This is a genomic window from Psychrobacter sp. 1Y11, from assembly GCF_052259045.1.
In the GTDB taxonomy this organism is placed as follows: domain Bacteria; phylum Pseudomonadota; class Gammaproteobacteria; order Pseudomonadales; family Moraxellaceae; genus Psychrobacter.
Window position 1 is genome coordinate 1 of sequence record NZ_JBQQER010000006.1, and the last position, 115,343, is coordinate 115,343.

The following is a 115,343-nucleotide window of genomic DNA, read 5'->3' on the forward strand; positions in this document are numbered from 1 at the left end:
CAGTTTAATCTTGCTTGAAGTCTTCACTATAAATAGTAAGACGACTTCTAATCTTGGCTCATCTAATCTGGCAAATCGCTAAAAATTATGTTCGTAATGAATTAACTTTGAGTTTTTCTGCTGATTAAATGATAATTTTTATAGTTAGGATAAACTCCGAAAAGAAGTTCAAACCAACTTTATTTTTAGCATTCTGTCTCAGCAAAAATCCACACAAGTTGTTCTTTAGTTTTGATTTTAAATAGTGGCTTACTTCTGTCGTCCAGTAAGTAAGTAATGCAATATTTGATTTGCTAAAATAGCGCTAAACCCTTATAGGTCGTTCTATCTAGCGAGCTGACTATCATATCATGTTAATGATGTTTGTCAAGCTTTTATTTTAAATCTTTATAATTTGTATCTTAAGCTAAGAACCTGATTTATCTACCTTATTTGGTAGTTTGTCTCGTTCTGTCCCTTAATGAGGTGCGTATTATAGAAGCTTTAAATAACTTGTCAAGAACTAAATTAGTTTATTTTAAAAATAATTTAGTGGGATGGTTTGGATCAAAGTAGTAAGCTACTTGTTTCATCCGCCTTCCCTCTCGACTGGGTGGCATTATACGCAGTTCTAAGTTTGCGTCAAGGGCTTATTTGGGTTTATTTTTATTTAATTCGCTGGTCATCTAATTGTGCCTATTTATCAAGGGTTTGGATTGGTGGGTTACGCTGCACTAACCGCATCCTATGCCACTATCTTACTTATAGTTTGCCCATCTTTTGAAAAAAGTCCTTATAAGCGGCGATCTTTTTATCTAGCGCTAAAGGATAAGCACGTGAGGTAGAAGGCAGTCTATATAGACTCAACTCATTTACTGGTTCATCTGTTAACTCTACCTTATCACTTTGCCACTGGTACGGATAGTCGATACTTTGATTGGTCTTAGGATACTTTGACTTGATAGGAGGCTCCTCCAATAAGTTAAGGAGCACCTCTGTGGCTTTGCCTCCTGTGGTAAATAGTGCTTCTAACTGAGGAACTTGCGGCAAGATGTTATCTAGATCAACTGGTGTCACGACGGTTAGGTTTTTGTCTGAGGCGTTGCCCGTCTCACGAATGGCCTGCCTGACCGTGGGACATAGGGCAATGCCACGCTCAAACAAAAAGTCGCGGATACGCTTGGGATCAAAACGCTTTTCGTCCCCTACTCTGAAGTAATTCACATCATCAAAGAAGGCGCCGCCATAGATGCGCCACATGTCATTATAAAAGTTAGGATAATGAAAGCGCATTGCCCATTTATCAGAAGTGGGCGGAAACGTGCCCATCATAATGACAGTCGCATTCGGTGGCAATACTGGCGCGAAAGGGTGAGTTTCTATTTCTGTAGTTGACTGTTTTGCATTATTTAGAGAATTATTGCTTTTAGCATCATCACTTGCAGTCGTATAAGTTTTATTAGTCATAACATTCTTCATTAGAAAAGCGGTTTTTTTGTTATCATAGCATACGATTAAAATTCGAAATCGAAACCTAAAAAATAGATATGAAGGCTAATAGCCAAACCTGATAGATAAGAGAGCACTTATGAGCGAGCTAAATAACGACTTAAGCATTACCGTCATCGATCATCCATTAATACGTCATAAGCTAAGCTTGATGCGTGAAAAAGACTGTAGTACCTATAAGTTTCGTACTTTGACTAAAGAGCTGTCGCGTCTTATGGCCTATGAGGCGAGCCATGATTTTGAGATCGAGACTTTTCCGATGGCAGGATGGTGTGGTGAGATAGAAGGCGAGCAAATTGTTGGTAAGACAGCCACAGTTGTGCCTATTTTACGTGCTGGTCTAGGAATGCTCGATGGCGTGCTCGATTTGATCCCAACAGCGAAAATCTCGGTAGTCGGTCTGCAACGTGACGAAGAGACCTTACAACCTGTACCTTTCTTTGAGAAGTTCGTCAGCCACATGGATAAACGCCCGGCCTTGATCGTCGATCCGATGCTCGCTACCGGCGGGTCGATGGTCGCGACGATCGATATGCTCAAGCGCCATGGTTGTAAGAATATCAAAGCTTTGGTATTAGTGGCCGCGCCTGAAGGCGTGCGCTTAGTCAATGAGGCACATCCCGATGTCACTATCTATACGGCAGCGCTAGATAGTCATTTGGATGAGCATGGCTATATTATTCCAGGTCTTGGGGATGCTGGTGACAAGATATTTGGGAAGCAATTGGGTCAATAAGTTTAGAGCCTAGCACAAAAAACCAAGGAACATAAAAATGAATGTATTAATCACGGGCGCTAGTGCTGGATTTGGTAAGGCATTGGCTGAAAAGCTAGTGGCAAAAGGTCACCGCGTTATTGGCTGTGCTAGAAGGGTAGAAAAACTTGAAGCTATGGCTGACAAGTTAGGTGAGCGGTTCTTACCTGTAGCAATGGATGTTAGCGATACTGATTCTATTCCTGACATCATTGCTAACTTGCCGTCTGACTTTAGCCAAATTGATGTCTTAGTCAATAATGCAGGGTTGGCATTGGGCACTGAGCCTGCGCAGAGTGCCAAACTCGATGATTGGATGCAAATGGTCGACACCAATGTCAAAGGTTTAATGGCGCTGACTCACGCGGTCTTACCTGCTATGGTTGCGCGTGACAGCGGATATATCATTAATGTCGGCTCTATTGCCGGCACTTGGCCTTATTATGGTGGCAACGTATACGGCGCGACCAAAGCTTTTGTGAAACAGTTTAGCCTCAATTTGCGCGCGGATCTGCTTGGTACACAAGTACGCGTGACTAATCTTGAGCCAGGTAACGTCGCGGGCACTGAGTTTTCAAACGTACGCTATCACGGTGACGATGAAAAAGCGGCGCAGGTCTATGACGGCTTCAAAACCATGACGGGTGAAGATATTGGCGATATATTATTATGGCTTATTGAGTCGCCAGCGCACATTAACGTCAATCGCTTAGAAGTCATGCCAGTGGCACAGACTTATAATGGTTTGACGATTGCTAAAGACTGACTAGAAAAAGTAAGCTAGCAAACTCAAGCTATGTCTAAGTAGCTATTATCAACGTAATTCATAATAACGAAGCAATATAGTCTCAGCTATATTGCTTTTTTTAATTTCGCTCGTCTCAATTAGCTCTTCATTCACCAAACGCAAATCATGAAAGTCTAGTATTAGCACTTCGTTGCGTGTGCGCTCGCTGGTACGCTTATTATGGCGTATCGGAAAGCCCATGACTTGCTTGCCTGCTATGGTTAGCTGATTGATAATAAGGGGCGGATGGCTTGCTCGCCCTGATTGTAGCGAGTGTTGATGGAGCTTTTGCGCGGCGACTACTGCAGTAGCAGGGTTAACTGTGGTGGTAAATAGCTTTTCTTGTCTTACGCTTTTGGGCATTTCACCTGCAAAAAACAAAGTCTGGTTAAGGGGTAGATATTGAGCATGGCGTGTCAGCTCAGTGCGAAATAGCGCGGGCATATCCATATTGAAGCTGTCCTCCGTCTGCTGGTAGAAGGCGGCAAAACTACGCTGAATATAGCGCCCAAAAACAGTCGCATTGATCCACTCTTGATAGGTATGATTTTTTAGTAGCTGCTTGGCGAAGGCTTCGGCAGTCAAATCGATACTAGCTGTCAATATTGCCAGCAATAGCTGATGCGAATCTATAAAAGTCTGCTGCTGCCAAACTAGCGGATAGAGGCTCATGTCTAACGAAGCCAAAGTCGCTCTACTCATACTTAAGCTTCCTTGTTCAGGGTCAAGTTGCTATTTTTATTTATTATTATTTTTAATAGTAGCATTGATGAATTAGCGCTGATGATTATTAGTTATTGCAAGCTCGTTTTTATGCTATGGTCAGTGAGCTGATTTTACTATAGCAGTCTTACTGCAAGTATATAGGGTCTGTTGAAGTCAGCAACCTCAATTATGGCTATTATGCGAGCGCAAAAAGTAGAAATCATGATAAAAAAATTACTCACACTGCCGATACCCGGCCAGTATCAAGTGCAGACTGCTCATATTACGACTACTGATGGCACGCTACTCCCTGTTTCTACCATTGGACAAGGTCCGCCTGTGCTAATGCTGCATGCTTATGGGATGGATGCGCGTGAATTTTTGCCCTTTATTATACCGCTTGCCAACAAACATACTTTTTATTTGCCACATTTGCGTGGCTTTGGGCTGGCACAGCCTATCGGTCTTACGCAGTTTGATTTTGTACGGCAATATGCAGAAGATGCCCATTCGATAATCGAGCAGATTTGTCAGTGGCACAAAATACAAGCCTTACCGGTCGCTGCTATTTCGATGGGCGCGCAAGTGATGTGGTCTTATTTTGAAAAATTTGGCATAGCAAGAGTCAGCCGCTATCTCAATATCGATCAAAATCCTGCTATTCATAATCAACACGACTGGCAAGGAGGGCTATTCGGTTCGCGGCAACAAGAAGTATTCGACATCTTTCGCGGTGTCATCGATAGGAGTCTGCCTTATGCGGATGCCGAAAGCTTTACTCATCTGCCTTTTGCACTGAAACGTCATGCTACTGATGTCGAGCGTTTATTCTCACTATTATCCGTCAATCGCACACGCTCCAAAGCGTTTATACAAGCGATGACTTATAAGAACGATCCTAAGCTTGCGCTATATGACCATAGTATTTGGAATCATAAAAGGCAATGCTTACAAGCCTATCTAACCTTACCTTATGACTTTCGCGGTGCGATAGATAAAGTGACTATTCCGGTAGTCAATCTGATTGGCGGGCGCTCCAAGCTCTATGCTCCAAAATGGCAGCAAAAGGTGACGCAGATGCTACCTAATGCGACCGAAATTGTGTTGCCCAAAGCCGGTCATGCGATACCGTTAGATGAGCCTATCGGTTTTTACAAGGTACTGAAGCGATTTTTTGAGGAGTAAAGATCAGTATCATTCCTCTATTTAGCTCTCCTTGCGCCATATAGTCGTCAATGGCTTAACCTCTTATGCATAAGATACCTTATTGGCACAATACCTTTACAACATTTAGTAGTATTCCGCTTATTTTGCTCTGTATACTAAAAAATGACGCTAACAGTTATAAGGTTCAACTTCAAAAAACTGCTAATTTGTACAATAAAAGATGCAGTCTTTGAAACGTCATTTTATAACTCGTTCGTTTATTCATAAAAATACAATAATGCCAATGATAAGCCCAAAAAAGGATAGGACTATGCCATATGTAAAAGTTGCAACGCAAAATGATCAGCCCGTTAATCTGTATTACGAAGTACAAGGCAACGGCAAACCTGTCGTACTCATTCATGGTTGGCCGCTGAGTGGTCGGGCTTGGGAGTCGCAGCTGTTTGCGCTCGTTGAAGCAGGTTATCAAGTTATTACTTATGATAGACGCGGTTTTGGTCAATCATCGAAACCTTGGGAAGGCTACGATTACGATACCTTAGCGCAAGATCTAAAAGCGCTTATGGATGAGCTTGATCTGCAGGATGCTACCATTGTGGGCTTCTCTATGGGCGGTGGAGAAGTCGCTCGTTATCTGGGTCAGTTTGGCTCAGAGCGGGTCAGTAAAACGGTGCTCGCTTCTGCTGTGCCCCCTTATCTGTATAAGGCAGATGACAATCCTGATGGCGGCTTAGAAGAGGCTGATGTGCAAGAGTTTTTGGACGGGGTCAGGGGCGACCGTATTGCCTTTTTAAACGACTTTACCAAAAACTTCTTTACGCCAAAAGACGGCAAGCTGTTGGTCAGTAAGCCTATGCGCTTATATAACCGTGATATCGCGTCATACGCTTCTGCTAAAGCCACTTATGATTGTGTGAAGGCTTTTGCTTACACCGATTTTCGTGACGACTTAAAAGCATTTGATGTGCCTACTCTGGTGATTCATGGCGATGCCGATCAAATCGTTCCGCTCGAAGTCAGTGGTCAACGCTCACACGAAATGATTGCCGATAGTCAATTGCATGTGGTCAAAGGCGGCCCACATGGCATTAATGTCACTCATGCTAAAGAGTTTAACGAAACACTTATTAAGTTTTTAGATAGCTAATTGGCTTTATACTTTCAGTCAAATAAGAAAAGCGACCTTTATAGGGTCGCTTTTTTAGATAGAATTAACTCCTTTTAATTTTAATCTACTAATTCTTTGACCAGCTCAAACCTTGGTATTTCTTTACCATCACGCGTTACGGTCTCAGCAAACATCGTCAAAGGCCTAACCCAAACACCATACTCACCATAAAGACAACGATAAACCACTAACGTCTCTTCGGTTTCTGAATGCTGTGCGGTGTGCAAAACCTGGTAAAGATTGCCTTTATAGTGGCGGTAGATGCCTTGGGGGATGGGTTGAAGTTTTTGCGTCATGACTTTCGCCTTTTTTTATATTAAAAAAACAAGGCTAACGACCGTCAACCTTGTTTTTATTTACCTTATTAATCTTATGCGCTTTATGCCACCGTTACTCTAGCATACGCCTTTTTACCTGCCTGAATAACGATGCTCTGCCCTGAGGTTAAGCTAAACCCAGCATCAACCACTTCGCCATCGACTTTTACCGCGCCGCGTTTGACCATATCTTTTGCCGCAGAGTTATTCTTAGCAAGCTCCGCTTGGTTGAGTATCTGGGTGATAAATAGCGCGTCTGCACCTTCTAAATCCAACATCACCTCCGGCAAATCGACTGGCAGCTCGCCATCCGCTAAGACGTTACCGGCTGACTTATGCGCATTAGCCGCCGCATCAGCGTCATGGAAACGCTCGATTAACTCTTCGGCTAGAATGCGTTTGATCTCTTGTGGATTGCGGCCGTTTTCCATCTCGTTCATTAAGCCTTCGACTTCATCCATCGGCTTAAAGCTTAAAAACTCAAAATAACGGCGAATTAAGGTATCCGGCATCGATAGTAGCTTTTGGTACATAGTACCCGGCGCATCATAAATACCAACATAGTTGCCGAGTGACTTCGACATTTTATTAACGCCGTCTAAGCCTTCTAAGATTGGTACGGTGATGCAGACTTGTGGCTCTTGCCCGTAACGACCTTGCAAGGTGCGACCCATCAAAATATTAAAGGTCTGATCGGTACCGCCAAGCTCGACATCGGCTTCAAGCGCGATAGAATCATAACCTTGCACCAACGGATATAAAAACTCATGAATCGCAATGGGCGTTTGTGCCGCGTAGCGCTTGGAGAAATCATCGCGCTCAAGCATCCGCGAGACAGTCAACTGACTAGAAAGCTGAATCATATCGCCCGCTGACATATCCTTGAACCATTCGGAGTTAAAGACAATCTTGGTTTTTTCTTTATCCAAAATTTTGAAAACTTGTTCAGCATAAGTCTGCGCATTGACTTTGATTTGCTCATCGGTCAAGGGCGGACGCGTGCTGTTTTTGCCAGAAGGGTCGCCAATCTTGGCAGTATAGTCACCGATTAAAAAGTAAATCTCATGACCCAAATCTTGAAAATGCTTGAGTTTATTAATCAGCACCGTATGACCTAAATGCAGATCAGGCGCAGTAGGATCAAAACCTGCTTTGATACGTAACGGACGATTCAGCTTCAACTTCTTAACCAAATCCTCTTCGGATAAAATCTCTTGGGTACCGCGCTGAATCAGGGCAAGTTGTTCTTCTAGGCTGTAGGACTGCTCTGTCATGTTGCTCTCTTGTTTATCTTTATTAATGGTGGATGCCTTGCAGGCTTTTAGAATCTTGAAGGGCTATAAAAAGTGTTAGAATTTGAGAGATATATTAGCTTTTTTTAAGGAAAATTGCCATGAGTAACACCGCACCTACTATAAATACAAATAATAATGACTCTGAGCTTACTACTAACGATTATGACGACCTCGACTACACCGCTCTCACTGATGTCCTTGAACAGACGGTGTTCGAGAACTTCGACGACGGTCTATATATCGGTATGATGTCAGGGACGAGCTTAGATGGCATGGATGCAGTGCTGTGCCAATTCTTGAGCGATAACGATAGCGAAAATACCCAACAACCTTTGCAGATAATCGCAAGCTATAGTCAAGACTTCCCAGAGCGTCTGCGTGAGGTGTTACTGGCTTTGTGCCAGCCAAACGGGACTGCTGCTCTGACTCCTAACTTCGATGAGCCCAATGATTTGACGAGCGAGCTGGATTGGTTTGGTTGGGCTAGCAAAAAATATTCTGAGTTTACCAGCGAAGTAGTCAATACCTTATTACAGCAAGCCAATACCGATGCCGAATCCATTCTAGCCATTGGCTGTCATGGGCAAACCGTGCGTCACCGTCCGAAATCAGGCTTTACTCTACAACTAGTTGATGCCAATATCATCGCTGAGCGCACTGCTATCAGTGTAGTCAGTGATTTTCGGCGCCGTGATATGGCAGTTGGCGGTCAAGGCGCGCCTTTGGTGCCTGCTTTTCATAAAGCTTTATTTTCTGAATCCGCTAGCACTCGTATCTTACTGAACTTAGGCGGCATTGCGAATATCACTGTGCTGCCAGCTAATGATGATCCGGTCATAGGCTATGACACTGGCCCTGCTAATCTGTTGTTAGATGCTTGGGCCAAACAGCATATCGATAAAGACTATGATCAAGATGGTGCATGGGCGCAGTCAGGACAAGTGATCGAGCCACTGCTTAATCAACTCTTAGAGCATCCATTCTTTGTCCAGCCTCACCCTAAAAGTACCGGGCGCGAGGACTTTAATTTATCTTGGTTACAAGCTGAACTACAGGCCTTTGATAAGACGGCAACCGATAAACGCTATTCAGCCGCTGACGTACAGGCGACACTGACCGAGCTGACCGCTATCAGTGTGTGCGATCAGATCAATCAGTTTATTAATAATCAAGAACAGAGCTGCGTTTATGTTTGTGGTGGCGGCGCGCTCAACCGCTATTTGATGACGCGTCTGCAAGCGCATCTTCCGCACTGGGCGGTGACTACTACCGCTGATTTGGGACTGCAGCCGACTTGGGTAGAATCAGTCGCTTTTGCTTGGCTGGCGCGGCAGACCTTGATGGGCGAGACCGGCAACTTACCGGCGGTCACAGGCGCGCGTAAAGGCGTGGTACTCGGTCAAGTTTGTTTTGCTTAAACTGTCATTAGCAGTCATTCTAAGTTTACAAACGTACACTAATGTATATTATAATGACTGCTAAAATAATATCATTTTTGTATAGTCAGGATAGGATATAGTTATGAGCAAGCAGCAGCAAAAGTCGCGTCAAAAGCAGCCGCACTATGAGCGTTCCGATGAGATGCGTGTGGTAGTCACTGGCCTGGGCGCTATTACCCCGCTAGGCTTGGACGTTGAGAGTACATGGACGCGCCTGCTGGCCGGCGAAAGCGGTATCACTCCTATTGAGCACTTCGATGCTAGCGACTATCGTACCCAAATCGCAGGTACAGTCAAAGACTTCGATGCCAAGCAATTCATGAATGCCAAAGACGCGCGGCGTTACGATGAGTTTATTCATTACGGTATAGCGGCCTCGAGTATGGCGCTAAAAGACGCAGGGTTTATAGATGAGGTCAATGCTGATGACAGCCCTGTAGCGCATGTCGATCCAGAGCGTTTTGGGATTATTCTAGGCTCAGGGATTGGCGGTATTCAAACCATTGAAAATAGCCGTGACACCCTGCGCGATAAAGGCGCTAAAAAAGTCTCGCCTTTTATTATTCCAGGTTCTATCGTCAATATGGCGGCAGGCTTAGTCGCTATTAAGCATAAATTACAAGGCCCCAATCTAGCAACTTCCACCGCTTGTACTACCGCGACGCACGCTATCGGCTTAGCGGCTCGTCTGATCGCTCATGGTGATGCCGATATCATGCTCGCAGGTGGTAGTGAAAAAGGCTCAAGCCCACTAGGCATCTCAGGATTTGGTGCTATGCATGCGCTCTCTACGCGTAATGAGGAGCCGACCCGTGCCTCACGTCCTTTCGATAAAGATCGCGATGGTTTTGTACTAGGCGATGGCTCAGGTGTCATAGTATTAGAGAGTCTAGCTCATGCTAAGGCGCGCGGCGCAACTATCCTTGCAGAGCTAGTCGGCTTTGGGATGAGCGACGACGCCAGTCATATTACCGCGCCACCAGAAGACGGTAGCGGCGCGGCGCGCGCGATGCAAAACGCGCTCAATGACGCGGGTATTGAGCCCTCAAAAGTCGGCTATGTCAACGCGCATGGCACTAGTACCCCAGCAGGTGATGTCGCTGAATCTTTAGCGATTGAGTCCGTATTTTCAGTGGTAAAAGACAGCATCCTTGTCAGCTCGACTAAATCTATGACCGGGCATCTACTAGGCGCGGCAGGCGGTATTGAAGCGATATTTACGGTACTTGCCTTGCAACATCAAGCAGTTCCGCCAACGATTAATCTAGATAATGTCGAAGACAACTGTAATCTAGACTATGTGGCTAATCAATCGCGTGCAGCGACTGACCTTAACTACGCGGTGTCCAATAGCTTCGGCTTTGGTGGTACTAATGGTTCGCTTATTTTTGCCCGTTGGTCTTAGCCTAAACGCTCCATTTTGATAAGCTCATTTTGTTAGCGTAAGATTTATAATCGTTTTGCTACGTTTGTCCTCTTGCGACCCCTTATCGTACTTGCGTATGATAAGGGGTAATTTTTAGCAGTTTATGGAAGCCATTATGTCGAGCTATTCTTTTTCTCATGAGTTCTATCAGCATTGGACAGGAGCTCCTCAGTCAGTACGCGCCGCTATCGTGCAAGAATTAAAAGACATCACTGCGTTATTGCAGTCAGATACCTCGTTCGAGCAGTTCGTCTTTAGTAATCATGATCTCGATGCTCATCTTGATGATTTGTACGGTGCCCACGAGAAGCAGCAAGCCGCGGCAAAAGCACTTGCCGACGAACAAGCGGCATTGCAAGCTGAGGCTGAACAGCAACGTTTAGAAGCAGAGCGCCTTGAAGCAGAACGTTTGGAAACAGAGCGTTTAGCTCAAGTCAAAGCGCAGGCTGAGAAGCAAGCGACAAAAGAAAAAGCGCGAGCTGAAGCAGAGAATGAACAGCGACAAAAAGAGCAAAACCATCAAGGGCCAAGCGCTAATGAAGAAGAGCAAAGCTCAGATGATACTCATAACAAAAAAGCCGACACTGAGCGAAATGCTGAACTTTGCACAGCTACTGATAAAAAAACGACTACTGCTTATGATGAGCATCTGATTAAAGCAATCGATGCTAAAGCTTCTTATGCAGCGTCTTCCATCGACCTATCGTTAAAGGACACGAAACTTAGTACAGCTGAGCAACAAATGATTCATGAGCTAGAAGTTCATATCGATGATTATGTAACCGAACAGATGATGCAACTGTCCGAAACGCTAAAGTCTTGGCTACGCGCGGAAGTCACACGTCAGTTAAGCGAAAAGCAATAAATCTTCAATGTGTAATAAAAAAGTCAAAAAATAAGCTCAAAGAAAGCGCCCAAGCCTTAAATGGCTGAGCGCTTTTTTATAGTTGATAGGTCAGAATAGCTTTTTTAAATAGCTTGCGTACGCTTTTTGAGCCACTCAAGCGCAGCTCCCTCGACGCGGCTATTTAGCTCAACATAGACTTGGCTGTGATAGTCATTTAACCAATCAACCTCTGTCTGATCTAGAAGCGACTTATCGATGAGACGGGTATCAATAGGACAATAAGTGACTGTTTCGAAGTTTAGAAAATCGCCAAACTCTGTCTCGTTAGGCTTAGCCACGGCTTGGTTGACGACTAAGTTTTCAATACGAATACCCCACTTACCTTCGCGGTAGAGTCCCGGCTCATTGCTTGAGATCATATTTACTTTCATCGCGCGCTCTTTTGGCGTGCTAGCACTATAAGCGATAACTTGTGGGCCTTCATGGACGTTCAAGAAGTAACCGACGCCGTGACCTGTACCATGACCATAGTCCATCTGCGCTTGCCACAGCGGCGCCCGGCAAATCGCATCAATAAGCGGCGAAGCGATACCGTCAGGGAAGTGCGCGCGCGCCAGTGCAATATGCGCTTTGAGTACCGTAGTAAAGTCGCGCTTATGCTCGTTCGTTACTTGCCCAATACCGACAACGCGAGTAATGTCGGTCGTACCGTTTTGATATTGGGCGCCCGAATCAATCAGCAATAAGCCGCCTTCGCCATCAGCGACATCTAGATAGCTGAACTTCTCTGGCGTCGCGCGATAATGCGGCAAAGCGCCGTTGTCATTAAAGCCTGCAATGGTTGGAAAGCTTGGCGAGATATAGTTAGGCTGCTGACTACGCTTATCGATCAACATACTATCGACATCAAGCTCGCTCAAACGCTCGCCAGCTGCTAGGCGCTCCTCGAACGCACTGAAAAACTCGCACAGTGCCGCGCCATCTTGACGCATCGCTTCACGAACATGATCCACATCAGCATCTGACTTGACGGATTTAAGTAAAGTGCTCGGCGCAATCTGCTCAATAAAACCAACACCATCGATCATCTGTGATAACGTCCCAACGGCGACTTTGCTAGGGTCTAATAATAGTAAATCATCGACTGTCAGCTCGCCAAGCGCTTGTTGTACCGCGTCATAATCAGCAAGCGTTATGCCGCTATCTTGCAGGCTTTGCTCGATATCGGTACTGACTTTATTATTATCAACAAATAGCGTTGCGGTCTCTGCATCGATCAGCATATGCGCCAAAAACACAGGATTATAATCGACATCAGAGCCGCGTAGGTTAGTCAGCCAAGCGATATCATCTAAGCTCGATAATAGATGATGCGTCGCACTGCTATCTGCCATACCGCGCCGAACCGCGCTGAGCTTATCGGTGGCAGACTGCGACACAAACTGCTCGTCATGCTGATATAACTTCGCAGTTGGCAATGCTGGACGCTCTGCCCAAATGTCAGTCAACACGTCACGATCCGTAATCAAAGTAATGTCGTGAGCTTCAAACGCCTCCAATAGACGGTCTTGCTCAGCGATGGAGAGCACATTGCCATCAATTGCTACGCTATCACCTTCGCTCAAATGCTCGCTCAACCAGTCGATGTGGTTGGGCTGCTTGGGCGCGAGCTTCTCTAGGGTAATACCAGTATCTGCTAACTGGTCAGCGGCGTGTACCCAATAGCGGCTATCGGTCCATAGTCCCGCAAAGTCAGCGGTGACCACCAGCGTACCAACAGAACCGGTAAACCCTGAGAGCCATTGACGGGCCTGCCAATACTCCGGCAGATACTCAGATAGATGCGGATCCGCAGAAGGGACGATAATAGCGCTAAGATCTTGTTTCGTGAGCACTTGGCGTAGGCTGTCGATACGGTCGTGAATAGTCTGTTTGTTCATTGGGTGTTCCTTATATTTTTGATTAGTCAGTTTTGACTGATTTATTCGTTTTTGAGCTAGCGATTATCATTAATCGTCTTATTTTGATAAAAAAATTATAAATAGTTATCGGTATCACTAGAGGTTTGGGCGTGTAGATGATTTTCAATAGCTAAGCTGAGCTATCTTTTTATAAAAAGAGAAAACGTGCCACCCAAGGTAACACGTTTTACTTTATTTTATTATGAGTAGCGGCTGACTCGTTATAAGCGCTACGCTTTACGATCATTACACTTTGCCATCCGCCTGCTCGCTCTTTTTGAGCATAGTATTGATCGGTTTGGCTAACAGTAACAAAATCACCGCTGTTACTACCAAAAAGATAGTCATAGTGGTAAATAGACCGGGTAATCCTTCAATCTTGTCTGCGGACACGTAACCACCAAAAAAAGCGGCAACCAAATTACCCATTGCTAAAGAGGCAAAGAACAGCCCCATCATCTGCCCTTGCATACCTTTTGGTGCCAGTTTAGTCATAGAGGATAAACCAACAGGACTAAGCGCCAATTCGCCAAGCGTCAATAATAAAAGGCTACCGACTAACCATAAAGGCGAAGCCAATCCGCCCTCATTAGTGAGAATGCTTTTAGACGCTAGAATCATCAGTCCAAAGCCAGCTGCTGCTAAGAGCATACCAAGAGCGAACTTAACCATACTGCTAGGCTCAACCCCTCTATTACCCAGCTTAACCCATATAATACTGACGATCGGCGCTAGCAATAAAATAAACAACGGGTTTAGCGATTGAAACCAAATGCTAGGAACTTGGAACCCTAAAACATCTAAATCGGTATAGTTATCAGCAAACAAGTTAAAAGAGGTCGGCTGCTGCTCAAAGCTTGACCAAAATAGCGTCGAGCCAATAATCAGAATAAAACAAATCAGCAGACGCAGCTTATCGGTTTTATCAAACCTCGGTAAGACGAACAAGATAGCAAAATACCCTATCACTACAGCCGCGATGATATAGGTCATATACGTCACCACTCCTTCAGGATTGAACGGCATAATCCCGGTAGCCACTAAGATAACCACAGCTGCGAGTAACGCCAAAAACCCAGTGACCCAGCGACCTATGTTTTTGTGATTATCATTAGCACGCTCCCACTCAGGAGTGATGTCTTTGGCTTGTGCATAGTGGGTTAGTGTTTTTCGTGCTGAAAAGCGATATATAAGTAGTGAGGCTAGCATACCAAGGCCACCAATCCCAAAGCCGACATGCCACATACCTTGCTCTTTAAACACACCCACAATAAGCGCTGCGAGTAACGCGCCGATATTAATACCCATATAAAATATGGTAAAGCCGCTATCACGGCGTACATCGCCTTCAGGATAGAGCGCGCCGACCATGACTGAGATACAAGTCTTGAATAGACCTGACCCTAAGACGATACAGATGAGGCCGACAAAAAACAGGGTCATGCCAAACATGGCGGACAAGGCAATGGACAAATGCCCTAGCGCAATAATGATACTACCCCACCATAATGCACGTTCTTGTCCTAACCAATTATCTGCCAACCAGCCGCCAGGAACGGCGGCTAAATACAATGACCCTGCAAAAATACCATAAATAGCAGAAGCGGTCGTTTCATCGAAACCAAATCCGCCGCTACCAACAGTGGCCACCATGAAGAGGACCAAAAGTGGCCGAATACTATAATAAGAAAACCGCTCCCACATTTCAGTAAAAAACAGCGGGCGTAAGGGTTTAGGATGTCCCATAAAGCCGTTTTCTAGCGCTTCTAGCTCAGCGTCACTTCCCTGAGTTTTTGATGTTTTGCTCATACTTTTAATTCCTTCAAAAAGCATTTATGTATGACGAAGTGATTAATAATGACGACTAATGGCCATATAAGCGCAACATTGTTTCATTTGTATAAATTCAAGTAAATAAGCAATTGCTCAATAATTACACAAATACCCACAAAAAAACCCTGCTCTCGTTAAAGAGCAGGGCGTTATGTAAGCTTGAATTTCAGTAGTAAGAGTAATGTTCTTGATACGTCTGATAATCAGTCGTACTAAAACGGGTCAACCTACCAGCTTCATCAGTATTGGCAGCGCTTGTTATAATCGTTATCACTCATTCATTATGAATAAGTCGTTAGAAATAAATAACGATAAATTGGCTTTACTGAGCAGCTGTGTCTTCAGCATCAGCAGTAGCATCGGCGTCACCATCGGCTTGTTCTGCTGTTAGATCAGCATCAGCCGCAGCCGCTTGGTCTACCGTACCGTCAGCCGTAGCAGCAGCTGAACCAGTCGCTACCACTGCATCACCACTACTCGGAGCCGGCGTAGTAGTAGCATCAGCAGGCGTATCTGCTACCGCTTCTCCTGCACCAATAGTATCTGCATCGGCAGTGGCAACCCCAGTAGTATCAACCACAGCTTCTTCTGCAGTGTCATCTTCTGCTTGTGCAGCTACTACTGTTTCCTCAGCAGGCTCAGCGGTAATATGCTCACCCGCTGGACGCAAAAATGCAGAAATGCCAATGAGTAACACGATGCCTAAAAATAAGCCAACGCCGCCTAAGGCAAATAGAAACTCTTTTTTTGGACTGTTATTGACAACATGCTCTGACATAGCTTATCTACCTTACAACAAAGAATATTTGAAATATTGAGCCATTATATCGCAATTTATAGCGATTTGTTAAATCCCTTAACCAATTAAAGGTATTATTATTAGTCAGGCCGTTCATTTTTCCTGACTTGGCTAATTACGCTTTGGTCGCGCTTGAGTCGTTGAGCGCTTACTGGCATAACTGAGTCCCAATAATAGCGCTATGATAAGCAAAATAGGATAATGGCCCACAACCATAAAAGGAGTGCTGCCTACACGCGCTTGAACATTGCCGCGTAGCACCGTGCGCTCAAACTGTGGCGCACGCTCAACGATTTGCCCTCTATGGTTGATGATAGCGGTCACGCCAGTATTGGTTGCACGCATGAACCAGCGACCATTTTCTAGCGAGCGCATTTGTACCATTTGTAGATGCTGTAGCGGGCCTGCTGAAGTACCAAACCAAGCGTCGTTGGAGATCGTCAATAAAAAGTCCGTACCGATAGCGTTGCGGCGCGTGGTATCCGGATAAGCAACCTCATAACAGACGGCGGCACCTAAGTTATGCCCGCGTACTTGCAGTGGCGATTGCTCAGCCCCGCCGCGACTATAGCTCAAAATCTCTTGACTACCGGCAAGACTGGGCAATATATCGAGCATCCCCTGAAAAGGAATATACTCACCGAACGGCACTAGCCGCTGCTTTTTATACATACCTTTAGCATCGCTGCCAAGTGCTATTACACTATTATAAAACGGTGGATAGCTCTGCGTCGTTGGATCAAAGGCGGCCTCATCTTTATAAGGAATGCCCGTCACCCAAGTGGTATCGGTGTCCTTAGCCATTTTTACCATTTCACTGATAAAGCCTACCGCTTCGGTCTGAAACATTGGGATAGAAGATTCCGGCCAAATTACAATATCGCGGCCCCATTCATCACGCGTCAATCCAGCATAAATCTTTAAGGTCTCGAACTGATACTCAGTCAGCCACTTCATATCTTGCGGGATGTTACCTTGAATCAAGGACACCGATAGATCTGGTGTACCTTTAGGTTTGGTCCATTGCGGATTAATCAGCCATAAGCTAATACTCAATAGCAATAGCACCGATGACACCACTATATAACCGGCGCGGCGGCGCAGCAGCTCGACAGCACTTGCCGCTAGCAATACTGCCACAAAAGAGATGGCAAAAACGCCCGCTACTGGAGCTAATGAGGATAACCAGTACTGCTCAGTAAAGGCGTAGCCTAAGAATAGCCAAGGAAAACCGGTAAATAACCAAGTCTTCATCCACTCTTGTAAGATCCATAAGGCTGCAAATGAGAAAGGCTGACGACCAACGAAACGATTGAATATCAGCGCTAAGAAGCCATGAAACAGCCCCATCCCTAACCCCATCAACGCAATCAGAATCAGCGCCAGCCATGTCGGCGTCTCACTATAATCATTGATGGAAGTAAAGAGCCAAAAGGCGCCAACGCACCACAGCCCAGTACCATAAGCTTCACCGATAATAAAGGCACGTTTGCCGCTCATCTCTGGCAGTAATAGCGCATACAAAATCGCTGGCGAAACAAAAGCAATTGGCCAAAAGCCATAAGGCGCGAGCGCAAATATAAATATCGCTCCTGCCAAAGCGGCAATGATAGCTGTGAGGCCAAGTGGCATCTGATAGACCTGTTTTGGCTTTAAACGCTTTTGTAAATCATCAGTAGACAGACGCATAGCAAATTATCCAAGTTCTAAATCTTTAAGCCTAAGATGAGAGGCTATTTACGATAGTTGCAAATTAAATTGGCTCATAATAACAGCCTGCCATCATAAAAGGGTAAAAAAGCAAAAAACACGACCGTAATCGTGTTTTTATACCGTAAAAAAGAATCGCTCAGCTCGCGCCTTTCATCGCTAATGGCTGCCTATGAGGATATGGGAGTCAGCGCTGGTTTTGGTCACCTCAAGATCATTAATAGAGCGGCCGTCGACATCGGTAATAGTAATCTGCCAATCATCAATAGTGACGCTCTCGCCTTCTAGATCACTGACGTAACCTAGCGCTTGCATCACAAGCCCGCCCATCGTATCGACGTCAGTGTCGTCAAAGTGACTACCCAGCTCGTCGTTACAGTCCTCAATCACTGTAGAGGCTTGCACTCGCCACGTATTTGGCTTCTCAGGATGTACGACAATGTTATTAATGTCGCTATCTTCATCGAAATCATCATGCTCATCGACGATATCACCAACGATCTCCTCCAGCAGATCTTCCATAGTCACGACGCCGGCGAAATTACCAAAATCATCAACAACGATTGCCATATGTACCTGCGTACGCTGCAAGGAGCGCAGTAAGGTATCAGAGCGCGAGGTCTCACTAATATATAAGGGTTGACGTACTAGATCTTTGAGGCGTTTGCTATCGATCTTCTCTTCTTGGTCACGCATCATGTGTACTAAAATAGGGATTAAGTCTTTGGCCAATAAAATACCAATGACCGCATCATCATCTTGACTGTCAAACACTGGATAACGAGAGTGAGTAGTCTCAAGGATAATATCCATGACCTCTTTGAGGCTCGTGCTTTCGTGCAGGCCTATCACTTGCGGGCGCGGGGTCATAATCTCGCGCACTTGCGTCGCTGGTAGATCTAATACGCCTTCTAACATATCAACCGTATCAGGCTCTAAAAACTGGCGCGACTGCTGCACCAAGCCAATTAATTCATCGCGGGTTTCAGGAGCGGTCGATAGCCAGCGTTTTAAGCCGCGCATCGACCAACTACTCGGACTGGGAGCATCATCAGACATAGTGATGTGAGTTAACCTCTTAAGTTTATGGACAGGGAAATAATTGCTATTCAAGTTGCTACTATCACAGTAACTACTAACAAAGTAGCGACTATAAAATTTTTACTAAACCGGGTATAGATGGGGATGAAATCGTAAATAAAAACAACTATCCGACAATAGCGCAAAACACTCACCTATTTAGCTTCACTTTATCCCAAGGCTTAGCGACATTCAACGACAAATTTATCCAAATTGTACTGTCAGTGTGTTATAAACTTTGCTATGGTCAAAACCTTCATTTACGTAGTTCATTCTTATGTCACGTCGTTCGTTTTTATCTCGGCTATTAGCGCCGCGTCGTCAAGCCAATAGCGCTACAAATACCAAAACCTTAGCTAATCGTCATAGTTGGCTATACCGTATCGTGCGCTTTTTTATCGTCGTTGCTTTAATACTATCGGCACTTTGGCTGTTATTAGCGCTTTGGTATCAGTTCGGTGCGCTCAGCCCTATCACTTGGCTAGCCAGCATCCTCATTGTTGGCTTTTTGGCCTCGTTAACGATATTGCTATACGCACCAACACTCGCGAATAAAATATCTAATAAGACGCTTAAAACCAAAAAACTAAGCAAATTCCTGACTGTTTTGTATAGTGGGCTCTGGCTAGTAGGCGTTGGCTGGTATTTTTCTATCGAAGCCAAAAGCGATCGCGACTGGCAGCCGGAAGTCAGCGAAGTGCTATCTTATACTCGCGATGCTAATAACCCTAATCTGATTACCTTTAACAATGTACGTAACTTTGATTGGTATCTTGCTGATGAGGATGCAAACGAGTCTAGTCAGGGTGAAGCGCTTGCGATTAACGCCACTGAGCGTTGGGAGACCCGCACCGTTGATATCTCAAAGCTATCAGGCGTTGATATCACCAACTCTTATTGGATGGGGCCGCTGATTGCGCATACTTTAGTGAGCTTTCGCTTTGAGGATGATAGGCCGCTCGCTTTTTCCTTTGAAATTCGTAAAGAGAATGATGAGTCCTTCTCCGCTTTTGCAGGGTTTTTTCGGCGCTTTGAGCTCAGCCTTATTGCCTCGGAGGAGCGTGACATTATCTACACTCGTAGTAATGCTCGCGGTGAGCAAGTTTACTTATTTCCTATTAGTCATTTGCAAAAGCATGAGGTTAAGGCGCTATTTGAATCTTATCTAGAGGCTGCTGATGAGCTAGTCGCCGAGCCGTCTTGGTACAATACTTTTACCACTAACTGTACCAATATCATTTTTTATATGGCGCGTATCGTCAGCGGCGAGCGACTACCGTGGGATTATCGCATTTGGGTCTCAGGTTGGCTGCCCAATTATCTTTTTGATATTGGTATGTTAGATGCCAATCCTACCAAGCAAGGACAACCTTGGTCGATGGATACTTGGTATGAGCGCACCCATATTAACCCTCAAGTGCAAGGATTCGATAATTATGCAGACGTAGAGCTTAATGATCAGCAGCTTATCGAGAATAGTCGCGCATTCTCTCAGCAAATTCGTCAAGGTCTACCTATTCCGCCGCTTGCTGACTCGCAGTTAGAGGCTGAGAGTCGCGCTAAATCGGCGGCTATTGTCTCCAAGGAGTGACTCTAAAAAAAGAGCTTTAAATAACCAATAATTTCACTCTCAGCTAAGTTTTAAAGTTGCCATTCATTATTAACTAGGATGACTTGGCACAATTGCTTAGCATCACTGCGTGCTGGGCTAAAGCACTCAACGTTGCGTAGGCTACGGCGTCACCCAATTAACTACCCGCTCCTCCATCTCTTCATCAGAGATGCCAACCTCGGAGATGCAGCGTCCCGCAACGCCAATGTTTGCTGCGCGCATTTGCTGCTGAGTCGCTACCGCATCTTTAGTCAATAATAGATGCCAATCTGGCAACGACTGCCCTTTATAAAGGCGTTTATAAGCACAGTGCGATGGTAGCCACATCATCTTTGGTAGCTTACCAATGGTCAATTGAATACAGTCCGGAACATACTCCTGACGCTTGTCATAATGCTGACAGTAGCCCGTTTCGCAGTTCATCAGTTGGCAGGCGACATCGGTATACTCAACCAATTCTTCGTCCACCTCGCCCTGCTCGTCTTCATCGATATATTTGATCAAGCAGCAACAGCCGCAGCCGTCACACAACGCTTCCCATTCGCTATGATTCAGCTCGTCAAGAGTATATTGGGTCCAAAACTGAGGACGCAAAGTTTCTTTGATTTTACCTTTAACATCAGCTGCTTTAACCTCAGCTTTTGAACCTAAAGCCAAATCTGTTTGATATTCTGCTTTTGTTTGAGACAACAAGTTTAACCTCATAGACTAGCCATAGTTCTAATATTCATTTTAATATAGTTTCGAATAACTAGTATTAGTTAGCATTTTGATAAATTGCGTTACAGTATTATAGCTGTTTTTGTCCGCTATGGGCGTTAAGGTGGTTGAGTAGTGAAAAGCAACCCTATAAATCACGCTATAAATACAATTAAAACTCATAACATAATAAGGAAAATAATATGTCAATTAAGACTTTGGAATTAGTAAGTACGACCGAGAACGGTGTTGAGCTCAATAGCTATGTCGCCCTCCCAGAGAAGGCAACAGACGATAGTCCCGTGCCCGGCATTTTAGTCGCTCCTGAATGGTGGGGCGTAGTCGATCATCCCAAATCAGTGGTTGAGCGTCTAGCCAAAGCCGGTTATGCCGCAGTCGCTATGGACGTCTATGGCGAAGGGAAACTGACCACAGATGCAGCTATGGCTAATATGTGGATGGAGCAAGTCCTCGCCGATCAAAACATGCTGATGGATCGTTGCCGTTTGATTTTAAATGACTTCGGCGATCAGCTGGGAGTCAATGGTGATAATCTAGGCGCCATTGGCTTTTGTTTCGGCGGTAAAGTTGTATTAGATATGGCGCGCGAAGGCATGCCGCTCAAAGCAGTTGCTACTTTCCATGGTAATCTAGCGCCCAAGCAAGTAGCCGATGATAAGTTCAAAGCCAAAGTACTTATTGCCCATGGCGGCGATGACAGTATGGTGTCTATGGACGCCGTCGAGGACTTCAAAAAAGAGATGGATAACGTCAGCGCTGACTATACGGTCGATGTCTATGAAGGCGCTAAGCATGGCTTTACTAACCCGCATGCTGACGAACGCGCTGCCAATAACGATGTGGACCTTGGCTACGACGAAAAAGCGGCAAAAGAAAGCTGGGATAAAATGATGGACTTTATGAAAGCGAACCTAGGGTCGTAAAGTGAATTGCTGCGCTAAGTAAAAATTGATTACAGTAAAGCAGAGTATGCACGTCATACTTTGTTTTTTTTATGCCCGAAATATAAACCGTTTGCTCTTTTATAAAGCGCTGCAAAGTTGTGTTTATTATAAAATAACGTCATTATCGTTTTATTATAAAATAAATTGAGTGACGACAATGTTAGGCTTAATCAGCTTTATTATTTTACTAATCATTATTATCGTGTTGCATAATAAGTTGAATAAACAGCTTATTGACTTGCGCGGTGAAGTTGCGCGTTTACAGGCTGAATTACAAAAACAGAATACTACTGTTAGTAATACTGATATTACAAATCCTGCCATTGCAAACTATGATATAGAAAATAAGCCAAAAACATCAGTACCGCCACCTCTACCGCCTTCCGCCTCATCGTCCGCCCTATCAATACCGTCACATGAAAATGGGGCTTCAAACCCTTTTTTAACGGATTATTCAACCCTAAACCCTGCCGCCCCTGCCGCAAAAGCATCATCATCTGTAGAGCCAGACGAGCAATCTCTGCCCATAGTCACCTCGCTTTTTAATTCGCTTAAAAATTGGTTTTTCGGTGGTAATTTAGTGGTGCGCGTTGGCGTTATCGTCTTACTCATCGGCGTAGTATTGTTGCTACGTTTGCTTAGCGACTATATCGAGATATCGATAGAATCTAAGCTTATAGCGATAGGTGTCATTGGTTTAGGCTTAGCGGCCTTAGGGCTTAAACTCGCCAAAAACCGTTTTGCTTACGGCATTACTTTACAAGGCGCGGGCCTCGCCATCGCTTATTTAACTACCTTTTTTGCCTATAGCGTTTATCAGGTTTTGCCTAGCCTGCCGAGTTTTATTGGTTTAGGAGTATTATCAGCGCTTACTATTGGTCTCGCTGTGCGGCAAAACGCTTTCCCGTTAGCGCTACTCGCCTTATCGGGAGGCTTTTTTGCGCCGATATTGACTGCTGATGATACCGGCAGCTTGACAGCGCTATTTAACTACTACTTACTGCTCAACGTCACCATTGCTATTATTGCCCATTATCGCACTTGGAAAGTTTTAAATTTATTTGGTGCGCTAGTGACTTTTGGACTGGCTTATTATTGGGGCATTAGCGAAGACTTAAGCTCAATTATTGAGTCTCAGCGTTGGACCTTAGTCGCCTTAGTGGCGCTACATTTAGCACTCTATCTATTCGTGGTCATTCGTTACGCCCAGCAAATCATTGCTTATAATCAGCTTCACAAAACGGATAGCGAAGCTACTACTCATTTAACTAATGCTCAGACGCTAAAGACTTCTAAATCGGTTAATAGCTTGTATTTATTCCCTATCGATACCGGCCTGCTGTTCTCCGTACCTTTGCTAGCTTTTGGTTTATTTTCAGCGCTGCTACAAGATATCCCTCACGCTTTAACGATGACTAGTGCGATTTTGGCAGCGGTTTATCTAAGCCTTGGCTTATTATTCGTCAACCGTAGCCAGTACTATGCGCTCATCACTGAAGGTATGTTGGCGTTAGGATTTGGCTTTCTAGCCTTAGTCATTCCATTAGCGTTAGATGCCGAATGGATCGCCTTTGGTTGGTCAGTGCAAGGATTAGCCTTAGTTTGGTTTGGTCGTCGCTCCCTACGTGCTTGGTCGGTATTATTTGGCTTATTATTGCAGCTAATCAGTATCGTTATGCTAATGGTAACGCTATTTTTCTCCTATAAAAATTATCCAACCTTAGCCTTAAGCGTTTCTGCACTGGCATTCTTGGCGTCAGTATTTATCTTGCGAGTCAATAACTCGCCTACTATTTATAATTCAGCGCAGTCTAAAAATAATGCGCAAGAAGCTGAGCAAAAAACCAATATAGAAACAAGCGACGCTATCACTACGTATGCCAAAGATTTAGGGATTAGCCAATCGGCGGCCTATCAGTGGTTCCATAGCATTAACGAAAAAAGTAGCGCTTTTAGTATAGTTTGGCGTAGCCCGATATTCATAAGCTTTTTGACCTTTACCGCGGTAGTTTGGGCGTTATATGTAGGGATTGCTGACTTCCAGCAGTGGTTGAGTCATAAGCAAGTAGCGACAACCACTTTGATAGCCTTATCTTCGCTCTTGAGTGTTAGTGTTTATTGGCTGATTAATCGCTACCGTCCATGGCAGGAAATTTGGCCACTAAGCCAAGGTTTATTGGTCATATTCTATACCGCGCTCATTTTGCAATTACCACAGAAGTTTGAGTTTAGTGATCAGTGGCATAGTATAAACTGGACGCTGTTCATTGTGCTCATCATAGGCTGGCTAATCGTTGCTCAGTTATGGCTAAAAACTTGGTATCAGCATCATCAGCTATCGCGTTTTGATAGCGCCAGTTGGCTCGCTACTAGCGTTTTCGTGCTAGCAGCGGCGGTGCATTACGGCTTACCGGCTTCGCAAGGAGTAATGGCTGTTTTGATACCAGTAGCCTTGATGCTAGCAGGATTATATTTCAGCTATCGTCATGATAAGTCTCCGACCACTAATCCTACAGACTCTCAAAAAAACCTAGGCTTAGCTCCTTGGTTTGATTGGCAACAAGCACTAATCGACTGCGCCAAAGTGTTCGTGCCTATTGCCTTACTTTGGGTCGTGATTACCAACTGGTCCTATGATGGCGTGATTTGGAATCTGCCCTATTTTCCATTGATTAATCTATACGATATAAGTTTATGGTTAGTGGTGATATATGGGCTAAGTACGGCTTACCTCAGTTATAAAGATCATCAAAAAACGTCTGCTCTACAAGGCAAGGATATCAATAAAAAAGCATTGAATCCTAAGCCTATGCTCATTATCTTAGGCTTAGTTAGCTTTTGGGTCATCTCTAGTATGCTCATTAGATCGCTGCATGCTTTTATCAGCACGCCGCTTTGGCACCACATGCCTTTAGGCGCTTGGGATAGCGAGCAAGTACAGACAGGCTTGACCATACTTTGGACACTGATTGCGCTCATCGCGACGATCGTTGCTAGCCGTCAATTAAAGCGTACGCCTTGGTTTATGGGTATCGGCCTGCTGGGCGTGGTGGTGCTGAAACTGGTGTTAGTCGATCTCTCGCAGACCGAAGCGATTTGGCGAGTGCTATCTTTCTTAGTGGCGGGTAGCTTGATACTGCTCATCGGTTATCTAGCGCCGCTGCCGCCTGAGAAAGATGCAGAGACTCAGTAGCTTCTGTAGTAAAATGCTGCTAATCCTTCTTACATATCAGCAGTACCCTTTATAAAATAAGGTAACTATAAAAAAGGCAGTAAAACAATGGTTAAAGAGACGATTCAGTGGTTCCCCGGGCACATGAATAAAGCCCGCAACGAAGTCAAAGAAATTATGCCAGAGATGGATATCGTCATCGAAGTCATTGATGCGCGTATTCCTTATAGCAGTGAAAACCCTATGGTTGCCGCTTTGCGTGGGCAAAAACCGGTCATTAAAATCCTCAATAAAGCCGATCTCGCTGATCCCGCGCGCACGCAAATATGGCTTGATCATTTAGAAGCGCAAAACGGCGTCAAAGCCATTGCCTTCGATGATAATAAAGCTGATGACGTGCATAGAATCGTTGAGCTGTGCAAAAGAATTATGCCCAATAAAGTAGAGTCAGGTCGCCAAATCAAAGCCATGATTATGGGTATTCCGAACGTCGGTAAATCCACCTTAATTAATACCTTAGCAGGTCGCTCAGTCGCTAAGACCGGAAACGAACCTGCCGTCACCAAATCGCAGCAGCTCATCAAACTCGATGGTGGCATCATGCTCTATGATACGCCAGGCATGCTGTGGCCAAAAGTCGAAAATGAGCATTCAGGCTATCGTTTGGCAGCGACTGGCGGTATTCGTGATACTGCTTTTGACTTCGCTGATGTCGCGGGCTACACCGCTGAGTACTTAATCAAAGATTATCCTGAACTACTCAAAGAGCGCTATAAAATCGAAGATCTACCACAAACCGATTGGGAGTTTTTTGAAGTTGCCGGACGCAATCGAGGATTACTGAAAAAAGGCGGTATCGTTGATACTTATCGCATGTCAGAGATTCTAATTAATGAGCTACGCAGCGGCACGCTCGGTCGCATTACTATGGAAACACCTGAGATGATGGCAGCGGAAGAGGAAGTCGTGGCGGAACAAAGAATAGCAGCTGAGGCTAAAAAAGAAGCGAAACTTGAAGAAAAAAGATTACGTAAAAAGCGGGCTCGGAAGAATCGGAAGTAGTATTTCGCTCTATACTTCTAAAATTTTTAAACCAATTAGGCGACTATGATTCCTTCTGCTAAAACCATCCAAATATATCTACCTAAAGGTAATCCGCGCGGACTACGTTTGGCCGAAATGACGACGCGTACGGTTCGTTTAATTGAGATCCCACGTATTCATATTGATGATTTTTTTGCGATGCCAGATGCCAATCAAGTGGGATTGTACTTTTTAATTGGTGAAACAGAAACTGCCGATAAGCCATTACTTTATATCGGGCAGACTGGTGACCTCAAAAGACGGTTAAACCAGCATGATGATAAAGATTTTTGGACGCGTGCCTTTGTGATGCTATCAACAAATAACTCAATGACGCAAACTCATGCGTTATATATGGAGCACAAAGCTATTGCGACCGCTACGCAAGTTGGTCGTTATGAGATAAAAAACGGCAATACTGGTAATAAACCACATACTCCTGACCCTTTAAAAGCAGATTGTGAAGAGCTTTTTTACACTCTCGATGTTTTATTATCGACTTTAGGGCAACCCGTTTTTGAGTCTTTAAGTATTAAAGAGAAGAACAACTTTAACAACCAATTTTCTACTGACCTTGATATTCCTTCAATTAACAACGTTGAAACATTACCTATTGATGACTTACAACCAATGCTATTTTATTATAAAGCGAAAAATGGTGATGCCAAAGGTTATTATGACGATGATGGTTTTGTCATATTAGCAGGATCGTTAGTACGACAAGCACAAGCTATGTCAGCTCCACCATTTATAGTTAAACTAAAAGAGAATTTATTAAATACTGGCAAGCTAATAGCAGTAGATAATAAGAGTTACAAGTTGACTGAAAATCAACTTTTCAAAACTCCCAGTGGAGCCAGTTCATTAGTCTCAGGACGTTCTACTAATGGTTGGATTGAATGGAAAAATGAAGCCGGTGAAACTCTAGACAACGTTTATCGTTAATTGGTTACCTTTACATTATGTCTATGAGCCTCATATAAGAATAGTTAAACACCCTCAAATATCAGCAAAATATTCTTATCGGTGCGCGAGGCGCACCCTACCTGCCAAGACTAGTTTACGACCTACAAGGAATACACTTGCCTACACCATTTTCCCAGCCTGAGAAACCCTTAAACTCCTTCGCCCCACGCCTCCTCGACTGGTTCGAAACGGATGGTCGCCATGATTTACCGTGGCAACAACACCAAACTGACAGGCCAAATCCTTATATTGTCTGGCTATCAGAGGTCATGCTACAACAAACGCAAGTCAAAACCGTACTGCCCTACTTTGCGCGTTTTATGGACTCTTTTCCAACGGTACAAGATTTAGCGGCGGCAGAATGGGATACCATCGCTGAGCACTGGGCAGGTATGGGCTACTATGCGCGTGCACGGAACTTGCATAAAGGCGCCAAGCAATTGGTCGATGTCATAAACGAGACGGGCGACTATCCGCAGACGTTAGCAGCTTGGGAAGCCATATCAGGCGTCGGGCCCTCGACCGCGGGCGCGATTATGGCAATGGGGCTACACAAATATGGTGTCATCTGTGATGGCAATGTTAAACGCGTATTGACGCGCTGGGCAGCCATTGATGGTGACATTACTAAGTCTGCAACAACCAAACAGCTATGGGTATTGGCAGAGCGCTTGACGCCAAAGGAAAACTCAGGGCTATTCGCACAAGCGATGATGGATATGGGTGCCACTTTATGCGTGCGCCGTAGTCCTAATTGTCAGTTATGTCCGCTACGAGAAGACTGTATCGCTCATGCTGAGGGGCGCGAAACCGACTATCCAGTCAAGGCTAAGAAAAAACCGAAACCCAGCAAGTTTAGCAATGCTTTAATAATAGAAAATAATGATGCCGAGGTATTATGGCTACAGCGCCCTGATAATGGTATTTGGGGCGGGCTATGGAGTTTACCCTTAGAGTTTGTAGAAAAGGTAACAGCTAATAAAGCAACTAAGCTAGCAGAAGCTCAACCAAAAAAACTGCAAGTGAGTAGCAATGAAAAAGTCTATGAGACCGAATTTACCACTGCTGAGCAAATCATTCATGAGTGGCTTGAAGAGAATAAGTTGGTAGCCGAATCTGTTAGTAATACCTTACTCGATGACGCGCCGATTAAGCATTCATTGACCCATTTTCATTGGTATTTACAGCCACAAAAATTGGTTATTAATGAGGCGAAAAGTACAGAGCTTAACGAAAAGTTATCGGCAGCACAAATTGCTTTTAAGTGGCTTGATAAGCAAAAAGCGCGCGATAGTTTAGGACTACCGCGCGCAATGATTAAGATTATCGAGGTTTAAAACTAAGCCAAACCGTAGGCGGCGCTTTAGCTCAGCATCTTAAACTTAGGACTGAAGCTAGCTGCTTTAAAAAACTTGTCTCTCATCAAGACTTCGGTACCCTAAGGCGCATGAGACCCTCTTGCTGTACGGTGGCGACTAGATTACCGTCTTGCCAAAATTGACCATGATTGAGACCCTTCGAGCTTGACGTGGTATCGCTCCACATATCATAAAGTAGCCAATCATTGAGATCGAACGGACGATGAAAATGCATCGAATGATCGATACTTGCCGCTTGCAAGCCACTGGTCATAAAGCTGACACCATGTGACATCAGCCCGGTACCTACTAAATAAAAGTCCGACGAAAACGCTAATAGCGCTTGCTGAATAGCCACAGGTTGATTGCCAAGCTCGCGAATACGTAGCCAGTTGGCTTGCTTAGGTTTCATCGGCGTTGGGTTGATCGGATCACGCGGTTTGACCGGCTTGATCTCGACATGGCGACGACGCATAAACCGTGCTTTGAGCGCGTCTGGCACTTTACCTACATGCTCATCTTTTAGCTCTTGCTCTGAGGGCAAATCCTCTGGCGGCGGATACACCGGCATACTCTCTTGATATTCAAGTCCTTCCTCAATCGGTGAGAAAGACGCTATCATCGAAAAGATCACTTGCTCGATGGGCTCTTTGCCACGCACTTGCTTATATTGAATAGCAGTAACCTCACGCGCTGACAGACTACGACCGTCTCGCAAGCGGCGCACTTGATAGATGACGGGCTGCTTGATATCGCCGCCACGTAAAAAATACCCGTGCAGGGAGTGACAAGGCTTATCCTCATTTAAGGTGTGAGACGCCGCCATAATCGCTTGCGCCAGCACTTGCCCACCAAAGATACGCGAACCGACATAGTCGTGGCTAGCCCCTTCAAAAACATCCGGGCTGAGCTCAGTCAGTGCGACTGTCGCTAACAGCTCATCGATAAGTTGCGAGTTATCAAACACATCAGACATGACGCTTATTTTCCTTATTCTAATATTTCTACTAACAAACATTTTCGCTTTATATGACAACACTTGTTAGTAAAAATAATTACTTTAGAAAGTTTATTAAAAGCTAAACATAGTAACCAATATCGACACTCTTGACCAGTAATGTCATACGATTCAGCGGCTATTATGATGACTATTCAGACTAAGGTTTATTCTATTTTAGGCTAAATCCTAACATAAAAAAGAGGCGCTAATGAGCACCTCTTTTTATACCAATGCCAACTTAAACTAGGGCTTTACCGCCACCAGAATCCGGATAGAATCTGGCACTAAGAGCAGGTTTGTCAGAGCTTGCTCGCCTTGTGCTTGCAATCGCTCTAAGCGCTCAATCTCGCTTGGACGCACATTCGGATTGATGGTTTGTAAGTGCTTGAGACGCTTAATCTCACGTGACCACTGCTGAGTAAAGCGAGCATTAGCCTGCGCTCCTACCTCAGACAACTGAGCACGGGCGATAGCTTCAGCTTCATGATAGCGCTGCTCGATGATATCACCGCGCGCCTTGATCACTTGCCGCGCCCGATTATTATCTAAGCGCTCGATATGCGGCATAATCATCTCCGAGCTAATACGGCTTGATAAATCGCTGCCCTGTTCACTCATAAACACGCGAATGCTTTGTGTTGGCAGGGTCGCAGGCAGGTTCAGCACTTTTGGCGCGATAGTTTCCACCCGAAAGTTAATCTCAAGTAGCACTGTGCCTTGCGGCATCGCGGCGCTCTTTAGCATACCGACAGTGGTGTTACCAAAGGTGCTGGTGCTGGCTAGCTCATAGATGGCGCGCATCAAAGGATGCTCATGAGTGATAAAATCAATCTCTTCGCGCTGCAAAGCCAGCTTACGCTCAAAGGTTAAGCTCATGCCGTCCTCACCAAGCGGCAAGCTCTCCATATACTCATTAATCTCTGTGCTATCAATCGGCGTAATCACCCAAGAGCCATCGCGCTGTACGCTATGATCGATATTAGCGGACGCTAAAAAGCGCTCGACAAACTGCGGTAGTAGATTATGACTATCAAAATCCACCATTGCGTCTTTGATACGTGAAGCCACACGCGGACGGCAAGAGTTATACTCAAGCAGACGGTCACGGCCCGCTTGCAGCTGGGCTTCTAAACCTAAACGTGTCTGCTTCGCCTCAGCGATAACCTCTTGTAGCGCTTGCTGATTATTTACGCTATCAGCGCCTTCTAGTCCCTCTAACAAGGGCTTTAAGGTCTGGATATATTCTTCTTGTACGCTTTGCGCGGTTGGCGATATCTGGTTAAACATATTGAGCGCACTGTTGTACCAATGATACAGACGCTCTTGCGCAGTGCTCTCAACATAAGGCACGTGTAAGGTGATTTGCTGCGTCTGGCCGATACGATCCAAACGGCCGATACGCTGCTCTAAAGTATCAGGGTTGGCGGGCAAGTCCCAAAGAATGAGCTGGCTTGCAAACTGGAAGTTACGGCCTTCTGAGCCAATCTCTGAGCACAGCAATATTTGCGCCCCTTCTCTATCGGCAAAAAAGGCAGCGGCTTGGTCACGCTCAAGCAGCGTCATCTGCTCAGTGAAGATAGCGGTCTTAATACCGGCATGTAGACGCAGTACCGCCTCTAAGCTTTCAACCGTCGCGCCACTACGGGCGATGAGTAATACTTTTTCTTGCTTAAGCTCGCCCTTGAGGATATCGATCAGCCAAGGTACGCGTGGGTCATCTTCTAGCCAGCCGCCATCAGGTTGATTTTCTTCACCCCACAGCTGCTCGCGTAGTTTGCCGTTAGTTTGATAGCTGTCTACCCAAGACTCTGGCAGCGGCAACGGATGCGGCTGACTGCTACGGCCGTAGAAGCCTTTGACACTTTCGCGAGTATTACGGAATAATACCCGCCCAGTACCATGACGATCTAACAGCTCATTGAGTGCATAATTACGCAGCTTCTCATCTTCATTGATATTTGCCAGCTCATCAGTGCTGATATCCAGCAAGCCGCTCAAAGCTGCAATTTGTGCCGTGCTCAGAGGCTTATCTTCCATTAAGATATTGGCGACCGCCGCCGTTTCGGCAAAGGCATCTTGACCTTCAATAAACGTATCTAAATCGTCGAAGCGATTGGGGTCAAGCAGACGCAGACGCGCAAAATGACTTTGAGCGCCCAATTGCTCAGGAGTCGCAGTCAGCAGCATCACCCCTGGGGTCTCATTCGCAAAATCAGCGACTAGCTCATATTTATCATTGCCGCCTTGCGACGCGTCCCAATGCAAGTGATGCGCTTCATCGACGACGAGTAAATCAAACCCTGCCTCTATTGCTTGCTCATAAAGGTCATCGTGATCAAGCAATAAGTCCATGCCTGCGATGATACATTGCTCAGTGGCAAAGACGTTTTGTTCAGGGTCATGCTCTTTTATGGCGGCAGTACGCACCAGATCAAATAGCGCAAAGTTTAGATTAAAGCGGCGACGCAGCTCAATCATCCACTGATACTGTAAGCTATCAGGCACGAGTATCAACACGCGCTCAGCCTTACCGGTAAGCAGCTGCTGATGAATAATAAGACCAGCTTCGATAGTTTTGCCCAAACCTACTTCATCGGCGAGTAAGACGCGTGGCGCGATACGCTTACCGACTTCATGCGCGATATAGAGCTGGTGCTCAATAATATCGACGCGCGCACCCATGAGACCTTTGAGCGGATGACCGGCTAACGCCGACTGCATACGCAAAATATCTTGACGCAAATCATACCAATCACTACGCTCAATACGGCCGGCTAGCAGGCGCTCAAGGGGCTTGGCTAGAGTAATATTCGCTGCCAAGCGCGTTTCCATAATGGGTTTAACCTCCACCCCTTTATCATCATCTTCGACGCTGTACTTAAGTACGCCCATGACCTCATCAACGCCGGTGACCGTATAGCTATGGCCTTGTTGATCAGCGATGCTATCGCCGACTTTGAATACCACGCGCGAGAGTGGCGCGGAGTTTTTGGCGTAGACGCGCGTCTCTTCGCTTTGTGGAAACAAGATGTGCACGCAGCGATCATCGACGTCGATCACCACACCTAAACCAAGCTCAGACTCGGTATCAGATAAATAACGTTGACCAACAGCGAATTCGCTACTGAGTAATGAGGCGGCAGAAATAGTCATAGGGCGGTATCTTTTTGTACTTAAATGATAAAAATAGAAGATGAAACTAGCAACAGCTATGGATAGTTGACAACAAGCAACGTCGCTGCAAAGTCGCACTATTATATAGCGTTAGCGGTTAGATGGTTGCGCTAATTGTGTTTTTCAAGAGCTTATCACTAAGCAGTTGCCTAAGGGTTTGCATTCATCTCGCTAAAGACTTAGCTTTAGTTGGTCAGTTTTGCTTTATGCTGCAGCATGCTACATTAGAGGCTTATAAAAATGACTAAAACTAAAAAAGGACTACCTATGAAAGCGGTATTACTCGATGAAGCCAGATTCCTAGAAGGGCTTGAACTACCAAAGCCTGCAAAGGTAGACGAATACGTAACCTTTGATAAAACCCCGCAAGACAATAAAGTAATCATTGAGCGCTGCCAAGATGCTGATATCATGATCTGCGGTACGCTGAGGATCGAACGTGAAGTCATTGAAGCCTTACCTAAGCTGAAACTCATACAGCTAAGCTCAAGTGGCATGAACACCATAGACCAAGAGGCCTGCAGGGAAAACAAAGTTGAGCTATACAATGCTTCAGCTTTTGCCGTTAAGAGCGTCCCTGAGCATACCTTCATGCTGATGCTAAATGCGCTACGTGCTGGCATTCATTACCATCAAAAAGTCGTCGATGGCAATTGGCGTAAAGATCGCAGCTCACAGATTAATCAAGCGCCGATGATCGATGTCGAGGGTCAAACCTTAGGTATCATTGGCGTAGGGACAATTGGCAAGCGAGTGAGCGAACTCGCGCGGGCCTTTGGCATGACCGTATTGTGGGCTGAGCACCAAGGCAAAGAGCCACGTAGCGACGATTATACTGATTTTGAGACCGTGCTTGCTGCTGCCGATGTTATCAGCTTACACTGCCCGCTCACTGACGAAACTAAGCATCTAATTAACGCCGATACCTTAGCCAAAATGAGCAAACAACCGCTAGTCGTCAACGTAGCACGCGGCGCGGTAGTCGACTCCAAGGCTATGGCAAAGGCGATAGAAGATCAGCAAGTACTCGGTTATGCCACCGATGTCTTTGAGAAAGAGCCAATTGCAAAGGATGATCCTTTACTTAAACTGGCAGAACAGCAACATCCACGGATTATTTTCAGCCCGCACGTGGCTTCAGGCAGTAAAAATGCTCATCATAAATTGTGGCAGATTGTCCAAGAGCAAATCAATACCTTTATTGATAACTACAATGAAATCTCAAGTAGTCATAAAAATAATGAATAAGGAGACAACATGAAAGCGGTATTTTTAGATAGAGGCACGTTTTCTCAGGATTTAGACTTGCCAGCGCCAGCAGGCGTGACGGATTATGTCGTCTACACAGATAGCCAAGAGGATACTCAAGCTATAGTCGAGCGCTGCCAAGATGCGGACATTATCTTTACCAATAAAATCAAGATTAGCGCTGAGATCATTAGCAGTTTACCCAAGCTAAAGTTGATTCAACTAACGGCTACTGGCATGAATAATGTCGATAAAGAAGCTTGCGATAAGCATGGAGTGACGCTATACAACGTTGCAGGCTACGCGGTCAAAAGCGTGCCCGAGCATACCTTTATGCTGATGACTATGGCGATGCGGGCCGCTATCCACTATCACCAAAAGGTCATTGATGGCTCTTGGCATGACGACGGTAGCTTTTGTCTATTAGATGTACCGTTAATAGATCTAGAAAACAAGACTCTTGGCATTATTGGTGTTGGCACTATCGGTAAACGAGTGACCGAGATTGCCCGTGCTTATGGCATGACCGTATTGTGGGCAGAGCATCAAGGCCAAGCGCCGCGCAATGACGACTACACCCCTTTCGATAAGGTGCTGGCTCGCTCTGATGTGATTAGCTTGCATTGCCCCCTAAACGAGAACACCAAACACTTAATTAATAAAGACACTTTAGCAAAAATGAAAAAGCAGCCCTTAATAGTCAACGTCGCTCGCGGCGGCATTGTTGACAGCCAAGCGCTGACCGCCGCTGTGAATGAGGAGCAGATATTGGGCTATGCCAGCGACGTCTTTGAAGCGGAGCCTATCACTGAGGACGACCCGCTACTTAGCTTGAAAGATCATCCGCGCGTTATCTTTAGTCCGCATAATGCGTGGGGTAGCGAAAGTGCGCAGCTCACGCTATGGCAGATACTTAGCAAGCAAGTCAGCGAGTTTATTGATAAAAAAGGATAAGGTTTAAAAAACTTAGCGCGTAAAGTGTAGCCACTTATCATTGATTTTGCGATATTTGAGCATAATGCGGTCGAGAAGATAGTTATTTATCACCCGCCATGGATAGCGATCGCCTTGCTTTGGCAGTACCTTACTTGCGCGCGCGACATACCCTGCGGACAATGAGCCTAACACCGTATCCTCTTGCATTTGTACATTTTCGCCATCAGCTTGCGCTTTTGCCATAGCGACACGATAGTGATGCTGATTCATGTAGCTAATCAGGCGTAGGACATACTGACAGGCGATATCTATCTTTAGCGTCCATGAAGCATTGGTATAGCCAAATAGCACCGCCATATTAGGCACTTCTTCTAGCATCACCGCTTTATAGGTCATACGCTGGCCGATATTTACCTCTTCTCCATTGATAACCACCTTAGCGCCGCCAAGCACCTGTAAGTTAAGTCCAGTCGCTGAGATGATAATATCAGCATCAAGATGCTCTCCTGACTTTAGAAGAATACCAGTTTCGGTAAATCTATCTATCTCGTCAGTAACGATTGCTGCGCTTCCGCTTTGTAGCGCTGTAAAAAAATCACTATCAGGTACCGCGCACACCCGCTGATCCCAAGGATTATAATCAGGAGAAAAATGTTTTAGATCTATCTCACTACTCTTTAGCTCTTTTTTGACGCCATAGCTCATTAAGGCTTTCATAAGCTTTGGCGCATAAACAGAGGCACGATAAGTCGCTTGTTGCACTAATACATTGCGAGCGCGCACTAGCTTATAGGCTTGCTGTTTGGATAAAGGCGAGAGTTTACCAGATAACGTCTCCATCGCGTAGTCATCTGCCGGCACGCTAGCAATATATGAAGGCGAGCGCTGTAGCATAGTGACATGACTTGCCGTCTGCTCGCCGCTCGCGTCCACAAGAGCGGGTAGTAAAGTTACCGCCGTTGCCCCGCTACCGATAAGGACGATCTTTTTATTATGATAATCCACGTCTTGCCACTTTTGCGGATGCACGATAAGCCCCGCAAAATCCGCTTCACCTACGTAATCAGGCTTATACCCTTGTTCAAAGTTATAATAGCCTGTGGCGCCTACCACGAAATGAGCCGTTAAGCTTAGGCGCTCCCCATTGGCGTGATTGATAACAGTAGCAGTCCACTGTTTTGTCTCGCTTGACCAAGCCAGCTGCTCTACTTCATGACGGTAGCGAATATGCGATACGATCTTAAACTCACGAGCCGTCTTACTGATGTAGTCCTTGATATCAGAGCCACTTGCGAGCATACGACTGTCAAGCCAAGGCCGAAAACTATAGCCAAAGGTCAACGCATCAGAGTCTGAGCGGATCCCAGGGTAGTTAAATAAGTCCCAAGTCCCGCCTAGATCTGCTCTTTTTTCTAAAAGAATAAAGCGCTCCGTAACATTAGGGTTAATATTATTAGTATTATTAGTATTATTAGTATTCGAACCAGTATTTTTGCTGATATCTTGGCCAAATATCTTTTTATTATCGAATTGCTGCAAACGACTCGCCATGCCGATACCCGCGATACCCGCTCCGATGATCAGCATCTCGCAGTCTACCGGCTGAGCACCATTAGCTTGATAAGTTGGAGATGGGGCTAATGAAGCTTCATGGCCGGCTAAGCGATTTTTAATAGTATTATTTATCGCTTTTTTAGTCTTCGTTACATCAATCATAAACACTTTCCTTATGTATACTAATCCTTATTAAAAAGGTGTCGGACTCTCCCAGTCCATCCAAGCTTCTAGCACCGGATGTTTCAAGCGCAATTGCTGAGCGTGTAAGTTAAGCCGCGGCGCGATCGTTAGCGCTGATCCTTCAGCATAAATCGGATCGCCGATGATCACATGACCCATGTGCACCATATGTACTCGTAACTGATGGCTACGGCCTGTAATAGGCTTTAATGCAACGCGGGTCACCATTTGCGGCGGCTGATCTGCTCGTGTACTGCCGCTGTGCGCATCGATGGATTGAGTATTAAGGTATTCGTGCGCGAGCACTTCGTAATGAGTCAAAGCCTGCTTTGGCCAGTCCGGATCGATGATATGCCGCGGTTTTAGCGTCGGCTCGTAACGCACTGGCGCAGATATCTTGCCTGTCGCTCCTGCCTGTTGCCACTGCCCAAACACACGAGCTTGGTACAACTTTTGTGGCAGACGTTCGATAAATTGCTTACTGATATGCGTTTGCGCCGCAGCATTTTTGGCAAATATTAGTAGCCCCGAGGTATCCATATCGAGGCGATGAATGAGCTTAACGCTTGGATTGACCTTTTCAAGCCGAGCCAGTAAGCTCACCTTTAATGTCTTACCATTGACACTCAACAGCCCTGCAGGCTTATCGACCACCCAGATATCGTCATCCTCGTAAACGGTTATCGTTTTAGCAAAATCTTGAAAAAACGCTAATGGATAAGTTTGTTCTTGCTCGTTAAGAGCGGCAGTTTCTTCTTCAGTAAAGAGCATAAAGGAGCTTATTTATAAAGTAGTGGTAGAAATCATTATTATAAAAACAGCAGCTAATAGTATTGGTTATATATAAATTTCATAGTAAATTCTATGCTGTGGTTTTATGTTGCGATTGATTGTACTAATATTAATTGTTAAGCATTTTAACGAGCCGAGCGCTATTAAGATTTAGCAGATATGTTACTATAGCGGTATTCATTCATTGGTATTAGCGTTAGCAATAACCTTTATATAGCGTTTATTAGTGCCATTATAAGGCTACATTTTACCTAAGAATAAAAGTCTAAACTTAATAAAAAGAGAGACATATTATGTCAGATTTAATCGTCAACACTACCGATACCGACTTTGATCAAGATGTGCTACAAGCTGACACATTAGTGTTGGTAGACTTCTGGGCAACTTGGTGTGGTCCATGTAAATCTATCGCGCCTATTTTAGAAGATTTGGCAACCGATTATGAAGGCAAAGTCAAAATCGTCAAAGTCGATGTCGATAATAACCCACAAGCCGCTAGCCGTTTCGGTATTCGCAACATTCCAACGCTATTTGTCTTCAAAGACGGCGAAAAAGTAGACTCAGTCATGGGTCTACAGCCAAAAGCGGAATTGGCTAAAGTGCTAGATAAGCATCTATAGTTTAATCAAAAATACCACTAAGATAATTAGTTGATAACCGGTTATCTGTTGCGTAAAAAGCCATTATCTACTCAAGATAATGGCTTTTTGCTGACTTTTTGCACAAATAAATCAATTAGCAACTTTTTTTAGCAAAAATAATTGACAACGCCCTATCTATAACCGTATAGTCTGCTGACAAGAGTAATACAACCGTTTTTCATAAGCGTCTTGTCGCAAGTCTCCATGTGTTTGTACTGCAAAACACAACTATCATTATTAAGCACCATTACCAAATACAATTACTGATATTGAGCTCTTATCGAAGACTCTTATGTCACCTTCTTTATATCCATTCTGAGCGATCCTGTTGTAACATCCTACAATTGGCGCTGAACTGATATAAAAACTCAAGGCAACATAAACCCAACGTTTTGCACACCCATACCTAATATTGTTTGAACCAATGTCGTGGGTTGTGCTGCTTATGACCTCTCTCGCCTGATAACCTGCTAATGACTTTCCTATGAATTTAACTGAATTAAAGAAAAAATCAATCTCTGAACTCTTGGCTATCGCCAAAGAAATGGGACTTGATAATATGGCGCGTAGCCGTAAGCAAGACATTATTTTTGCTATCTTAAAAACTCATGCTCGTAATGGTGAAGCCATCTATGGCGACGGAGTGTTAGAAGTCCTCCCGGATGGTTTCGGTTTTTTGCGCTCCTCCGAAGGCTCTTATTTGGCCGGTCCTGACGATATTTATGTCAGTCCTAGCCAAATCCGCCGCTTTAGTCTCAAGACGGGCGATAGCATAGCGGGTACTATTCGCCCACCAAAAGACTCAGAGCGCTATTTTGCCCTGCTAAAAGTGGGAGAGATTAACTTTGATACCCCAGATCGCTCGCGTCATAAGCTTATCTTTGAGAATTTAACGCCGCTCTTCCCTACCGAACAGTTAAAATTAGAATTAGGTAACGGTACTACTGAAGACTTGACCGGTCGTATTATCGATCTGATCGCTCCAATTGGTAAAGGTCAGCGCTCCATTATCGTTGCCCCGCCAAAAGCCGGTAAAACGATGCTACTGCAGACTATTGCTCAGTCTATCACGCGTAATAACCCTGAATGCTATTTGATTGTGTTATTGATCGATGAGCGCCCAGAGGAAGTGACTGAAATGGAGCGTACGGTACGCGGTGAAGTGGTCGCCTCTACCTTTGATGAGCCGCCGCAGCGTCATGTGCAAGTGGCGGACATGGTCATCGAAAAAGCCAAACGTCTAGTCGAGCACAAGCAAGATGTGGTTATTTTGCTAGATTCTATCACTCGCCTTGCCCGCGCTTATAACACTGTGATGCCGTCATCTGGTAAAGTCTTGACCGGTGGTCTCGATGCCAATGCGCTTGAGCGTCCAAAACGCTTCTTTGGCGCGGCACGTAATGTAGAAGAAGGGGGCAGCTTAACCATTATCGCCAGTGCCCTTATAGATACAGGTAGTAAAATGGACAGCGTTATCTTTGAAGAATTCAAAGGTACCGGTAACCAAGAGATCACCCTTGAGCGTGATTTGGCCGAAAAACGCGTCTTCCCAGCCATCAATATCAAAAAATCTGGCACGCGCCGCGAAGAGCGTTTGCTCAATGAAGATAAATTACGCAAAGTTTGGATACTGCGTAAATTACTGCAGCCGATGGATGGCGTACAAGCGACTGAGTTCTTACTTGAGCGCCTAAAAGAGGCGAAAACCAACGATGAGTTTTTTGAACAGATGAATCGTAAATCTAAGGTTAATTAGAACTTATTTCTTATTTTGAAAAGACCGCTTTATAGTGGTCTTTTTTTGTTTTGAGGCGATATCTTTACTCAGGTTCAAGAGTAATGACTGTTAATAAACGCAAGCATCTTAAATCAAATCCTTAGCTTACTCTAGCGTATCTGACAAGTAGCTTTAGTCAAACTCCTACTAAGGAAACAGTATAGACACATCGCTTACAGCTCAGCTGTAAAGAATAGCGTATTCAATACGACTAAACGCTATAATCCAGGTACTATGAGCAGTAGTACAAGTGTATTTCCTCTGTATTGATCTTTATTAATAATTGCTATATTAATAGTTTTCTACTCTATCATTCGTATATGATAACAATGATAAGTAGTGACAGTACGAATAAGCGTTTTCTTCGATAATAATTTGCTACTAATGATTAGTTATCGATGACAAAAAATAGTGATCAATTTTACAATTTAATAGGTGATGATATGAAATTTGCTAAAACTTTTGCCATGACTGCGATTACAAGTTCAGCATTAATTATGACAGGTTGTAACTCTACTGGTTATAACAGTGGCCTGAGCAATACTGCTAAAGGTACAGCTGCTGGCGCAGCGGCTGGTGCACTTATTAGAAGTGGCGGCGATAGTAAAGACATTGCTCGTGGCGCACTTGGCGGTGCTGCGATTGGTGGCGCAGGTGCTTATATTCTTGATAACAGCAGAAAGTAACTCAGTTTCTGTCATTGTTTAATAACAATTAAGCTTAAATGAAAAAGCCTACCTTATAGTAAAAGGTAGGCTTTTTTAGTGCCCGTTACTGATCGTACTGATGCTTAATAATTGAGGATAGTGCTTTTCATTATAAATCACTGCTAATCGCTATCTGTTATAAAGCACCGCTAAAAGTATCGCAAGATTGCACGTTACCGCTCTCAAGGCCACGAGTGAACCAATCCACGCGCTGTTGACTCGTACCATGGGTAAAGCTATCTGGCGTTGCAGCGCGGCCACTGGCTTGTGCTAGACGATCATCGCCTATTTGTCCGGCAGCATTAATCGCCTCATTGATATCCCCTGGCTCTAGGAACTGTACTCGTTGTTGATTACGATTGGCCCATACCCCCGCAAAACAATCGGCTTGTAGCTCTTGCAATACAGACAAATGATTCCCTTGGGCTTGTGTCACTTGTTGTCGAGCTTGATTGACCTGCTGACTGATGCCCAACAACGTCTGCACATGATGACCTACTTCGTGCGAAATAACATAAGCTTGGGCAAAGTCACCCGCCTTACCTTGGTTTTCTTGCTCACCAGAGCCTTGCTGATCGCCACTGATGCCTAGATTTTGACGCATCTCTTGAAAAAAAGTAGTATCAAGATAAATTGTCTGATCTCCTGGACAATAAAAAGGCCCTGTCGCTGCAGTTGCGCTTCCACAAGCTGAGCTAACTTGACCATTAAATAGCACCAACGAAGGCTCTTGATAGGTTTTTCCGCCTTCATTAAAAATCTGTCCCCAAACCTCTTCAGTATCTGCTAATACCACTTGCACGAACTGGGTATCACGGTCATCACTAGTCGCTACTTCAGTTGTAGAACTGCCTCCGCCGCCGGTTACAACTTGTCCCGTTTGTAGCGCGGTCATGGGATTGACTCCAAATACTAGCCATAAAATACCGGCGATAATAATACCGCCTATACCACCCCCTATCATTTTACCGCCGCCGCTGCTAGTACGTACGTTCGTACTACCTCTTCTGCCTCTCCACTTCATAACTGCTATCCTCTATAAAATAATCATTTATTCTGAATCTAATCCATAATCCCAAAGTTAAACCTATTTTTTCAACTACAAAATCTCAACAAAACATCAAATCTTTAAACGACAACCATTTTCCTTCAATAGTACAATCTTTATTGGTACAGACAATACAAAGTTAGACTGAATTTGCGTTATTTATTGTATTTTGTATTAGTAGCTATATCTATTTATGAGCACAATACCAAAGCCTATTTAAGCTTGAAAAGCTTAGCTCAAACTCATTAAAAAATGAGCTTTAGTACGGTCTTACCCTTAATTGAAAGGATTAAAGTAATCATTTCAATTACTTTATACGAAAAATGGTATCAGACTAGGGTTTGTAAATATTGTTTACATTTTTATTGCTCATTAATCACATAAAGTCTTTTCATTCTCAAAAAAAGAGTATAGAATGCGGGGAAGCTGAGTAGCTGTAACCATTGATGGTTGAATATAAAGATACTTAAATATAAAGATACCTATAAGTATCTAGCGTTAAGTGTCCCTTGTATTCAACCTTTTATTATAGCTATCATACTATTTCATTTTCTGGAGAAAACCTTATGAACGTTAAACTACTTGCATTAGCCGGTATCATGACTGCAACTTTTGGCTTGACTGCTTGCGATAGCAGCACTGAGAACGCTGCTGAAGATTTATCTGACGCACAAGAAGAAGTGCAAGACGCTCAAGAAGAGCTAAACGAAGCTGCTGCTGAAGGCGAAGTTGTTTCTGCTGACGCTGAAGCTGCTGTAACTGATGCTGAAGCTGACATCGCTGAAGCACAAGCTGCTACTGCTACTGACGAGATGGACGCTGAAGTTCCTGTCGACGGTACAACTACTAGCATGGATGTTGCTAGCGAAACTGATCCAGCTGCTGTAGACGCTGCTGACGACGTTGTTGTTGTAGAAGAATAAGCTTAGTCATCTATTACTCTGGTAATAAATACTGACTAATAAAAAAGAGAGCCTAGGCTCTCTTTTTTTGTGGTTACTATTTCGTATTCTATCGAACCACTCTTTTAGTTAGGGGCTCTTTATTTAGGAGTTATCATCACTTAGGCGCTTTTTGGTTTATAAAATACCCAAGCTCCTTTTGAGAATAGTGAAGCTACCGTACACGCTGACCAAAACTCGCTCTAGTAACATAATGATAATTGTAGATTGAATCGAATATTTTTTAAACTAAAACAATACTCGCACTTCAAAGCAAAAACTAAGCTTCAAACAAATGCTCATCGACTTTTTGGCGAAATTTTTGGCCCGTCTTAAAAGTGACCACACGACGCGCAGATACCGCTACGGGCTCACCCGTTTTAGGGTTGCGACCTGGACGACTGCTCTTGTCTTTGAGCTCGAAGTTGCCAAACCCTGAAAGCTTAACTTCCTTACCTTCAATCAAACTCTCAGACAACTCATCGAAAAAATTCTCGACCAGACAGCGCCCTTCTTGACGGCTTAGGTTGAGGTGATCCATTAAATGTTCAATCATATCCGATTTTGTTAGGGTACTCACAGTGCGACTCCTGATTGGTGCAGTTTGATTTATAACCCCTATCATTATAAAGGATTTTTTTATAGATTGACGACTAGTTATCATAAAATTCTTTAAAAATAACCAGTTAGCATCAGTTAGCATCAGTTAGTACCGCTTAGCTATCGCGCAACTGAGCTCCATGCTGCTCGCTCAAAGCAGCAACTACTTTATCGGTGGTTGTTTTCACCGTGTCATCGGACAAGGTTTGGCTATGATCTTGCCATACCAATGCAAACGCTAATGAATGCTGACCTGCAGGCACGTTATCGCCTTGATAAACATCGAATAACCATAAATCAGTTAACAACGTTCCTGCCGCGCTACGTATCGTGGTTTGTAGGGTCTGCAAGCTAATTTTATCATCGACTAAAATAGCGATATCACGGCGTATCTGTGGAAACTTGCTTGGGGTGGTGATCGTCTGCTGTTCACGAGCTAATTCTAATAAGGGCACTAATGAGAGCTGAGCGACCCAAGTCGCTGGCAGATCAAGCTGCTTGGCGGTATTAGGATGCAGTTGACCGAGCCACCCTACGTAGCGATCATCGATATAGAGCTTAGCGCTTTGACCTGGGTGTAAAAAGTCCAATTCACTACGTTCATAACGTACACGCGTGCCGTCGATTAAGGCAGGTAGCAAGTGCTCTACATCATGCTTAAGATCATAAAAATCCACTGCACGGTTTTGGTAGGCTTGCTCATCCCAAACATTCCCTACAGCAACGAGAGCTATGCTAGGCGTCTGTACTAATTCACTGATGCTATGACCAACAAAGCTTAGGCCAGTCTCAAAAAAGCGTACACGCGACTGTTGTCGGTTGAGGTTATACTGAACACAAGGCAGCAAACTAGATAATAGCGTACGGCGCATCACGGCTAAATCACTCGATATCGGATTGGCCAGCGCTAGTACTTCCCCTAGCGCTTCATCTTCGATCAGCGCTTCTATTTTTGCATCACTAAAGCTAAAGCTAATCGCTTCCATATAGCCGATATCGACTAAGGCCAGCTTCATCTCATGGGTCAAATCTGCAGTATCGTCATAGTCCATGCTGACTTGTAGATGAGGCAAGGTACTTGGGATATTGTCGTAACCGTATATTCGCGCAATCTCTTCTATCAAATCCTCTGCAATACTCATATCGAAGCGATGCGATGGCGGCGTAGCTTTTAAAACCTCACCTTGCTGCTCCATTTCAAAGCCAAGCTGAGTCAAAATGCGTATCATCGTCTCAGGTTCGATATCGACGCCTATCACCTCGCCTACCTTGGCAATCGGTAAAGATATCGGCGCGCGCAGTGGCAGCTCTGTAGGACTTTCAGCGCTCACTATAGATCCAGCTATGCCGCCTGTGACTGCGGTGATTAATTCGCGAGCACGCGCCAAAGCGAGTTGTGGCAACTCAAAATCAACGCCACGCTCAAAGCGCTGGGAAGCGTCGGTATGCAGACCAAAACGGCGAGCACGACCGGCGATAGCCAGCGGACTGAAAAATGCACTCTCTAGCAAAATATTGGTCGTGGTCTCAGTGACGCTACTACGTTTGCCGCCCATAATACCAGCAAGAGCTAAGATACCTGCATCATCAACGATGACCAGCTCATCACCGACTAAAGTTAGCGTCTGATCATTGAGTAAAGTAAGGCTTTCTTGCGGCTGCGCCAAACGCACTTGGATATCGCCTTTGATAGTATCGGCATCAAAAGCGTGCAAAGGCTGTCCCAGCTCCATCAATACATAGTTGGTCACATCGACCAAGAAGTTATGGGTACGTAGACCTGATTGAATGAGCGCGTCACTCATCCATTTTGGCGTATCAATACTACGATCGATAGTGCTAATCGCTTGCAGCAAATAACGCGGGCACTGCTCGGTGGCAGCGACCTTCACATTAGGGGTTTTTGCCTCTTCATTAGCAGCAAAAGCTAAACTTATCTCTGGCGTTTGTACTGCTAGCTCATTAATAACGGCTATTTCACGAGCGATACCGCGTACGCTGAAGCAGTCGCCACGGTTCGGAGTGATAGAAATATCTAATATTTGATTATCTAAGCCTAAATACTCACGGATATCAGTGCCAATCGGGGCATCGTCAGGTAGCTCAAGTAGACCATCGATATCATCAACTAAATCAATCTCAGAGGCCCCGCAAAGCATACCGTTTGAGGCTACGCCGCGCAGTTTGCTTTTTTTAATTTTGAAACCTGTCTTATCATCACTTGGCAACACAGCACCAACGGTAGCAACAGGCGCTTTCATCCCGGCGTAAACATTGGGTGCGCCGCAGACGATCTGTAATGGTTCAGCGGCACCGATATTTACCTGAGTGACGCGCAGCTTATCGGCATCTGGATGTTGTTCCACGCTGATAACTTCGCCGACGAGCACACCATTAAAAGGGCGGGCAACTGCAAAACGATCATCAATCTCAAGCCCTGCCATCGTTAGCTGCTCAGCTAACTGCTCGCTAGTATTGGCGGGGTTCACCCATTGACGTAGCCATTGTTCGCTAATTTTCATAAATATCTCGGATCTGAATTTTATAATAAAGATTCTTAGTAAGGGGAGGCCTATAAGCAGTCAGTGCCGTAAAAACAAGTCACCAGTAGACAAACATTTAGCCAAATTGCTGCAAAAAGCGCACGTCGTTTTGGAAAAACAAACGCAAATCATCAATACCGTAATAGAGCATCGCAAAACGCTCGATACCCATCCCAAAAGCGAAACCTGTGTATTTATCGCTATCGATACCGCAATTGGTTAATACTTGCGGATGTACCATACCGCAGCCCATGACTTCTAGCCACTTACCATTATCATCTAAGATATCGACTTCGGCAGAAGGTTCAGTGAACGGAAAAAACGACGGACGGAAACGAACGGTCAGCTCTTTGCCAAAAAACGCTTGCAAGAACTCGCTAATCAGACCTTTTAGCTCAGCAAAGGTGCTCGATTCAGTGACCATTAGCCCTTCTAACTGATGAAACATCGGCGAATGCGTTTGGTCTGAATCATTGCGATAGACGCGGCCTGGACAGATAATACGAATCGGCGGCTCGCCTTGCTCCATGGTACGAATTTGCACCGGGCTAGTATGCGTGCGCAATAAATAGTGCGCGTCAAAATAAAAGGTATCATGCATAGCGCGCGCAGGATGATGCGAGGGAATGTTTAAAGCTTCAAAGTTATAATAGTCGCTCTCAACTTCAGGGCCAGTCGCCACGTTGAAGCCTGCTTGCACAAAAAACTGCTGCATACGCTGAGTAATCATAGTCACTGGATGCAAGTGACCTTTTTGACCGCCGCGAGCGGGCAAAGTAATATCGATACTCTCTTTTGCAAGCTTCGCATTTAAGGCTGCAATCTCGAGTTGTTGCTGCTGCTCAGTGAGCGCTTGTCCAATACGGCTGCGGACTTGATGTAACCAGCCGCCATAAGTCTTTTTGTCATCGGCAGCAAGTTGCCCCATTTGTTTTGACCAACTGGTAAGCGAGCTTTTTTTGCCGGTTAGCTGTACCCTTAGCTCTTGTAGTTCTGGCACAGCAGTTGCTTGCGCAATCAGCGCTATAGCAGCATCGGCAAAACCGTTTAACTGCGCTTCATCGAGCTCATTTAATTGCGAAGATAGAGTCGGTAGCGCCGACAAATCGGTAGCAGCAGGGGTAGTCATAAGACGCATTATTCCTGGTATAGACAGAGTATAGATTGTAAGGGTTTGCGCAAATATTGCAAATTATTTACCGTCTTTTTATCTGGAGCGATGAATAACTTAACTGTTGAATATAGCGATATTAGCTATCGTCAATTCTATGCCTGTTTGAGGACGAGACAAAGATATAAAAAAAGCCACCGACTAGCGGTAGCTTCTTTTATATTGACCTAATCATAGTTATCAACTTGCCCTTAAACGCTTAACGATAAAGTCTAAGGGTAGCTAATACTTAAGCCAATTCTGCTTTCGCTTTTTCAACTAGTACGCTAAAAGTAGCTGCATCATGCATAGCGATGTCAGCTAGAACGCGACGATCGATATCGATGTTAGCTTTTTTCATACCGTTGATAAAGCGGCTGTAGCTTAAACCGTTTAAACGCGCGCCAGCATTGATACGTGCGATCCATAGACGACGGAAAGTACGTTTCTTGTTGCGGCGGTCACGATAAGCGTATTGACCCGCTTTCGTTACGGCTTGTACTGCTACACGATAAACACGTGAACGGGCACCGTAGTAGCCTTTTGCACGTTTTAGGATTTTTTTGTGACGGCGATTTGCCTGTACACCACGTTTTACACGGGCCATAATTTACTCCAAGATTCTTTAGATATAGTAAGCGATAAATTGCAATGATCGATTAGATGTATGGGCACATACGACGAACTGCTGCTTCGTCAGATTTGTCCACCATCTTTAGACCACGTAATTGGCGGATACGCTTAGGAGATTTCTTGGTCAAAATATGGCTTTTGAAGGCTTGCTTGCGCTTGAAGCCATTCGCTGTTTTTTTGAAGCGTTTTGCGGCGCCGCTTCTAGTTTTCATCTTAACTTTCATGATGAGTTGCCTCTTTGTCTTTGATAGAACCTGGTCGTCAAACGATTGTTATCAGCGATTAATAAAAATTCGCTCATCATTCAACCATTTGCCTCGAGGTGGGAGGCGCTATTTTAGCAGACTCACTACTAATTTGCCAATCAAAGTTTAAATTTTCAGGTCTAAATAGTTAAACATTTTTATAGGAGTGAATTTTCCTTAAGAGCGCCTTATTTATCCTTTTAGCGCACAATGCTACCACTCATCACCAAATATATTGAAATCAGCCTACTGCTATGCTTAAATAGTAATGTATTCATATATTTGAATATATTGTTCTCTAACAATACAAGCTTCTATATAGATTCCTATATTAATACGTAGCATCAATGATTCAGCGTAGGCATTTCCAAGCCTCTACCTTTTAAAGCATCCTTTTGGGAGATACTATCGATGATACCAACAGACCGAGAGCTAGTCTTCGATGATACTGTGTTCGTCTTTGAGACGGTCATGCGGGTGAGAAATAATGAGATTGGTGTCGGTAATTTTTTGACGCCAGAGTCTCTAGCTCATCTATTGTCTGAGACTCGAGAAAGGTTCTTATACGCCAAAGGTATCCAACAGATTCATGCCGATTACCAAGGTCTCATCATCGTTGATATGCAATTGAACCTTTTTAGTATGGTGCGCACGCGTGAAGCGCTGTTATTTGAGGTAGGCGTACAGCAGTTATCTACTAAAGGCTGCGATATCAATATTAAGGTCACGCGCATGGATGACGGCTCTTTGGTGGCCAAATCACGCCAGCATTTTGTCAATTATGATTATCGCTCGGGCAAAGTAACGACGCTGAACAAGACGATCAAACAAGCTCTCGATCAGTGTAAACAGGCTAACGCCTAAGCCCTACCTTTGTGCTTTTTCTTATTGTTTTCCCTATTATCGTATCGCATTTAAGCGACCTGTATAGTATTATCTGTCTAGTTTAATACTAATCCACCGCCCTTCCCTCTTCTTATCAGACGCTAGAGATACTATGACTGTACCGGCTTGGCTCACTGCTATAACTTTTAACTCCGATGGACTCATCCCAGCGATCGCGCAAGACCATCAATCAGGACGTATCTTGATGATGGCATGGATGAATAGCGAAGCGCTGCAACTGACCGCGCAAACACAAACGGCGGTCTATTTTTCGCGCTCTCGTAATCAGCTGTGGCATAAAGGCGAGACCTCAGGGCATACGCAGCACGTACACGATATTCATTTAGACTGTGACGCCGATGTCATCGTGCTTAGCGTTACCCAAGTGGGCGGTATCGCCTGCCATACCGGCCGTGAGTCTTGCTTTTATCAGCGCTTGGACTTGTCTGGCTCAGAGCCCACTTGGCAAGCGGTGGATCCGATATTGAAAGACCCTGCCGATATTTATAGTGCGAACCCTAAAAGTCATAATGTTACAGACGCTGCGAGTGAAACGGACACTGATTTGTCTCATAAAAATCACCAAAGCCCGCGAGCTGAAGACTCCATTTTGCAGCAGCTCGATCAAGTGCTCATTGCCCGTAAGCAGGCAGATAGTGATAGCTCTTATGTTGCAAGCCTCTACGCAAAAGGTCTCAATAAGATATTAGAAAAAGTAGGCGAAGAAGCGACCGAGAGCATTATTGCTGCCAAAGATTTGGCCAGTAGTGACGCGCAAGTAGACAAAGAAGCTTACGATGCGGCGCGTCATGAGTTTATTTACGAAGTGGCCGATGTCTGGTTTCATAGTTTAATTGGTCTGGCTTGGTTCGATATTGAGTCTAAAGCCGTACTCGATGAGTTGGGACGGCGTTTTGGTCTTTCGGGTATTGATGAGAAAAACGCTCGCTAGGCATGAGCTATGGGTTTTATAGCAAGGATTCGTTTAACCCTGTCAGCGACAGTGGTGTTGAACACTTCACTCATTGTTTTTACCCAAAAAACCTTAGGGAGGTTATAATAGCGCCTTGTTATACTTAAGATTATTATTGTACTTTGTTATTTTACTTTGATGATTATCATTGTGAGTTTGCTAGCGTCTCAGTATACTCGTCAATATAACAATCAATAAACTCAGCATATTAAGTGATAAGGATAACGTTATGGGTAGTTTTTCCATTACGCATTGGCTCATTCTCTTGGTCGTCGTCGTAGTCGTATTCGGTACCTCTAAGCTTAGAAATGCCGGTAAAGATCTAGGCGGCGCGGTCAAAGGCTTTAAAGAAGCGGTCAAGGATGAAGAAGCCGAACATGCTAATAAACACCGCGTACTCGATCATGAAGCTGGCGTGTCCCCCAAGAGTAGTGCTAACAAAACGCACGGCACCAAAGTTGATGATATTGAAATCAGTCCTGCTGCAAGCGATGATCAACATAAAGTTTAGTTCGACAGAGTAGTTAGTATCAGCCGCTGCGGCGGTTATTTTTACCTGCTCTATAGATAGTGATGCTCAGGCCTTATGTTTGATATCGGATTTTCAGAATTACTCTTATTCGGCGTTATTGCCTTAATCGTGCTTGGCCCAGAAAAGCTGCCACAAGCGGCGCGGACTGCTGGCCAATGGTATGCCAAGATTCGCCGTACTGTCTCAACACTACAGTCTGAAATAGAGGCTGAGCTTGATCTGGCAGAAACCCGCCAGCAGATGCAAAAAGAGATGGCCAAAATTCGTGAGACAGAAGCACAAATGCGTCGCGAGATGGCTGAGATGCGCGGGAGCATGCAAGAGTTTGAGTCGGCACAGAATCACAGTCTAAAAGGCGCAGAAGCTAACGCTACTAACTCCAAAAGCCCTGAAAGCTCCTTTGACAATAAAAGCTCCCTTGATAATCCAAGCACTCCTGATAACCGTGATACTGACTCCAAGCCAGTCCAGTCTGCAGGCTCTAGTTATGGTTACGGCTATCAAGACGGGAGTAGCGCTGTTAATCCTGAAGCGGTAGACGATTTATCCCATAGCGATCTTATTAGCCAGCTGACTCTGACGCGGCCTTGGGAAAACATGTGGTTTCGTCTAGGTGCTTATGATCAAGCGCGCCGTCTCCCTGCTCCGCCCTATTTGCCGAATTATAAAGCCGATACTTTGCTCTATAGCCAAACCGATGAGGGCAATTCAATGCCTCATAATGGAAAGGCGAATCTATGAAATTATTTAAAAGACAAAAGAGCCGACAAGAAAAAATAGCTCACGAGGATTCAGTAGATAGCGCCTCTTCCGCTGGCGATAACAACGATGATAAAACCGATGATTTATTAGGGTCTCTTGCAGACATGCCCATCACTGAGCATTTGATTGAGCTGCGTCGGCATCTCATCAAGATCTGCGTCGCGGTATTGATCATATTTTTAGCGTTGGTTGGTTTCTCGCGTGAGCTTTATGACTTTTTGTCTGATCCACTGGTAGCGCAGCTGCCCGCTAATTCGACAATGATCGCCACCGATATCACTTCTAACTTTATGGCGCCGATTCGCTTGACTATATTTGTGGCGGCCTTTTTTGCCATGCCTTATATTCTTTATCAAATTTGGTCCTTTGTCGCGCCCGGGCTGTACAAAAAAGAGAAAAAAGTTGCTATTCCGGTACTGTTGTCATCGATCATTCTTTTTTATGCTGGCGTGGCTTTTGCTTATTTTATCGTCCTCAAAGGCGTACTTAAATTCTTTATCGTTTTTGCACCACAAAACGTGTTGCCGATGACCGATATCGATAGTTATCTGAGCTTTGCACTGAAATTATTTATGGTGTTTGGACTGACTTTTGAGATTCCAGTGGTGACTTTGCTGTTGATATTGGTCGGTATTGTCTCCATTCAAAGCTTAGAGGATAAACGCCGTTATATCATTGTTGGCTGTTTTGCTATATCCGCAGTCGTGACACCGCCGGATGGCGTGTCGATGCTGATGCTTGCGTTTCCGATGTGGTTATTGTTTGAGTTAGGCTTATTTCTAGCTAAGATTTTACTTAAAGAGAAAAAAGAAGATCTAATCACTGACCATTCAGATCGTTAACAAAAGCCAAAGCGAAATAAATACTTTTATGAAATGATTAGAGCGTTGTGAGACGATGACTGCTTATAGCAAACGTTTGATCATAAAGAGAGATCAAATCTGCTAAAATCAACGTTTATTTGCCTGTTTTATCTAATCAAGAAAGCGCTTCTCTTCGCGTCTGTTCTTTTCTAATGAGCCATTGTTTACGCAGTGGCTTTTTTTAGCCCCGTGCCTTTTATTTTACTCTGTCTTTATATTTAGGTAGTTTTTTATGTCCGCATCTATGCCCGCTTATATGAGTGACCCTACCGATGAGCAGCTTGCCGCGCTCAATATGGCGATGGATCATAAGTCGTTTAAGGTGGTGGCTTATGCCGGCGCGGGTAAGACCACGACCCTTAAGCTCATCGGCGAGCGGCTACGCGGGCGCGGTTTGTATTTAGCCTTTAACAAAGCCATTGCTAATGATGCACGCGCCAAGTTTCCAGGACATGTCGACTGCCGGACCTTTCATTCGCTCGCCTATCGTCATGTGCCGCGAGATATTACCGCTAAGTTATCTTTGCCGCGCTTTTCTCCGAAACGCTTGGGCGATGATCTAGGTTTGCAGCCGGTGCAAGTACGTCGGCAAATAGAAGGCTCGAATAAATATATCACTTTAACGCCAGCACGACTCGCCAGATTTGTCAGTGACGCGGTTAGTAATTTTTGTAGCACCCATGCTAGCTACCCGGCACCTAGGCATCTTGCCTTCCCGAACTGGCTCGATGATACTGACGCTGAGCAGCTACGAGAGATGCTCTATCCAGCGGTCGAGCAGCGCTGGCTACAGTCGATTGACGCGCGTCATCCTGCCGGTATTGGGCATGATATTTATCTTAAGCTGTGGGCGCTATCGAAGCCAAATATTCCAGCAGACTTTATCTTATTTGATGAAGCGCAGGATGCTGATCCTTTGATGATGGGTATCCTGACCCAGCAATCAAAGCAAGTTATCTATGTTGGCGACGCCCATCAGCAGATCTATGAGTGGCGCGGCGCGGTCAATGCGATGAAAAAACTACCGCTACCGCAAACCTTATTAACGCAGTCGTTTCGCTTCGGCGAACCTATCGCAGAAGTGGCTAATACTCTCCTCAAAGCGCTACAAGAGGATGTACCTCTCAAAGGCAATCCAAACAAGCATTCTTCTACTGAGAAAGGCCTGATACATAGTAAAAAAGATGCCATCCTTTGTCGTACTAATGCCGCGGCGATGGTGCAGTTATTGACTGGCCTAAAGTTAGGTCACCGCGTCGCGCTACAAGCCGATACCGAGCGTATGCTAAAATTCTGCCAAGCGGCAGAAAACCTCAAAAATGGCAAGTCCGCTTATGGCGTACCAGAGCTGGCGTATTTTTATAATTGGTCGGATGTACAAGAGTATTCAGAAACTTCTGAGGGTAGCGATCTAAAAACCTTGGTTAAATTGGTCGATGATCACGGCACTAGCGTCTTGACGCGCGCGGTAAATAGCTTAACCCGCATCGAGAACGCCGACTATGTCATTTCAACCGCGCATAAAGCCAAAGGGCTTGAGTGGGGAAAAGTGCAGTTGGACGATGACTTCTATTATGACGTCACCACCAACGGTATTAAGATTAGTCCAGAAGAGCTACGCTTACTTTATGTCGCTTGTACCCGCGCGCAAAGCAACTTAGATATTGCTAATATTGGGCCACTGATTTCAGGTTTGCAGTCGGGCAAGAAGGTTATTTTTGGCAATTAGTTTGCTAATTTATTTTGAAATTCGCAATTTTTATGTACATTGAACTCATAGACGTCGTGACTAGACTTCAAACTTTGTATTTATCAATCAACATTTTAATTTTGCATAAGGGTTTGTTGGGCTAAAGCTCCAGCCTACGCGAACTCCTATGAATGTTGTGTATAATTGACTTGGCTCCAATTTTTCGATATTGGATGTGGTTAGCGAAGCGTAACCCACCTATTGAAAAGAGCTAAAACTTTAAATCCTTATACTATGTCCAATAAACTATTTAATCACTTATTTAATAATCCCGTCCGTCTGTTAGCACCGATGGAGGGCTTAACCGATCCTTTGATGCGGCAGATCTTGACGCAGATTGCCGCCGATTTGGGTCGTCCCTATGATTGGTCCGTTAGCGAGTTTATACGGGTCACCCAAACCGTCTTGCCTGCGCATGTGTTTTATAAATATGTGCCAGAGCTGCATCATAATGCCAAGACTGCTTCCGGTACGCCTATTCATATTCAGCTGCTTGGTAGCGAAGCGCAGTTGATGGCGGAAAATGCCGCCTTTGCTTGCGCGCTTGGTGCGCCGGCTATCGATATTAACTTTGGTTGTCCCGCCAAGACCGTCAACAGTCATCGTGGCGGTTCCGTGCTACTTGATGAGCCTGAAGTCATGTTTAAGATTATCAGTGCAGTCAGAAAAGCAGTGCCTAGTGATACTCCAGTCTCAGCAAAGATACGTTTGGGCTATACCGATACCAGCCGTATGGATGACATTCGAGGCGCTATCGCAGCTAGTGGCGCCGATTGGCTAACCATTCATGCCCGCACGAAAACCCAAGGCTATAAGCCGCCTGCTTATTGGGAAAAGATTCAAGGGTTTAATAGTCTAGATATACCAGTGATTGCTAATGGGGAGATTTGGAACAGTGAGCAAGCGCAGTTATGTATCAGGCAATCAGGCACGAAACATCTGATGCTAGGACGCGGGGCGGTGACCCGGCCTGATTTGATTGCGCAAGTGGATACAGCGGATTTCCCTGAAGACGAATCGTTAAAAAAATCGGTATTACTTTGGCAAGATTTAATAGCCCATCAAATTAAATTTTTACAGGGCGAAGCAAAAAATGATGTGGTGCTAGTCGGACGTTATAAGCAGTGGCTGGGTATGCTGACCAAAGGCTATCCTGAAGCACAAAACCTCTGGAATGAGATTAAAAGGGAGAAAGATAAAGCGGCTATCATCACCGCTTTACAAGCGAGTAGCTAATAAGGAATGCAAAATCAAAGTTGTCATCAAATGCTATTTTTAATCCTTGGCGCTTTAGCACTTAGTGCTTAGCATTTGGCCTTAACAGCCAAACTCTCAAACAGCCAAACGCTGAGCTTAAGCGCTAATTCGAATCGCTAGATAAAACAACATCAGCGGACAGGCCATCGATAGCGCCCAAAGGATAGAGCGAAAAGTCGCTAAGTTGGTAATATAAGCCACGCAGTAACCGATACGGATAATCACATATAACCAAGCTAAAATATTGATAATAGACTGCGGCACAAAGAACAACATCGCGACTATCACCGCTGCCAAAAATACCGGTAGTGTCTCATAGCTGTTTTGCTGAGCAGCATTAGCACGCGCCGAAGCGCCTGTGGTTTGCTGCAGAAAATCTCGCGGATGGGCGTTATCCGAGAGACTAAAGCCGCCAAAAACCTTTGCCATTAGTGCCATCAGTAGCGGTAATAAACTGGCGACCACCATTGCCCATATCGCGGCAGCAGCCGTATCAGGGATAAAGCCAAAAAGGTGATTCATCTGTCACTCTGCCCCTTATCCCGTTGTTATGACAAAATCATGAGTGATGTTGACGCCGCCATCTACCAGCATACGGCTGGCTGAGCAGTACTTATCAGCGGATAGTTTAATCGCCTTCTCAACTTGTTTTTCAACGATATCTTGTCCGGTAACCACGAAATGTAGATGGATATCTGTGTACACCGCTGGGATAGTTTCCGCCCGCTGGGCGGTCAGCTCACAGCGTACATCCTGCACCTCTTGACGAGATTTTTGTAAAATAGACACTACATCGTAACTGGCACAGCCGCCAAGCCCTAGTAGTACCAGCTCCATGGGACTTGCGCCTTTCTCTTTATCGGCATCGATCTGAACGTTATGCCCTGATGGCGCTACGCCCATAAAAGCTTTATTCTCTTGCCAACTTACGCTCGCTTTTGATTGTGCCATTTCTTTATCCTAGTCTTATTTATTTGCTGTAATGATTCATGCGGTTAGTGTAGCACTAGTTTAGCATTAGTTTCATCTAGGGTTTATCTAGAATAACAAACTCAGAACCTGCATAAGCCTAAGTGAGCAAATTTTGTTATTAACAGCCTTATTACCATTCAACAAATGTTATTTTTTAAGTGACTGATTTTAAAGCGTTAAATTCGTGAAACATTTTATAGCAAATTATCGTTACACATTTTGACCATTTCTTGTTTTAATAAGGGTAATAAAACTTATTCTAATACGGCATCGATATTTACTATCTTATAATAATTATGTTGGCTATCGGATGTCACCTAGTAATAAGTTGTTTGTAAATAAATGAAAAGGTTAGGTCATGATAGATGCAGACGGCTTTCGCGCCAATGTCGGCATTATCTTGGCAAATACACAAGGGCAAGTACTGTGGGCAAAGCGTATCGGTCACAACGCTTGGCAGTTCCCGCAAGGCGGTATCGACCGCGGCGAGACGCCAATGGATGCGATGTATCGCGAACTCTGGGAAGAGGTCGGGCTACATCCGCGCCATGTCGACTTATTGGCGGTCACTCAAGACTGGCTACGCTATCGCTTGCCAAAGCGCTACGTGCGCCATGGGCAGTATCCTTTATGTATTGGGCAAAAACAGAAATGGTTTTTGCTACGCTTAGATGAGCCGAACACTCAACACATCCGCTTTGACGAGGGTAAACCTGAATTTGACCATTGGCAATGGGTCAGCTACTGGTATCCGCTCGGACAAGTGATTCACTTTAAACGCGGGGTGTATCGCCGTGCTTTGCAAGAGCTGGCACGCGAACTACCCCTTAGACAAGAGCTGATTATTCCGGAACAAAACAATCATTTATTGATGGAATAGACGCTTGTGCAAATGAAAAACGCTCGCTGTAATGTCTAAACAATCAGATGTTATGGCGGGCATTTTTTATGTCTGTAGCTATTTTTCTGACAAGCCTAATGAAGTATTACTCCATTTTTACGACTTTCAGGGGCATGGAATGCACCCTACGTTTACTGATAGCTTAGCTTTTGTAGGGTGCTTTTCAGGCACCGTTCACCGTGTATGACATCACAATATTGAGTGGAACGCCCGCTTCCTAACCTTTAGCATTATCAGTTTCACGGCTAATCAATTGTGCCGTTATTCCTGACTCATCCTGCTTATTATATAAGGTTAAAATACTTTGCGTACGCGTGCCATAACTTGGCATTGGCGTATCAGTATTACTCAGAGCGACCGCATCGATATACACGGATGATAATGCTTGCTCTATGGCTTTTGGCACGCCCGTTTCCGGCAGTTTTTCCTCAGGCGCTGCGGTGTTATCCGACATCGCATTAAGTGCAGCCGCTTGCCAATACTTAAGCGAGCTATCCTCAGCGATTAGCGGTAGGACTTCTTGACGCAAGCGCCCGCGTAGCTTTTCGGTTTTGAACCAACCCTCATTAGGCTGTCCATTTGAGAAAACATGCAATCCCGCATGCAAAGCGGTTGGCGCATGGCCACGGTTATTGACGATAACCGCTTGCTGCCTATCACCAACGATTAGATTAAAGCCTGCATAGTCTTGCAGCTCAATCTCCCGTGCAAAAGCCATTGGGCTCAGTTGACTGGTCAAAAAACTGGTCACTAATTCGCCACGCGAACGCTCATCTACTCTTGCTTGTACGCCATCGCGAAAGTTCAATACCGCCGCCCAGCGTCCGTTTTGATTGTCTTCGGTAGACTGCTGATTCTGTTGTTGACTCTGCTGTTGATGCTCTTGCTGATGAATGCCTAACCAAGTGCCCCCGCTTTGGCTGTCGCGGCCAGCATAAATAGGCTGATCTGACCACTGGTGTAGCGACTCGGTAGGACGCGCTAAGAACTCATCACGATTGGATAATAATACTAATGGCAGCTCATCAAACAGCTGCCAAGCGATAGCGACAATACACATAGTTTTCCTTTGTTCTGTTTCCTCTTAACAATTTAATGCCATTGTTATAGGCTAGCTTTTTGATTCAACGCTAAGGTTTTATAAAAATATAATACTGGGTTAAAAACCCAGTCTGCGATGACTCATTTTAGTTATTATTTAATTCTTAACCAATTCTTTATTAGCCGGATAGCTCACTTGCGAAGTCGTCTGCAGCACTTGTGATTGCTGAGGCGCTAAATTAAAGTCCCAAGCGACGACCCCTTGATTGCTATTCCAATCATGGACGCTAACTGGCGGTGTATGAGTGACGGTAACTTTTAAGTTATCATCGCGACTGATAGGTTCGCTACCTAATACTTTTAGATTCACCGTTTTATTATGCTTATTAGTAAACTGATAAGCCTCGGTTTTAGTTAACGTTTGGGTGCGATTAAACGCGCCTTTCTCGCCTTGTTTATCTTCATCGACCAGTTGTTTAACCAGCATATTATTATCAATGCCAAAGCCAATACCTTGCTCTTTTAGCAACTGATAACTATAACGCGTTCGCCCGATATAATTATCATCACGGTACAGTTGCAGAGAGCCATCCACCCAAGCCGGAGTCAAGAACGGCGCGGACGCATACCAATAGCCTGCCAGCTCCGCACTTGGCGTACTTCGAATCCACAGCTTACTGGTGCCTGCCTGCTCATCGATGACGGTACGCACATGCCTGCCATCACTTGGAATACTGATGCGCTGCGGCAAGCGATATTCGGTAATGCCGTTTTTGTTTTGTTGACTGACCGCAAAGCTCGGTAGCGGCGCCATATTTGCCATTGCCCCAGCGCTTTCATCTGCTGAAACCACGACTACCGGTGCTTCCATCATCGGCTGCGCGTATCTTGCGACTTTAGCTTGCTGCTGCTCGTCGTACAAAGATAAGCGCTGTACATAAGGCAGCTGGCCTGTCGCATTTTGATTGGGATTAACCGAGCTAAGTATCAAAGGCACGTTTTGCCAGTTCTCGCCGGTTTGCTGCGCGATGATCGCCGAGGCGGTGATACTGAGCTGCTTGTTATCGGTATTGAGCCGTGCTTGATAAGTCGGCTGCCAGCTCGCACCGCGCACTTGATAGTGCAGCTTAAGAGTATTTGGCGTACGGCTAGCGGTACGTACGCTGACTTGAGTGACGCTATTTTGCGTGGTCGTGCTGCTACCAGCTATTAGCTGATTGAGTGCATCTTGCGCGCGGGCTTGCTGCTGCTCAATCTCAAGGATTCTTTTATTGATAGCAGCGGCCTGCGTCTCTAACTCGCGGGCATTGCTTGCCAAAGTGCCCTCGATACTGATTTGGCTGACTTTGGTCATGTTTTGTAGATAGGCTTTGGCTAAACGCGCCGCGTCCAAATCGGCTTTGATACTAGCCAAATTATTTTGCTGTGTTTTCACCTTAGCATCGCCTTGATACTGGCACAGTTGAGCTTGCTCACCGCTTAAAGTCTCGATACTGACTTCACCGACATTGACGTCGCCAAGCGCTTGTACGCTTAAGCTATCTTGATCAAGATAAGGCGACAAGCAAGAAAACACTAACGTTTGCTCACCGCTACCAGCAATCGGCAGCGTACGCGTGACGCTAGCCAAACCTTGATAAATAGTGATTTGCTCAATGCCACTTTCAGCCGCTTGAGCACTGATAGGGTGCAGCAAGAAGCCCAACGCTGTTAGCACAAATACCGAGCTTGGTATTGTGCCTAGTCTTTGCTGAGTCAGCATGGCTCTATTTGACTGATAGATTTTCATGGCTTTCCTTAGTCTTATCTTATTTTTGCAATAAATCGCTCAAATCTCGTTTGATTTTATCTTAGCGCTTTTTATCAGCCATTACTATCTTATAACTTTGTACTGTTCGCCTTCGCTGATATTTTGATAGTGATTATGTCGACAGCGAGTAGCTTCTTTACTGACAGTATTTTATTAGCGTCATACCCTTTGATTACCACTTAGCATCACGAAGCAAAATTAGTGTTCGTGGCAGCTAAATTTGCTATCATGAGCAGCATCTTATCCTCAAAATTATGACTTTTTATGAACATTCATCCTCAGTATGATCCTGTAGCGTTAGCGCTCGGCCCCATCGAAGTGCACTGGTATGGTTTGATGTACTTGCTTGCTTTTGCCGCAGCCTTTGGGCTTGCTTGGTATCGCAGTACCAAACGCGAAGCTTGGTCGACGGATATGGTTTCGGATTTAGTGTTCTTTGGCGCACTCGGTGTTATTTTAGGCGGCCGTATCGGTTACGTGCTGTTCTATCAATTTGGCGAATTACTACAAAACCCGGCCTACTTGTTTAGGGTTTGGGAAGGCGGCATGTCCTTTCATGGTGGCCTCATTGGCGTCGCTTTGGGCATGCTTTATTTTGCGCGAAAATATAAAAAAACCCCTTTTCAAGTGCTCGATTTTATCGTGCCTTGCGTGCCAACGGGCTTATTGTTCGGGCGTATTGGTAACTATATCAATGGCGAGCTGTGGGGCCGTGTCTCTGACGGCGGCTATAACTGGCTCACTTACTTCCCGCAAGCGGCAGCCTTTGATGCCCAGCTAATGCAGACCAATCCGGCTTTGCAGCAATTGGCGACTGAGGTGGGCGGTCAGTATTTACTGCCGCGCCATCCCTCGCAGCTCTATCAAGCGTTGACCGAAGGACTGCTGCTATTTTTACTACTGTGGTGGTACTCCTCAAAGCCGCGTCCACGTATGGCTGTCACAGGCGTGTTTATGCTTGGTTACGGCTTTAGCCGCTTTATCGTTGAGTTCTTCCGTCAGCCTGATGCCGATCAAGGCTTTATCCTCTTAGGCTGGGTCACCAAAGGGCAAATATTAAGCGCCCCGATGATTATTATCGGTATCGTGCTCATCATTTATGCTTATAAACGTGACATTTATGATTGGGGTAGACAAGCCGCTTATTAGGCGATATCAGACATTAAATAAACTTAGTTGTTATTGAATATTGAAGTTGCAGACCATGATTACTAGTAAAAACGAGCAAGCTTATCTTGATTTACTCCAGTACGTGTTGGCTCACGGTACTGAAAAAGGCGATCGCACGGGTACCGGTACCTTAAGTCATTTCGGCGCACAATTGCGTTTTGACTTAGCAGAGGGCTTTCCCTTACTGACCACCAAAAAAATACATCTCAAATCTATCATTTACGAGCTACTGTGGTTTTTAAGCGGTAGCACTCATGTCGATTATTTGCAGCAAAATAACGTACGCATTTGGAACGAGTGGGCCACCGCCGAGCAAACCGCGCGATTTAACCGTCCGGCGGGTGACTTAGGCCCTGTCTATGGTCATCAGTGGCGTAATTATGGCGCAACTAAAAACACCAATGACAGTAATAACAGTGCTTATAATGATGACGGCGTCGATCAGATTGCAGAAGTAGTTGAACAGATAAAAACCAATCCCAATTCCAGACGTCTCATCGTCTCTGGTTGGAATCCAAGCGAGGCCAATCAAGTCGCCCTGCCGCCTTGTCATACACTGTTTCAGTTCTTTGTCGCTGATAATAAACTCTCCTGCCAGCTCTATCAGCGCTCAGCCGACTTATTCCTAGGCGTGCCCTTTAACATTGCCAGTTACGCCCTATTGACGCATATGATCGCGCAAGTTTGTGACCTACAAGTGGGCGAATTTATCTGGACCGGCGGTGATTGTCATATTTACCAAAATCATAGAGAGCAAGTAGAGTTACAGCTCACTCGCGAGCTTTATCAGCTGCCGACACTGGCATTAAATAAAGAAGTGAAAAATATTTTTGCTTTTACTTTCGAGGACATCAGCGTTGACGGTTATGAATCGCATCCGGCTATTAAAGCGAAAGTGGCGGTTTAAGCGACTGAACTGTGGAATTAAGAAAACTGTAAAACTAGAAAATTAATGAATAATAAAAGGGATAAGTTATGAGTTATGCGCATACCGAAGTTGCCCAAATCGCCGCGATTAGTAGCAATCGCTGCATCGGTAAAGACAATGAATTGCCGTGGCATATCTCGGCTGATCTACAGCATTTTAAGGCTATGACCACTAAGCAAAACGATGGGGATACAGATAGTATTCAAGGCATCGTTGTTATGGGACGCAAAACGTTTGAGTCGATGGGCAGTAAGCCGCTCCCAAAACGTGTCAGCTTTATCATCAGCACTCAGCTTGATTACGCTGAGCAAAAAAACCTAACCGACCGTGATGATGCTTATGTCGTGCATAATTTAGACGATGCCTTGACGCAAGCGGCAAGCCTCGCTCATGGCGCGCATTTAGATACAATCTGGGTTATCGGCGGCGAAAAGGTATTTAAAGATGCCATGATGTACACCGATCGTATCGAGCTGACCCATGTCGATACAAAGATCAATGACGGCGATGCGTTTTTTCCGGAGCTTCCAAGCGACTTTGTCGCGGCAGAAAAGTCTGACTCTCAGCATGATGAAAAAAGTGGTTTAGACTTTCAGTTTGTGAGTTATAGAAGAAAAGAAAGTTAATCTTTAGCTTATAAAAAAACCAGGCTTTGAATAGCCTAGCTTGAATCAACGACATTTGAACTTTTACATGAGTATAAAAATAACTAGTGGTCGAAAACTTTACTCATGTAAAACCTTATAAATCGTCTTGGCAAGCACGGGTCCGATACCTGTGACGCCAGCCAACTCCTGCTGCGATGCACCTAGCAATTGCTGCAAGCCGCCAAAATGATTGAGCAAATCACGGCGACGCTTTTCACCCAATCCCGGAATCACTTCTAGCACCGAGGACGAGCGGCGCTTATCGCGTTTTTTACGGTGCGCGGTAATCGCAAAACGGTGCGCTTCATCTCGAATATGCATCAATAAATGTAGCGCTTTACTATCCATCGGTAAATCAAGCGGCTCATGATCGATAAAGTGTAATACCTCAAGCCCAGCCTTGCGCCCCTCGCCTTTTGCCACACTAATCAGCAGCGTATCATTAAGGATACCCAGCTCTGTTAGCACTTCTTTGGCGATACCAAGCTGTCCTTTACCACCGTCAATCAGTAATAAATCCGGCAAAGGCTGTTTTTTATAACGTCGTGTCAGCACTTGCTTCATCGCGGCATAGTCATCACCACCTTGAATATCATGAATGGCATACTGACGATAGTCGCGTCGGCGCGAACCGCCCTGATCAAAAACTACGCAGCTCCCGATGGTCGCCTCACCCATAGTATGCGAGATATCGAAACACTCAATCCGGTCGATGGCTCTATCAGTGACATCAGCAAGCACATCTTTTAAGGCATTAAAGCGCGCGTGCAGCTCAAGATAATCGCCAAGCTTAGTCTTTAGCGCATTACTAGCGTTGAGACTGGCTAAATCTAACCATTCAGCTCGGTGTTCACGTACGTTAGTCTTGATAGTGACTTTACTGCCAAAGTGAGTCGCTAGCGCCTCGCTGATGGCTTGCTGATCTGGTAGCTTATGACTTAAGATAATCTCGCTTGGCAAGTCATCGGTCACCTGAAAATAAAACGAGGTAATAAAGGCGGATAAGTTATCAGCGATAGGCTCGCTGCTATCGACATCGGGGAAATAGTTCTTACCACCAAGCACGCGGCCGCCGCGCACGTTCAGCACATTCACTGTCGTCATGCCAGCTTGGCTAGAGATGGCGATAACATCAGCCTCGCCTTGTACGGTATAGACCGCTTGCCGCGCTTGTACTTCGCGCAGCATCGATAGCTGGTCACGATAAAACACCGCTTTTTCGAAATCTAGCGCTTCGGCGGCGCCTTCCATTTTTTCGATCAAAGCACTATGAATATCACTAGAGTCGCCTTTTAAGAAGCGAATCGTATTATTGACATCTTCAGCATACTCTTCTGGCGACACGAGCCCCACGCAGGGCGCACGGCAGCGCTTGATCTGATACTCCAAGCAAGGGCGTTTGCGTTGTTTAAAAAATGTATTAGTGCATTGGCGCATCTGAAACATTTTTTGCATCAGCACCAGCGTCTCTTTGGCGGCATGCGCTGAGGGAAAGGGTCCAAAGAAGCGGCCTTTTTGATGGTTGCCTTTACCGCGGCCATAAGCCAAACGCGGATAAGGTTTATCAGCGGAGATAAATACATAAAGATAAGACTTATCGTCACGCAGTAGCACGTTATAAGGCGGCCGGTATTCTTTAATTAGGTTTTGTTCGAGCAGCAGCGCTTCGGTCTCACTACGGGTAATAATGGTTTCTATATTATGAATACGCGCGACTAAAGCCCGAGTTTTTGGGTGATCGATGGTCTTTGCAAAGTAGCTATTGACGCGGCTTTTTAGCGATTTGGCTTTACCAACGTAGAGAATATCGCCATTTTTACCTAGCATTTTGTAAACGCCTGGCAAATTAGGCAGACGCTTAATCAGGTGCTTAAGACGAGCTTTTCTGTCGTCTTTACTCTCGATTTCAACAGCATCTTTATTATCGTCTGCACTTTTATTATTGTCTGCACTAGCATTTTTGCTAGCGCCATTGTTGACATCATTACTTATGTTGTCGTCAGCATTCGATTCTGAAACTTTAACCATAACTGCTAAAACTCTCAAAGATTTTGAATTACTATTATTTATGGGGAGCTGCCCACTAGATTACAAGATGGAAAACAACAACCTTATCAAGCTATTAGCAGCTTTACTGCCCATCTTTAACATTCGTCCTATCTAAAAACTATTTAGCAAAATGCAAATGCAAAAAAGCCAGCATTAAGCTGACCTTTTTATCGCTACCAACGATTTCTTACCTTAGCAAGACTATTTGAGCTGCGATAAGATAGCAACTTCACGGATGTAGCTCGCTAAATCCTGTTCGGACTCCATCATGAGCTCATCGTCTTGGGTGTGTTTGGCATATTCAATCCATAACAGTAATTGATACAAGCTATTACGCTCGGAAGCAGTATACTGCTTGATGAATTGCTTAAGCGTGCTTTCATCATTGATATTAAGCCTACCGCGCCAGCTTTCTATCTTGGCAACTTGCTCATTAGGGAAAAACGCCTCAAAGAGCGCTTTGATGAGCTCGTGACGATTCTCTTCACTGATCAACTTGCCGACACGCTTAGTCTGCCGATTACGCGCATTAGCGCTAGTAATATCGGCTAAAGCCATCAATTCTGCCATAAAATAATCACTGGCAGGCAAGGTTTTTAACTGCTTTTTCGATAAGTTAGCCAAAGGTATCGACAACGCTTGCAGCCGCTCATGGGATTTTTTGAGTTCGGTACGCGAAACGCGCATGTCTTGTTCTGACCAATCAATCATAAAAGCTCTCTAAGAATAATGGAAATAAAGGATAAAAAATAACGACTGCAAGTAAAGTCACTCTAGTCAGTTGAAATTAAACCTGTGATATGTTTAAGCGCGCTACTGGGATGAATTTAACGCAGCCTCTGTGAATACAGCACACAAGTAAAATTTATACCAGTAGCGCTATACCATTTTTAAAGTGTATCGACTATATAAAAAACAAACGACTACCAGCGATTTTTTTCGCGGTGCTTAGCGACTATAGTTAACGCCTTTGGTAGATGCTGAGTCAAATGGCGTTGTAGCTTTTCAGTAATAAAAACCGAACGATGCTTGCCGCCAGTGCAGCCGATAGCTACGGTTACCGTATGGCGGTTATTATGCAAAAAATTGGGCAGCCAGCGCGTGAGGAAGGTAGCAATATCATCGCTCATCTCGCTTACTTCTGGATAATCAGCAAAGAACGCTGCAACTTCGCTATCTAGCCCAGTCGCACTGCGTAGAGCAGTGTTCCAATGCGGGTTAGGCAAAATCCTAACATCAAAGACAAAATCAGCATCGATAGGCGTCCCATATTTGAAACCGAACGATAGCAGATTAACGATAATCTTGTTATCCGCCCCGACTTGATCGCGCAGACGCTCTTTGAGCTGATGAATATTAAGTTTACTAGTATCGATAGTAATATCGGCGCAGCTAGCGATGGGCTGCAATAATTCGACTTCTCTTTTTATCGCGGCTGGCAGATTGTATTTGGTGTTTTCAACACCGTCAGCATCTTGCGCCATTAGCGGGTGCACACGGCGAGTCGCGTTAAAGCGCGCAACTAAGATATCCTCTTGCGCAGTGACATAGATCACTTGTACTTTTAACTCGCCATAGCGCTGATGTAGCTGCTTTTGAATCGCTGCAAAGTTAGACAAGTCAGCACGCGGTGAGCGAATATCAACGCCTAAAGCCACGCGCTTGATATTACTCTCATTAACAAGTTTATGCGCCGCTTCAGGAACTAGCGATAACGGCAAATTATCAATAGAATAATAGCCCAGATCTTCTAAAGTATTGAGCACTGAGGTCTTACCTGAGCCTGAGCGCCCAGAGACAATAAGTACGCTTAACTTATCATCGCTAAGTGATGGCGTTTGAGTATTTGCGCCGAGTTTGTCCACTTCCATGCTATTACCCTAATCCATAAGCTGATTAATAAATACGCTTACTGCGTTCTAAACGACCGAACGAACTGTCTCTATCCTACGCTATTTATTTAGCGCTAATAAGATTATTTAACCCATGGGTTGTCTAGTCGTACCAATTGATTATCCAGCAGTCTTGCCTGCCCTAGTTTTGCGGCGACTAGAATAATCAAATCTTGCTGATTTTCTTTAAGATAGGACGCTTCAAAAGTAATAGGCTGCAAATCGGTAGTTTTTACTTCTAGATAGTCTATAGCAAAACCCGCTGCAGTAATACGCTGAGCCGCTCGTGTTAATAACGATTGCAATACTGAGTTATCAAAGCTATCTTCTGCTATTTTTTGTGCTAATTGATCAGCGAAATTTACTAATACTTGATGTAAAACGGGTGCGGTTTTGCGCTCAGTATCGGTTAAATACTGGTTGCGAGAAGATAAAGCTAAGCCGTCCTCCGCTCGCACAATAGGCGCACCAATAATCTCTACCTGATAACTTAAATCCCTGACTAATTGCTTGATAATCGCTAATTGCTGATAGTCTTTTTGCCCAAAAAAGGCCACATCAGGCTGCACAATATTAAACAGTTTAGCGACGACGATACCGACGCCATCAAAATGCGTCGGACGCGATTGACCACATAATTGCATAGCTATCGCGCCAGCCATAACCTTAGTAGGCGGTGGCAACAGCGGATACATCTCATCAATACTAGGCGCAAACACGTAATCGGTATCGACGCTTGCTAGCTTAGCAACGTCAGCCTCAAGAGTGCGTGGATAACTCTCAAAATCCTCACCAATACCAAACTGGGTTGGATTAACAAAGATACTGACTACCACAATATCAGCCTGCTGTTTAGCCATTTTGACCAGTTGTAGGTGTCCAGCATGCAAGTTACCCATCGTTGGTACTAAAGCAATACGCTGCTGACTACGCAGAGGCTTTAAGGTGTCTTGCAAACTAGCGATATGATGATGAATGATAGGCATCAAAAAGTCTTCTTATCTTGGTATCGGATGAGATGTGATTGCTATATCTGTTTAATGGTGCGTGAAACGCACCCTGCTAACTACTAACCCAAAATATTTCTAGCTAATCAAACTGATGCTGCGCTTGCGGAAAGCTACCCTCGCGTACCGACTGCTGGTACAGCGCAAACGCGCCTTCGATGCTACGCTCAGTGTTACGCTCATCAGTCAAGAAATCATGAATAAATCTTGGCGCCCGGCCATGCACCATGCCTAGCATGTCATGCATGACTAACACTTGACCGTCGGTATCTGCTCCGGCACCGATGCCGATGACCGGTACCGCGACCGCTTCAGTCACCGTCTTAGCTAAATCTGCAGGGACGCATTCTAAGACTAACAGCGCCGCGCCCGCTTCTACCACTGCTTTGGCATCAGCTAATAATTTATCCGCCGCTTCATCGCTACGGCCCTGAATCCTATAGCCACCAAAGACATTGACCGACTGCGGCGTTAAGCCTAGATGCACACAAGTTGGCGTACCCGCTTGCGCTAAAGTGGCGACCAAACGACTAAGTTCACGCCCGCCTTCTATCTTGATGACATGAGCGCCTGCTTGCATCAGCTGCCGACTGTTAGCAATGGCTTCAGCTTCAAGTGCATAACTCATAAAAGGCAAATCCGCCAAGATCAGAGCCTGCTTATTACTACGCGCGATATTCGCCGTATGGTATGCCATATCAGTGACAGTTACCGGTAAAGTCGAGTCATGACCTTGCACCACCATACCTAAGCTATCGCCGATCAAGATGGTATCGATTTGCGCCTTTTCCATCATCCGTGCAAACATCGCATCATAGCAGGTGAGGCAAGTGAATTTGGTGCCGTCTTTTTTAAACTTTTTGAGCGTAGATAAAGTCGTCATATGACCCTCAATGACTTGATAAAAGTATTTTTAAGTGGCTAATGATATAGAAAAACTTCAGTAGTTAGCTTAGCAATCACTTGATAAGCTTAAGCCCGCTCCAGTCTGCGCTCAATGGATAGGCTGAGACAGGCTGATCCTTAATCATCAGCTCAGGCGCTAGCTCTCGTAGCGGTACCAACATAAAGTTGCGCTCATGAAGTCCAGCATGCGGCACTATCAGCGTCGGCTCATCGATTTGCTGCTGACCATAAAGCAAAATATCAACGTCGAGACTGCGCTCGCCCCAGCGCCGTAAACGTTCACGCTGTGCTTGCGCCTCTAATTGCTGACAAAAAGCTAGCAGCTCTAAGGGCGTTAAAGTCGTTTCTACTTCCACCACCGCATTGATAAAATCGGGCTGATCTTGCGGGCCCATCGGCGCTGACGCATAGTTAGAAGACACTCGTAGCTGACGCACAGCAGTGTGCTGCTCTAAGCTGACAAGCGCTTGCTGCAAATGCTCAATGGGCGAGCCTAGCTCATTGCTTAAGTTACTGCCTAAGCCTAAATAACAAGTGACCCAATTATTACTATCAAGCATTATCAGTACTGGGCTGACGGCGGCGGCGTTTGGCAGGTATCGCGCCTTTATTGGCAGCTGTTTTTGCTTCAGTAGCGTTAGCCTTGCCAACGGATTTAGCAGTCGAAGTTTTCTTTTCAGCTTTAGCTGACGAGGACTTGGCAGCTTTATCATCTTTGGAAGCATTATCTTTTTTAGAAGAATTGCCGCCTTTAGAAACATTACCATCTTGCAAAGCTTGGTTATCTTGCTTGCTAGCTGCTAACTCTTTATCTGCGCTCTTATTGACTGCAGGTTTAGACAAATTTAAGGGCTTACGGCGACGCTTGCTAGGGATGGGTTCGCTACTTTTAGTACTCGCCACTGATTTGGGTGTTTGCGGTATTGCCATGGTCACTGAAGCTTCTGAGTACTTAGCTTTTGACGGCTGAGCTTGTGCCTTAGCAGCTGCCGATGATTTAGCTGATTTGGCCTCCGCTTTACTCTCCACTGGCAAGCTAGCGTTTTCTTGGTTTGCAACAGCGGCTTTATTTTTAGCAGAGACTTTGCGGCCGCTAGACTTAGTCATTTTGCTAGGGCTAGCTTTATCATTGCCATTAACACTGTTGCTATTATTCTCGCCATCCACCTGTATTTTGAGCGGTGGCACTACTCTTTCGTGTTCAATCACAAACAATGGCTTTGGCGCGGCAGGTTTTTTGTGCGATTGCTTCGTTGCTGCTAGTGACAACTGCTGCAATTGCTCAAGCTCTTGGCTATCTTGTTTCAGTTGCTCAGGGCTAGCAGCTTGCAGATTATTGTTCTGAGTAGCTACTTTGTCACTGTTGCGGCGGCGACGACGCGAGGGTACATTCGCAGTGTCATTTGCGGCTTGATGAGTATGGCTCTGATTGACTTTAACTTGGTCAGGATTGCTGTGTGCATTAGCTTGAGCAGTGTCGTTTTGCTTTTGACGATTACGCCCGCGTCCACGTTGTCCCTTTTTATAAGCGCCGCGGCGAATATTTTCATCAAAATCAGCTATCGCTTGCTGCTTGTCTTTTTCAGAGAGCGTTTGATAAGTCTGCCACCACTCACCCATGCCATTAGTGGATTCAGATAACGGATGATCGGCATCACCGCATTGTTCACGCAGCAGTAAAAAGTCAAAACCGGCGCGAAAGCGCGGATGCTCAGCCAATTGTTCAATTTGTTTATTACGCGGCGCGGCAAGCTTGGGCTGCAAAATCCAGATATCGCGGATAAACTGCTCGGCAAACTTCGGAATAGCAGTCTTGATGCGTTGACGGTCAATCACTTTACCCGCGGCATGCATTTGCGCTTCAGCAAAAGGCATATTGCGATTTTTGGCTTTTTCTAGCTGATGTAGATAATTCTCCCACAATAAAGCGGCGTAGAAGAAAGCCGGGTTGATACTCTTACCGGCCGCGATGCGCTTATCGGTATTGATAGCGACTTGCTGCACTAATGGACTTGGCTCAGAGGGCGGATAGATAATGAGACTATCGATAGCGCCATATTCAAATAAAAGCGGCAATAAAGGCACCAGATAGCCGCCGGTAAACATTTTTTGCGTCTCATCATAGAGGCGATGCGGCGAGATTTGCTCAAGCAGAGCCCAATTGCTATCGTGAAACTGCTCGGATAGCTCCTTATCAAACTCAAAGCCTAGCTTGGCCTTAAAACGTAGCGCACGTAGCAAGCGTACTGGATCTTCTTCGATACGTACCGGCGCATGACCTAACAAGCGAATGACTTGATTATCAATATCCTCAAGCGCCCCGCAAAAATCATGCACCACGCCTTTGAGCGGCTGATAATATAGCGCATTAATAGAGAAGTCGCGACGGGCAAAGTCTTGTTTGATATCGCCCCAGACGTTGTCACGCAAAATCATACCGTCTTGATTGGTACTCGCATTATTATTAGGCGGCCCACGAAAAGTCGCCACTTCAATGAGCTCGCGGCCTGAGTAGACATGCGCCAACTGAAAGCGACGCCCGATAATGCGGCAACGCTTGCCAAACACGTCTTTTATCTCATGAGGCTTGGCATCGGTGACCGCATCGAAATCTTTGGGCTGCAGTCCCAATAAGGTGTCGCGCACGCCGCCACCGACGATATAGGCATCAAACCCTGCTCGGGATAAGGTGGCAATCACTTCGGTAATGGAATTGGGTAATTCAGATTTATTTAGTTCTAACTGCTTGGCGGCACGCTCGGCCATGCATCTACTCCTCGCCGGTATTCTGTCGTTCCTAATAAACACAGCGCTTATCAGGCAAACATATCGGCTAGTTTAACAAATTTTAGGCTTGATTGCTGCATTATGACATTTACTTACAGCCAATTTGCTAAAGATGGATAATAAAAGTTAAATAAATAGTCACTCTATATTTTAGAGAACGAAAAACTAATTCTGCACGCGCATTCGTGCTCGATTGTTCTCAATAGTTTTGGCTCCGATGCCTTTTACTTTTTCTAGCTCATCAACGTTTTTAAACGCGCCAAACATTTCACGGTAGAGAATAATCTCTTGCGCTTTGCTACTGCCGATACCGTCAAGCGTTACTAGCTCGCCCTCGCTAGCACTATTTATATTGACGACTGCCTGCTCGCGCGCTTGGGTCTCATACTTCTCTTGCGCTAATAGATACTCATAAGCTTGCTTTGGATCCGCATAACAAACAGCCGCTTGTACCTTTGTCATCATAAAATATAGGGTTAAAAGGCATGATAACGTTCTCAATAAAAGGTTTGAGCGCTTGACATACTTTAGCAACTTTAGATTATTGACAAGGCTATAAAGCGCGTTCATGCTGTTTGGCAGACTCCCAAAGCGCGTCCATCTCGTCGATATCGCTATCCTCCAAGCTTTTGCCTAACTGCGCTAACTGTGCTTCGATATAACCAAAACGCGACTTAAACTTATGCACGCAAGTCAACGTTGCCGCTTCTGCATCTAGATTGAGCTTACGCGCCACATTGACTAAGGCAAACACACAATCGCCAAGCTCTTTTTCGATATCGCTAATACTCGCTTTTATCTCAGCCTTAGACTTATCGCTAATTTCCGCCTTTAACTCCTCAATCTCTTCTTCTAATTTCTCAAAAGCACCTGTCACCCCTTCCCAATCAAAGCCTAACTTTGACGCTTGGCTTTGTACCGATTGTGCTTGCATCAGCGCACTGCCCGCCTTAGTCGCATCCAAACGACGACGCGGTTTGCCACGAGCTTCATCGGCTTGACGCTCCTCAAGCTTGATCTCATCCCAACGCGCTTTGACCGCCGCCTCATCTTTGAGGCTCTCTGTCTCAAACACATGCGGATGACGGCGAATCAGTTTTTGTTGCAAAGTGGTTATCACATCGCTCAGATCAAAACGTCCTTGCTCAGCGTAGAGCTGACAATGAAAAATCACTTGCAATAACACATCGCCAAGCTCGCCTTTAATATCCTCATCGTCATCGGTCTGCACTGCTTCTGCTAGCTCATACGCCTCCTCGATAGCATAAGGAATTAGGCTATGATTGCTCTGTTTTTTGTCCCAAGGGCAATCCGCTCGCAGTCGCGCCATTAACGCTAACAAATCACTTATCTCGCCAGTGGCTTTAGGTGTGCCTACGACTGGCTGCGGAGGTAGGGTTTTAGTTTGGTCTGCATTTACAACAGTTGCATTATTATCTTTAGTAGTCATTAACACAATCACTCTTATTTCTATCGTTTAACACGAATCGTTTATAGCGGTTTATAAGTTAGTGTATCATTGAATAGTTATTTAATAATAATGCTCTCTACCTTTAAGCTTAGGAATATCTATTTTATGTCTACTGCCAATACTGCAAGCTATCAGCCTACGTCTACCTTTATGCCTATCACTATAAACTCCTTTAAAGCCTACGATATACGCGGTGAGCTTGGCGTGACTCTCGATGAAGACATAGCTTACCGAATTGGTCGCGCCTTTGCTGAGATTCTTTATAAGAGATACCACGCAGCTGCTGACTCTAGCGATTTGACATATCTCAAGCCTGCTATTGCTATCGGCAGTGATATCCGCCATTCAAGCGAGCAGCTTAAACAAGCGGCTATTGCGGGTATTATCGATGCCGGTGTCGATGTTATAGATTTGGGTATGACCGGCACCGAGGAGGTGTATTTTGCCACTAGCCATTATCAGACTTTGGGCGGTATCGAGGTCACCGCTAGCCATAATCCGATCAACTATAATGGTCTAAAGCTAGTCAAAGAGCACTCAAAACCCATAAGTGCTGATGATGGTCTAGCTGAGATTCAAGCGCTCGCTGAATCAGGAGACTTTGCTAATCCTAAACAAAAAGGCGCTCTTGAAGTACTAGCTGATAAGAGCGCTTATATCGAACATATCATCGACTTTATCGATATCGACAAGCTCAAACCATTAAAAATTGTTATTAACTCGGGCAATGGTAGCGCCGGTCCGGTGGTGGATTTACTAATCGATAAATTAGCGCAAGCGGATGCCCCTATTGAAGTCATCAAACTGCATCACCAACCTGATGGCAGCTTCCCTAATGGTATTCCTAATCCGATGATTTTGGCCAATAGAGAGTCCACTCGGCAAACGGTGCTAGAGCATAATGCCAATTTGGGCATTGCCTTTGATGGCGATTTTGATCGCTGTTTTTTGTTCGATGAGACTGGCGAGTTTGTCGATGGCAGTTACGTAGTCGGTATGCTCGCACAAGCGTTTCTTAATAAATACCCAAACGAGTCGATTGTTTATGATCCGCGCGTCATTTATAACACCGAAGCGGTGATCAAACAGCACGGGGGTCAAGCGGTCATTAGTAAATCAGGACACTCTTTTATCAAGCAAGTGATGCGTGAGTCAGAGGCGGTGTATGGCGGCGAGATGTCCGCCCATCATTATTTCCGCGATTTCTTTTATTGCGATAGCGGTATGATACCGTGGTTACTCACCATCGAATTATTATCGATCACTGGCAAGAGCTTATCAGAACTCGTCAATGGTTATATCAGCGCTTATCCAAGCTCAGGCGAGCTAAATTTTCGTCTAACTAGCAGTGATGCGCAGGCGATCATTAATGATATAGAAAGTAAATTTGCTGACGAACAACCGAGCAAATCCACCCTTGATGGGCTTAGTCTCGACTTCGGTCAGTGGCGCTTTAATTTGCGGGCATCTAATACCGAGCCGCTGATCAGGCTCAATATAGAGACTCGTGGTGATGAGAATTTACTTAATACGCAGGTTAATGAGATTAAGGAGTGGTTAGCTAAGCAAGGCGCGGTGTCGGCTTAAAGACTTACTTAGCGCGCCCAATACCAACATAAGCGCCAACTAACTTATCAATTTGAGCACGTGATAAAGCGTTTTGCGCATCAAAGATAGGCATAGCTTGTTGATTAAGCCGCGCTATGTCTAGTTGGTGCTGCGGTGAGAGGCTGATAATAAAGATCGCCTGCGCTGCCTCCATCTGCTGATAAGGACTATCAAGCAGTTGCAGTAAGGGCTGCTGTCCGTAGTGCTTAGCAAGCGAGCTTTTGGCTTTATCACTATAGACTAAGGTCTTAATATTATAAGACCACAGCAGTGCGAGTAGTGGATGAATGGCTGAGCCTGTGGTGCGCCCTGAGCCGGACTTATAGCTGCCGCCCCAAATCATCACCGTTTTATTATCGATAAAGCCATCAAAATGCTGCCAAAACTTACGAAAGATCAGCTCTTTTTGATCATCATTGATATGCAGCACCGATTGCAATAATGGCATAGTGACACTGTTTTCTTGTGCCGATTGCTGTAGCTTGTCAAGCTCAGTGGGTAGCGTATGACCGCCAAAGCCCCAACCGGCCTGCAGATAGCTACTGCCTACCCGCGCGTCAAGCCCCATAATAGCGCTGACTTGTCCGATATCGACTTGCTGACTGTCCGCTAAGCGGGAGAGCTCATTCATAAAGCTGACCCTAGTTGCGAGCATGGCCATAATACTACTGCGCGCAAACTCGATAGTGGCGATATCGGCATGATGATAGGCGCGGGCATGTTGTAATAGCGGCTGCAGCACGGTTAGCTGATGACTACTGTCAGGCGTTTTTTCGCCCAATAGCCACAATGACGGCGTTAGCATCGAGCTATAAGCCTCGCCATCTTGCAAAAACACAAACGGCACGTAATAGACCCAAGCGCGCTGCAAGCGCTCCGCTACCTTGGCAATATGACCGAGCTTTTCGATACCGCTAATAATAATAGGAATAGTCTGCTGATGACTATGATTAAAGGCCATTACCCAATTATCATCTGTCCAAACGCTTTTGATACTCTCCAAAAATAACCAATAGCAGTTCACTTGCAGAGGCTTTGTTTGTTCTTGACTCTGACTATCCGCGCTTTCATAACTTCGAATAAGTTCATCCGCGCTAGTCGGTAATGCACATTTAACGATTTGCTGCTGCTGTCCATATAACTGCCACAATGCTTGCAAATGGCGCTCAAAGCCATACAGCTCTACTTGCTGCTCTAAGACTCTCAGATCTGCATAGAGGTGCACGGTATGATCGAGACTCGCTAACACCACCGCGCTAGTGATGGCCTCGATACTATGACCGATGATCACGCAGACCGCAGATGATTCGGTGTTCAACGCATTGTTATTAGTAGCGTCAACAGCAGATTTAGGACTCATAGCACTCTCTTCATTATCATTATCTCAACAGCAAAGCTAGTGAGATGTTCTTTGCTTGCTCTCATTATGTAAATAACTGCTTGATATGCTTAAGTAGCTGATTGGTGGAGCTATCAAAAGCGGCAGCGCTGCCTTGCTGCATAGCCTGATAGACGGTTTCGGCCATCTGCTTACCCATCTCTACCCCCCATTGATCAAAAGGATTAACATCCCATATGCTCGCCATGACGTAGACTTTATGCTCATATAAGGCGATCAGCTCGCCTAAGCTATGCGGGGTCAGCTCATCGAGTAGTAAGGTCGTAGACGGCTGATTGCCGCGATAATGTTTATATTTATCCGTCGCACTAATGTCAGTTGTAGAGCTATCGGCGTCGACCTTTGCAATAGCGGCATTACCGAACGCTAGTACTCGGCTCTGTGCCAAACAATTAGATAAGGACAGCTCATGCTGATGCTGCAGCGAGGTGTTTCGTGCCTCATCACTATAATGACGCACGCAGGCGATAAAATCGCAAGAGACGTGCTGGGTACCTTGATGTAGCAACTGATAAAACGCGTGCTGAGCATTGGAGCCAATCTCGCCCCATAGAATCGGACAAGTATCATAATCAATATGGCGACCTTCATGCGTCACTGACTTACCATTACTCTCCATCTCCAGCTGAGTCAAATAGCTTGGCAGATACTCCAGCCGTCCATCATAAGGTAGCACGGTATGAGCATGTATCTGCAAAAAGGTACTATTCCAAACCGCTAGCAAGCCTAGCAGTACTGGCAAATTATCCTTAAAATCAGCGCTAGCAAAGTGCTGATCCATGCTATGCGCGCCGGCGAGCAGTGCGCGAAACTGCGGCATACCGATACGAATAGCGATAGCTAGGCCAATCGCCGACCATAAAGAAAAACGGCCACCCACCCACTCCCAAAGCTGCAACTGATGCTCGGGATGAATGCCCCATGCCGTCATCTTGGCACTATTAGCGGAGATGCCGATGAAGTGGCGACGCAGCACACTATCTTGCGATCCTAAGTATAAAGTCGCAGTCGCTAATAACCAAGACAGCGCGGTCTGAGCATTAGATAAGGTATCGACGGTGCCAAAAGATTTGGAGGAGATGATAAATAGCGTAGTCTCAGCATCCAAGCGCTTAAGTAGGTTATCGAGCTGCGAGCCATCCATGTTGGAGACGAAATGCACGATAATATCGGTATCGGCCCACTCATCGAGCGCGGCAGTAGCCATCAAAGGCCCAAGATCTGAACCGCCAACGCCGATATTGACCACATCGGTAATGGCTTTGCCAGAGAACCCGCGCCAAGTACCATTACGGATGCGCGCCGATAACCGCTCAACTTGCTGCAAGCTATGATGCACATCACGGACAACGTCCTGCTCATCGACGACTAACTCAGCGCTCTTAGGCAATCGTAGCGCCGTATGCAGCGCCGCCCGCTGCTCGCTAGTATTGACCATAGCGCCTTGCAGCAAATCGGTGATACGCGTGGATAGCTCACAGCTCTCAGCCAAACTCAGTAAGCGCTCTAGTACCGACTCATCGATACACTGCTTGCTGTAGTCCATATACAGGCTACCTGCCTGCGCCTGAAAACGTTGGGCTCGGCTGTCATCCTGTGCAAACAGCTCAGCTATCGACCAGCTCTGCTCGGCGAGCTGCTGCAACTGCGACCAATACTCTGAGTCGCGAGCACTGCTATAAGTTTTATGATCGTTGATAGCGTTCATCGACTACTCTTCATCCGCGAGCTGCTGCTCAGCAAAATAAATAAACGCCTGCATATATGAGCGCATATCACCAGCATCATAGCTCTCACCGCACATGGTAGTGACATTGACGCCAGACTCACTAATTAGCGCATCGATAGCATCGGTCAGCTGAATCTCACCACCGACCGAGGCGGTAGTCTGCGCTAAATAGTCAAAGATTTGGTTGCTAAATACATAACGCCCGACGACCGCTAAGCGAGAAGGCGCATCTGCTAAGTTGGGCTTTTCCACAAACCCTGCTACGCCAAAGCTAGCATTGACATCTGTATTACCGCCAATGTCAGTCGCGCTATCGATAAGCTTCGCTATGCCATATTTATGCACTTCGCTATCAGCGACTTGCTCAACCAGTATCTGCGAGTGACCATCATCAGCAAAAGCATTGAGCATAAAGGCTAAGTTATCACGCTGCATATCGGTAGTAAAAGGATCTAATACGACATCGGGTAGCAATACAGCAAAATCATGCTCGCCGATGATAGGACGCGCTGCCAATACCGCATGACCTAAGCCCAAAGCTTTGCCTTGACGGATCACTGAGACGCTGACGTCATCGGGTAGCCAATTGAGACTATCAGCAAGCTCATCTTTGCCTTTACTGCGCAATTGCGTATCCAGCTCGGCATTGATATCGAAGTAGTTTTCAATCGCGCTTTTTTGTGCATGGCCAACGAGGACGATATGCTTGATACCGGCGGCGATGGCTTCTGCGACCACGTAATGAATAGCGGGACGATTGCCCAATGGCAAAAGCTCTTTGGGTACGGACTTGGAGAGTGGCAGCATACGAGTGCCGAAGCCTGCAACGGGGATGACGGCGTGGGTTATTTTTTTCATAAAGGTTTGGTTATATTAATAAGAAGAAAATAGAAATTATAAAATGCTATTAGAGAACTATAAATCAATAAACTCAATAATGCGTTGTAACCATTTATCATAATTGTAATTTTGTAGTACATGATCACTGGCATAGCGCATCATCTCAACTTGCTGCTTAGTATAACCTTTGGATAATTGGGCGAACAATTCATCCGCTTGCTCTTTATTATCAATAACTTCACACATCCCTTCAAAGCGGGTACTGACTGACAAGCTGGGATTGGTCACTGCCAACCTTCCACAAGCCATAATCTCAATCAAACGACGAGAAAACATACTTGAGGAGTCGGTCACGGTGTTGACGTTTAGGCAGTGTGAGTACTGTCTGAATAGCTCACCTGTCTGATCATAAGGCACAGCAGGTTTGATGGTCATGTTCGGTAGGTCAGGATAGCGATAGACGTCAGATTTACGATCAGAGTTGCGGTCGACGATGGTCAGCCCATAAGGAGAGGCGGCGGTAAATGCCATATCCTGCCATTGGCGGCGTGCATCATGGATATGATGGCTGTAGCTCCCGACAAATAGGCTTTCATTATAGCGAGGTGGTAGAGAGGTGGGATGATGAAACTTAGGCTGCACGGCAAAGGGTAGCACCCCTACTTTCACGCTCTTGCCTAATATAGAGCGATAACGCTGAACGCAGTTCTCATCAACCGTTAGAATATATTTGAATAAACTGGCAGAGTCGATAAAGCGGTTAAAATGAGCGCCGTCTTCTTTATTCCAAAATACGGCTGGGATATTATGTTTGTCTGCAAGCTCTAAGAGTTTACGCAGATCGACATTATTGCGTTCAGGGTAATCAGGATAGTTGGCTATCTTATAGCGCCACTTATCTTTGTGACCGCGCCATGCTGATTCGACTAGGATGAAGTCTGGTTTAAAAAATTTAAAAACTACAGACCAATACTTATTAGTAAGTTGAAACAGTTTACCTGTACTATCCTTGATAGCCACTCCAGTTAGCTTATCACTGACTATTGCTACTTTAAAACACTTAATTGTAGCACTTATCATTTTAACCACTCTTAGTAAGTTAAGTTGTTTTTTAGTCTCCTATATATAGTCGATCCACTATAAAACAAACACAGCGGTACTAGGATAAATTTTTCGCAGACTTTGTCTGCATAGGCACAAAAAGCAAGAAAAATTTATCTCAGTAGCGCGTTATAATATTTGTACTTTTTTTATTTAGGACTGAATATATAGGTTCCTTATAAAAACAACTAATTATAATTTAAGCTTTACTACTATAGTATTCCGCATTGAGTACCATCATAGACATTTTTCACGTTCTACCATACCGATCTTCAAATCTGACAATATCATCTTCACCCAAATATGATCCAACCTGCACTTCTATCATCTCAAGATCAACCTTACCAGGATTTTCTAAACAATGCGTTGCCCCTAATGGTATATAAACAGATTCATTTTCAGTCACTAGCTTTTCGTGACCATCAACGATGACTTTAGCGGTACCTGATACTACAATCCAGTGCTCAGCACGGTGATGGTGCATTTGTACAGACAGCTTTTCACTAGGTTTGACCGTGATGCACTTAACTTGATAACGATGGCCACTATCAATAGAGTCATATTTACCCCAAGGCCGATAAACCTCACGGTGGACACTATGTTCTTGACGTTTATCTGCTTTTATTTGGTTGACAATACGCTTGACTTCTTGCGACTTATCTTTGGATGCGACTAGCACTGCATCTTTAGTTTGAACAACAATAGTATTATCTAAACCCACTGTCGCAATCAATCCGGTTTCGGCAAATATATAGTTATTATGACTATCAACAGTCAGCACATCGCCTGTGATAACGTTGTCATCTTTATCTTTGTCAGAAACTTCCCATAAAGATGACCATGCCCCTACATCGCTCCAGCCTACATCCATGGCAATCACGACAGCTTCAGTGGTTCTCTCCATAACAGCATAATCAATAGACTCAGCAGGACACTTAAGAAAGCTGTCTTTATCGATACGCATAAAGTCTAAATCAACATCAACGTTACTCATAGCTTTATTACAGGCATTAAAAATATCTGGACGATGACGCTCTAACTCATCCAAATAATTTTGTGCTTTGAAGGCAAACATACCACTATTCCATAGATAGTTGCCACTATCGAGGTAAGCTTGCGCAGTCTCTAAATTAGGCTTTTCAACAAACTCTTGAACCTTAGAGCCTACTTCACTCCCTGTAGAATCATATTTGATATAGCCATAACCCGTTTCAGCAGAATGCGGCACAATACCGAAAGTAACCAGTTTATCTTGCTGCACATAAGACTTCGCTTGTGATACTGCCTTACAAAAAGCATCTTCATCCAATACAACATGATCAGCAGCTAAGATTAATAGCTCAGCGTTGTCCTTGTACTTAGACGCATAAATTGCGGCTAAGGCAATGGCTGGGGCAGTATTTTTCCCTACCGGCTCAAGGATGATATTATGGTCTAAATGACCAATCTGGCGCAGTTGTTCAGCGACGATAAAGCGATGCTCTTCATTGCAGATAACCAATGGCGGTAAGCACTCCAAACCTTTTAGGCGGAGAATAGTTGCCTGCAGCATCGTTGTCTGACCATATAGCTTTTGAAACTGCTTCGGAAAGAGTTCACGTGATAACGGCCATAAACGGCTTCCCGTTCCACCTGCCATAATTATCGGTAGAATCATAATCCTTATCCTAAATTGATTGGTACTTAGTTACTGATACTAAAAATAAGCTTTGGTATTTTCGTGTACATGAGCATCATTGAGTAAGTCGTTTATCGCAAACCATTGGTATTGATGATGCTGATCTAGAGGAAGCATATCAAAGCTAACATCCACAATCAGCTGGTACCCTAGAGCTATATAGTGCGTGGATGTTCCACTATCAAAAATACTGTCTGCATACAGATGCTCAAACACGCCTAAAAAGCATGCCTCATCTAATGGAAACTCTTGATCTAGCTCAGCGCATGTCAAACGCTTAAATGCCTGAGCTAGCGTTTCATTCTTACGAATACGACCACCAGGCACAAACCAATATCCCTGCGCTGGACGATTGTTTCTTCTCCCTAATAACACCTGATCTTGAGCATTTTTAATGATTAGATCAATCGATACCAGCGGCGTATTTTGGATAATGGTTTGAAAGATTTTTTTATCTAAATACATATCATTATTTTCTAAAGCTTTCTTGATTATCTAAGAACCAGTCGTAAGTCTGCTTAAGTCCTTGCTCTAAATCGATGCTATATTGCCACCCTAGTGACTTTAATCGGTTGACATCCATCAGTTTGCGAGGTGTACCATCGGGTTTTGAGCTATCCCACACAATATCACCCGTATACCCTACGACCTTAGCAATAGTCTCTGTTAACTCTTTAATCGTGCAGTCAACGCCTGTCCCGATATTAATATGACTTAACATCGGTTCTGTATGTTTGTCATAAGTTTTTTTATCCAAATTCATGACGAAAATACTAGCAGCTGCCATATCATCGACATATAAAAACTCTCGCATCGCTTGCCCAGTACCCCAAGCGATGACTTCAGGCAGTTGGTTAAGTTTCGCTTCATGGAAACGCCTCAATAAAGCTGGGATAACATGGCTATTATCTGGATGGAAATTATCATTAACACCGTATAAATTGGTCGGCATAACGCTTCGATAATCGCGTTCATACTGTCGATTATAGCTCTCACAAAGCTTAATTCCTGCTATTTTAGCGATTGCATAGGGCTCATTTGTTTCTTCTAATGTGCCTGTTAATAATGCCGTCTCTTGCATCGGTTGATCAGCAAGTTTAGGATAGATACAGCTTGAACCCAAAAACAGTAACTTTTGCACATCATTTAGGTGCGCCGCATGAATAATATTGGCTTCAATCATCAGGTTTTCATAAATAAAGTCAGCTGGATAATTATTATTTGCTTGAATTCCACCTACTTTCGCAGCTGCTAGATATACCTCATCTATTTTATTGTTCTGAAAAAAATCCAGCACTTGTGATTGATTGACAAGGTCAACCTCGCCTCTACCACAAGTAATGATTTCAACACCATTACTTAGTGATAGTTGTCTGGTGATGGCTGAACCTACCATGCCTTTGTGTCCTGCGACAAATACTCTTTTCATGATAATTACTCTATAGTTACAGCTACATCGTAACCATGCTCTTTTAATAAAGCATGACGCTTAGCGGCTTTTAGGTCTTCTTGTACCATTTCTGCACACATTTCTTGTACGGTAATCTCTGGGGTCCAGCCAAGCTTTTTCTTAGCTTTACTTGGATCGCCAAGCAAGGTCTCTACTTCAGCGGGGCGGAAGTATCTTGGATCAATCCTTAAAATTACATCGCCTACATTAACGGCTGGTGCATTGTCACCTGTGATCTCAGTGACAATACCAACTTCATCGACGCCTTCACCTTCAAACCGTAAGGTAATACCAAGCTCTGCTGCTGACCAGTTGATAAACTCTCTTACGCTATGCTGCACACCCGTTGCGATGACGAAGTCTTCTGCAACATCTTGCTGTAGCATCATCCACTGCATGCGTACATAGTCTTTAGCATGTCCCCAGTCACGTAAAGCATCAATGTTACCCATGTATAGACAGCTATCCAAGCCTTGAGCGATGTTAGCCAGTCCACGAGTAATCTTGCGGGTGACAAAGGTTTCACCGCGACGTGGAGACTCATGATTAAACAAAATACCATTACAAGCGTACATACCATAAGCTTCACGATAGTTGACGGTAATCCAGTAGGCATAAATTTTCGCTACTGCATAAGGCGAACGTGGATGAAAAGGTGTTGTCTCACTTTGAGGTACTTCTTGAACTAAGCCATAAAGCTCAGAAGTGCTGGCTTGATAGAATTTAGTCTTTTTCTCTAGTCCCAAAAAGCGAATGGCTTCTAGTAAACGCAGTGTACCAGTAGCGTCTACATCAGCAGTATATTCTGGCGATTCAAAGCTCACCGCTACATGACTCTGAGCTCCAAGGTTATAAACCTCATCAGGCTCAACTTCTGAAAGTATACGTGTTAAATTAGAAGAGTCAGTCAGATCACCGTAATGCAGATGGAAGTTTTTATTTCTTTCATGAGGGTCTTGGTAAATATGATCTACTCGCTGCGTGTTAAAAGATGAGGCACGGCGCTTAATACCATGCACCTCATAACCTTTTTCAAGTAAAAACTCAGCTAGATAGCTACCATCTTGACCAGTAACACCGGTAATTAATGCTTTTCTCATTTCTAAACCTTACTTTTTAAGCTAATATTATTTAAGAAACCTTCAACCACTTTTGAAGCCTCTAAGGGGACCACTTCTTTGAGGTAAACTTCGAAATATTTATTTGCCCTCTCAAATTGTTGTAAGTTGTAAAAAGACATACCTAAGAGAAAATTTGCATAAGGTAAATTATTAAATCTTTCAACTCGAGCCAGTAAGTCATTTAGATAGCCAACCTGAGTAGATACACTATTAAAAACTGGAGACTCTTTACTATACAAGAAATTAAACCATAGTATAGGGTTTTCAACGCTTCCATATTTTTCTATATATTTTCTTACATTTCTTTCTGCAAATTCCGGTGCTCTAAACCTATATGTTAAAAACAAGTCAAACAAATTATATAGTTTTAGGTCAGGATCAAAATGCATGGCTAAGTCATTAACCCTTATTAAATCTTCAATACTTTCAGTATTAAATCCGTAATATAGATATGCAGAACATGCATATGCTATCTGCTTGTCTTTAAAGCCAAAAGGGACTTCGCTTAAATTAAAAGGTAAGTGTTTTTTCAAAACTTTTATCTTTTGTTCTTTATTAAGAGTTTCATGTAAATTAACAACTTCATTATTACCAATTTTTGATGCGAACAGTACAGGCCCACTACTTCCACCAAATATTTTATTACATCTCGACAGAATTTCTACATCAAAGAATATTTTTTGTATAGAGCTAAACTCTGGTAAATAAAAACTCTTAGGCAGTATTACATTGTCATATCTCTCTTTCAAATAATCCATAAGCTTGTCATCTTGACCTACTAATACAACATATTTATCCTTATTCTTTTCTAAAATATCTATAATGAAAGGATATTGTAATACTTTATTTATACAAGCTTGTGAGCGTCTGTGATAGCCATAAATAATATCTCCCGCTCTTAAATGTATAGCTATGGAGGAATTAGATAAGTTAACTTCTTGAGCTTTTACTAATACATCCTCAATTTGAGGTGTAAAACTTATTTTTTCATAAGCCTCTAAATAGTTAACGGGCTTCTTTATAATCTTATTCGCATCTGGTGTAGAAAAAATATCTCCATATTTAATAAACTTATAACCTCTGTTTAATTTTACTGAATCTAGATAGAAATCCTCAATAAAGTCCTTACTGAATGTCTCCTCAACTGATTTAACATCATGAAAATCTTCATTTAATAAAGGCCAGGTAAACTTAAATTTAAAGCCGCAATATCTAGATACTGCTATTGTATTCATTATGCCTATTAACCTTTGAGTCAATCCATCTTTACGATGAGATATTAGAGTAACTTCCTTATTATCTTCCTTGTTTACAAAAACCTCCAATCGTGACAGGTGTAAGTAATCATCATTATTAATTACTTTCAAATATTTAAAAACATGACCTATTTTAAACTCTATAACTAAGGAGTTCTCATTAAATCCAAATGTATCATTTCCTTCATAAACAACATTCCAGATTATTCCATCTAAAGAAGTGAAAACTTTAATATTTTTGTTTCTAAAGTAGAATTTAGAATTCCTCCTATTATGGATAGCTATTTTATAGCATTTTAAATCGAAAGGAAAATCCACTTGATACCATGCATTTTTTTCCTTTTGAGTATGGAGAGCAAACTCAAAATCATTGTTAGCTAATACTAATTGAGACTCATTAGGTTTGGACCATTTAGATCGAGAGCTTTGTGTACCTTTTCCGAAAAATGCGATATTAACTAACTTCATAAAACAACCTTGATTTATTTTCTCAAATTATAAAACTCAAGACTATATTTTTATGCTAATTTCCATACTTTTAGAACCTGAAAATCGTCAAAATTAAAATATATCACAGTCTTAGTTACGAACTTCAAAGCAAGAAAACTAATGCTTAATAGGAAGCATAATCATATTAACAACCCTTTTAGTAAATCTTAAAATTAAATAGCTGAGCGTAATTATCAACAGAAAAGTCTACTATAGTAATTTCGACATAAAAGCGATACGTTAATAGCCACGTGCTACTGGCATAAATTTTTCTTGCTTGCTGTGTCTACGCTGACAGAGGCTGCAAAAAATTTATACCAGTCTCACTGTATCGTTTTTATAGCGAATTTACTATACTCAGTTAGAAAACTATCTTTTAGAATCTAATAAAATCTTCACAATAGTAGTCGTAAACAACTTCAGTTTGCTTACCAGACAGAATTTCTGCTTCTGTTATTTTCCACGTGTGTTTATGGTTCTTACCTCTGAACTGTATAAAGTTAAAGGGATCAGAGGAATATATTTTTAAACCTTTATCTAGTATATTTTTAATTAAGCTACTATCTTCACCAGTATTCCTATCTTCAAATTTTATGCTTTCTAGAACCTCTCTTTTAATTACAAGAGTTGGACCAGCAACAAAACCTGTATTCTGATGTTTTTGATTAGGATATCTTCTAATAACTTTATCTTCAGCTTCAAGATACATGAATACTTCTTTCTTACCTACGAGAGCATAATCCCCAAATTTAAATGGTATTAGCATATCTGTTAAGTAGTTCTCGAAGTAAAAATCATCATCATCCATTTTTGCTATATAGTTACCTTTGGATATGTCGAATGCTTTATTTAGTCTCATACCCAACGATACACTCTTATCATTTATTTCAAGATACTCCACTTTTTTAATATTTTTAGCTTTAGCGTTTATGAGCTCTTTCAACGTAGACTTTTCTTGTTTGGTATAATCTTGCAACACAAATATAAGTTCAATATTATCATGGTTTTGTCTACTAACATTTTCTACTATTCTACTAATAAGATTACTTCTACACGTACAGATTATTATAGAAACTAGCGAAGATTTATTATTCACTTTAATATTCATAGCTTTTTCAATAATCCTAGACCGATTTTCATAAGTATGCTTGAGCATTACCTCTCTATATCCTAGATGCGCTAAACGAGCATACTTCAAAGGATTACTCAATAGATCTTCAACTATGACTTTAGCTTCATCAGCATCATTGGCGATCTGTACAATACCTGGAAACTGTTTTTCTAACGCTAAAGATGGTGTAGAAATTACTGGGGTACCACAAGCTAAAAGCTCATATACCCTTCTTGACATCATTGTAGGAGAGTCGGTTATAGTATTTATGTTTAGGAAAATTTTGAAATGCTTATAAAGTGCTGTCATCTCCTTAAAACTTACACTATCTCTAACAATACTTTGATACTGCTTTGGAAATAAATACCTTTCGTTATTAAGCTTGGACATACGATCATATATAACACCATTACACTCTAATAAACATGGAAGTAATTCATCCATCTGCTGTTTTCGATGATCATGGCCAACTGAATAATAAGATCCTGCGAAGCATAAGTTTTCTTCTGTATAGAGATACCTTCCCTGAGGATTACAAACATAAGGGTTAGCTGCGAAAGGCAAGACAAAAACTCTATCATGGCCCAAATCTTTTTTATAGTCTTCTATTTTATTAACATCTGTAGTAAAAACAATATCACACTTTTCAGCTATTGGTAAAAACTTCTCGTAGTGCATAGGATCTTCTTTATTCCAAAATAATACTGGTATACCTTTTGCCTTCGATAGATCAATAGCTTTCAGCAAATCACGAGCATTCTGATGCTTCAATCCTGGAGAAGTAAAGGCATATTCCCATTCTCCTTGATTTCCCTTCCAACAGCTCTCTAAAAATAGACCATTAGAAAAAGCTATTTGTATCTGCTCGATAAACTTATTTCTATTCAATCTACTTAATTGAAACTCTTCAGACCAAGAAACCTCTGATATCTCATCTAAAACCGATATGAGTTTTACATCTTTCGCCTTTTTAGGCCATAACTTACTACCATAGTCATAGCTAATACGAGGGAAGTTATTTTCAATATCTACATACTTTCTTCTGGGTTCATTTTTTTCAAAACCTTTATCCTTTAATTCTTTATTTTTTTTATCCACTATTCGTGTATTAGCAGTATGAATTATACCCTTAGTGTTATGGAGTAGAGTGCTTGTAACTAAATTCAACTCCGAAACTGACTTAATTTCTTCTAAAAATCTATTGATCTCAGTTTCAATGCTTTCTCTGAACTTGACAAGTTTTTCATACGCTTCCTGATATTCATCTTGTGCTTTGATTATGGCTGCTATATCATCATTAACCATTACGGCTTGGGGTTGAATAGTAAGGTTACTTACTAATACCTGCTCATCATCTGAACACAAAAATCTGGTAAAACCAAAGTGAATCGTCGATATACCTTCAGGTACGACGAATGTATATAGGTCTGTCACTTCGCTTTGCGTGGATGGTAGATATATGAAGTATGCACCAAAGGCTTCCGATTTAAAGGTTTTATCAAGCTGGACATCAACTTCGTTACCAGTTTCATCGTAACTTCTGATCAATAGTACCGCTTTCCGGTTATTAGTGAGATCAATGTTTAAATAATCCACTAAAGCCTTGATGCTTATAACCTGTCCCGACTGAACTAAGGTCGGATACCATATCGGCTCTTCCTTTTCTAACGGCAGCTCTAATTTTTCTACATAATGAGTGCGAAGGAGATCAGTACTTCTAGGAGATTGAACCACTGCTTGAGGATAAATAGTAAGATCACTTACTACTACTTGCTCATTATCTGCACATAGAAACCTGCTAAAGCCAAAGTGAATCATCGATACATCTTCAGGTACGACGAATGTATATAGCTCTGTCACTTCATTTTGCGTAGATGGTAGATATATGAAGTATGCACCAAAGGCTTCTGACCTAAACGTTTTGTCAAGCTGGACATTGACCTCTTCACCAGACTCGTCATAAGCTCTGATCAGTAATACTGCTTTACGGTCGATTGCAGGAGCAATGTTTAGATAGTCGACTCTCGCCTTGATGCTGATACTCTGACCTGGCTTAACAGTCGTTGGATACCAGACTGGATCTTCTAATGGCAACTCTAGTTTTTCTATCACATGATTGCTTGCTGTTTCAATTATTTTAGATAATTGAGCCACTGCTTGAGGATAAATAGTAAGGTCACTTACTACTACTTGCTCATTATCTGAACATAGAAACTTACTGAACCCAAAGTGAATCGTCGTTACCCCTTCAGGTACGACAAATGTATATAGCTCTGTCACTTTGCTTTGCGTAGATGGTAGATATATGAAGTATGCACCAAAGGCTTCTGACCTAAACATTTTATCAAGCTGGATCTCTACTTCGTTACCAGCATCATCATAGGCTCTGATTAGCAGTACTGCTTTACGGTCAATGGCAGGGGCAATATTTAGATATTCGACCATCCCCTTAATGCTGATACTCTGGCCTGCCTTCACAGTCGTTGGACACCAGATTGGATCCTCTAATGGTAACTCAAGCTTTTCAATGAGATGAAAATGTGGTGTCTTAATTATCTTAGCCTTCTTATCTACTCTATTTCTGGTTTTGTACATAGTAAGGGGATTCGCTGATATCTTTTGTGATTTCATTTCAAACTTCTCGACAGTATAAGAATATTTGGAAAACTTTGTTTATAACTATTAGTAGACAGTTATCAAGCGTTGAAGATCTTTACCATTCTTCTATAATAATCATCGGTAAAATGGAAGGGGGACAGTCCCCACTTATGGTCTGAATCTGCTACTAGTAAGTTTTTATCAACCTCAATAATGCTTGATGAAGGTAGGATATTTTCTACGTATTCATACATAGCATCAAGCTTTGCATTATTTTTTTCAATATCCCACTTCTCATTTAACATCATACTATCTTGTGGATTAGTCGCTACACTTGTCCAGTAGACCTTATTAATCCTTATAGCTTCCAAACCTACTGTATTATTAACCGTATTAAATAGATTATCTACACCTTCCTTCCATAGCTTTAGATACTGATCTGAAAATGTATTTACAACTCTATCTGGCTTAATTCCTGAACGTAAAAACTCTACTGAACGAGTCACTAACTTGCCCTCTATTTCAGCTAAGTGAAATCTATCCACCAAAAAGTCTATTAGCAGTAAATCATAATCACCCTTACCTGCTGACTCTAGTATCTGATTATTAAAATCGGACTCAACCATGCGACGCTGAAACTTTGACTCTATATTCAAGAGTGAGTCATAGTGCTTCTTTGAAATATTTTTTGCAGCATTGTTTGATCCAAGTGTTGCTAAAGAAGATCTGGCATTATAGCTCACCAGCTTTATCAACTCAGCTTCATCGAAATTCAAGATATCTCGAGAAACGCAGCCTCCATAAATCTTAGCTCTCATTACAATCTCCAATCAAAAATGCTAGTGATAATTTAAAGTCAGTAGAGCCTGCTTAGCTTCAACTCTCTTCTTGGCTCTATTAGTTACTTGTCTAACTGTCTTTTCTAACTGAAGTCTATTTATTTCAAAATCAGAACTAGTTTTTATCAAACCTATACTATAGAAATATAAACACTGACCTAAAACAGTTTGATCTAACATCCAACCATCTTTACCAGTCTCTAAACAAAATCTAATATATTTTATCATTACATTAAAAAAGTCTGCATCTCCAGTATTTTTACCAAATACATTGAAACCTGCAGTAACTTTCAGCCAAGGTAGGTCATTATCCTTAATATTCAAAGCAAATTCATTATCACCTACGCTAGTAACTACAGATATAAGATCTATATTTAAGAAGTCTAAATCCGCATCTGCTACAATGGTAGGTAACTTATATCTATTCAGTATCTCTGGTAAAATTAAGTATCGGGAAACACTATAGTAAGTTCTAACATTCCCTATAGTCTTTTCAACAAATTCATAACTTACGAATATATTTTCATATTTTTCAGATATTTTACTTAAATTCAACTCTTCAACATTGTCAGGCAAAATAAGATGTAGATGAACAATTAACCTTTCATCGAAAGCATGCAAGATACTTTTTAAGTATGCTGAAAAGTATCCAAAGTCACACGATATTAATATACATCCTTGAGTTTTTTTAGATGTTTTTTTATAAATATAATTTATTTTAACATCATTAAAATCCTTATCTAAAAAATTTTTGGTGTCAGATAGATAAGATAAAGATCCAGTCTGATGATAAGATAATTGTTCTTTGAAACTTACTAGCTTCTCAAAGGTTTGCTCAGCAACGGAGTACTCTTCCATCTTATACATCATTAACCCGTACCAAAACAAAATATCTTTTTCTGAAGAAATAGATGCACTGTTTATTAGAAATAATATTAGTTTGTACTTATTTCCTGACAAGAAACTAGAGTCGGCCATATAAAAAATACAATTGAGTAAGAATGACCTACTTCTATCAATTCTTGGATTTTCTGAAAGAATATTCAAACACGATTGACAAAGCGTACTATAAAAATCTTCTGAAACTTTCACTGAGCCATGTTTAGCAGATCTAACATGACCAAAGTCAATATCATTAAGATTCTGATCAACTAACCTCCTTAAAACCTTATCTGTAGTCTTTGGATTAAAAAAATATTTTATAAAGCTAGAAAGTAATTTCACGTTAATAAATTCTGACTTCCTGCTTAATAAATACTTTTTCTCACCTTTTTTCCTTATATAAAAAACAAAAAAATATTTTCCAGACTCTAAAGAAATTTCTTTATCTTGAATATTTTTCTGATACCATATTTTTTCTAATAAAATATTTTCATTATTTTTTACTATAAACAGATATGTTGCAACCTCATGATCCTCGAGATTCGACGTATATGACAACTTAACACCTAAATCAAATATTTTTACTGAGTATGAAAAATATTCATTTTTAAAATCCATCTCGTATCCTAATTACTTTTATTCCATGTTTAAAGGTTCAAATATTTTTAATACTAAAACCCAGAATTCTTACTCAATGAAAAATAAAATTAGATTTTTTTAATCATATCTATTTCTTTAGCTATAGTATTACCAAAACCACACTGTATTTGAGCACGTTCACTAGCTGCTCTAGAGAGTTTGGAGAACTCAACTGGATTATTTATAAGCTCAATGATACGGTTGGCCATACCAATATAGTCTTCACCCCCCACTAAGACACCACTAGCATCATCTACAAACTCTGGGATAGCAGCGACTTTATTTGTCACTGGAACCAAGCCAGAGGCCATAGCCTCTCCTCTTGATACACCTTGACTATCCATACGAGTTGGAATTAAAAATATACCGTGCTCCCTATGCAAGTGAGCTATTTCATCTTGTTTCACAAATTTCTGTTGTAAATTAACATTACTAAAGTGTGCAATTGGTTTGGTTAGTTCTTTGAATAGATCTCCATCCCCTACAATAGTAAAAGATAGTTTCTCAAACTCAGGATATTTACTAAGCTCCAAAATAGTCTTTACTGTTAAATCATTAGCATAGGTTTTGCTACTAAAAGGTCTAATAGATAATATCTTATGCCGACTATTTAAGGGCTTTTCTTGATACGGAAAAATATTAGCATCTACAAAATTATGAATTACTTTTGAATGAAACGTTTCTTTGCCATCACATATATTTTCAATAAACTCTTGTTTAGAGTAATTCGAAACAAAAATCAGTGTTATTTTTTCACCAAAATCTTTAATAAGGTTTTGCCAAAAAGTTTTGCGGTTATCACTCAATTTCTTTTTACGTTCTATTTCCTGAACAGAGAGACCTTCTAGCTCGTATTCTCTGCTTTGCCAGGTTTGCGCCTCTGAGCCGTGCACCCAAACACACATATTAATACTATCTACAAAATCATTAACTGCACTCCACATCGTACTATCTAAGATATGAACGAATAGGTTTTTGTATTGTCCTGATGACAGTGTCGCTGCTAACTGTCGATGCTCTCCTGAAAACACATCGATACTCTCAAACTCTCTGAAACCAAGTGATGAAACATCATTGGTCACTCTAAACATGTCTAAAATATGATTATTCGCCTTATAAGCTCTTAACCTACTGTGTAAGAAGCCATACTTATATAAATCATCATAAGAGGGATATTGCTTTGCTAATACTAACGTATCGCTCTTACCAACGAAATCATTGACTGCTTCTCGCTTTTCGCCAATATTTATAGACTCGATAAGTGACCGACCCCTACCAGTAATCTTAAATCCAACCTGAATATATTTACAGTCTGGAGGGATAGCCATAGTGTGGCTGTGAGAGACCTCTGCTATATGATGTGATAGCTTGTTTTTATGCTCATCTAAGAATACGAATACCGAACGCGTATCCATATTGGTATCTGCATTCACGATAAATTGAGTGTTTAGCTGTAGATTAATATCTGCCCTGTTGTATATTGTTTTAAAATAGATATAAGCAAATTTATCAGTGGGAAGAGTAGAAGTAATGTCTACCTTTGAGCCTTCTTTTGTGACAAGTATTTGCTTACTTTGCGGCCTGATGAGCTGAGCATCTATGTCATCAGCTGAAAAAACAAAAGCACCCGTATCTTGATATATCGCTAAGTCATTAGCCATATCAAGGCTAACCGTTATAGACTCTGAAACGGGTAGCAGCCTATTTTCGAAATCAACGCCTTCATCTAGGACTAAATTACCATGCACTTTCTGGGTCTCTTCATCGCTTAAGCTAGCCCCATTCATGATATAACTAAAGCAATCAATAGCGAAAGACTTAGCTTCCACCTCTAAACTATTGATAATCTCAAACCTATCATTATCTAAGACTTCTTTTTCAAATGTGTCTACCGTTACTATACTTCTAGAAAGTCTAAAGCTATCTACTTGTTGATACTCTTTGTTTTGTACCAGTTCAGCTTTGTCATTGACGTTTTCAAAGTAACTGTCTTTGGTAATAGCTACAATAGGAGTTTCATCGTCATGACCTAGGTAGGTTAGGCTTTGTACTAGATCATATAAGTAGTAACGTCCATAACTGTCCTTTGCATCAAACACGGCTACGTAGGCATCTTGTTGATATGCCTCAATAGCTTCGGCTAATTCAGATTCAGTACTATAGATAGTGATGTTCTTTTCAATGACGTCAGCCAACTCTAAATCGCTTAGGATAAACAGTTCTTTTTCTAAATACGCTTGAGCATTAAAACTCTTAACGATACTTTCTAGTTCATCATGATGATGGATATGGGCAACCACTAAGACAGGTGCTTTAGCAGAATTTAAATTCGTCTCAAATGATTTTTCTAAGACGTATTGCAACCGATGCTGATAAGTATGATGGCTTAGAACCTTTCTAAGACCTTGAAGCTTATATTTTTTCTGAATTAAAAGTTGCTCAGTGAACTTTTTTAGCTGTCTAGACAGCTCAGCCGCTTCATCTGAACAAATCACTAAGTCACCAAACAGCAACCTTACTCCTCGTGAGTAGTTACTTATTATGATGGTATTAGAGGCCAGCATCTCAAACACTCTTCTAGCAAACATGGTCTGTGATTGTTTGATAGTGTTTATATTAATACCGTATACATAACCTTTATATGCTTTATCTATTTCAGACGGCTGCAAAGTACCTATTATCATTGACTGATAACTTTCAGGGAACTCATAGTGTGGATGTGGCTTATTAAAGTTGCGGTCAAAGATATCCAAGCCTTTATAGTCTTGTGCAACTTTCGACAAAACGCCAAAATCACGCTGCCGAATAGGATATTTTAGATAATAGGATCCAGCAAAGTTAAATTTGTCTTGACGCTCATAAACCTCAATAGGGTTATGAACGGTTGGCTGAGCTGCAAAGCATAACAAATAGACTCTATCGTGGCCTAGATGTTCTTTATATTTTTGAATACAGTCTATATCTGTTGTAAACACGATATCGACTAGCTCAGCTACTCCCAAAAAAGTTCCAAAATGTACTGGGTCTTCTTTGCTCCAAAAAACACTTCTAATATTGTTTTCATCGCAAAACTTTATTAAATTAATCAGCTCTATTGATTGATGGCTAATCTTAGTCTGCCATAGACCATCTTTTCCTAACCATGCTGACTCAATGAATAAGACATCTGGCTTAAACTCTAGTATTTCTGACTGCCAGTTCTCTGGTGTGACATGAAATATATCTGCTTCAGGATCGAAGCACAGTGAGGTAAACTCATCCATGATGGCTGCGATTTTGATGTTTTTTTCTGAGAAGGCGCTTTGTAAAGCAGCTTTATCTATATGCTCATTACTTATTTTTTTGACTTTTACTTTTTTAGCTGGTTTTTTAATACCATGTTTACTGACGTTATTCACTCTTGCTAAGTCATGTAACTCTTTTTGCTTCTGTTCATTCAGTAATATAATAATCTTATGAAACAGCTTAGCGTTTTTTAGATCTTTATTTTTTCTACTGAGTGCATCAGCATAAATAGCATACAGCTCTTTGCTAAGCATCTTAATATTTGTTTTTCTATTGGCAATATCTATTAACGATTTTCCCAACTGATAAGAAATCGTATTTTTTTCAGACGATTTATTAAGACGGTTTTTTTCACTCTCTAACTCAAGTGACCGTATATAATATTTCAGCTCATCTATAGAACCTCCATACTGCTCTACGAGCTTACTAATCTCTTTCAGCTCTGCTTCACTAAATTCGTTAGTGTTTTTAGACAGCATTTTAAAAAGCTTATTTTTCATAGAGCACCACGATAAATTAAGTAGACATTCAAGAATGAACAGTAAGGATAAGCCCGACTATGAGGAAACGATCACTATCGTTCTCATAGCCAGGTTAGAACTTAACGGTTAGTCACAAAGCTTATGACGTTTTTATTAGAAAACTCTAATTGCTTAAATTCATCATGCGCCACCAAAATAATCATGATATCTGCATGTTCTAACGCTGAACCCAACTCAACTAGGTCTCCAGCTGTTAAGCTCTTAGGCAGTTCACTAATATTAGGCTCAACCAGCAAGATCTTTGCCGAGTCAATATCTAACATTTCTCTAGCAATATGAACGGCAGGACTTTCACGTAAATCATCAATATTAGGTTTAAAAGCTAGACCTAGTAACGCAACTGTCGGCTTCTCAACACCTTGTTCTTTTACCTTATCTACTTCAGCGTTTATTTTTCCAATGACCCAATTAGGCTTGTTATCATTGATCTCACGAGCGGCACGGATAATCTTGGCTTCTTCTGGGTTTTGGTTAACAATGAACCATGGATCAACAGCGATACAGTGCCCTCCCACACCAGCGCCAGGCTGCAATATATTGACACGTGGATGATGATTGGCAAGCTCAATTAGCTCCCATACATTGATATCGAGCTTATCAGAAATGACAGACAACTCATTGGCAAAAGCAATACTCACATCGCGAGAAGCGTTTTCAGTCAGTTTTGCCATTTCAGCCGTACGCGAGTTGGTTGCTAGTAGCTCCCCTTCTACAAAGATACGATAGACTTCTTGTGCTTTTTTGGTCGATTCTTTGGTCATACCACCGATGATACGGTCATTTGAGATAAGCTCTTCGACTACCTTACCCGGTAACACGCGCTCGGGGCAATAAGCCACAAAGATATCCGCTTCATTATCTGGCTCGTGATACTTAGGGAAGGTTAAATCAGGGCGCGCTTCAGAGAGCCAAGCCACCATTTTTTCGGTAGCTCCTACTGGCGAGGTTGATTCTAGGATCACCACATCCCCTTTTTCTAATAGCGGTGCTAGAGCTTCACTAACGGCCTGAATATAAGATAAGTCAGGCGTATGGTCATCACCTTTAAAGGGGGTAGGTACCGCAATGAGATAAGCATCCGAATGCTCAGGAGTGAGGCTAGCTTTGAGATTACCTTTGTCTACTGCTTGTTTGACTATCGCTTCAAGGCCAGGCTCAACGATATGAATTTTACCTTGATTAATCGTATCAACCGCATGTTGATTGACATCAACGCCGACAACGTTGGCGCCATGGTGAGCAAACATTGCTGCGGTTGGCAAACCAATATACCCTAGGCCGAACACACAAATATTCTTCATTTTTATCTCAATTACTCTATATATAGTTGGTTAAATTGTCTCTGAAGCTTTTTTCTGTTCGAAAAAATTAACAATAGTCTCTGTTATGCGTTGTGAAGCTTGACCATCGCCATATGGGTTATGTGCCTCACTCATTTTTGCATAAATAGCTTCATTCTCTATTAAATTACTAACCTCAGCCACGATAGTAGCGTGATGCGTACCCACTAACTTCACTGTACCTGCCTCTACGGCTTCTTGACGCTCAGTAGTACTACGCATAACAAGTACTGGAATACCAAGAGAGGGCGCTTCTTCTTGGATACCACCTGAGTCCGTGAGAATAATATGACTGGTACTCATTAGATAAACAAAAGGTAAGTAGTCTTGTGGTTGAATAAGCTTAACGTTATCTAAATTATATAATAGACGTTCTACTGGCTCTTTTACGTTAGGATTGAGGTGTACAGGATAAACAAATTCATGATCAGGGTACTTCTGTGCTAGATCCTTGATAGCCTGACAGATAGATTCAAAACCATTACCAAAGTTTTCTCGGCGATGACCTGTAATTAATACACGGCGTTTGGTGAAGTCTAATTCAGAAAACTGTTGTTGTAGATCATTTCGTAATTGTTCATTGGCTTCTAGCTTATCTTTGACATTTAATAGCGCATCGACAACAGTATTACCAGTGACATAGATAAATTCGGGGTTATTATGCTCATCATATAAATTCTGAGCCGCTCTTTTTGTGGGTGAAAAGTGCAATTTAGTGATGATACTAGTGAGCTGTCTATTGGCTTCTTCTGGCCAAGGAGAATAAATATTGTAAGTACGAAGTCCTGATTCTACATGACCAATAGGGATCTGCTGATAAAATGCTGCTTGAGCGCCGCAAAGTGTGGTCGAAGTATCGCCATGCACTAATACTAAGTCTGGCTGAGACTCTTCAAGAATGGGCTCTAGAGCCAGGAGCATTCTTGAGCTCGCTTGAGTCAAACTCTGGCCTGATTTCATAATATCTAAATCATAATCAGGGGTAATCTCAAACAACGACAGTACTTGATCTAGCATCTCACGGTGCTGAGCAGTTACACAAACTAATGACTTAATATTAGGATTAGCTTCTAACGCTTTGACGACTGGTGCCATTTTGATGGCTTCGGGACGGGTGCCAAATATGCTTAATACTTTTATCATAGAGATCTCTTGTTGATGTAAACCTGTTCTTTAAAAGTGAATTATAGTGCGACTTGATAACCCTAAAGATTATTGCTTTGCCAATCATAAATACTCTGGTATATATTATTTTTAAGAATATTCCCGTGTTATACGATTATCAGCGAAAATGACTAATCAAAAAATTGATGCTTTAGCAGCTTTTTTAGTACTGCAAATAAAGAAGCCTTATACGTATCTCAACCAATGACCAGCACCTCGCTTCTCATAGCAATTTTTTAACATAAAAAAACACCCCATTATAGGGGTGTCTCTCTAATTTCTCAACATGACTTTAGTAGTTGATTCTTAACCCTTTATTTACTTTCGGGAATACCTCGACTACCAACCCGTCACTTCCTTCAGCTTATCACCAATCTTAGAAGGGTCGCGAGTATAGGCGATGCCCGCATCTTCAAAGGCTTTGAACTTCTCCTCAGCCGTACCTTGACCACCAGAGATGATCGCACCCGCGTGACCCATACGCTTACCAGCAGGCGCAGTGACACCAGCGATATAACCGACGACAGGTTTGGTAACGTTGTCTTTGATATAAGCGGCGGCTTCTTCTTCAGCGGTACCACCGATCTCACCGATCAGTACGATAGCCTCAGTTTGTGGATCGTCCTGGAACAGTTTTAACGCATCGATCTGGTTCATCCCTGGAATTGGATCGCCACCGATACCGATACACGTTGACTGACCGAAGCCAAGCTTCGTCGTTTGCGCGACCGCTTCATAGGTGAGCGTACCAGAGCGCGAGATGATGCCCACTTTGCCTGGTAGATGGATGTGACCTGGCATGATACCGATTTTGCACTCGCCTGGGGTGATGACGCCTGGGCAGTTAGGACCGACCATACGTACATTGCCAGCTTCTTCGATATAGCGCTTGGCTTTTAGCATATCGATAGTCGGTACGCCTTCAGTGATGACGATGATCAGCTTGACGCCTGCATCGACTGCCTCGACGATAGAATCTAGTACGAATGGCGCAGGTACATAGATGACCGAAGCATCAGCTTGCGTAGCTTCCATAGCCTCTGCCATAGTGTTAAACACTGGCAAGCCTAAATGCGTTTGTCCGCCTTTACCTGGCGTCACACCGCCGACGACTTTGGTGCCGTATTCGATCGCTTGCTCAGAGTGGAAGGTACCGTTTTTTCCGGTGAAACCCTGTACCAATACTTTGGTATCTTTATCAATTAATACACTCATTATTTTATCCTTGTATTCGGTTGTCTAATAGCGGGTTGTAATAGCGGCAGGCTGACTTAAATAAGTAAGCTAGCGGCAGCTATTACGGGTGAACGCTACTGTGTATAGCCTGTAATTAACGCCTAATGATTTAATCTTAGCTTAAAGTTTAGGCTTTGACCGCATCGACGATTTTTTGCGCAGCGCCTGCTAGGCCTTGAGCGGAGATGATTTTGACATCAGACTGCTCTAGAAGCTCGATACCTTTCTCAGCGTTGTTACCCTCTAGGCGTACGACAACAGGTACTTGTACATCGACTTCTTTGACCGCGGCGATAATTGCTTCGGCGATCATGTCACAGCGCACGATACCGCCGAAGATATTGATTAGTACACCCTCAACGCTGCTGTCTTCTAGAATGATTTTGAACGCTTCAACCACGCGATCTTTGGTCGCGCCGCCGCCCACGTCTAAGAAGTTAGCAGGCTTGCCGCCATAGAGCTTGATGATATCCATCGTCGCCATCGCAAGACCGGCACCGTTGACCATACAACCGATGTTACCTTCTAGGGCGACATAGTTGAGATCGAACTCAGCGGCTTTTAGCTCACGCTCGTTCTCTTGCGTTTTGTCTTGTAGTGCGGCGATCTTTGGCAGGCGGAACAGCGCGTTTGAATCGATACCGATTTTGCCATCGACGCAGACGATCTCGCCGTTTTCGCGAACCGCTAATGGGTTCACTTCTAATAGCGCAAAGTCATTATCAACAAAAGCATGATAAGCGCCAGTCATAATTTTTACGAACTGATTGATCTGTTTGCCTTCTAGACCTAGCTGAAACGCCACGTCGCGCGCTTGATACGGCATTAAACCAACTAACGGATCAACAGTGACTTTGAATATTTTCTCAGGAGTCTCATTAGCTACTTCTTCGATATCCACGCCGCCTTCGGTTGAAGCCATAAAGGTCACGCGGCGAGTAGAGCGATCGACGACTGCGCCTAGATAGAGCTCCGTTTGTACCGGGTACATGTCTTCGGCGACTAGTACGAAGTTGACCGGTTGGCCATCGGCGTCAGTCTGAAACGTCACTAAGTTGGTGCCGATAAGCTCTTCAGCCACTTGCTTGGCTTCTTCACGTGTCTTAACGAGTTTTACCCCGCCAGCTTTACCACGGCCGCCGGCATGAACCTGCGCTTTGATAACCGCGATATCGGTTGGGGTTTTATCAAAGGCCGCCGCCGCTTCGTCACCGCTATGAGCGACGATACCTTCTTGGATCGGTAGGCCGTAACTTTTTAGAAGCTCTTTGGCTTGATACTCATGTAAATTCATTGATTGTATCCTTTATTTTTTTCAATTGAAAAAGTGATAATAAATAGTCAAACAAACGCGCTAAATGTAGCTAGGACGTTTAACATTAGCGATAGTGATAGATACCACTATCGCCAAAAATAGTGAATTATACGCTTAGGATTGTCCGCGTAACAGCGCATTAGCCTGACAGTTTGGCAGCTATTGGCGCTTTAGTTGCCATCTTCTCTAGCATTAAGTGATGACCAACTAAAGACAAAGCTGCACTGACACTATTTACGTTTTTTGCGCTGAATGGCGTGAATAGCACGGCCGTCAGCAGATAAGGCAGCTTCATGTACCGCTTCTGAGATAGTCGGATGCGCAAAGGTCATCAGCTGCAAGTCCTCGATACTAGAGACAAACTCCATCGCGATCATGCCTTGATGAACGATGTCGCCTGCGCCAGCAGAGATAGCATGCATACCGAGTAAACGGTCAGTCTTGGCATCGGCAACCACTTTGATCGAGCCTTGCGCTTCGCTTTGCGCAAGAGCACGGCCGTTAGCGGCTAGATTGAATGAGCCGGTTTTGACCTCGTAGCCAGCATCAGCGGCTTCTTGCTCAGTCATACCGACCCAAGCGATTTCTGGATGAGTATAGATGACATTGATGATAGTGTCATAGTTGACTTGCGCTTTTTCGCCATGGATACGCTCAACCGCCATCATGCCCTCTTCCATCGCCTTATGCGCCAGCATAGGGCCACGGACTAGATCGCCGATAGCGTAGACGCCATCGAGATTGGTTTTGCACTGATCATCGACATCGATAAGACCGCGCTCGGTTAATTGCACACCGCTGTCATCGCCAAGTAGCTTCTCAGCATAAGCGCGGCGACCAACACACACGATTAATTTATCGAAGCTTTCATCTGAGGCTTCGCCTTTGTTTTCGCTAGTGACGACGACTTGACCATCTTTGACTTCAGCATTAGTGACTTTAGTATCGACGCGGATATCTAAGCCTTGTTTTTTAAACATCTTACGCGCTTCTTTGGCGATATCTTTATCAGCAGCAGCCAAAAATTCAGGCAGCGCTTCATAGACCACAACTTCTGCGCCAAGACGACGCCATACTGAACCCAGCTCAAGACCAATAACGCCTGCGCCAATGACACCCAAACGCTTCGGCGTCTCAGTGAAATCAAGTGCGCCAGTCGAGTCAACGATATGCTCATGATCTACTTTGGCAACAGGGATATCGATAGGGACAGAACCTGAGGCCAAGATGACGTTCTTCGCGGTAATGGTGCTTTCCGCTTCATCTTCTAGCGCGACGAATTTAACTTGCTTGTCAGCGCCTTTACCGTCAACTAGCGTGCCCCAGCCTTGTAGCCAGTCGACACCATTGCCTTTGAGTAGTGCTGCAACACCGCCGGTTAATTGCTTGACGATACCTTCTTTACGCTCAATCATCTTCTCGACATTGATGCCGACATCGCCGGTGCTGATACCATGCTCGTCAAGGTCATGCTTAGTGGCTTCATAACGGTGTGAGGTATCGAGCAGAGCTTTTGAAGGGATACAGCCGACGTTTAAGCAAGTACCGCCGAGAGCCGGCTCGCCTTTATAGACGCGCTTTTCGATACAAGCGACGCTCATACCCAATTGTCCGGCACGAATAGCCGCTTCGTAACCACCAGGTCCGCCGCCGATAACGACTAGATCATAATTATCTTTCATAGTAGTTTCCTAATATTCTTATCATAAAATTTAGTTTGGCTCTATGCTGTTGACGCTATTCTCGCTTGCAGCGCTACTTATTTTAATGGATTCATAATGCATCAAACTCAAGATATATCGTTAATACACTATCTTGGCAGGATGGTTCATCTAAAATGAATAGCGAGAGTTTTAAGGTGAAGTTTATTGTTTTAAACAGTAGACAAGACAGAACGCTTATTGGCATAAAGGTAAAAAGCTTGTATTAGCGATTGCCAATACAAGCTTAGAAGCTTATAGGTCTAATAACAGCATGGTTGGGTCTTCGACGAGATCCTTGAGCGTAACCAAGAACTGTACCGCTTCTTTACCATCGATCATGCGGTGATCATAAGATAGCGCTAAGTACATCATTGGTAGAATCTCAACTTTACCATCGACAGCCATAGGGCGATCGTTGATCGCATGCATTCCTAAGATAGCGGTTTGTGGTGGGTTCAAAATAGGCGTTGACATCAGCGAGCCAAAGACACCACCGTTAGAGATAGTGAAAGTACCGCCTGTCATTTCATCAAGACCGAGCTTACCGTCTTGCGCTTTACCGCCGAGCTCACGGATTTTACTCTCGACATCCGCCATGCTCATCTGATCGGTATCACGTAGTACTGGTACCACTAAGCCGCGATCTGACGATACGGCAACACCGATATCATAAAAACCATGATAAACGATATCATCGCCATCAAGTGAGGCGTTAACCGCTGGAAAGCGTTTCAATGCTTCAGTCGCTGCTTTAACGAATAACGACATAAAGCCTAGACGCACACCATGACGCTTCTCAAATTGATCTTTGTACTTTGTACGCATATCCATCAGCGGCTTCATGTTGACTTCGTTAAACGTGGTCAGCATTGCTGTTTCTTGCGTTGCAGAGAGTAGACGTTCAGCGACACGCTTACGCAGACGCGTCATCGGCACGCGTTTTTCGCTACGCTCACCAGTAGATTCAGCGACTGGCGTGCCTTTATCGTTTTTGATGCTGCTGTCGGCTTTGAGTTTAGGACTAGCCATATCAGATTTGGTAACGCGACCATCACGACCACTGCCTTCAACATTCTTCGGATCAACGCCAGACTCTTTAGCCGCTTTACGCACCGCTGGGCTTTGATCTTTATGATCGTCTTCTTTCTTATCCGTCGCTTGTACTGGCTCACCGCCATCGGCTGCTTGTTTTTTCTGTACGGGGGCAGCAGGTTGGTTTGGATCGACGGCTGGAGCTTCCGCATCCTGATTGCCGCTATCATCACTACCACTATCGGTACTGCCGCTAGCGCCAGCTTCAAACTCAGCGATCAGATCGTCTGACTCAACCGTATCATCGACTTGCTTAATGATTTTGGTAACGACGCCATCATCAGGGGCAACCACTTCTAATACGACTTTGTCCGTTTCGATCTCCGCTAAAATATCATCACGGTTGACTTGTTGACCTTCAGTAACGTGCCACTCAACGATTGTGCCATCAGCTACCGATTCTGGAAACACAGGGGCTTTAATCTCAGCCATCGATATACTCCTTAGATTGGGATAAATACTATTTATTATGAAATTGCGGTAAGCAGCCAAGTGATTTGATTAGCATTATTTATTTAAGTGCTTTGTTTCAATACTTCTCTTAAATTCATAATACACTGACTGCTACCACCTGCTTATTCGATCTTTTTCAAGCTAATGCTTTTACAAAACTATTTTGTAAGTTGTGAGACTTCTACACCTAAGCCACCTGCGATTAAGTCTTGCTGCTGGCTGGCATGCAATTTTGGCGATCCAGTAGCTGGTGCTGCACTTGGCGGACGCGCAACAGGCTCCATCACTTTCGCTTTGGTTGGATGCGGTACCACAATGCGGAACATATGCGGCGCTAGGTAATACCAAGCCCCTTGGTTCAAAGGCTCTTCTTGCGTCCAAACGATCTCTTTTAGATTGCTGTATTTCTCAAATTCAGCGATTAAGCGCTCTTCTGGTAGCGGGTACAGCTGCTCAATACGCACGATAGCCACATGATCTAAGCCCAGCTCGCGGCGCTGCTCAAGTAAGTCATAATAGACCTTACCGCCACAGAGTACTAAGCGAGTAATCTTATCCGCGTCTTGCTTATCGACCTCAGGGAGCACCGTCTCAAACTTATGACCACTAGATAGATCTTCTAGCTCTGAGGTAGCAAGCTTATGACGTAGTAAGCTCTTCGGCGACATAACGATCAAAGGCTTACGAATCGGACGTACCGCTTGACGACGTAACGCGTGGAATATCTGCGCTGGCGTGGTTGGAGTAATCACTTGCATATTATCTTCAGCGCAGAGCTGCAAGAAGCGCTCAAGACGGGCTGATGAATGCTCAGGACCCTGACCTTCATAGCCATGTGGTAACAACATGGTCAAGCCGCAAACGCGCTGCCACTTCGTCTCACCACTAGCGATAAACTGGTCGATGACCATTTGCGCGCCATTAACAAAGTCGCCAAACTGTGCTTCCCAAACCACCAATGCATTTGGCACGGTAGTCGCATAACCATATTCAAAGGCTAGCACCGCTTCTTCAGATAGTAACGAGTTATAAGTCGCAAATCGCGCTTGATCTTTACTCATATGCGCTAGTGGCACGTACATACTGCCATCAGTCATATTGTATATCTCGCTATGACGATGCGAGAAAGTACCACGGCCGACATCTTCCCCAGTGATACGCACTAAGGTTTTATCGTGCTCAACTAAACTGGCATAAGCGAGTGTTTCAGCCGCGCCCCAATTCAGTGGCTCTTCGCCAGTTTGCATCGCTAAGCGCTGCTCGACTACTTTTTGTACTTGACGCTGTAGCTTGTAGCCTTCAGGCATCACCGCCATGCGCTTACCATAGTCTTTTAGTAGCTCGATATCGACGCCAGTCTCCCAGTCATCCTCTAGCTCATGACCTAAGTACGGTGTCCAATCGACAAACAATGCTTCATCAGGCTCGCTCACTAGCGAGTTAGCCACATACTCGCCGCGATCTAGTGATTCGCGGTATTCATCTTCATATTTAGCCGCTTCGTCTTTACTAATGACACCCGCTTCAATAAGCTTATTGGTATAAATAGTACGTGTCGTAGGTAGTTTTTTGATCACTGAATACATCAGCGGCTGCGTAGCTGAAGGTTCATCCGCTTCGTTGTGACCATTACGGCGATAGCAGAAGAGATCGATAACGATGTCTTTATCAAACTCATGGCGATAATCTAGCGCCAATTGCGCGGCAAAAACTACCGATTCAGGATCGTCGCCATTGACATGGAGAATAGGCGCATGCACCATTTTTGCAATATCGGTACAGTATTCTGTCGAGCGTGCATCTTCTTGACGGCTAGTAGTAAAGCCGACTTGGTTATTGATAACGATATGTACCGTACCGCCAGTGGTATAAGCGCGGGTTTGTGACATCTGGAAGGTCTCTTGTACGACGCCCTGCGCAGCAAAAGCGGCATCGCCATGCACGACAATCGGTAATACCGAGTTGCCATCTTTACCATGGTCTTTTGGCTGGTCGTTACGGCGGACTTGCCGTGCGCGTACTGAGCCTTGTAGTACGGGCGCCACAATCTCAAGATGTGAGGGGTTAAAGGCTAAGGCCAAATGCGCCTCTCCACCAGGCGTCATCACGTTTGAGGAGTAGCCATTGTGATATTTAACGTCGCCTGAGCCTTTTTCTGGCTGCACTTTACCATCGAACTCATCGAATAAATCCGCTGGGTTTTTACCTAAGATATTGACCAGTAAGTTTAGACGTCCACGGTGAGCCATGCCGATAACCATCTCTTTGGTACCATAGCCACCAGCACGTTGGATAATTTCGTTAACGGCAGGAATAAAGCTCTCACCGCCTTCTAAGCCGAAGCGTTTTACCCCAGTATATTTACGCGCTAAGTATTTCTCCAACCCTTCGGCAGCGGTTAAGCGCTCAAGGATAGATAAGCGTTTTTCTTTATCGAATTCTATATGGCCAAGATTGCTTTCCATATACTGCTCCATCCAGCGTTTCTCAACGCTAGTGGTCACATGCATATATTCGATACCGATATAGCGGCAATAGACGCGCTCCATGATCTCAATAATCTCACGCAGCGACGCTTCAGGCTTGCCAATTTTTAGATCGTTGGTTGGAAAGATGGTATCTAAATCGGCTTCTGATAGATTGTGATAGGCCAGCGTCAAGTCTTCGACTTTATCGCGTGGGTGCAAATCTAAAGGATCCAGCTGCGCGCGGCGATGACCACGGCGACGATAAGCGGAGATGAGCTGCTGCACGCCCATTTGCTTAGGGTCAGCACAATGAGCGGTGCTGCTATCACTGCTAGCAGCCGAGGCTCCCGCTTTATTTGCCGTCTGATTGCGTGCCAGTAGCAAGAATTGGTCTTGAATGGCGTTATGCTTCGCATCATTTGGCGATTGATATTGTTTGAAGTACTGCTGCCAATCTTCATCGACGCTGTTAGGGTCGGTTAAGAACTGCTCATAAAGAGCTTCGATATAATGAGCATTATCAGCAGCAAGTTCTGTGTATCCTACATCGGCTTTTCTTTGAGTTGTACTATTCATAATAATCGTCTATTTCATAGATAAATGAATGGGAATTGCGGGTTGTACTTATAATTATTAGTAAATATTAGAGTATTTCGGGCTAAATCGACTATTTGTGAACGCTCAGTCTTATTATCTTAGTCGTTTGATAATAATAATTTATATATACTAGCTCTAGCCATAACTATGCCTATAGCTCAATTTTTGCTTCAAGAGACTCACTATGACCGTCATAAATCAGTAATAGGCTCATTACCCTATTATTCAAGAGTAATTGTGGATAATTTAATAATAGCGACTTATTATTAATAACCATTTTGTTAATAATAACTATTTATAGAGTCTACTAATTATTAGTATCCTTTCGCTTTCGCTATACAATGCTCCCTAGGGTAGCACGACCCACCAACTAACCATAGTTTGTTTGTTCAATACTAGGTATTTAAGTAATGAATATTCACTATCATAGCAGACGCTAACAATAGCTATCTTACTATCAAGAAACATAAGATTTAGCAGAGAATCAATAAAATTCATCAATTAAGCTAATGCTGCTAATGATAACATTTTCGCTCGTAAGTTTTTATGGCTAGTTTGTGATTATCGTTGCACTTAACACAAAACATTAACAAAAGAAAAACACCGCCTTAGGACGGTGTTTTTTTGTACCTGATAAACAGTGTGTCGTTATATTAACCGGCTTGATCGATCAGCAAATTACGCAGATGACCAATAGCTTTGGTTGGGTTCAGGCCTTTTGGACAGACTGAAACGCAGTTCATAATACCGCGGCAACGGAACAAACTGAACGGATCATCTAAGCGCGCTAGGCGAGCTTGCGCATCGCTATCACGACTATCGGCTACGAAGCGATAAGCATGTAATAATGCTGATGGTCCCAAGAACTTATCTGGGTTCCACCAAAATGAAGGGCAAGCGGTTGAGCAGCAAGCACAAAGAATACACTCATAAAGACCATTCAACTGCTCACGCTGTTCAGGAGACTGCAAACGTTCTGTCGGCGGTGCTGGCTGATCGTTGATCAAGTAAGGATGCACTTTTTCATACTGCTCGTAGAACTGGTTCATATCTACGACTAAGTCACGAACGACTGGCAGTCCAGGTAGTGGTCTAATAGTAATTTTTTCAGGTAGCGTATTCATGTTAATGAGACATGCTAAGCCATTTTTACCATTGATGTTCATACCGTCAGAACCACAAATACCTTCACGGCACGAGCGGCGGAAAGTGATGGTTTCATCTTCTTTCTTTAGGCGTAATAATAAATCAAGCAACATACGATCTGACTCTAATAACTCAATCGTATAGGTTTGCATGCGCGGCGCTGCGTCCACATCAGGATCGTAGCGATAAATTTCGATGGTGCGAGTACCTCGGCTCATATTGCTAAACTCCACACTTAGTAATGGCTGGCATACAAGGGTTCTATTCTCTTAGCGTAAGTGCTGTTGAGTAACTTGTAGCTGGCAGTAAGCTGCATAAAATAAAATATCTTAATATGTTATTGGTACTAGCGCATCAGTATGCGCTAGCTCCGAACAATCCAAATAGCGATTAATTAATAAACGCGAACTTTTGGTTCAATATAATCGACTGTTAATGGAATCTTGCGCACAGGCTTATAAATGATACGGTTATCATCAGAGTACCAGATAGTGTGCTTCATCCAGTCGTGATCGTTACGACCATTTGGCGCGTAATCATCATCTTCAGGACGGTCATAATCAGCGACACTGTGCGCGCCGCGGCTCTCATGACGGCTAGCCGCTGAGATCATCGTCGCTTTGGCTACTTCGTATAAGTTAATCACTTCGAAAGCTTCGATACGAGCGGTGTTAAATACTTGTGACTTATCCGCTAAGTGAATATGATCGATCTTTTCTCCTAGAGCCAACAGCTTCTCTACGCCTTCATCCATTAGCGCTTGAGTACGGAATACACTAGCATGCTTTTGCATAATAGCGCGAATCTCATCGGCGACATCTTGTGCATTGTAGCCTTCGGTTGACTGCTGTAGCTTATTTAAGCGGCCTACAGTGAAGTCTAACACATGAGTATCAAGTGGCTTGTAGTTATGATCATTGTGATGATATTCATCAACGATATGCTTGCCCGCTGCACGACCAAAGACGACTAAATCAAGCAGTGAGTTGGTGCCTAAACGGTTAGCGCCGTGGACACTGACGCAGGCGCATTCGCCAATAGCGTATAGACCTTTGACAATCGTGCCTTCGGTATATAGACCTTCATCATCGGTGCCGGCTTCTAGATTCGGAGTGATCACCTGACCATGAATAGTGGTTGGAATACCACCCATCATATAATGGATCGTTGGAATCACTGGAATAGGCTCTTTGGTGATATCGACGTTAGCAAAGTTTTTACCAATCTCAAACACCGATGGCAAGCGCTTCATAATGGTATCAACACCTAAATGGGTCATATCCATCACGATATAATCAGCATTCGGTCCACAGCCGCGGCCTTCTTTGATTTCTTGGTCCATAGAGCGCGATACAAGATCGCGCGGTGCTAAATCTTTAACCGTTGGCGCGTAACGCTCCATAAAGGCTTCGCCATCTTTGTTACGTAAGATAGCACCTTCACCGCGGCAACCTTCTGTCAATAGCACACCGGCTCCAGCCACACCCGTTGGGTGAAACTGCCAAAACTCCATGTCTTGTAGAGGCACACCAGCGCGAACCGCCATGCCGATACCGTCGCCGGTATTAATATAAGCGTTAGTAGAGGCCGCAAAAATACGACCGGCACCACCTGTCGCTAAGACGGTAATTGGCGATTGGAATACTGCCACTGTGCCCGTCTCTTGTTCCAGAGCGATGACACCGTTGATGTTGCCGTCTTCGTCCTTGATCAAATCAAGGGCAATCCACTCGATAAAAAACTGCGTGCCTTGTTCAAGATTTTTCTGATACAAGGTATGCAAGAGCGCGTGACCGGTTCTATCAGCTGCCGCGCAAGCGCGTTGTACCGCTTTTTCGCCGTAGTTTGAGGTATGACCACCAAACGGACGCTGATAAATAGTGCCATCTTCGTTACGGTCAAAAGGCATACCCATGTGCTCAAGCTCGTAAACCACTTTCGGGGCTTCGCGGCACATATATTCGATAGCGTCTTGATCGCCTAACCAATCTGAGCCTTTGACGGTGTCATAAAAGTGAAAATGCCAGTTGTCATTGCTCATATTACCAAGGCTTGCACCGATACCACCTTGAGCAGCTACGGTGTGTGAACGCGTTGGAAATACTTTAGTAATGACCGCGACATTCATACCCGATTCGGCCAATTGCAGCGAGGCGCGCATACCTGAGCCACCACCGCCGACGATGACTGCATCGTAATTAAGGGTTTTAATGTTGCTAATAGTATTATCTTGTCTTGTTGCCATTGTGATTTTCCTAATGCCTGTTTGTGCTGGCACCTATTTTATTGATACAGGGTGCCAGCGAAGTAACTACAAGGGCTATCTACTATCTAGATCTGTGCTTTACGCTTATAAAAGGTGAAAGTTTGGCTGGTTATAACCATTACTATCGTTATTCAGTGATATAGCGACTAATCGGCAAGCTTTAAAACGCTCATTGCGATTCAAAGGTTTTAACCCAATTACCTAATCCTCTATCAAAGCGCTGCGCTCAAAAGTTATACAGCGATAACGCCAAAGCCATTGCCCCAAAAGATCATGATGCCCCAAAATACGTAAACCAAAATAGCGGCAACCATCAAAGCTTGTAACAGTAAACGCAGACCGCTCGATTTAACATAATCGGTCAACACCGTCCAAATCCCAACCCAAGCATGTCCTGCTAGCGCGATGATAGCGACTAAACTAAATAAACGCATAGGCAAGCTAGTAATAAAGGCGCTCCACTCAACGAAGCCTACACCGCTATGCGTTAAAAAGTAACCTAATAAGACAAGGCTATATATTGCTAGTACTAGCGCACCGAAGCGCTGCACTACCCAATCGCGTGAGCCTGAACCGGTAAGACCAGTGGCACTTTTGACACCTGAATTATTTTTTATCATTAGAACATCACCCATACAAATGACGCGACAATCAATATCGCTGCAATCACAAAGCTAACCACTGCCGCAGTGCGACCTGATTTTAGCTCTTCGTTCATCCCTATATCAGCAAGTAGATGCTTGACGCCCATCACAAAATGGTATGAGATAGCCGCGACAAATATCCAAGCGACAAAACGCACTAGCACATTGTCGAACACAGTTGCAAAGCTCTCAGGCGAAGCCAAAGAAGTTTGTAGTAACCACAACATGACAGGAATAAGTAAAAATAGAATAATGCCAGAGATACGATGCATGATCGAGGCAATCGCAATCGGTGATTTGGCGTTTATGGTAATCACTTGGCTTAAGGGCAGATCAATAGGTCGGTTGCTTTTCACAGCGGGCATCCTTTTAGCGGTTATACTCGAGTTCTACTTATGGTCTGGCAATCATCTACCAAACGCACTGAGCAACATACGAGATGAATAAAATAAGGAAGAGCTAGCTGACTTTGCTAAATGCACGTTACGCCATCATGGTGATATGACATATTTACTGAGCGATGACTGAATTATTCCCACTAGTGTCTGTTAACCACCATAAACACAAAAAAAAGATAACGCCATCGGCTCATCTTTATTAAGAATAACTACATGATCATCATTCTAAAAATAGAATAAATAACAATAACATTCAAGTCTTAAACGCTTTTTAATCCCTAGAATACCCTATCAATCGTAACAAGATATTAGAAAAAACCTTATTAGCCGTTAACTTTTGATAGGTTTGCATCAAATTGACAAAGCGTATGCCAGTTAAATTAACGCAATTATAAAATGACTGGCGCCTAATTACAAATTTATCCCTGAAATAGTCACTTTTGTCGTTATTTTTACAAAAACTTAAGTTTCGGTAATGGTTGGTTCAACTTTTTGAATGTGACTCTACTTATCAGCTCATATCCTTTATAAATGCATATCACAGCTGCATCTTTTCTTACATTAAGTGGTCTGTCAGCATAGTTTTGCTACTTTGTACCTTTTGTTCACGGCTTTAGCATTTATATAGGCCTAAAATATATCACTCTCAGCTTATCTTTATCAGTAGCGTTTAACTTATAAAAGTGTTAAAAACAGACGAAATTAACGCTAAATTACAGATTAGACATATTTTGATACAACTTACCACCCTTTTAGCTGCCTTTAAAGCCTATGAATCTGGTGTTTGCTAAGAAAAGTCTTTTCACCTCTTCCTGAATTACTGCTAATATAGCTTGCATATGAAGTGAGCGGCGTGCAAAGTGACCGCTCCTCAGTAATGACTTAACCAGTAACGAGACCAACCGTTACGATTACACAGTATGACGCACTAGCAAGCGTCGCTTTTACATTCATACGCTAAAACAATGGAGAGGAAATTATGGCTGACAACATTAAGTCAAATAATGAAGCCAAACTAACCGCAGAGGGTAAGGAATACCAACTTCCTATTATTCAAGGTACTTTAGGTCGTCCGGTTATCGATATCGCTGCCTTGCAAGATTCAGGCTTTTGGTCTTATGATCCTGGCTTTAAAGTGACAGCTCCTGTTGAATCAAAGATTACTTTTATTGATGGCGGTAAAGGTGAGCTGTTGTACCGCGGCTACCCTATCGATCAGTTAGCAAACCACGCTGAATACTTAGAAGTTGCTTATGCTTTAATTCATGGCGATCTACCAAACGCAGAACAAAAAGACGACTTCTTTGAGAAGATTCGTCAGCATACCGGCGTCCATGATCAGTTGCGTAAGTTCTTTGAAGGCTTCCGCCGTGACGCGCATCCTATGGCGATTATGGTCGGTGTTGTTGGTGCTTTATCGGCGTTTTATCACGATAAGCTAGATATCAGCGACGAAGATCATCGCGAAATCACCGCAATCCGTCTGATCGCAAAAATGCCGACCCTAGCGGCTATGAGCTATAAATACTCACAGGGCGAGCCGTTCATGTATCCGCGTAATGACTTTAGCTACGCAGAGAACTTCTTGTACATGATGTTTGCAACTCCTGCTGATGTTAACTATAAAGTCAATCCTATCCTCGTCGATGCGATGGATAAAATCTTTACCTTGCATGCCGATCATGAGCAAAACGCTTCGACGTCTACCGTACGCCTAGCCGGCTCTACGGGCGCGAACCCTTATGCTTGTATCGCTGCGGGCATCGCCGCTTTATGGGGTCCATCACATGGCGGCGCTAACGAAGCTGTCCTTGAGATGTTAGATGAGATCGGTAGCGTTGAAAACGTGCCAGAATTCATGGAAAAAGTGAAGAGCCGTGAAGTGAAACTGATGGGCTTTGGTCACCGTGTCTACAAAAACTTCGACCCACGCGCGCAAGTACTCAAAAAAGCTTGTGATGAAGTATTAGAAGCTCTAGGTATCGATGATCCTAAGCTCGAGCTGGCTATGGAACTAGAAAAAATCGCTTTAGAAGATCCGTTCTTCATTGAGCGTAATCTGTATCCAAACGTTGACTTCTATTCTGGTATTATTCTAAAAGCTATCGGTATCCCAACGTCTATGTTTACGGTTATTTTCTCATTAGCGCGTACCTCAGGTTGGATCAGTCATTGGATTGAGATGCATAGCGCACCGTTCAAAATTGGTCGTCCGCGTCAGCTCTATACCGGTCAGACGCATCGTGATCTTGTCAAGGTTGAAGACCGCAAATAAGGGTTAACGATTTGTTGTATTAACATATCTACCAACATAAAAAATCCCGCCGATGAGCGGGATTTTTTATGGTTAATTTTTTATGCTCAGTTTTATAATCAATTTTTATAAGCAGTTACTGAAACTCTTTTAGGGTCTGCTCATATTTTGCAATTTGTTCATCATAGTCTTTGATGGTCTCATTAAATTTGGTCATCAGCGCTTCAAACTCTTGCTGCTGAGCGACTTTCATCTCTTGCATATAGCTGGCTTGCCGAGCTTCTATCTGCTCCCAAATCTGATGCTGGACAATGAGGCGCGCTAATGCTGGACTTTTGGCATTGAGCCTGTCGGCAAGCTCAGTATGCTCAAACAGCTGCGGTATTAGGGCGGCAATATTGATTAAGGTATTTACCTCGGCGCTACTCAGAGGCTGTGATATCGGCTGATAAAGCGCATCGATGGTTTTCTGATAGCTATCGATGATTTGTTTTTCAGTCAATATTGTCGTTTCTCGCGGCTCAGCGCTAATACGTCTTAATACGGTTAGATCGCGCTCACCGACCTCAGTGCTGCTGTTTGGTTCCAGCTCAGTATCAATATCAGTGCCGACATCAGTATCAGTATCAGTATCAGTATTGGTATCGGTCTCAGTCACGGCGTCAGAGTCACCCGCTGCGAGTTCAGCATCAGTAGTGCTATTGTTGTTTGCTGCAGCCGCGTTTGACCCAGCAGCGGTATCCACCGCCGCTTCATTGTCATCATTAGTCGCATTATTTAGTAATAGATCATCGTCACTGGTAGTCATATCCGCCGCCTGCAAAGACTCATACTCTGCTTGCAACCGGCGTTGTAGGCTCTGCATTTGCGCAACATATACTGGCTGCAACTGTTTAATATAAGCGGCGGCTGAATCACTTTGGGGTACAGGTTTCATCTGGTCAGCAGCAGTTTGCTCTCCAGTATTAACCGTGCTGTCATCGACTGGTGCTTGCGGCTGACATCCAGCTAACAGCGATGCTGCTAATACCATAGTCATAAGCATCCGAGGCGACTGACGGCAAGCAGACTCAGCAAATCGTTTATGACGATTTTGTTGGTCGCCAGCATCAGTATCAGGTCTAAAAAGCGGAAAATTACGCATCAGAAAACATATCCTTTGTTAAGAGCGCCGCTATAAAAGCTAGGTTAGAGTGTTATTATTACCTTCTACTCACTTGCTCCTAGGGCGGGTTTATTTTTTATAAAAAAAGCGAGTAACTTCAATCATAGCGATTATGGCTGACAATCTGAAGGTTAAATAGTGAACGAGCTGTCGCTATCAGTATTCCTGCTAGATTTTGTTTGCTCAGTCGACACTGTCAAAAAAGGAATACAGCCCTCTAAGTCTCTGCAGTCTTGCTTAAGCTGTTGACGGATAAAATAGTCTTGCACCATGCGCGCTTGCTGCTCAATACCATATCTAAAAAACGATTTGCCAGCTTTTAGCTCATAAGCATAACGTCGATTGATCAGTGCGCCGCGTACTACTTTTAGGCCTTGTTGCCATTGCCAAACGTGAGTGAGCTCATGAATCAGCCAACTTTGTTTACTAAGCGAAGCCTTGCTAAAGTCAGCTAGCCAATTGTCGGGATGAAAGTAGATATGACCATTAGGACTGACCGCATAATTTCTTAGCACCCACCAAGCGGTCTGCAGTCGGACGCCCTGCAACTCAATGCTAGCACCAAACACCGAACGCGCTAGCTCTTTTTCACCCGCCGTTAAGGCTCGCGACTGCTGCTCAAAACGTGGTAAAGAGCGCTTTAATTTGGATAACGACTTAGATATCATTTTTTGAGGATAGCGAGACATGAGTATAAAAAGGCCTTAATCAAGTTTAGAGATGTTGGCTTGCTGAGTTATATTAACTACTTTACTAGCTTAGCTTTCATATTAGGACAGAAAAATTAAAATCAATCCACTTGTGAATGGTTAATATGCCCTAATATCTAATACAACAACCACTATTTGACTCATCATTTCTGATTTTTATGATTCAATACCATAAGTAAGCGTTAGGAGTTTTATGCCCTCTGCTTTTCACGCTGATACACCTTTAGCCCAGCGTATGCGCCCTACCACTCTAGGTGATATCATTGGCCAAGAGCATCTATTAGCCGATGATGCGCCACTGCGGCGTTTGGTCGAACAAAACCATCTGTCCTCTATGATTTTGCATGGGGAGGCAGGCATTGGTAAAACCACTATCGCGATGCTATTAGCAGAAGCAGTAGGTCGACCGTTTCATGCGT

General features: G+C 43.7%; 92 protein-coding genes (1 of these 92 running past the window's edge). 33 read left to right on the forward strand and 59 right to left on the reverse strand.

Annotated features, from left to right (window positions below):
- Positions 1-741: 741 nt before the first annotated feature.
- Complete coding sequence (locus tag ACTXGJ_RS06670) at positions 742-1,446, reverse strand: DNA glycosylase (RefSeq protein ID WP_443565440.1); 705 nt, start codon at positions 1,444-1,446, stop codon at positions 742-744.
- Between the two features lie 121 nt (positions 1,447-1,567).
- On the opposite strand from ACTXGJ_RS06670, the gene upp reads away from it, so the two are divergent.
- Positions 1,568-2,224: a uracil phosphoribosyltransferase gene (gene upp, locus ACTXGJ_RS06675; protein ID WP_443565441.1), complete on the forward strand. Its 657-nt coding sequence runs from the start codon at positions 1,568-1,570 to the stop codon at positions 2,222-2,224.
- A gap of 37 nt (positions 2,225-2,261) precedes the next feature.
- On the forward strand, positions 2,262-3,008 hold the full coding sequence (locus tag ACTXGJ_RS06680; protein ID WP_443565442.1) for an SDR family NAD(P)-dependent oxidoreductase: 747 nt from the start codon (positions 2,262-2,264) through the stop codon (positions 3,006-3,008).
- Positions 3,009-3,056: 48 nt separating this feature from the next.
- Here the strand turns inward: ACTXGJ_RS06680 and ACTXGJ_RS06685 are convergent, their stop codons facing one another.
- A complete protein-coding gene (locus ACTXGJ_RS06685) occupies positions 3,057-3,731 on the reverse strand; it encodes a hypothetical protein (RefSeq protein WP_443565443.1) in 675 nt (224 codons plus the stop codon).
- Positions 3,732-3,923: 192 nt separating this feature from the next.
- Here ACTXGJ_RS06685 and ACTXGJ_RS06690 point away from each other — a divergent pair, with 192 nt between their 5' ends.
- A complete protein-coding gene (locus tag ACTXGJ_RS06690; protein WP_439257487.1) occupies positions 3,924-4,919 on the forward strand; it encodes an alpha/beta fold hydrolase in 996 nt (331 codons plus the stop codon).
- A gap of 292 nt (positions 4,920-5,211) precedes the next feature.
- Complete coding sequence (locus ACTXGJ_RS06695; RefSeq protein WP_439244593.1) at positions 5,212-6,048, forward strand: alpha/beta fold hydrolase; 837 nt, start codon at positions 5,212-5,214, stop codon at positions 6,046-6,048.
- A gap of 80 nt (positions 6,049-6,128) precedes the next feature.
- Here the strand turns inward: ACTXGJ_RS06695 and ACTXGJ_RS06700 are convergent, their stop codons facing one another.
- Entirely contained in the window at positions 6,129-6,365 is a 237-nt protein-coding gene (locus tag ACTXGJ_RS06700; RefSeq protein ID WP_443565444.1) for a DUF1653 domain-containing protein, read from the reverse strand.
- A gap of 83 nt (positions 6,366-6,448) precedes the next feature.
- Entirely contained in the window at positions 6,449-7,660 is a 1,212-nt protein-coding gene (gene tyrS / locus ACTXGJ_RS06705) for a tyrosine--tRNA ligase (protein ID WP_443565445.1), read from the reverse strand.
- Between the two features lie 119 nt (positions 7,661-7,779).
- Between tyrS and ACTXGJ_RS06710 the strand changes: the two genes are divergently transcribed.
- The 3 genes from ACTXGJ_RS06710 (at position 7,780) to ACTXGJ_RS06720 (ending at position 11,411) form a co-directional block, all read left to right on the forward strand.
- Positions 7,780-9,099 carry an anhydro-N-acetylmuramic acid kinase gene (locus ACTXGJ_RS06710; protein ID WP_443565446.1) on the forward strand — a complete coding sequence of 440 codons (1,320 nt, stop codon included), beginning with the start codon at positions 7,780-7,782 and terminating at the stop codon, positions 9,097-9,099.
- A gap of 103 nt (positions 9,100-9,202) precedes the next feature.
- Positions 9,203-10,525 (forward strand): beta-ketoacyl-ACP synthase II, encoded by a 1,323-nt coding sequence (fabF, locus tag ACTXGJ_RS06715; RefSeq protein WP_443565447.1) that lies wholly within the window; start codon positions 9,203-9,205, stop codon positions 10,523-10,525.
- A gap of 136 nt (positions 10,526-10,661) precedes the next feature.
- On the forward strand, positions 10,662-11,411 hold the full coding sequence (locus ACTXGJ_RS06720) for a hypothetical protein (RefSeq protein ID WP_443565448.1): 750 nt from the start codon (positions 10,662-10,664) through the stop codon (positions 11,409-11,411).
- Between the two features lie 104 nt (positions 11,412-11,515).
- Here ACTXGJ_RS06720 and ACTXGJ_RS06725 read toward each other — a convergent pair whose 3' ends face one another.
- The 5 genes from ACTXGJ_RS06725 to ACTXGJ_RS06745 form a co-directional block, all read right to left on the reverse strand.
- Positions 11,516-13,333 (reverse strand): aminopeptidase P family protein, encoded by a 1,818-nt coding sequence (locus ACTXGJ_RS06725; protein WP_443565450.1) that lies wholly within the window; start codon positions 13,331-13,333, stop codon positions 11,516-11,518.
- Between the two features lie 267 nt (positions 13,334-13,600).
- A complete protein-coding gene (locus tag ACTXGJ_RS06730; RefSeq protein ID WP_443565452.1) occupies positions 13,601-15,163 on the reverse strand; it encodes a peptide MFS transporter in 1,563 nt (520 codons plus the stop codon).
- Between the two features lie 346 nt (positions 15,164-15,509).
- Complete coding sequence (locus ACTXGJ_RS06735) at positions 15,510-15,965, reverse strand: hypothetical protein (protein WP_439244579.1); 456 nt, start codon at positions 15,963-15,965, stop codon at positions 15,510-15,512.
- 132 nt (positions 15,966-16,097) lie between these two features.
- The gene (lnt, locus tag ACTXGJ_RS06740; RefSeq protein WP_443565454.1) at positions 16,098-17,675 is read right to left on the reverse strand and encodes an apolipoprotein N-acyltransferase; all 1,578 of its coding nucleotides are present in this window, start codon (positions 17,673-17,675) and stop codon (positions 16,098-16,100) included.
- A gap of 180 nt (positions 17,676-17,855) precedes the next feature.
- The gene (locus tag ACTXGJ_RS06745) at positions 17,856-18,755 is read right to left on the reverse strand and encodes a CBS domain-containing protein (RefSeq protein ID WP_443565455.1); all 900 of its coding nucleotides are present in this window, start codon (positions 18,753-18,755) and stop codon (positions 17,856-17,858) included.
- A 298-nt stretch (positions 18,756-19,053) separates the two neighbouring features.
- Here ACTXGJ_RS06745 and ACTXGJ_RS06750 point away from each other — a divergent pair, with 298 nt between their 5' ends.
- Positions 19,054-20,367, forward strand: a complete 1,314-nt coding sequence (locus ACTXGJ_RS06750; protein ID WP_443565456.1) for an Lnb N-terminal periplasmic domain-containing protein — start codon at positions 19,054-19,056, stop codon at positions 20,365-20,367.
- A gap of 141 nt (positions 20,368-20,508) precedes the next feature.
- Here ACTXGJ_RS06750 and ACTXGJ_RS06755 read toward each other — a convergent pair whose 3' ends face one another.
- Positions 20,509-20,994: a YcgN family cysteine cluster protein gene (locus ACTXGJ_RS06755; protein ID WP_443565561.1), complete on the reverse strand. Its 486-nt coding sequence runs from the start codon at positions 20,992-20,994 to the stop codon at positions 20,509-20,511.
- A gap of 296 nt (positions 20,995-21,290) precedes the next feature.
- On the opposite strand from ACTXGJ_RS06755, the gene ACTXGJ_RS06760 reads away from it, so the two are divergent.
- From ACTXGJ_RS06760 to mutY, 5 genes are all read left to right on the forward strand, one after another.
- On the forward strand, positions 21,291-22,031 hold the full coding sequence (locus tag ACTXGJ_RS06760) for a dienelactone hydrolase family protein (protein ID WP_439244574.1): 741 nt from the start codon (positions 21,291-21,293) through the stop codon (positions 22,029-22,031).
- Between the two features lie 178 nt (positions 22,032-22,209).
- A complete protein-coding gene (locus ACTXGJ_RS06765) occupies positions 22,210-25,245 on the forward strand; it encodes a DUF2339 domain-containing protein (protein ID WP_443565457.1) in 3,036 nt (1,011 codons plus the stop codon).
- Between the two features lie 87 nt (positions 25,246-25,332).
- Positions 25,333-26,286 carry a ribosome biogenesis GTPase YlqF gene (gene ylqF / locus ACTXGJ_RS06770; RefSeq protein ID WP_443565458.1) on the forward strand — a complete coding sequence of 318 codons (954 nt, stop codon included), beginning with the start codon at positions 25,333-25,335 and terminating at the stop codon, positions 26,284-26,286.
- Positions 26,287-26,331: 45 nt separating this feature from the next.
- Positions 26,332-27,252 (forward strand): GIY-YIG nuclease family protein, encoded by a 921-nt coding sequence (locus ACTXGJ_RS06775; RefSeq protein ID WP_443565459.1) that lies wholly within the window; start codon positions 26,332-26,334, stop codon positions 27,250-27,252.
- 137 nt (positions 27,253-27,389) lie between these two features.
- Complete coding sequence (mutY, locus tag ACTXGJ_RS06780) at positions 27,390-28,610, forward strand: A/G-specific adenine glycosylase (RefSeq protein ID WP_443565460.1); 1,221 nt, start codon at positions 27,390-27,392, stop codon at positions 28,608-28,610.
- An 85-nt stretch (positions 28,611-28,695) separates the two neighbouring features.
- Here mutY and ACTXGJ_RS06785 read toward each other — a convergent pair whose 3' ends face one another.
- Together ACTXGJ_RS06785 and rapA are read right to left on the reverse strand one after the other, a co-directional pair.
- Positions 28,696-29,607: an acyl-CoA thioesterase gene (locus ACTXGJ_RS06785; RefSeq protein ID WP_439244569.1), complete on the reverse strand. Its 912-nt coding sequence runs from the start codon at positions 29,605-29,607 to the stop codon at positions 28,696-28,698.
- Positions 29,608-29,874: 267 nt separating this feature from the next.
- The gene (gene rapA, locus ACTXGJ_RS06790; protein ID WP_443565461.1) at positions 29,875-32,784 is read right to left on the reverse strand and encodes an RNA polymerase-associated protein RapA; all 2,910 of its coding nucleotides are present in this window, start codon (positions 32,782-32,784) and stop codon (positions 29,875-29,877) included.
- A 288-nt stretch (positions 32,785-33,072) separates the two neighbouring features.
- Here rapA and ACTXGJ_RS06795 point away from each other — a divergent pair, with 288 nt between their 5' ends.
- Complete coding sequence (locus ACTXGJ_RS06795; RefSeq protein ID WP_439244607.1) at positions 33,073-34,053, forward strand: NAD(P)-dependent oxidoreductase; 981 nt, start codon at positions 33,073-33,075, stop codon at positions 34,051-34,053.
- A gap of 9 nt (positions 34,054-34,062) precedes the next feature.
- Positions 34,063-35,007 carry a D-2-hydroxyacid dehydrogenase gene (locus ACTXGJ_RS06800; RefSeq protein ID WP_443565462.1) on the forward strand — a complete coding sequence of 315 codons (945 nt, stop codon included), beginning with the start codon at positions 34,063-34,065 and terminating at the stop codon, positions 35,005-35,007.
- A 12-nt stretch (positions 35,008-35,019) separates the two neighbouring features.
- Here ACTXGJ_RS06800 and ACTXGJ_RS06805 read toward each other — a convergent pair whose 3' ends face one another.
- On the reverse strand, positions 35,020-36,576 hold the full coding sequence (locus ACTXGJ_RS06805) for a flavin-containing monooxygenase (RefSeq protein WP_443565562.1): 1,557 nt from the start codon (positions 36,574-36,576) through the stop codon (positions 35,020-35,022).
- Between the two features lie 159 nt (positions 36,577-36,735).
- On the reverse strand, positions 36,736-37,497 hold the full coding sequence (locus tag ACTXGJ_RS06810; RefSeq protein ID WP_443565463.1) for an RluA family pseudouridine synthase: 762 nt from the start codon (positions 37,495-37,497) through the stop codon (positions 36,736-36,738).
- 314 nt (positions 37,498-37,811) lie between these two features.
- On the opposite strand from ACTXGJ_RS06810, the gene trxA reads away from it, so the two are divergent.
- The 3 genes from trxA (at position 37,812) to ACTXGJ_RS06825 (ending at position 40,622) form a co-directional block, all read left to right on the forward strand.
- Positions 37,812-38,138, forward strand: a complete 327-nt coding sequence (trxA, locus tag ACTXGJ_RS06815; protein WP_439244564.1) for a thioredoxin — start codon at positions 37,812-37,814, stop codon at positions 38,136-38,138.
- Positions 38,139-38,643: 505 nt separating this feature from the next.
- Positions 38,644-39,915 carry a transcription termination factor Rho gene (rho, locus tag ACTXGJ_RS06820; protein WP_439244562.1) on the forward strand — a complete coding sequence of 424 codons (1,272 nt, stop codon included), beginning with the start codon at positions 38,644-38,646 and terminating at the stop codon, positions 39,913-39,915.
- Between the two features lie 464 nt (positions 39,916-40,379).
- Positions 40,380-40,622 (forward strand): hypothetical protein, encoded by a 243-nt coding sequence (locus ACTXGJ_RS06825; protein ID WP_439244559.1) that lies wholly within the window; start codon positions 40,380-40,382, stop codon positions 40,620-40,622.
- A gap of 157 nt (positions 40,623-40,779) precedes the next feature.
- Here ACTXGJ_RS06825 and ypfJ read toward each other — a convergent pair whose 3' ends face one another.
- Entirely contained in the window at positions 40,780-41,667 is an 888-nt protein-coding gene (ypfJ, locus tag ACTXGJ_RS06830) for a KPN_02809 family neutral zinc metallopeptidase (RefSeq protein ID WP_443565464.1), read from the reverse strand.
- Positions 41,668-42,257: 590 nt separating this feature from the next.
- On the opposite strand from ypfJ, the gene ACTXGJ_RS06835 reads away from it, so the two are divergent.
- Positions 42,258-42,614, forward strand: coding sequence for a hypothetical protein (locus tag ACTXGJ_RS06835; protein ID WP_439242388.1), 357 nt, complete (start codon positions 42,258-42,260; stop codon positions 42,612-42,614).
- Between the two features lie 298 nt (positions 42,615-42,912).
- Here the strand turns inward: ACTXGJ_RS06835 and ACTXGJ_RS06840 are convergent, their stop codons facing one another.
- The 5 genes from ACTXGJ_RS06840 to rpmI all read right to left on the reverse strand — a co-directional run bounded on the left by ACTXGJ_RS06840 (position 42,913) and on the right by rpmI (position 47,782).
- Complete coding sequence (locus tag ACTXGJ_RS06840) at positions 42,913-43,212, reverse strand: integration host factor subunit alpha (protein WP_439242386.1); 300 nt, start codon at positions 43,210-43,212, stop codon at positions 42,913-42,915.
- A gap of 136 nt (positions 43,213-43,348) precedes the next feature.
- Complete coding sequence (gene pheT / locus ACTXGJ_RS06845) at positions 43,349-45,754, reverse strand: phenylalanine--tRNA ligase subunit beta (protein WP_443565465.1); 2,406 nt, start codon at positions 45,752-45,754, stop codon at positions 43,349-43,351.
- 97 nt (positions 45,755-45,851) lie between these two features.
- On the reverse strand, positions 45,852-46,904 hold the full coding sequence (pheS, locus tag ACTXGJ_RS06850) for a phenylalanine--tRNA ligase subunit alpha (RefSeq protein ID WP_443565466.1): 1,053 nt from the start codon (positions 46,902-46,904) through the stop codon (positions 45,852-45,854).
- Between the two features lie 271 nt (positions 46,905-47,175).
- Positions 47,176-47,532: a 50S ribosomal protein L20 gene (rplT, locus tag ACTXGJ_RS06855; protein WP_439242380.1), complete on the reverse strand. Its 357-nt coding sequence runs from the start codon at positions 47,530-47,532 to the stop codon at positions 47,176-47,178.
- A 52-nt stretch (positions 47,533-47,584) separates the two neighbouring features.
- Positions 47,585-47,782: a 50S ribosomal protein L35 gene (gene rpmI, locus ACTXGJ_RS06860; protein ID WP_439242378.1), complete on the reverse strand. Its 198-nt coding sequence runs from the start codon at positions 47,780-47,782 to the stop codon at positions 47,585-47,587.
- A 432-nt stretch (positions 47,783-48,214) separates the two neighbouring features.
- Between rpmI and ACTXGJ_RS06865 the strand changes: the two genes are divergently transcribed.
- From ACTXGJ_RS06865 to ACTXGJ_RS06895, 7 genes are all read left to right on the forward strand, one after another.
- Positions 48,215-48,667, forward strand: a complete 453-nt coding sequence (locus tag ACTXGJ_RS06865) for an acyl-CoA thioesterase (RefSeq protein WP_439242376.1) — start codon at positions 48,215-48,217, stop codon at positions 48,665-48,667.
- A 133-nt stretch (positions 48,668-48,800) separates the two neighbouring features.
- Entirely contained in the window at positions 48,801-49,640 is an 840-nt protein-coding gene (hisIE, locus tag ACTXGJ_RS06870) for a bifunctional phosphoribosyl-AMP cyclohydrolase/phosphoribosyl-ATP diphosphatase HisIE (RefSeq protein ID WP_443565467.1), read from the forward strand.
- A 250-nt stretch (positions 49,641-49,890) separates the two neighbouring features.
- The gene (tatA, locus tag ACTXGJ_RS06875) at positions 49,891-50,172 is read left to right on the forward strand and encodes a Sec-independent protein translocase subunit TatA (protein WP_439242372.1); all 282 of its coding nucleotides are present in this window, start codon (positions 49,891-49,893) and stop codon (positions 50,170-50,172) included.
- A 75-nt stretch (positions 50,173-50,247) separates the two neighbouring features.
- Positions 50,248-50,934: a Sec-independent protein translocase protein TatB gene (gene tatB, locus ACTXGJ_RS06880; protein WP_443565469.1), complete on the forward strand. Its 687-nt coding sequence runs from the start codon at positions 50,248-50,250 to the stop codon at positions 50,932-50,934.
- 125 nt (positions 50,935-51,059) lie between these two features.
- Positions 51,060-51,797 (forward strand): twin-arginine translocase subunit TatC, encoded by a 738-nt coding sequence (gene tatC / locus ACTXGJ_RS06885; RefSeq protein WP_439242419.1) that lies wholly within the window; start codon positions 51,060-51,062, stop codon positions 51,795-51,797.
- Positions 51,798-52,050: 253 nt separating this feature from the next.
- Positions 52,051-53,547: a UvrD-helicase domain-containing protein gene (locus ACTXGJ_RS06890; RefSeq protein WP_439242368.1), complete on the forward strand. Its 1,497-nt coding sequence runs from the start codon at positions 52,051-52,053 to the stop codon at positions 53,545-53,547.
- 255 nt (positions 53,548-53,802) lie between these two features.
- The gene (locus ACTXGJ_RS06895; protein WP_443565471.1) at positions 53,803-54,804 is read left to right on the forward strand and encodes a tRNA dihydrouridine synthase; all 1,002 of its coding nucleotides are present in this window, start codon (positions 53,803-53,805) and stop codon (positions 54,802-54,804) included.
- Positions 54,805-54,921: 117 nt separating this feature from the next.
- On the opposite strand, the gene ACTXGJ_RS06900 is transcribed toward ACTXGJ_RS06895, so the two are convergent.
- Positions 54,922-55,347, reverse strand: coding sequence for an MAPEG family protein (locus ACTXGJ_RS06900; protein WP_443565473.1), 426 nt, complete (start codon positions 55,345-55,347; stop codon positions 54,922-54,924).
- Positions 55,348-55,362: 15 nt separating this feature from the next.
- Positions 55,363-55,776 (reverse strand): OsmC family protein, encoded by a 414-nt coding sequence (locus ACTXGJ_RS06905; protein ID WP_443565474.1) that lies wholly within the window; start codon positions 55,774-55,776, stop codon positions 55,363-55,365.
- A 379-nt stretch (positions 55,777-56,155) separates the two neighbouring features.
- On the opposite strand from ACTXGJ_RS06905, the gene ACTXGJ_RS06910 reads away from it, so the two are divergent.
- Positions 56,156-56,677, forward strand: a complete 522-nt coding sequence (locus tag ACTXGJ_RS06910; RefSeq protein ID WP_025646064.1) for an RNA pyrophosphohydrolase — start codon at positions 56,156-56,158, stop codon at positions 56,675-56,677.
- Positions 56,678-56,915: 238 nt separating this feature from the next.
- On the opposite strand, the gene ACTXGJ_RS06915 is transcribed toward ACTXGJ_RS06910, so the two are convergent.
- The gene (locus tag ACTXGJ_RS06915; protein WP_443565475.1) at positions 56,916-57,758 is read right to left on the reverse strand and encodes an NRDE family protein; all 843 of its coding nucleotides are present in this window, start codon (positions 57,756-57,758) and stop codon (positions 56,916-56,918) included.
- Positions 57,759-57,896: 138 nt separating this feature from the next.
- On the reverse strand, positions 57,897-59,528 hold the full coding sequence (locus ACTXGJ_RS06920) for a mucoidy inhibitor MuiA family protein (protein ID WP_443565476.1): 1,632 nt from the start codon (positions 59,526-59,528) through the stop codon (positions 57,897-57,899).
- 285 nt (positions 59,529-59,813) lie between these two features.
- On the opposite strand from ACTXGJ_RS06920, the gene lgt reads away from it, so the two are divergent.
- The 3 genes from lgt (at position 59,814) to ACTXGJ_RS06935 (ending at position 62,273) form a co-directional block, all read left to right on the forward strand.
- Positions 59,814-60,698, forward strand: a complete 885-nt coding sequence (gene lgt / locus ACTXGJ_RS06925; RefSeq protein ID WP_439242356.1) for a prolipoprotein diacylglyceryl transferase — start codon at positions 59,814-59,816, stop codon at positions 60,696-60,698.
- A gap of 55 nt (positions 60,699-60,753) precedes the next feature.
- Complete coding sequence (locus tag ACTXGJ_RS06930; protein ID WP_443565477.1) at positions 60,754-61,626, forward strand: thymidylate synthase; 873 nt, start codon at positions 60,754-60,756, stop codon at positions 61,624-61,626.
- A 68-nt stretch (positions 61,627-61,694) separates the two neighbouring features.
- Complete coding sequence (locus ACTXGJ_RS06935; RefSeq protein ID WP_439242328.1) at positions 61,695-62,273, forward strand: dihydrofolate reductase; 579 nt, start codon at positions 61,695-61,697, stop codon at positions 62,271-62,273.
- A 99-nt stretch (positions 62,274-62,372) separates the two neighbouring features.
- On the opposite strand, the gene uvrC is transcribed toward ACTXGJ_RS06935, so the two are convergent.
- From uvrC to mazG, 9 genes are all read right to left on the reverse strand, one after another.
- Positions 62,373-64,322 carry an excinuclease ABC subunit UvrC gene (uvrC, locus tag ACTXGJ_RS06940; protein ID WP_443565478.1) on the reverse strand — a complete coding sequence of 650 codons (1,950 nt, stop codon included), beginning with the start codon at positions 64,320-64,322 and terminating at the stop codon, positions 62,373-62,375.
- Positions 64,323-64,544: 222 nt separating this feature from the next.
- A complete protein-coding gene (gene yjgA, locus ACTXGJ_RS06945; RefSeq protein ID WP_439242324.1) occupies positions 64,545-65,054 on the reverse strand; it encodes a ribosome biogenesis factor YjgA in 510 nt (169 codons plus the stop codon).
- A gap of 212 nt (positions 65,055-65,266) precedes the next feature.
- Positions 65,267-66,214, reverse strand: a complete 948-nt coding sequence (gene rapZ, locus ACTXGJ_RS06950; RefSeq protein ID WP_439242322.1) for an RNase adapter RapZ — start codon at positions 66,212-66,214, stop codon at positions 65,267-65,269.
- Between the two features lie 104 nt (positions 66,215-66,318).
- The gene (panC, locus tag ACTXGJ_RS06955) at positions 66,319-67,221 is read right to left on the reverse strand and encodes a pantoate--beta-alanine ligase (protein WP_439242320.1); all 903 of its coding nucleotides are present in this window, start codon (positions 67,219-67,221) and stop codon (positions 66,319-66,321) included.
- Positions 67,222-67,324: 103 nt separating this feature from the next.
- Complete coding sequence (panB, locus tag ACTXGJ_RS06960; protein WP_443565479.1) at positions 67,325-68,125, reverse strand: 3-methyl-2-oxobutanoate hydroxymethyltransferase; 801 nt, start codon at positions 68,123-68,125, stop codon at positions 67,325-67,327.
- A gap of 76 nt (positions 68,126-68,201) precedes the next feature.
- A complete protein-coding gene (gene folK, locus ACTXGJ_RS06965; protein ID WP_439242316.1) occupies positions 68,202-68,708 on the reverse strand; it encodes a 2-amino-4-hydroxy-6-hydroxymethyldihydropteridine diphosphokinase in 507 nt (168 codons plus the stop codon).
- Positions 68,701-70,914 (reverse strand): polynucleotide adenylyltransferase PcnB, encoded by a 2,214-nt coding sequence (pcnB, locus tag ACTXGJ_RS06970; RefSeq protein WP_443565480.1) that lies wholly within the window; start codon positions 70,912-70,914, stop codon positions 68,701-68,703. Before pcnB ends, folK begins: the two co-directional genes overlap by 8 nt.
- A gap of 186 nt (positions 70,915-71,100) precedes the next feature.
- Positions 71,101-71,400 carry a ComEA family DNA-binding protein gene (locus tag ACTXGJ_RS06975; protein ID WP_443565481.1) on the reverse strand — a complete coding sequence of 100 codons (300 nt, stop codon included), beginning with the start codon at positions 71,398-71,400 and terminating at the stop codon, positions 71,101-71,103.
- Between the two features lie 88 nt (positions 71,401-71,488).
- Positions 71,489-72,385 (reverse strand): nucleoside triphosphate pyrophosphohydrolase, encoded by an 897-nt coding sequence (gene mazG / locus ACTXGJ_RS06980; protein WP_443565563.1) that lies wholly within the window; start codon positions 72,383-72,385, stop codon positions 71,489-71,491.
- Between the two features lie 126 nt (positions 72,386-72,511).
- Here mazG and ACTXGJ_RS06985 point away from each other — a divergent pair, with 126 nt between their 5' ends.
- Entirely contained in the window at positions 72,512-73,993 is a 1,482-nt protein-coding gene (locus tag ACTXGJ_RS06985; RefSeq protein ID WP_443565482.1) for a phosphohexomutase domain-containing protein, read from the forward strand.
- 4 nt (positions 73,994-73,997) lie between these two features.
- Here the strand turns inward: ACTXGJ_RS06985 and ACTXGJ_RS06990 are convergent, their stop codons facing one another.
- From ACTXGJ_RS06990 to sdhC, 24 genes are all read right to left on the reverse strand, one after another.
- Positions 73,998-75,374 (reverse strand): UDP-glucose/GDP-mannose dehydrogenase family protein, encoded by a 1,377-nt coding sequence (locus ACTXGJ_RS06990; protein WP_443565483.1) that lies wholly within the window; start codon positions 75,372-75,374, stop codon positions 73,998-74,000.
- 64 nt (positions 75,375-75,438) lie between these two features.
- The gene (gene pgi / locus ACTXGJ_RS06995) at positions 75,439-77,121 is read right to left on the reverse strand and encodes a glucose-6-phosphate isomerase (protein WP_443565484.1); all 1,683 of its coding nucleotides are present in this window, start codon (positions 77,119-77,121) and stop codon (positions 75,439-75,441) included.
- A gap of 3 nt (positions 77,122-77,124) precedes the next feature.
- Positions 77,125-78,000, reverse strand: a complete 876-nt coding sequence (locus tag ACTXGJ_RS07000) for a UTP--glucose-1-phosphate uridylyltransferase (RefSeq protein ID WP_439242304.1) — start codon at positions 77,998-78,000, stop codon at positions 77,125-77,127.
- A 57-nt stretch (positions 78,001-78,057) separates the two neighbouring features.
- Positions 78,058-79,062, reverse strand: a complete 1,005-nt coding sequence (locus ACTXGJ_RS07005; protein ID WP_443565485.1) for a CgeB family protein — start codon at positions 79,060-79,062, stop codon at positions 78,058-78,060.
- A gap of 271 nt (positions 79,063-79,333) precedes the next feature.
- On the reverse strand, positions 79,334-80,740 hold the full coding sequence (locus ACTXGJ_RS07010) for a mannose-1-phosphate guanylyltransferase/mannose-6-phosphate isomerase (protein ID WP_443565486.1): 1,407 nt from the start codon (positions 80,738-80,740) through the stop codon (positions 79,334-79,336).
- Positions 80,741-80,779: 39 nt separating this feature from the next.
- Positions 80,780-81,226, reverse strand: a complete 447-nt coding sequence (locus ACTXGJ_RS07015; RefSeq protein ID WP_443565488.1) for a GDP-mannose mannosyl hydrolase — start codon at positions 81,224-81,226, stop codon at positions 80,780-80,782.
- A gap of 4 nt (positions 81,227-81,230) precedes the next feature.
- Positions 81,231-82,190, reverse strand: coding sequence for a GDP-L-fucose synthase (gene fcl, locus ACTXGJ_RS07020; protein WP_443565489.1), 960 nt, complete (start codon positions 82,188-82,190; stop codon positions 81,231-81,233).
- A gap of 5 nt (positions 82,191-82,195) precedes the next feature.
- Positions 82,196-83,311: a GDP-mannose 4,6-dehydratase gene (gene gmd / locus ACTXGJ_RS07025; protein WP_443565490.1), complete on the reverse strand. Its 1,116-nt coding sequence runs from the start codon at positions 83,309-83,311 to the stop codon at positions 82,196-82,198.
- Between the two features lie 2 nt (positions 83,312-83,313).
- The gene (locus ACTXGJ_RS07030; RefSeq protein ID WP_443565491.1) at positions 83,314-85,056 is read right to left on the reverse strand and encodes a discoidin domain-containing protein; all 1,743 of its coding nucleotides are present in this window, start codon (positions 85,054-85,056) and stop codon (positions 83,314-83,316) included.
- A gap of 397 nt (positions 85,057-85,453) precedes the next feature.
- Positions 85,454-88,819 carry a glycosyltransferase family protein gene (locus ACTXGJ_RS07035; RefSeq protein ID WP_443565492.1) on the reverse strand — a complete coding sequence of 1,122 codons (3,366 nt, stop codon included), beginning with the start codon at positions 88,817-88,819 and terminating at the stop codon, positions 85,454-85,456.
- Between the two features lie 65 nt (positions 88,820-88,884).
- The gene (locus ACTXGJ_RS07040; protein ID WP_443565493.1) at positions 88,885-89,604 is read right to left on the reverse strand and encodes a DUF6270 domain-containing protein; all 720 of its coding nucleotides are present in this window, start codon (positions 89,602-89,604) and stop codon (positions 88,885-88,887) included.
- Positions 89,605-89,625: 21 nt separating this feature from the next.
- Positions 89,626-91,125: a hypothetical protein gene (locus ACTXGJ_RS07045; RefSeq protein ID WP_443565494.1), complete on the reverse strand. Its 1,500-nt coding sequence runs from the start codon at positions 91,123-91,125 to the stop codon at positions 89,626-89,628.
- A gap of 89 nt (positions 91,126-91,214) precedes the next feature.
- Positions 91,215-94,931, reverse strand: a complete 3,717-nt coding sequence (locus ACTXGJ_RS07050; protein WP_443565495.1) for a glycosyltransferase family protein — start codon at positions 94,929-94,931, stop codon at positions 91,215-91,217.
- Between the two features lie 101 nt (positions 94,932-95,032).
- Positions 95,033-96,274, reverse strand: a complete 1,242-nt coding sequence (wecC, locus tag ACTXGJ_RS07055; protein ID WP_443565496.1) for a UDP-N-acetyl-D-mannosamine dehydrogenase — start codon at positions 96,272-96,274, stop codon at positions 95,033-95,035.
- Between the two features lie 30 nt (positions 96,275-96,304).
- The gene (gene wecB / locus ACTXGJ_RS07060; protein ID WP_443565497.1) at positions 96,305-97,456 is read right to left on the reverse strand and encodes a non-hydrolyzing UDP-N-acetylglucosamine 2-epimerase; all 1,152 of its coding nucleotides are present in this window, start codon (positions 97,454-97,456) and stop codon (positions 96,305-96,307) included.
- A gap of 360 nt (positions 97,457-97,816) precedes the next feature.
- Positions 97,817-98,692, reverse strand: a complete 876-nt coding sequence (gene sucD, locus ACTXGJ_RS07065) for a succinate--CoA ligase subunit alpha (RefSeq protein ID WP_443565498.1) — start codon at positions 98,690-98,692, stop codon at positions 97,817-97,819.
- Positions 98,693-98,840: 148 nt separating this feature from the next.
- Positions 98,841-100,007 (reverse strand): ADP-forming succinate--CoA ligase subunit beta, encoded by a 1,167-nt coding sequence (sucC, locus tag ACTXGJ_RS07070; RefSeq protein ID WP_443565499.1) that lies wholly within the window; start codon positions 100,005-100,007, stop codon positions 98,841-98,843.
- A gap of 251 nt (positions 100,008-100,258) precedes the next feature.
- Positions 100,259-101,710: a dihydrolipoyl dehydrogenase gene (gene lpdA, locus ACTXGJ_RS07075; protein WP_443565500.1), complete on the reverse strand. Its 1,452-nt coding sequence runs from the start codon at positions 101,708-101,710 to the stop codon at positions 100,259-100,261.
- Between the two features lie 273 nt (positions 101,711-101,983).
- On the reverse strand, positions 101,984-103,255 hold the full coding sequence (odhB, locus tag ACTXGJ_RS07080) for a 2-oxoglutarate dehydrogenase complex dihydrolipoyllysine-residue succinyltransferase (RefSeq protein ID WP_439242276.1): 1,272 nt from the start codon (positions 103,253-103,255) through the stop codon (positions 101,984-101,986).
- A 179-nt stretch (positions 103,256-103,434) separates the two neighbouring features.
- Complete coding sequence (locus ACTXGJ_RS07085) at positions 103,435-106,320, reverse strand: 2-oxoglutarate dehydrogenase E1 component (RefSeq protein WP_443565502.1); 2,886 nt, start codon at positions 106,318-106,320, stop codon at positions 103,435-103,437.
- Between the two features lie 674 nt (positions 106,321-106,994).
- Positions 106,995-107,705, reverse strand: a complete 711-nt coding sequence (locus ACTXGJ_RS07090) for a succinate dehydrogenase iron-sulfur subunit (protein ID WP_439242272.1) — start codon at positions 107,703-107,705, stop codon at positions 106,995-106,997.
- A 176-nt stretch (positions 107,706-107,881) separates the two neighbouring features.
- Positions 107,882-109,732: a succinate dehydrogenase flavoprotein subunit gene (gene sdhA / locus ACTXGJ_RS07095; protein ID WP_439242270.1), complete on the reverse strand. Its 1,851-nt coding sequence runs from the start codon at positions 109,730-109,732 to the stop codon at positions 107,882-107,884.
- Positions 109,733-109,986: 254 nt separating this feature from the next.
- On the reverse strand, positions 109,987-110,370 hold the full coding sequence (gene sdhD, locus ACTXGJ_RS07100) for a succinate dehydrogenase, hydrophobic membrane anchor protein (protein WP_439242414.1): 384 nt from the start codon (positions 110,368-110,370) through the stop codon (positions 109,987-109,989).
- A 2-nt stretch (positions 110,371-110,372) separates the two neighbouring features.
- Positions 110,373-110,762 (reverse strand): succinate dehydrogenase, cytochrome b556 subunit, encoded by a 390-nt coding sequence (gene sdhC, locus ACTXGJ_RS07105; protein ID WP_439242268.1) that lies wholly within the window; start codon positions 110,760-110,762, stop codon positions 110,373-110,375.
- A 1,012-nt stretch (positions 110,763-111,774) separates the two neighbouring features.
- Here sdhC and gltA point away from each other — a divergent pair.
- Positions 111,775-113,070 carry a citrate synthase gene (gene gltA / locus ACTXGJ_RS07110; protein ID WP_439242266.1) on the forward strand — a complete coding sequence of 432 codons (1,296 nt, stop codon included), beginning with the start codon at positions 111,775-111,777 and terminating at the stop codon, positions 113,068-113,070.
- A 115-nt stretch (positions 113,071-113,185) separates the two neighbouring features.
- Here the strand turns inward: gltA and ACTXGJ_RS07115 are convergent, their stop codons facing one another.
- Positions 113,186-114,193, reverse strand: a complete 1,008-nt coding sequence (locus ACTXGJ_RS07115; RefSeq protein ID WP_443565503.1) for a hypothetical protein — start codon at positions 114,191-114,193, stop codon at positions 113,186-113,188.
- 152 nt (positions 114,194-114,345) lie between these two features.
- Positions 114,346-114,882: a type IV secretion protein Rhs gene (locus ACTXGJ_RS07120; protein ID WP_443565565.1), complete on the reverse strand. Its 537-nt coding sequence runs from the start codon at positions 114,880-114,882 to the stop codon at positions 114,346-114,348.
- Positions 114,883-115,117: 235 nt separating this feature from the next.
- Between ACTXGJ_RS07120 and ACTXGJ_RS07125 the strand changes: the two genes are divergently transcribed.
- A protein-coding gene (locus ACTXGJ_RS07125) for a replication-associated recombination protein A (RefSeq protein ID WP_439242262.1) crosses the window boundary here: on the forward strand, positions 115,118-115,343 show its 5' end (the start). It continues 1,064 nt past the right edge of the window; 226 of the gene's 1,290 nt are visible here — the first part of the coding sequence; its start codon is at positions 115,118-115,120; the stop codon falls past the right edge of the window.

Bases quoted from the DNA above. Each gene is read 5' to 3' on its own strand.
- ACTXGJ_RS06670 (WP_443565440.1), bottom strand. From the start codon at position 1,446: ATGACTAATAAAACTTATACGACTGCAAGTGATGATGCTAAAAGCAAT.
- upp (WP_443565441.1), top strand. From the start codon at position 1,568: ATGAGCGAGCTAAATAACGACTTAAGCATTACCGTCATCGATCATCCA.
- ACTXGJ_RS06680 (WP_443565442.1), top strand. From the start codon at position 2,262: ATGAATGTATTAATCACGGGCGCTAGTGCTGGATTTGGTAAGGCATTG.
- ACTXGJ_RS06685 (WP_443565443.1), bottom strand. From the start codon at position 3,731: ATGAGTAGAGCGACTTTGGCTTCGTTAGACATGAGCCTCTATCCGCTA.
- ACTXGJ_RS06690 (WP_439257487.1), top strand. From the start codon at position 3,924: ATGGCTATTATGCGAGCGCAAAAAGTAGAAATCATGATAAAAAAATTA.
- ACTXGJ_RS06695 (WP_439244593.1), top strand. From the start codon at position 5,212: ATGCCATATGTAAAAGTTGCAACGCAAAATGATCAGCCCGTTAATCTG.
- ACTXGJ_RS06700 (WP_443565444.1), bottom strand. From the start codon at position 6,365: ATGACGCAAAAACTTCAACCCATCCCCCAAGGCATCTACCGCCACTAT.
- tyrS (WP_443565445.1), bottom strand. From the start codon at position 7,660: ATGACAGAGCAGTCCTACAGCCTAGAAGAACAACTTGCCCTGATTCAG.
- ACTXGJ_RS06710 (WP_443565446.1), top strand. From the start codon at position 7,780: ATGAGTAACACCGCACCTACTATAAATACAAATAATAATGACTCTGAG.
- fabF (WP_443565447.1), top strand. From the start codon at position 9,203: ATGAGCAAGCAGCAGCAAAAGTCGCGTCAAAAGCAGCCGCACTATGAG.
- ACTXGJ_RS06720 (WP_443565448.1), top strand. From the start codon at position 10,662: ATGTCGAGCTATTCTTTTTCTCATGAGTTCTATCAGCATTGGACAGGA.
- ACTXGJ_RS06725 (WP_443565450.1), bottom strand. From the start codon at position 13,333: ATGAACAAACAGACTATTCACGACCGTATCGACAGCCTACGCCAAGTG.
- ACTXGJ_RS06730 (WP_443565452.1), bottom strand. From the start codon at position 15,163: ATGAGCAAAACATCAAAAACTCAGGGAAGTGACGCTGAGCTAGAAGCG.
- ACTXGJ_RS06735 (WP_439244579.1), bottom strand. From the start codon at position 15,965: ATGTCAGAGCATGTTGTCAATAACAGTCCAAAAAAAGAGTTTCTATTT.
- lnt (WP_443565454.1), bottom strand. From the start codon at position 17,675: ATGCGTCTGTCTACTGATGATTTACAAAAGCGTTTAAAGCCAAAACAG.
- ACTXGJ_RS06745 (WP_443565455.1), bottom strand. From the start codon at position 18,755: ATGTCTGATGATGCTCCCAGTCCGAGTAGTTGGTCGATGCGCGGCTTA.
- ACTXGJ_RS06750 (WP_443565456.1), top strand. From the start codon at position 19,054: ATGTCACGTCGTTCGTTTTTATCTCGGCTATTAGCGCCGCGTCGTCAA.
- ACTXGJ_RS06760 (WP_439244574.1), top strand. From the start codon at position 21,291: ATGTCAATTAAGACTTTGGAATTAGTAAGTACGACCGAGAACGGTGTT.
- ACTXGJ_RS06765 (WP_443565457.1), top strand. From the start codon at position 22,210: ATGTTAGGCTTAATCAGCTTTATTATTTTACTAATCATTATTATCGTG.
- ylqF (WP_443565458.1), top strand. From the start codon at position 25,333: ATGGTTAAAGAGACGATTCAGTGGTTCCCCGGGCACATGAATAAAGCC.
- ACTXGJ_RS06775 (WP_443565459.1), top strand. From the start codon at position 26,332: ATGATTCCTTCTGCTAAAACCATCCAAATATATCTACCTAAAGGTAAT.
- ACTXGJ_RS06785 (WP_439244569.1), bottom strand. From the start codon at position 29,607: ATGTCTGATGTGTTTGATAACTCGCAACTTATCGATGAGCTGTTAGCG.
- rapA (WP_443565461.1), bottom strand. From the start codon at position 32,784: ATGACTATTTCTGCCGCCTCATTACTCAGTAGCGAATTCGCTGTTGGT.
- ACTXGJ_RS06795 (WP_439244607.1), top strand. From the start codon at position 33,073: ATGAAAGCGGTATTACTCGATGAAGCCAGATTCCTAGAAGGGCTTGAA.
- ACTXGJ_RS06800 (WP_443565462.1), top strand. From the start codon at position 34,063: ATGAAAGCGGTATTTTTAGATAGAGGCACGTTTTCTCAGGATTTAGAC.
- ACTXGJ_RS06805 (WP_443565562.1), bottom strand. From the start codon at position 36,576: ATGCTGATCATCGGAGCGGGTATCGCGGGTATCGGCATGGCGAGTCGT.
- ACTXGJ_RS06810 (WP_443565463.1), bottom strand. From the start codon at position 37,497: ATGCTCTTTACTGAAGAAGAAACTGCCGCTCTTAACGAGCAAGAACAA.
- trxA (WP_439244564.1), top strand. From the start codon at position 37,812: ATGTCAGATTTAATCGTCAACACTACCGATACCGACTTTGATCAAGAT.
- rho (WP_439244562.1), top strand. From the start codon at position 38,644: ATGAATTTAACTGAATTAAAGAAAAAATCAATCTCTGAACTCTTGGCT.
- ACTXGJ_RS06825 (WP_439244559.1), top strand. From the start codon at position 40,380: ATGAAATTTGCTAAAACTTTTGCCATGACTGCGATTACAAGTTCAGCA.
- ypfJ (WP_443565464.1), bottom strand. From the start codon at position 41,667: ATGAAGTGGAGAGGCAGAAGAGGTAGTACGAACGTACGTACTAGCAGC.
- ACTXGJ_RS06835 (WP_439242388.1), top strand. From the start codon at position 42,258: ATGAACGTTAAACTACTTGCATTAGCCGGTATCATGACTGCAACTTTT.
- pheT (WP_443565465.1), bottom strand. From the start codon at position 45,754: ATGAAAATTAGCGAACAATGGCTACGTCAATGGGTGAACCCCGCCAAT.
- pheS (WP_443565466.1), bottom strand. From the start codon at position 46,904: ATGACTACCCCTGCTGCTACCGATTTGTCGGCGCTACCGACTCTATCT.
- rplT (WP_439242380.1), bottom strand. From the start codon at position 47,532: ATGGCCCGTGTAAAACGTGGTGTACAGGCAAATCGCCGTCACAAAAAA.
- rpmI (WP_439242378.1), bottom strand. From the start codon at position 47,782: ATGAAAGTTAAGATGAAAACTAGAAGCGGCGCCGCAAAACGCTTCAAA.
- ACTXGJ_RS06865 (WP_439242376.1), top strand. From the start codon at position 48,215: ATGATACCAACAGACCGAGAGCTAGTCTTCGATGATACTGTGTTCGTC.
- hisIE (WP_443565467.1), top strand. From the start codon at position 48,801: ATGACTGTACCGGCTTGGCTCACTGCTATAACTTTTAACTCCGATGGA.
- tatA (WP_439242372.1), top strand. From the start codon at position 49,891: ATGGGTAGTTTTTCCATTACGCATTGGCTCATTCTCTTGGTCGTCGTC.
- tatB (WP_443565469.1), top strand. From the start codon at position 50,248: ATGTTTGATATCGGATTTTCAGAATTACTCTTATTCGGCGTTATTGCC.
- tatC (WP_439242419.1), top strand. From the start codon at position 51,060: ATGCCCATCACTGAGCATTTGATTGAGCTGCGTCGGCATCTCATCAAG.
- ACTXGJ_RS06890 (WP_439242368.1), top strand. From the start codon at position 52,051: ATGTCCGCATCTATGCCCGCTTATATGAGTGACCCTACCGATGAGCAG.
- ACTXGJ_RS06895 (WP_443565471.1), top strand. From the start codon at position 53,803: ATGTCCAATAAACTATTTAATCACTTATTTAATAATCCCGTCCGTCTG.
- ACTXGJ_RS06900 (WP_443565473.1), bottom strand. From the start codon at position 55,347: ATGAATCACCTTTTTGGCTTTATCCCTGATACGGCTGCTGCCGCGATA.
- ACTXGJ_RS06905 (WP_443565474.1), bottom strand. From the start codon at position 55,776: ATGGCACAATCAAAAGCGAGCGTAAGTTGGCAAGAGAATAAAGCTTTT.
- ACTXGJ_RS06910 (WP_025646064.1), top strand. From the start codon at position 56,156: ATGATAGATGCAGACGGCTTTCGCGCCAATGTCGGCATTATCTTGGCA.
- ACTXGJ_RS06915 (WP_443565475.1), bottom strand. From the start codon at position 57,758: ATGTGTATTGTCGCTATCGCTTGGCAGCTGTTTGATGAGCTGCCATTA.
- ACTXGJ_RS06920 (WP_443565476.1), bottom strand. From the start codon at position 59,528: ATGAAAATCTATCAGTCAAATAGAGCCATGCTGACTCAGCAAAGACTA.
- lgt (WP_439242356.1), top strand. From the start codon at position 59,814: ATGAACATTCATCCTCAGTATGATCCTGTAGCGTTAGCGCTCGGCCCC.
- ACTXGJ_RS06930 (WP_443565477.1), top strand. From the start codon at position 60,754: ATGATTACTAGTAAAAACGAGCAAGCTTATCTTGATTTACTCCAGTAC.
- ACTXGJ_RS06935 (WP_439242328.1), top strand. From the start codon at position 61,695: ATGAGTTATGCGCATACCGAAGTTGCCCAAATCGCCGCGATTAGTAGC.
- uvrC (WP_443565478.1), bottom strand. From the start codon at position 64,322: ATGGTTAAAGTTTCAGAATCGAATGCTGACGACAACATAAGTAATGAT.
- yjgA (WP_439242324.1), bottom strand. From the start codon at position 65,054: ATGATTGATTGGTCAGAACAAGACATGCGCGTTTCGCGTACCGAACTC.
- rapZ (WP_439242322.1), bottom strand. From the start codon at position 66,214: ATGGAAGTGGACAAACTCGGCGCAAATACTCAAACGCCATCACTTAGC.
- panC (WP_439242320.1), bottom strand. From the start codon at position 67,221: ATGCCTATCATTCATCATCATATCGCTAGTTTGCAAGACACCTTAAAG.
- panB (WP_443565479.1), bottom strand. From the start codon at position 68,125: ATGACGACTTTATCTACGCTCAAAAAGTTTAAAAAAGACGGCACCAAA.
- folK (WP_439242316.1), bottom strand. From the start codon at position 68,708: ATGCTTGATAGTAATAATTGGGTCACTTGTTATTTAGGCTTAGGCAGT.
- pcnB (WP_443565480.1), bottom strand. From the start codon at position 70,914: ATGGCCGAGCGTGCCGCCAAGCAGTTAGAACTAAATAAATCTGAATTA.
- ACTXGJ_RS06975 (WP_443565481.1), bottom strand. From the start codon at position 71,400: ATGATGACAAAGGTACAAGCGGCTGTTTGTTATGCGGATCCAAAGCAA.
- mazG (WP_443565563.1), bottom strand. From the start codon at position 72,385: ATGACTACTAAAGATAATAATGCAACTGTTGTAAATGCAGACCAAACT.
- ACTXGJ_RS06985 (WP_443565482.1), top strand. From the start codon at position 72,512: ATGTCTACTGCCAATACTGCAAGCTATCAGCCTACGTCTACCTTTATG.
- ACTXGJ_RS06990 (WP_443565483.1), bottom strand. From the start codon at position 75,374: ATGAGTCCTAAATCTGCTGTTGACGCTACTAATAACAATGCGTTGAAC.
- pgi (WP_443565484.1), bottom strand. From the start codon at position 77,121: ATGAACGCTATCAACGATCATAAAACTTATAGCAGTGCTCGCGACTCA.
- ACTXGJ_RS07000 (WP_439242304.1), bottom strand. From the start codon at position 78,000: ATGAAAAAAATAACCCACGCCGTCATCCCCGTTGCAGGCTTCGGCACT.
- ACTXGJ_RS07005 (WP_443565485.1), bottom strand. From the start codon at position 79,062: ATGATAAGTGCTACAATTAAGTGTTTTAAAGTAGCAATAGTCAGTGAT.
- ACTXGJ_RS07010 (WP_443565486.1), bottom strand. From the start codon at position 80,740: ATGATTCTACCGATAATTATGGCAGGTGGAACGGGAAGCCGTTTATGG.
- ACTXGJ_RS07015 (WP_443565488.1), bottom strand. From the start codon at position 81,226: ATGTATTTAGATAAAAAAATCTTTCAAACCATTATCCAAAATACGCCG.
- fcl (WP_443565489.1), bottom strand. From the start codon at position 82,190: ATGAAAAGAGTATTTGTCGCAGGACACAAAGGCATGGTAGGTTCAGCC.
- gmd (WP_443565490.1), bottom strand. From the start codon at position 83,311: ATGAGAAAAGCATTAATTACCGGTGTTACTGGTCAAGATGGTAGCTAT.
- ACTXGJ_RS07030 (WP_443565491.1), bottom strand. From the start codon at position 85,056: ATGAAGTTAGTTAATATCGCATTTTTCGGAAAAGGTACACAAAGCTCT.
- ACTXGJ_RS07035 (WP_443565492.1), bottom strand. From the start codon at position 88,819: ATGAAATCACAAAAGATATCAGCGAATCCCCTTACTATGTACAAAACC.
- ACTXGJ_RS07040 (WP_443565493.1), bottom strand. From the start codon at position 89,604: ATGAGAGCTAAGATTTATGGAGGCTGCGTTTCTCGAGATATCTTGAAT.
- ACTXGJ_RS07045 (WP_443565494.1), bottom strand. From the start codon at position 91,125: ATGGATTTTAAAAATGAATATTTTTCATACTCAGTAAAAATATTTGAT.
- ACTXGJ_RS07050 (WP_443565495.1), bottom strand. From the start codon at position 94,931: ATGAAAAATAAGCTTTTTAAAATGCTGTCTAAAAACACTAACGAATTT.
- wecC (WP_443565496.1), bottom strand. From the start codon at position 96,274: ATGAAGAATATTTGTGTGTTCGGCCTAGGGTATATTGGTTTGCCAACC.
- wecB (WP_443565497.1), bottom strand. From the start codon at position 97,456: ATGATAAAAGTATTAAGCATATTTGGCACCCGTCCCGAAGCCATCAAA.
- sucD (WP_443565498.1), bottom strand. From the start codon at position 98,692: ATGAGTGTATTAATTGATAAAGATACCAAAGTATTGGTACAGGGTTTC.
- sucC (WP_443565499.1), bottom strand. From the start codon at position 100,007: ATGAATTTACATGAGTATCAAGCCAAAGAGCTTCTAAAAAGTTACGGC.
- lpdA (WP_443565500.1), bottom strand. From the start codon at position 101,710: ATGAAAGATAATTATGATCTAGTCGTTATCGGCGGCGGACCTGGTGGT.
- odhB (WP_439242276.1), bottom strand. From the start codon at position 103,255: ATGGCTGAGATTAAAGCCCCTGTGTTTCCAGAATCGGTAGCTGATGGC.
- ACTXGJ_RS07085 (WP_443565502.1), bottom strand. From the start codon at position 106,320: ATGAATAGTACAACTCAAAGAAAAGCCGATGTAGGATACACAGAACTT.
- ACTXGJ_RS07090 (WP_439242272.1), bottom strand. From the start codon at position 107,705: ATGAGCCGAGGTACTCGCACCATCGAAATTTATCGCTACGATCCTGAT.
- sdhA (WP_439242270.1), bottom strand. From the start codon at position 109,732: ATGGCAACAAGACAAGATAATACTATTAGCAACATTAAAACCCTTAAT.
- sdhC (WP_439242268.1), bottom strand. From the start codon at position 110,762: ATGCCCGCTGTGAAAAGCAACCGACCTATTGATCTGCCCTTAAGCCAA.
- gltA (WP_439242266.1), top strand. From the start codon at position 111,775: ATGGCTGACAACATTAAGTCAAATAATGAAGCCAAACTAACCGCAGAG.
- ACTXGJ_RS07115 (WP_443565503.1), bottom strand. From the start codon at position 114,193: ATGCGTAATTTTCCGCTTTTTAGACCTGATACTGATGCTGGCGACCAA.
- ACTXGJ_RS07120 (WP_443565565.1), bottom strand. From the start codon at position 114,882: ATGATATCTAAGTCGTTATCCAAATTAAAGCGCTCTTTACCACGTTTT.